This is a genomic window from Spirosoma jeollabukense, from assembly GCF_054777855.1.
Genome location: NZ_BAAHAD010000001.1, coordinates 403,701 through 489,933 on the forward strand (window position 1 = coordinate 403,701; position 86,233 = coordinate 489,933).

Genomic DNA, 86,233 nt, shown 5'->3' on the forward strand with positions numbered 1-86,233 from the left:
ACAGCCGCTGGGTTTTCAGAAAGAACAGATCATCAGCATTCCGGTTGGCAACAAGGTAAATGGACAGCAGGCACTTAAACGGATGAGAAATCTGCTGGCCAGCGATCCCACGGTTGTCGCCATAACCGGCAGTGGTGTAAACCTGGGCCTCGGTAAGGATCGCAGTACGTCGAGGTCCATTATGGGCTTTACCTATAAAGAGAGAGAGGTCTCGACTGATTGGCTACACATTGACTATGACTACCTGAAAACCCTCAATATCAAGCTATTGGCCGGACGAGAATTTAATCCGGCTTATCCGTCGGACACGTCAGGCCGGGTGGTTATTACGGAAAGTATGGCCAAAATGATCGGCGAAAAAGATCCGGTTGGCAAGTTTTTCCAGACCGATACGGCGGGCGTCAAGTACCAGATCATTGGTATGGTGCCTGATTTCCACCTGTATTCCACTACGAATGAGAAAAAACCGATTACGATGTTTCTCTCCATGAGTGACAACATCAATTACATTTTTGTCCGGGTGGTACCCCAAAGTCTGGCGGGCTCGATGGATAAGCTGAAAGGGGTCTGGAAAGAGGTCGCTCCGCAATCGGAGTTTACCGGCTCCTTTGTGGATGAAAACACCGATGCCTGGTATAAAAGCGAGGAACGGCTGTCAAAGATTTTCAGCATGGCTTCGGGCATCGCGATTCTGCTCTCCTGCCTGGGTCTGTTTGCCGTTGCCCTGATGGTCATTGAACAACGCACCAAAGAGATCGGCGTTCGCAAAGTGCTGGGAGCCAGCATCCCAAGCATTGTTGTAATCCTCTCGCAGGATTTTGTGAAACTGGTTGTTCTGGCCATCGCCCTGGCTACACCCTTAGCCTGGTTCTTTATGCAAAAATGGTTGGATGGCTACGCTTACCGTATCGAAATCAGCGCCTGGATATTTATTCTGGTTGGTCTTGCCGCCATCCTGATTGCCCTCGCTACGGTCAGTTTCCACAGTATCAAAGCAGCCCTGATGAATCCTGTTAAATCACTACGTTCTGAATAGCAACGGCATTGGGCAGAGGGCGGTCCGTCGTTACGCGGTCCGTCGTTACGGTAAAGCACCCGATGCCAAACCCTCTGCCCAATGCCCTTACCCCTATATACTCATGAAATACCTGCTAATCTGCCTGCTTCTGAGCACGGGCCTGGTCCTAATGACCGCAAACGCAAAGGCGTCGAACCTGAAAACGCGTATCTCCGACGATAACCGAACGCTCTCGATTCAAATCGACGGGTACAAAAACGGAAAGACGATCCATTATAACCAACGGTTTAACGTAGCGGGTATGAACGCGCTGCAAAAAACAATACTCAAATATCGTGCGTTCAACTCGGCTGGCGTAACCATCCCCTTTGGTGAAATTTCGTGGTTATTTTTTGTAGCCTTAGGCTTAACGGCGGTCGTTCTTACAGGATTAATTGTGTGGTATCAGATTAGAAAAGGAGTATTTGTGAAATCGGTAAGTCCCTGAAAGTTTGTCCGGGGTAGTGATGGGCTGACAATGATTTAACTTTTAGATTGATGGTATTTGACTGGTGGATACAGAGGTTTATCAGGCTGGCGGTTGTAGCGGTAGGGACCAGTCTTCGAATAACCCACAGCTCTGGCGGGCACTCAGTTCATCTTTCTACTGATTTCCTATTTCTCACCGTAGTCATCCACGTTCCTGTTGTTTGGCGGTTCAGCGATTTATCAATCGTATGCTCATCGCTTGCCGCATCGGCAATAGCCGTATCTGTAGTCGGCCGGGCGTTGTGATTGGTTTCCTTCATAGACTGACTAATCAACCGTAAATACTGTTGAAACGGCAATGTTTCAGGGGCAACCGGCGCCAACTCCTGACGCGAGCGGGCATAGTTCTGCTGAGCCGTTACCAGCCTGGCGCCTATTATGAACAAAACAAACATTGTCAGGTAAGTAACCAGTTTTTTCATAGCTAACCTTATTTTTCAAGTGCAAGATGTATTTGACGAATTAGAGATACATCAGGCACGTTGAACAGATCAAACCTACCGAATCCATACGTTTTCCAAAGCAAGATTGAATAGCTGGTGCCATTCGGTTGAGAAGTGGTAGATTTTGGTTTATAACCGGATTTCGACGACTGACGCGTGCCGCTATACGAAAGGACTTTCAGGCAGGTAACTGCTACATGTCAGTATGGATTCAGCCATTCGTTGCAACGAAAAAACTGTAAGCCGTAAAGTCGCTACCACAGCCTTTAGCGCTGTACATACTAAAGCCTGGAAGGATTAGTACCGGTTAAACATTGCCCGGTTGGTTCGGATGGTAAATCGGTCGGGTAACTGGTTTGGCGGAAGGTCAGCAACGTAGTAAACACGAACAGCTTCGAAAACTTTATGGGTTCGGAATCGGGTTTCCCCGAAAATCGGAGCTGACAATATTCTTAAACTGACTAAGATCTTCTTTTGATGTCAACTGATTGTTTTGCACAAACAACCAGCGAACGTTCGGACAACCACGTAACGTTTTCAAGTCAGTAATCTGATTATCTGCTACATCAAGTCGGTCCAGTTTGGTGGATTGCAAACCACTCATATCCGACAGGCCGCAATTCCTCAGGTACAGATCGCCCAGCTCAGGTAGTTTCGACAGCAGAGCCAGGTTCGGAGTCGGACGATGTGACAAATTGAGCGCCGTTATGTGCCCTTTTTGCACACAAATCTCAAAGCCTTTTAGAGGGTTGGTATCGTTTGCAATGGTCCAGTGTTCGGTAAAAACGGCGTCCTGCAAACCCATTCCTGCTTCCTGCGTCAGTTGCAGAAGAACGGCTTTTTCAGCCGGGTCAAGCGTCGTGAAGTCATGGTCGTATTGCCCCCGTGTCGCTTTCCCCCGCCCCAGTTCCATAGTCAGGACTGTCGCATAAATTCCCAGGCCGACTACGCAAAGTCCCAGCGACGCAATAGCACTGATTCTGTGTTCACCAAATCCTTTGATCGCCCACCAGGTAGCCAGGAGGTACAACAATCCGCAGCCAAAAAACAACGAAATAGCTAACCAATCCGGTAGTTTCTTCATGAACGAATTCGGGTCGGTCAGCCCAACAGTGAAGGCATACCCCAAAAATCCGGTAACCGCAAGCGAGATCAATAAACTACGAATGGCCATGCTTATAGACATCTGATTTGGTACGTTTTACGGCTGACCAGCCCTCGATAAGTAAAGCCAGACTGCACAAGCGGCTGCGATAGCAGCTAACTCTAACTACCAGCCAATAGCGCCGACTCTTAATGATGGCTGGGTTTCCGGCAGTTGGGGTGCTATATGGGTAGCCACAAAAAGTACCCCCATCCACCAGACTGAACGCACTGGCTGATGGGGGTTATGATGTTTTCGATGTCTGTTTTCGTTCAGCGATAGACCGGGAGACATCCTGGCAGTAAGTGGCTTAGTAGTAGAACTTTCTCAACTGCGACACGAAGGCCTTCCCCTGATTTAACGTCGGGTCTTCGGTATATTCAAGCTGCTGGCTCATACGCCCCTGATCATCATATTGATTTCGGTATGAAAAGGTATATGTCCGTACGCCGTCGGCAAACGAGTAATCAAGAATTGTCTGTTTGTTCAGCGCATTGCGGCTGGCTTCGCCCAGAAAGGTAAGCTGAGCCAGCGGAGCGTAATGGGCATTATCATAATCAAAGTTCGTAACCTTTTCCAGCTTACCTGACGCTACGTTGTACTGCTCGATTTTGGTGACATTGCCCCCATCAACCGTAATCACCTGCCGCGAACCCTGGGTGGTTATCCCCGCCAGAATTCCCTCGGCCGAGTAGGTTCGCAACGTATCGACATTGATATACAAATAACCCGTTTTGGTATGTGTCAGGACCCGGCGCTGTGTGTCGTCGAGTGGGTACGTATAGGTTCGTTGCGTTCCTCCTTCAGCCTCCGTCATACGGCCGTTGGTATACGAATAACTGTTCCTGAGCGTATCACCGCCGTACTCCTGCCCCTCGTCGGTCTGAGCGATCTGCTTTAATTTATAGCTGATCAACCGTTGCTGATCATCATATTGAAACAGCCGGGTATCTTTGGCCACAAACTGGGTTTCCTTCCCGTCAACCGTTACTACGTCCAGCGCTTTCCGACTGGCAGGATAAGGCGAAAACTCTGGGTAAAAGATTTCCAGCCGAGCAACTCGCTGCGTAGGACTACCTGTTGCAGGTTGGGCTGAACTCCCTGTCCAGGCTGTCAAAAGAGCACAAAAGCAAACCGTCGCAACAACCCGATTCATTAGCCTGTTCTTGCTCAATATATAGTCGTTCATTCGATCGTAGTAGTCTTGTATGATCACGTATTCAGCTTATTAATCTGTAAGTATACTAGTTTACCACTAATTGACCAAGTCCACTAACATAATCTGTATTAATGGACAATCACATAGCCGTAGTTACCTTTCCTTAACATACGGTAAAAATTAGGATTCATTTTTACTACTAAAGGAAATTCAACGGCTTGATTGCACATTGGCTATCTTTTTGCTTTCATAAGTAATCACCTGCTATTTCTTGGCAAATCATAGTATTATATTGGTGATCTTTAGAATTTTATTTCCCCAAACGAGCACAATAGAAAATTATTAGCTTATTTGAGTTCCGCACTTGAGCTCGTTACTTATAACGGTCAATTCTTCCTACGTTACTCATGAAAACGCTTCCCTTGCTATGCCTGCTAACAGGCTTTTTGCTCCTTCAGTCCAGCCCGTCGCCGGGACAAACGTTCTCACTCGAATCAGTCAAAAGCTACCCCTTTCCCAATGAATTAACCAGTTCAGCGAAGGGTTCACGAATTGCCTGGGCCTTTAACGAGCAGGGCAAACGGAACGTATACGTAGCACAGGGCCCTGATTTTACACCCCGCAAACTCACAAACTACACCAACGACGACGGACAGGAAATTACCAGTCTGTCAATCTCAGCCGATGGCAACTGGGTCGTCTATGTGCGTGGGGGAGATCATGGTTCCAACTGGGACGATGAATTGCCGGTGAACGTAACGTCGTCGCCCGTACCGCCTAAAGTGCAGGTCTGGAGTGTTCCGTTTGCTGGGGGTGAACCCAAAGCCATTGCCGAAGGTGACATGCCCGTTATCTCACCCAAGAGCGACCGGATTGCGTTTATCAAAGGCGGACAGGTTTGGGTATCGCCAACCGACGGTTCTTCGGCAGCGAAAGCGCTGTTTAACGCGCGCGGCACGAACAGCTCCCTCGAATGGTCGCCGGATGGGGCAAAACTGGCCTTTGTCTGCGACCGGAAAGATCACGCATTTGTGGGTGTCTTCACGAACGAAACAACGCCTATCAACTGGATTGCGCCATCCTTTGCCCATGATGAGTCGCCACGCTGGTCGCCGGATGGCAAGCGAATCGTGTTTGTCCGGACGCCCGGCACTGGTGGCGCTCCTGACTCCCTTCTGACTCGTAGACACCGCCCCTGGTCGATCTGGACGGCCGATGTCGCTTCCGGAACAGCCTCGCCCATCTGGACAGCGCCCAAAACGCTGGCAGGTTCGGAACCCAGTACACATGGCGGATTTAATCTGCACTGGGCGGCCAATGAACGTATCGTTTTCCTATCGTATCAGGATGGCTGGCCGCACCTCTACTCGATTGCCTCATCGGGCGGTACGCCCCTGCTACTGACACCTGGCTCGTTTATGGCCGAACACATTACGTTAAGCCCTGACCGCAAATGGCTGCTATTCAGCGGAAACACTGGCCCCGACAAGCTGGATATCGATCGTCGGCACGCGGTTCGGGTACCCGTCGATAAGGCCGAGATGGAAGTGCTTGTTCCAGGCACGGGTCTCGAATGGACGCCCGTTGTGACGGGTGATGGCGCAACTATTGCCATGATCAGTGCCACGGCTCAGCGGCCACCATTGCCCACCGTCATGGCGTTTACAAAAGGGACGCCCAAAGTACTGGCCCAGAATCTGGTGCCTGCCAGCTTCCCCACCCGTCAGTTAGTAACGCCTAAGCAGGTCATTTTTAAAGCCCCCGATGGCATGACGGTTCATGGTCAGTTGTTTGAACCAGCGGGTGGGCCATCCAAAAAACCAGCGTTAATTTATGTACACGGCGGGCCACCCCGCCAGATGCTGCTGGGCTGGAATTACTCCGATTACTACGCGAATTCTTATGCGCTCAATCAATATCTGGCTAGCCAGGGGTTTGTCGTTTTGTCGATAAATTATCGACTGGGCATTGGCTACGGCTTCGATTTTCACCAACCGGCCAATGGCGGAGCAACGGGCGCATCCGAATACCAGGATGTTCGTGCCGGAGCGGTTTGGTTGGCAGAACAACCACAGGTCGACGCGACTAAAATTGGGATTTATGGCGGTTCGTACGGCGGCTATCTGACCGCGCTGGCTCTCGCCCGCGACTCCAAACTGTTTGCCGCTGGTGTCGACATTCATGGCGTACACGACTGGAGTCAGCAACGTTACGGCGTCAGCCAAACCGACCGCTACGAAAAAATCCCCGATGCTGACAAAGCTGCGAAAGTGGTTTGGGAATCGTCGCCCGTTTCGTCGATCAGCACCTGGACATCGCCGGTACTGATCATTCACGGAGACGAAGACCGTAATGTACGTTTCAACCAAAGCACTGACCTTGTTCAACGCCTTGACAAGCAGGGCGTACCAATGGAAACGCTCGTGATCGTCGATGATACGCACCATTGGATGAAACATAGCAATGCGATCAAAATGAGTGCCGCCACTGCCGACTATTTCAAACGGCAGTTTATGAAGCCGAAGCAGTAAATTTCGGTTTACAGTTTTTGGTTAGCTGACGCATTAGTTTAAACGCGTCAGCCAACCAAAAACCGTAAACTGAAGACTGTACACTAAAAAAACCTTTACTAACAAACCAACGCTGTAATCATGAAAACCTTTATTAGCAGGCATCGACTTGGCCAGCTACGTTCCTTTACACTGGTCGGACTCACGCTCGCCAGCGTATCAGTCCGGGCGCAGTCGACCGGAACGCCGGACCGCGACGAGACGTATAACGAGAAAATTAAAGAGTACACGACCGACAAACGTTTCCTGCCAGCGTCGGTCCTGAACCTGCCCGACGACCCAAAAGTCCCTTCGCCACGCAAGCATTTCGGACAAATCATCGGGACACCGGGTATTTTGCACCGTACGCCCGAGATTTATGCCTACTACAAAAAGCTGACGGAGACTTCGCCGAACATCAGCATGGAGCAGGTAAGTACCACCGAAGAAGGCCGCCCGATTCAGTTGATCGCCATTGGAAGCGAAGATGCGATGAAGCGGCTCGATCACTACAAAAAACAACTGGCCCTGCTGGCTGATCCCCGCAAAGTGGGTACGCAGGATATTGAGAAAATTCTGGGCGATACCAAGCTCGTGTATTACCTGAACGGGGGTCTTCACTCACCCGAGATGGGATCACCCGAAATGCTGATGGAGTTGGCTTATCGACTGATTACCAGCCAAACCCCCGAGATTAAAACGATCCGGGATAACATCATCGTCCTGATCAACCCCGTGTCGGAACCCGATGGCTGGGATAAGCAGGTGGACTGGTATTTCCGCTTTACAAAATCCCGCAAAGACTTTGATGACGGCTTCCCAAAATCGCCACCCTACTGGGGGAAATACGTCTATCACGACAACAACCGCGACGGCTTGCAGGTGTCCCAGGCCATCACCAAAGCCATGTTTAAAATATTCTACAACTGGCATCCAACGGCCAGTCTGGACCTTCATGAGTCGGTGCCGCTGCTCTATATTTCGACCGGAACCGGCCCCTATAACGAAACCATCGACCCGATCACCATTGGCGAATGGCAGACGATGGGGAACCACGATATGGGCGCGCTGGCTGCCCAGGGCTTACCTGGTGTGTTCACCTGGGCGTTCTACGACGGCTGGTATCCGGGATATGCCCTCTGGATTGCCAACAACCACAACGCCGTTGGCCGCTTTTACGAAACCTTCGGAAACGCGGGGGCCAATACGTACCTCCGCGATCTGGCCGAGCAGAAATATGCGGGCGATGCCGTTACGTCCAAGGAGTGGTACCGGCCCGATCCGGCGACCGAAAAAGTGCTCTGGTCCTACCGGAATGGCATCAACTACATGGAAGCTGGCGTGCTGGCGTCCCTGTCCTACGGGGCAACGAACAGCCGGATGCTGCTGAAGAATTTCTATCAGAAAGGGCTGAACAACATTCGAAAAGGCACCGAAGAAAAACCCCGGGCGTTCGTGATTCCTAAAGATCAGCGTGACCCGACAATGGCGGCTTACCTGGTCAATCAGCTTCGGGCGCAGGCCATTGAAGTACACAAAGCAGAATCAGGAAAAAATAAGGGCGATTACGTTGTACTGCTGAATCAACCGTATCGCAATCTAGCCGTGTCGCTGCTCACCAAACAGAATTATCCAAAAGAAGCGAAGTTTCCGCCTTACGATGACATTGCCTGGACACTGGGCTATCTGTATGGCGTGGACGTAAAAGCGCAGGACAGCGTTGCCTACGCGTCAACCGATCTAAAAATGGTCAGTGAGGACGTGAAATACACGGGTATTCTCGATGGGGACGGCACAAACTACGTACTCAATTACAAGGCGCAGAGCACCCTGATGCCCGCGCTTCTCTGGATGAAAACGCAGGGCAAAACAGCGAAAGCGTTCGTGCTGGACACGAAAACAACCTTTTCGGGCCTTAAGGATACACTGATGGCCGGAGCCGTCATCTTCAAAGGCTTAACAACCGATCAGGCGAAAAAGCTGTCAACCCAGTTTGGCCTTGATTTGCAGGCCACGAAGGCCGAGCCAACAGGTCTTGGCACTACGTTGCGTCAGCATGAAGTTAGCCTGCCCCGCGTAGCGATTTACCACAGTTGGTTTAATACACAGGACGAAGGCTGGGCGCGGTATACATTCGAGCAACGCGGGATTCCCTATACGTCCATCAACAAAGACCAGTTGAAAGCGGGTGAGCTTCGGAAGAAATTCGACGTGATTCTCATTCCCCGGATGCGCGGATCGGCCACGAACTTTATTCACGAACTCGATTCGAAATACGGACCAATCCCCTACACCAAAACAGCTGAGTTTCCATCACACGGCTTCCCCGATGCTACTACCGACATCACGGGCGGACCAGGTTTTGAGGGAGTCGACAACCTGAAAAAGTTCGTCGAAGCGGGTGGGGTACTCGTTACGTTAGATAACTCATCGCTGATGATCGCCGAGACGGGCATCGCCCGCGATCTAGATCAGGTGAGTGCGCCAACGCTGTTCCACCCAGGCTCGATTGTACAGGTAAAAAACCGGAAACCAGACAGCCCGGTTATGTACGGCTTCCCGGAAACCTTCTCAATTTTCCGTGGTATTGCGCCCCTGCTGCAAACCAAGCGGTACAACCGCGACATGATGCTAATGCAATACGGCACGAAACCACTCAAAGACGAGGAGGAATATAAAGGCCTGATTATGGGCATGCCCGATAAAAAGATTGCCAAAGAGCCTGCGAAACCCGTGACGCCGAAAAAGGAAGAGCCATACGTCATATCTGGCATGGTTCGTAACGAGCAGACGATCATTGGCCACGGCGGTATTTTCAACGTACCCGTTGGCACTGGACGGGTCATTGCGTTCACTTTCGACCCACTGCACCGCTACCTGAATCATCACGATGCTCCTCTGCTGTGGAACGTACTGATCAACTGGAATCACCTGGATACGCCAGCCAGCCCAGCCAATACGGCTGAAGCAAAAGCAACACCAGCCACGAAATCAGACGAGTAGAAAACGCATTCTTTAGCACGTTATAAAGGGGCTACAAATTAATTTGTAGCCCCTTTATTTTTCCTTGGTACAGACCATATAAAATCTCTTCTATTCGTTTTAAACTCCCCGGCAACTAGCATAAAAAAAACAGATCAAAACAGTCAGTTCTAGCATGGAAACTATATACTTTCTACACTTATATCCTATAGTTTTTCTAGCAATAAAAAAATCATCAATCTTAGCACAATAGATCAACTCTATTTCGCTTATTTTTTTAATTTCATCAAAATTTTGCTCTTTATTTTCAACAAATTTTATCAGTCAAAAATAGGTCATTATCCCGTCAAACTGAGTATTGATAACGACAAAGATTTTACCTATTTTTACCCTATGAAACATATATCGATCCTTGTTCCTAAAGGAGCTATTTTAGGCAGCCTGGAAGGCTCACGTCAGCTACTTACCCAGGTAAATCAGTTCGTTATGGCGAAGGGCGAGGCCCCTTTGTTCAGGGTACAATTGGTTGGGAGTTCGAAAGAGATTCCCTTGAGTGGCGGCTCATTCACGGTTCATGCGGATGTGCTACTGGACGATGTAAAAAAAACCGATTTGATTATCATCCCGGCCGTTGATGGCGAGCTGAAAAGCGCCATAGAAAACAACAGTGATTTACTTCCCTGGATAACAAAACAGCACCAGCGTGGCGCAGAAGTCGCCAGCCTTTGTTTAGGTGCCTTTATTCTGGCCTCCACGGGTTTATTGAAAGGGAAAAAGTGCGCTACGCACTGGATGGCCGCCAATGAGTTCAGGCAGTTGTTTCCAGACGTCGACCTCGTAACGGAGAAGATCATTACCGATGAACACGGCATCTATTCGAGCGGGGGCGCTTTCTCGTATCTGAACCTGATTCTGTACCTTATTGAGAAATATGCTGGTCGCGATATAGCCATTCTTTCAGCCAAAGTATTCGCCATTGAAATAGAGCGGGACAGCCAATCGTCTTTTACTATTTTTCAGGGACAAAAAGAGCATGAAGATGAGCCAATTAAAAAAGCGCAGGAGTTTATTGAGACTAATTTCCAGGAAAAAATAACGATCGATCAATTATCCGATATTTTAGCGCTAAGTCGCCGAAGTTTAGAACGGAGATTTAAAAAAGCGACCGCCAATACCGTTACAGAATATATACAGCGCGTAAAAATTGAAGTAGCGAAAAAAAGTTTTGAAACGAATCGAAAAACCGTCAACGAAATTATGTACGATGTTGGCTATTCTGATAATAAAGCATTTAGAACGACATTCAAAAAAATCACCGGATTATCGCCCATCGATTACAGGAACAAATACAACAAAGAAACTATGGTTTTGGACGCATGATCTGAAAATTCTCCCTGAAGAAGAAACTCCTTTCAGCCTGTGTAAATACGGGCAGGAAAGGAGTTTCTTAATTTATCACCGCTTAAACTGGGTCAGGATATAGTCGTAAAAATGGGCTGGATTGACATCGGTCGCTATTTTTACGGTATAGCCATTCTCGTCCAGATACGTTTGTCCGGCGTTGGGTGGGCGCGTGCTGACGTTTGCTTTCACGGTTTCAGCGCTAAACGTCTCAGGCATCGCCAGATAGCTGGTCGCCAGAATGTCCCACATGAAATAAGTGTAGTGGTAACTCGGTATCGTATCGAGCGTCAGCGCCCAGAGCTGACCGGTTAGGTTGGAGAGTTTATAATCGATTTGCGTCGCCAAGGCTGACAGAAATTTCCGGGTAACGGGCACATGATTCGTTACGTCCAGCGGAATCAGTGTTAGCGGCAATTCATACGAAACCAGCTTTTGCGAACTGATCGGGTCCCAGAAAACATTCCATTCGGCTGTGCCGTCGTGTTGAAAGGTTTGTACGTTGCCAGGGACGCGAAATGCACCCGCCATCCAGACTATTTCTTTGATGTTGGCCTTCAGTTCCGGGGCTTTTTCCAGCGCCAACACCAGATTGGAGCAAGGGCCTGTCATCAAAATTGTTACGCTTTCAGTAGCCGAACTCAACCTATCGATAATTAGATCGGGCGCGCTCAGGTACGTGTACGGATCAGGTGATTTCGGGAGATTGATCAGCATTGGTAGCGCGTTGATAATCTCCGGCCGTGCGCGCCATTCGTTCGGGAACGCGTTAATGCCGTAATAGTCGCCCCTACCCAATGGAATCGATTCTTTCCCCATCAATTGAAGCAACTTGTATGTCGATTCGAGGGCTGGCTCGATGTAACAATCGGCGGGTGTTACGGTAATGCCGATCAGCTCGGCGTCGGGCATTGTCAGGACAAGCAGTTGCGATAGTAAATCGTCAATGGCTCCGTCGTGATCCATTAAAATGAGTTTGGGCATGACACTATTCGTTAAATGAAGTTCGGGCAACGTAGTAGTATGTTGTCCCGTTCACGGGTGGCTGAAGTTATCGTTTTTGGGAAGCCGTGTATTTTTCCACCATCTGCAAGGTATGCGCCAGCGCCCTGGTATCACTCCAATCCTGATGGCCGGGCACCACAATGCGGGCCGTTCCGAATTGACTCATCACCTTCCGCATGGAACCGGCCCACGCGTTTACGTTGGCATCGGCGAGGTTTCCCATGCCAAACGCCACGACACTTTTTACCAGACAGCCCCCATATAGAATACGCTGATTCGGCAACCAGACGACAATGTTATCGCTGGTATGCCCCGCGCCGGGAAAATAGCAGCGAATCGGCTCCTGACCAATTTGGAACGTAGTATCGATGGGTAAAATGCCTTCGGGTGATTCAAACCCCAGCTTAACCGACTTCTGGGCAGTCAGTGGTGTACTGACAACCCGAATTCCAGCTTTATGAAGCTCACCGATGCCACCCACACGGTCTTCGTGGGCATGGGTAACAATGCAAAGCCGAACGGGTTGATGCAGGTTATTAGCAACCCACTGAAGCAAGTCACGGGTATTGTCAGTATTGGTGTCGGTATCCCAGCCCGTGTCAACCAGTACTACACCATCTTTTGTCTTAATAATCAGCCCGTTGGACGGAAATGGCGTTTTCCCGTAGATGCCATACGTCGTATGAACGTACACCTGCTCATTGAGGGGCGTAACGGTTAAGTTGGGTCTTATAATCGACTGGGCTTGTACAAAACAGGGAGAGAAAAGAGCAAGAAAGAGGGCAGTTGGAAAGCGCATAAGTCAGGAAAGAATCAGCAATTTTACACTAAAACAGGTACGTCGATAACTTATTGCGCAAGGCTTATCCAGCGGTTCAGCAGCCTTCACAGGGTTTATTATCAATAGATCAGGAACCGTAGAAAAGTAGCGAAATAAGCCAAAACAAGGCTTAACGGGCCACTAAGTGTTTCAGCGTTTGCTCGATAAATCTGACTGACTACCGAAAACTATTTAGTCTACCACAGGTTTTCTCTGTAAACAACCCATTCATAATCATGGACAAGAAAACGACAACTTCACTGGGTATTGCGTTAGGAGCCGCCACCCTACTTGCCGGTGCTGGTTTTGGCATCTATAAATACTTCAAAAATAAAAGCGGACAACGGGCTGATACCAGTACTTCGGGTGCAAGTACAGACGATTACGGTCAACCCAGTGACTATATTGGCAATGGACTTATTAAAAGCATCAAGCTTTATGGAAGTAATCGAGTAGATAATGGTCTGGTAGGCGGTGGATTGTATACGGCGTCATAGCCATCACGACTTCCCCGTTGAGCGTAGTCTCCGACTACGTTTAAGCGTTGTCCGGTCTCCGACCGGAATCATAACGATCAGAAATCGGATAATACCTGAACGTAGTCGGAGACTACGCTCAACGGGGAAGCCGTTAGTATACTACGGATTCAGTACCCCAACTTTCAGGAAACTCACGCCCGATTTGCCGTGATATACCCGGTGCGTGGCTTTCTGATAGTCAGATTCTTTGGCAGAGAAAACGGGGACAAATGTTTGCGGGTTACGATCGGCCAGCGGGAAGCATGAGCTTTGAACCTGCACCATCAGTCGGTGTCCTTTTTTAAACGTATGCAGGACGTCCTGCAACTCCACAGCCACTTGCGTTGGCTGATTTGGTTTGAAGGCTTCGGGTTTGCTGATGTTGTTGCGGTAACGGCCCCGAATAATTTCACTACGTATCAATTGCTGATAGTTTCCATAAACGACATCACTTTTTTGCGGATTTTGGGGCGCATCGGGCGGATACACGTCAATTACTTTCACCATCCAGTCGGCGTCGGTGCCGGTCGTCGATACGGTGAGTTGAGCCAGAATCGGCCCGGCCAGCGTTAAATCGTCGGTGAGTGCGTCGGTCTGGAAGGTCAATACGTCGGGGCGAGCCGACGCGAACCGCTGATCTTCAACCATGTAATCAGCCGAAAAACCATCGTTGATTTTGCTCGAAAACGGAACCGGATGCGCAGGGTCCGATGGAAACTCCGAGAAAGCAGCGCCGGTTGTCGATGGCGAGAAACCGAGTGTACCATTGCTCTGCAAAAACAACTGCTTTTGCGCCGTTCCTTTCGGCGGATACGTATCGAAACTGCGCCAGCGATTGGTACCCGTCTCGAACAACGTTGCTTCGGGCAGCGCCAGCGGTGTCGTTTCGCTGAACAGGTAATGCCTGAAAAATTTAGCTTCGATGTTTTCCTGATAATAAGGCGACGTTTTCGAACCAAAATCCTGATCGGCCAGCGTTTGCCCCGACGGACCTGCCCAGCCACCATGCACCCAGGGCCCTACCACAAAGATGTTCTGAATGCCCGGATTCTGCTTTTCAATGGCTTTATACGTATTGAACGTACCATATAAGTCCTGCTCGTCATACCAGCCTCCCACCACCATCACGGCGTGTTTGATGCCTTTTAGGTGCGGGAGAATATTGCGTTTTTTCCAGTGTTCATCGTAGTCGGGATGCTCGAAATTTTCGTGGTAATACACATTCCGACCTTTGTAATACTGGCTTTCTGAATTGGCCGTTGGCCCCATGTTCAGGTAAAAATGATAACCATCCGGATCGTCGATGTTGAACAAAAGGGGTGGTCGTTGCTTCGTCGGTCCTTTCTGTTCCTGAAACGACGTATAGAACCCAAAGTTAGCCGCTATTTGAAAAGCGCCGTTATGAAACGCATCGTCGCGCCACAGATCAGCCATTGGCGCTTGTGGCGACGACGCTTTCAGTGCCGGATGCCCCGACACCGATCCTGCCGATGTAAAAAATCCGGGATAGCTAATCCCCCACTGCCCCACGTTTCCATTGTGGCCAGGTATGTTTTTCAACAGCCAGTCGATGGTGTCATATGTATCGGAAGCTTCGTCATGATCGGTGTTTCCTTTCTTAACGTCCACGTGCGGAGTCATTTCAACGAACTTTCCTTCCGACGCCCAACGGCCCCGAACATCCTGATACACAACGATGTAGTTGTCATGTAGCATGAACGCATTCGGTCCTACACGCCGACGAAAGCGATCCAGTCCATAAGGCTGACAACTGTAGGGCGTCCGCTGCATGATAATCGGATGCTTCGTGGCCTGATCTTTAGGCGCATAGACCTGCGTAAAGAGCTTCGTGCCATCGCGCATGGGTACCATAAATTCGGACTTCTGATACGTCTCAGCCACGTAAACCGAATCCTGAGCGGGCGTGTACGGATATGGATTGGCTGAAGGAGTGGTCTGGGCAAGGGCTAAGGCTGGCAGTAACAGAAAAGCTAGTAGCGTTTTCAATGCGATTGAATGAAGTTGATTTGTGGTGCAAAATAGCGTCTAATTGAACTGATCAACGCTGGCTACTATCAATTTTTCAGAAAGACGGAACACCTCCAAGACGAATGTTTCTGGAAACCGGCTCCCGGGAAACCAGCAATAGCTGTTAGTAACAAAAGTGGATTGCTTGTTACAACCGTCTTGCTACGTATTGGGTCTGTTCAGCGAACCTTATTTCAACATAAATGACAACTATGTACAGACCCTTACTAACAGCCTTTTTACTCCTGACAGGATTTACCCTGTCGGCACAGGACGCTCCGTTTGAATTTGGATTGAAGGGCGGATTGAATCTATCCTCTTTAGCCTTAAACAACACTACTTTACCAAATCACAATATAAAGACCGGCGTCAATGCAGGTTTTACTGCCAAGTACAAGTTTAGCCACAACCTCTTTCTTCAATCCGGGCTTTCGTTTACCACTAAAGGGACAAAAATAAAAGGCGAAGCACCCCTCGGCTACGAATACAGGATATTGATGCCGGGTAGAGAAGCATTTATGCAAAGCAATCAGCGGTATTTACAGGCACCTGTCTATCTAGGCTACAAGATTGATCTAAAGCCGGGAACAAAGCTTGTACTTAATGCAGGGCCGTATTTCGCCTATGGCATAGGTGGAAAAACCCAACTAACCGGCGACATTATTTACGGCGATATGATTGATTACAGTACAGTGGAGGAAAAGACATTCGATAGCCGGGGCCTTAAGCGTTTCGATTTTGGTGTAGGAACCGGAATCGGGGTTGAATTTGGCCGAACCATTCTAGGCCTGAATTATGAACTGGGCTTGAAAAATATTGGGCCAACGGGTGACCCTTATTTTCCTTTCTATAAAAATAGCTACAAGAACAGAAATGCCTCGCTGTCTCTGGAATATAAATTATAGACAGAAGCGTATCCATAAAAAAAGCCAGTGCTACGTAGTACTGGCCTTTTTTTATGGATACGCTCGTCAGTCAACTCATTTATAAACAAACTCCCGAATACTTCTTGGAACGGGGTCTCTATCGGTAACGACAAACTCCCGGATGGGCCGATTCTGCGAATCAAAGTGGTAGTAGTGGGTAAATACGGTAGTCGGTGATGCCGAATCAGCCAATGTCTGCTTACTTAGCAAATTCCGGCTCTGCCTGCCTCGATACGTGAAGGGAGACGGAATACCGGGCTTGGTCAGGTCATATTCATACGTATTGTACTGCACACCGCCATTCCGATAGACGGTTTTCCTGGCGACAACATTCCCGTTCTCTATGGTGTAGGTATCCTCCTGGCCGTTTCCATTATAGTTGATCAGATAGCCTTCGGCATTATAAATATATTCGCCAGGGCCCAGGTTTCCTTTCAGGTAGCCCTGCTCGTTCAGCAGTAACGTATTGACGAACTCCTTATTTTCTGAATTCTGATAGCGCGTGTTCAGATCAGGCGCGTACTGATAGGAATACCCCTCCCACCAGTTACGGTCGTAGCTGGACACAGACTTTTCACCCGTCAGCCGGTTCTGTTCGTCATAGTCATAATTGGTTGAACGAGTCCAGCTTACTCTGAGCTGGTTTCCATTCAGCAGGAACGTTTTGTCGCCATTAGGGTCCACCGAGTACCCCGTGATCTGCACGACTGGCCCTAACTTGGCAACGCCCGACTTCTCGACTGCGGGCGGAGTTTGTGAGCCAGCCGAAGGGTTCGTGGGCGTGATGTCCTTTTCGGGCGCCTTACAGGACAATACGATCGCCAGTGGTAATAGGAGCAGGAATGTTGTTTTCATTGGTGGAATGAGGTACGTTACGTGTTCTGTAACTGCTACTGGAATGACACCGATTTAGGCCTTATTTGTTGCAGACATAAGCGAAAAATTCTGTGTACAGTAACGAAATAAGCTCATTTAATTTACCTTATTTTTGTCTTACGACGGAACCAAACCCATCAGTTTATGAGCTCACTGAATATAGAACAACTCATGCGATCCTTCATCGATCGATTCACCGGAGAGGCATCGGTCCGCAAGGTTTACGGAGAGCCCATCGTGGCTGGAGATAAAACCATTATTCCCGTCGCCAGGGTTAGTCTCGGCCTGGGCGGAGGTTTCGGTGAGGGCAATTTGGCGGCCGGAAAAACGACCAGTGATGCATCGGGCAGCAGCCAGGGCGACGGCGGTGGCCTTGGGGGCGGAGTAATGATCAGCCCACAGGGATTTATTGAAGTAACACCCACCGAAACCCGCTACGTGCCAATCGGAAGAGTGCGATACGTAGTGCTGGGCGTGGCCATTGGCCTTGTTGTCAGTAAGTTATTCAATCGTTGATGGCTGGCTCATCCATGCGCCACGGCAATAAGGTCTAGAAACAGTCGGGCGGCTGGTTCGATCAGGTTATCATTGAAATCGTAGTCGTCGTTGTGCAGCGCCGGGGAGTTTTCGCCATTACCAATACCAAACATAGCGCCTTTATATTTTTGCGTAAAGAGGCCAAAATCTTCGCCCCATTTGAAGGGTTCCTGCTTTTCGACAAAGGCGTAGCCGAGTTTCAGGGCACTTTGTTTGATTTGGGCGAAGGCATCAGGGTCATTTTCGCTGGCAAAAAACGCTTCTGTGTAGTTCGTTGCTACGTCGATGCCACTTCCAGCTGATAGCTCCGCTAATAAAGTCAATAGGTCAGCCGTCAGGGCTTCCATTCGTTTGGCGTTGCGGGTTCTGAGCGTAAGATGCACCTCGCCATAACCCGCCGATATACCGTAGGATTTCTCTCCCATCGTTGTATAAACTGGGGTGATCAGCGCAAAGTCATCAGCCCGCGGATCAGGCTGTTGCAAGGCGCTGCTCCTTAGTGTAAAATCCGCCATCACATACGCCGGGTTACGTCCTTTTTCGGGCTCGGCCGAATGGGATACGTAGCCGGTGAACGTAACGATCATACTCAAAACGGATGCGGTAAACGGGCCGGGCTTACATACGATAACGCCCTGTTGAAAGCCCGGCAAATTATGGAGCGCAAACGCGCGATCGGGCTTAATATCGGCAAAAACAGGATCGTTCAGGACGGCATCAGCCCCCGCACCCGTTTCTTCGGCGGGTTGAAAAAGCAAATAGACCCGACCGTTCGCAACTGGATTTTCGGCTAATAAAGCGGCCAGCCGGGCGAGGATCGCAGCGTGGCCGTCGTGACCGCATTTGTGCGACACGCCGTCGATCTGCGATTTATGCCCAAACGTATTGACCTCCTGAATGGGCAATGCATCGATATCTGCCCGAATCAACATCACAGGACCTGGGTTTCCCGGCCCGTATTGCAGTAATAAACCCGTTCCGCCAACCTCCCAACTGGCAACGGGATTAAACTGGCTGACAAACGATTGTATTCGTTTCTGGGTGTCTACTTCATGACCCGAAACGTCGGGAAACCGGTGCAGTTCATGTCTGAACAGGACGAAGCGGTCGGTTTGGTCTATAAACATGATTAGCTCAGTGAATATCCATATTTTCAATCGAAGATAGGCAGAAGAACAGCGTATTCTTCGCCCACAAGCGACATAAACATGGATATTATAACGTAGTAGAAGCTATTTCAGTAAAAATTGCACTAAACCATTTCGTCAGATAATCAACAGATTACTTTACTTATTTTAGCCCTTTATACAACCTGCTTTAGCAAAAAGTACCCATGAAAAAACTTGTCCTTCTTTTGCTGCTCGTCAGTTCTGGCGCGTCAGCGCAGTCACTTTCCAAACCCGAAACGGCTGTCGTGGCCACCGTTAAGAAACACATGCCCGAAACCGAAGCGTTTCTGGAAAAAGTCGTCAATATCAACAGCGGCACGCTCAATAAAGAAGGTGTACGCACGGTCGGCAAATTGATGGCCGATGAATTTGACAAGCTGGGTTTTAAAACCGAGTGGGTGTCGCTTCCTGATTCACTCAATCGGGCGGGGCATCTGGTGGCCACCCGGCAAGGGAAAAAAGGCAAAAAGTTATTTCTGATTGGCCACCTAGACACTGTCTTTGAAAAAAGCCTGCCGATGGAGCCCTACACGCGGGTCAATGACTCGACGGTGGCGGGCCAGGGTGTCAACGACATGAAAGGGGGCGACGTCGTGGTGATTGCCGCCCTGAAAGCGCTACAGGAACAAAAACTGCTCGACGATACCTCCATCACCATCTACTTTACGGGTGACGAAGAGAGTTCGGGTGGTTCCGAAAGTCGCCGGGATTTCATCGAACGAGCAAAGAAATGTGATCTGGCGCTGGCCTTTGAGTCGGCTCAGGGTCTGCACCACGTAACGACCGGTCGGCGGGGAGCCAGCGGGTGGACGCTCAATGTAAAAGCCCGGACCGGCCACTCATCTCGCATTTTCAATGACCTGGGCTACGGCGCTATTTACGAAGCCGTTCGGATTCTGAACGAATTCCGGCGGACGCTTGGTCAGGAAAAATACCTCACCTTCAACCCCGGCCTGATCGTTGGTGGCTCGGAAGTGCATTATGACGACAAAACGGCGAAAGCCGAAACGATTGGCAAAACGAACATCATTGCTGGTACGGCCCTGGTTAAAGGCGATCTGCGGTTTCTGACCGAAGCCCAGAAAGAAGCCGCCCGCGCTAAAATGCGCGAAATCGTGGACAAGAGCTTGCCGCTCACCAAGGCCACCATTTCCTTTACCGACGGCATACCAGGCATGGAGCCTTCTGCCGCCAATGACGAACTGCGCAAACAGATAGACAAAATCAGCCGGGACATGGGCGTTGGCCCCGTTGAAGCGTTCGACCCGGGTGCGCGTGGCGCCGGGGACGTATCATTTGTGGCCCAATACATGCCCTGCGTAGACGGACTGGGTGCGTCGGGCAAGGGCGCTCACAGTATCGAAGAAACAATGAATATCAAGGAGTTCCCGATACTCATTCAACGGGCCGCCCTGCTGATTTACCGGCTGACACGGTAGCTTAAACGAACACCTTCCAGAAAGTTCTGAACCTTCGGGAAGGTGTGTACCAATTGAATGCTACGGAGTAGCACGCTGTGGGAATACGGATTGAATTGACTACTCACTTCTTAGATAATAAACCGGATTGGTGCGGGCCGCTTTCAGTGCCTGGCGAGAGACAGTCAAAGCAGTTATCAGGCCGGTCAGAACGAGGGTTCCCATCAATAGCCACCCGTTTACCGAAATTCGATACGTGTACTGCTGTAACCAACCCGACAACACCCAGGCCCCGAGCGGTGCCGCCACAAAGAAGCCCAGACCCAGTAGTTTTCCAAACTCGCGACCTAACAGCCAAAGCAGTTGCGTCGTCCGGGCTCCCAGCACCCGACGAACGCCAATTTCTTTGGCTTTTGCCTCCGTCAGAAACGTAACCAGCCCGTACAGACCCAGACAGCTCAGCCCAATCGCCACCAGCGCGAACGCCTGGACCATCCCCGCCAGTAAACGCTCCAGCTCCGTAAAGCGATTCATCAGATCTGATAGGTTCTCTGCATGATAAACCTGATCCGGCAGTACCTTGTCCCAGACCTGCTGAATAGCCTGACCAGCCTGATCGGCGTAGGTTGAATTCAGGCGCAGCATCGCTACCCGGCTGTGCGGGCGATCGTGAATCAGCGTCATAGGCAAAATAGGCTGGTGCAGATCTCCGCTGCGGAAGTCCCGCACGACACCGACAATAACCCGGTCAACGTCTTTCACCCGCATGGGTTTACCCAGCACCGCAGCCGGAGAGGAGACACCCAATTGCTTCACCAGCGTTTCATTCACCAATACGTCGCGCCCCGTCGTATCGGTAGACCGGACGTTTCGACCAGCCACCAGCGACAAATCGAAAACCGACAGGTAATGCTCATCAATCGCCCGAATGCGGGTTTCAAAGGGTTCAGGCTGGGTCGCGGTGTGATAGCTGAACGGACTGGGGTGGTTGTGGGGCGACGCGGGCATGTCGCTACCAAAAGAAACTTGCTCGACGCCCGGCACCTGCAACCACTGCTCACGCAGGTGCGTCAGGGGAATGGATTGCTGCTGGGGCAGGAAAACGACCCGTGTCGATTCATGGCGAAAACCCCATTCAGCCCGCTGCATGTGCTGAAGCTGCGTCGTGATGACCAGCACGCTCAGGATAAACAACTGCATCAACACGAACTGTCCCAGAATGAGGCCCTGCCGAATCGTTAGCCGACCTACAGCCCGAGTCGCCGGATTGTTGGTGAGTGCCTTCGCCGGATTGAAACGGGCCAGCACGAGCGCTGGATAAAGGCCCGATAAAATGATTACGCTGATAATAAGCCCCAGAAACCACCCATCTGCCTGACGCTGAACCACATCAACAATGGATAGGTCCGGACGTAGCATTTCAATGGTAGCCGCCAACGTCTGATTGACTATCGGCAAGCTAAGTTGGGTCAGTACGAGGGCGACGAACGTAGCCAGTATCACCAACAGGGCCGTTTCCAGCATAAACTGGCCAACCAACTGCCAGCGTGTACTGCCCATCACTTTGCGAACGCCAACTTCCCGCGCCCGTTTCAGCGCTCGGGCCGTTGCCAGGTTGATAAAGTTGATGCAGCCCGCTATAACCAGCAGTATGCCTACCCCGATCAGGACATAAAGGACCGGCCGCGGAGCCGTACCACTACGTTGATGGTTGAGTTCGGCCAGGGGCAGAACCTGATAGTCAAACTGAGTAGCTTCCTTGGGCGACAGATTCCTGCGTCGAATGGCCGCTAAGCTTTGGCTAAGCAAAGCAGGATCAGTCCCTTCCCGCAACCGCACAAAGCACATCGCCTGTAGTCCCTGCCAATCGGCCAAGGCGGTCGGGCCATCCAATACCGGAATGGTAGCATACGAGACGAACGCGTCGTACCGAAGCTGGGTATTGGCCGGTGGGTCCCTGACAATCCCCGTAACGGTCAGGTCGGTTCGGTTGTCTAAGCGCAGGGTCCTACCCAGGGCCGGTGCCGTGTCGAAATATTTATGGGCATATCGCTCACTCAGTACAATTGTATTGGGAGCCGCCAGGGCCGTCTTCGGGTTGCCGCTCACCCACTCCACACCGAACAGATCGACGTATTGGGGTTCGGTAAAGCAGACATTACGAGCCTCAGCAAACTTTTTGACCCAGCCACCCTTGCCATTTGGAACGCTCAGGGTACGGCCAAAGAAAGTTTCCAACCGGACCGCGCTCTCCACAAACGCGTAGTCGCGCCGGAGCACATCGGCCAGCGGTCGCGGGGCGGCATCGGTCTGCATGGTTGTTTCCCGTTTGATGTCGGTAACAATCCAGTACGTACGATCCAGGTGCGGGTGGTAGCGATCAAAGCTAAACATGTAGTTGACCACCAAAAAAATGACCAAACCGCTCGCCAAACCCACCGACAGTCCCAGCAGGCTAATAAGATTGACAGGCCAGTTTTGCCACAGGTGGCGCCGGGCCACCGTGAAGTAGTGAACAATCATCGGAAAAAGGAATTAGGTTGGAATAGGACTTTGCAGTTTACAGGTAAAGGCGGGATCAGACAGTCAGCAATCGCCTGGTTTTATGTCGATTATGGCCCAGCCACCACCGAACGACAACCACACTCACCAATCCCGCCAGCCCTGCTCCCCAGGCAGTCTGGAACGCCCCTATTGGCACAGCGAGCGGTCGACTAACCAGGATCAGAAAACCCATCAATAGCAGAAAGGTGAGTACGCTGGAGAGCAGCATGTATTGAAAAGGTCTGGTTGCCGGACGTCGTTGGGCCCGTGACCTACCTCGCAGGGCAACCGCCATAGCTTGCGAAGACCTACTAGTAAACTCCCTAAGATACAGTTGTTTCAACTGGGCCAGTGCATGCGGATTGGCCTGCTGCATGACCTGATCAAAAGCCACTGAAAACTCCTGACCCTGATCCAGGCGCTGTTCAATCAGGGAGGCTATATGGTCCAGCAGTTCGGCTTGCAGCGCCTGATGCGGCCTGGTTTGCTGAATCTGTTGCGCTAAGTGGTCGAGTTGATCGCGAGACAGTTTGTTCATAAATAAGAAAGGGAGCGAATGAATAAAGAATGGCCATCAATTAGTGTCCGAAGACCACATCCGGCGAAGGCCTGATAAGCAGGCGCATGAGTTGAATAAACCGGTCAAATTCACCGGCTTTTCGTACAGCGGTCTCACTTCCTGTTGGAGTAAGCCGGTAATACTTACGGAGTCGCCCATCAACCTCCTGACTTTCTGTAATCAATAAGCCCTCGTCTTCCAGTTTGTGGAGCACCGGATAAAGTGCACCAAAGGTGAGCGTCAGTTCGCCCCCGGTACGGTCTTCGACGGCCTGCGTGATTTCATAGCCGTACATTCGTCCCTGCTGAGCCAGCAACTGAAGAACAATCGTCTTAAGTGTTCCCCGTAAAAATTCCTGATTAGCTGAATCCATACGTTATGGTGATTACCTGCGCTTAATTTTCAAACAAAAATATGCAAGAAAATTATATATACAAATAATATTACAAGTATCTATTCTAATCCGCGTGAACGAGCTTACAGAAAGCTGCGATCAGTAAAACGTTAAGGAAATTTTAGAGCTTTGGGAGGTTGGCTATTTCACTGAACGTGGGAATCCCCTTGCATTTAATTAAAACGCTTGGCCACGTATTACACACTCCAAATTGATACGTTAGCCACACCAAAACGCTGGTCAGCATCAAGACCAGTAGTAGTTTCAATAGCCATAACCAGTTGTAGAACGTGCTGAGCGCCTGTAGAAAAGCCACGATAGGCAGGTGTGTTCAGTAGCCCAGATACACCGAATCGTGTGGGGACTAATGCCTGAAAAGTAGGCTACTACGTACGCTGGATCAGGCTATAACCTGACCTCAGCGCCCTCTGACCACTTTATTTCTTACTTTTTATGGCGTTTTGCCAGACGGGGACGAAGTCGTAAGTCGGGTAGAACTCCGTATTATAGGCACCCCAGGCCCCATTTTCAATCGTCAGATTCAGGGCTCTGAGACTTTTGGCGGGAATCTTTACCGTCACCACCTGCCCAATGCCCATCATCACGTACCAGGACACAACCCGTGCTTCTTTGGGCGGAAACATCTCCAGAAACTTATTCTGATTCTGTATTTCCTGAATCTGTTTCAGGCTTTTATCCTGCTGATGCTTCAGAAAAATCGTGATCATAATACTGTCCGATGCGGTTTGCGTATTCGTCACAACCTGAGCCTGGCAAGCACTCCAACCGAAGAAAATGGCGATAAAAAGTAGACTATGTTTCATGTTAACTTGGTGATACGTTGATAGTTGAGTAACGCAGGTTGCTACCTACCTTACAGCACGGTAAATTTATTGGCTTTCGGCGGCTTCATCGCCAGGGGAAACGTATTCTTTGTACTTTTTGAGACAAAAGTTGTATGAAGAAAGTAAACCTATAGAGATTCGACTACAGTGCTTATTTTTATGCACTTCCCTCCTGCTTATCATCATGGCTGCATGAAAAAACGGTTACGCTGGCTGATTCCTGTTCTCCTAATCGTCGGCCTAAGGCAGTTTCGGAAAATACCAGCGTTGATCAGCCATTTTTCCGGATGGGAGCCAATCAAAAACACGGGATTTTACCCGGACTATCAGAATCAATTCGCCTGTTTATAATCAATTCAACCCAATTCCCTCATGAAGTACTTCCTGATTTCCTTCCTCATCCTTGGTGCCAGTCTTTCCGGTGTAGCGCAGCACAAGCAGATCGTTAAGCCCCGAAAAGCTGCGGCTACTTCCTCGCCCTACCCGTTTAGCCTGGGCGTTATCAGCAATGGATTGCTGTTTGTGTCCGGGCAAGTGGGCACAGATCCGCAAACAAGCAAAGTCGTGGAGGGAGGGGTCGAGGCCGAAACCAAACAAACCATTCAAAATATCAAAACGGTACTGGAGGACGCCGGTGCCTCGCTTGATGACGTCGTGAGTGTAACGGTATACCTGAGCAACATGGACGATTTTGCCAAGATGAATACCGTCTATAAACAATTTTTCAAGGAAGGGAATTACCCCGCCCGAACAACAGTGGGCGTGGCCAAACTGGTCTTTGGGGCCAGTGTTGAAATGACGATGACAGCCGCCATGCCCAAGAAGTAAACTAATGGATGATGGGCGTGACCGAACTGGCCAGTACCATCGGTTTACTTGTTCCGTGGTACACCCAGCTTAGCCAACACTAAAGCCCATCGCAGCCGTGTGTCTGGGCCTGATTATGCTATCGGCAGGTGTCATTCATTACCGTCGGCATGCACCACGAAACGTCTGGCTGAACGTAGTGACCAGGGGCCGCTTCTACGTTAAACCGGATTGGGAAAACAATCTAACCGAAATTATTCCGCAAACAGCCAAACAGTTCATCGCCAGAGATGGCCATCGACTGGCGCTTCAGTACGAAGGCGAAACCAATGTAACGGGTATTAAATTAAACGGACAGGAAGTGTTTATGAAAGTTAAGTGAACGGTAAACGGTTCGGCGTAGTCTTTGACTACGTTGTAGCGATATCCGGTCTCCGACCGGAATCCAAGTACTTTATTACCGGTCAGAGACCGGATATCGCTACAACGTAGTCAGAGACTACGCCGAACCGCCTAACCGCCTAACCGCCTTATTGACGCGTGCCTTTCAGGTACTTATCCAGAAATTCGCGAACGGCTTTGTAAGCCGTAATTTCGTTTTCCTTTTTGACAAAACCATGTCCCTCGTCGGGGAATGTAACGTACTCAACCGGCACCCCGTTCTTCTTTACATTCGCGACAATCTCGTCTGATTCTATTTTCAGTACGCGCGGGTCGTTGGCGCCCTGAATTACCAGTAGCGGTTTTTTGATACGTTTGGTATGAAACAGGGGCGATTTGTTGTACAAAGCCACTGAATCTGTTTTGGGATGACCAATTTCCTTGAACATCGCATCACGCTGTGGCCCCCACCACTCGGGCATACTGTTGAGGGTGCGGAGCCAGTTGGCCACGCCGAAAATATCGACACCCACGGCAAAATCATCGGGCGTGAACGTCAGACCTGCCAGCGTCATATAACCACCATACGACCCGCCCATAATACCAATTTTAGCGGGGTCAACGTAGCCAGTGCCAGTCAGAAATTTCTTCGATTCAACGCAATCTTTGAGGTCAGCGTCACCATGTTTGCGGTCATCAGCGGCATAAAACGTTTTCCCATAGCCCGAACTGCCCCGGTTATTGACGGCCAGTACAACGTAGCCACTGTTGACCAGGTATTGAACCAGGGGCGAATACGTCAGCCGGGTTTGTCCGCCCGGTCCACCGTGAATCGACAGGATTGCCGGAAGCCTGTCGCCGGATTTGGCGTCTTTAGGCTTGTAGAGCAGTGCCGGAATGTCCATCCCGTCGAACGATTTATACCGGATCACTTCGCCCGACACCAGATCCTCCGCGTTGATTTCGGGGTTCAAACCACGTACCAAAGGCGTTGCTTTACCCGACTTAAAATCATACGAATACAACGTTGCCGGTGAATTCGAGCTATTGACAAAGAAAATCATCTTGCCTTCACTGTCCGCAATCGTGACGCCCGTTACGTCGCCACCGGGTAAGGCTGGCAACTTAACCGCCTGACTGGATTTGGTGTCAATAATTTTCAGTTCCGTTCGGGCGTCGTTATTAACCATCAATACCCGATAGCGGCCTTTGTAAGAAAGGTAATCAGCAACTATATCCCACTGGGCTTTGTCGAGTACTGTACTCTGTCCCGTTGCCAGATCGTAGGCTTTCACGTACGAAAACTCATTGCCTTCATCTGTCGAAATCAGTAGCTTTTTACCGTCAGGTGTAAACCCATCCGGGCCGTTTTTCACCTCACCCGTATGCTTGGTCAACAGTTTGGTTTCTTTTGTTTTTGTATCATACAGATACGTGTCACTGTTGGCCGTTGTAGTCGTTTTGGTCAGCGCAACGTACTGCTTATCAGGTGATACATCGCCCGGAAAGAAACCGCCCGGATTTTCAAAAATCAGTTTGGGCTTCATCGTCGCCATATCCATTTCATACAGATCGAAAGCGGCTTTGTTACGTTGGTTCGACTGATAGAAGAAACTTTTCCGATCATAACTCGGGCCCCCAAACTGAAATTTCGCTTTTTCGGCTGGTGTCAGATCCGATACAGCGCCATCTTTCTCACGAAGGTAGATGTGGTTCAACTCATTACCGCCCTGATCGCTGCTGTAGAGGATGCGGCCGTCGGGCAAATAGCCAATTGCGAAGATGGCATTGGTTTTCGAGAACGTCAGTTGTTTGGGCTGGCCAGTACCACCAAACGGAATTTCGTACAGATTGAACACCCCATCCTGGTTGCTGCTGTACAGCACCCGCTCCTCATCCGGCGAAATGTCGGCGCCACCAAAGCGAATGGTTTTCATGAATTGCTCAATCGTGTATTTACGATCGACGGCTGGTTTTGGAGCCGGACCAGCTGCCAGTACGCTAATACTGGCCGAAAGGCTCAGCAGCAACATCGTTCGTTGGATGACTAGAAATTTCATAAGCTTATGGGAGGAATTTCAGGTGATGAGTTTATAGCTATGCCGATAAGGTAGGTAATATAAATTACTCAATGCAAATTTCACGGAATGAATTGAGGGAAAGGTAATTAGGCGATCTGGTATCAGGACGAGTTAGCCCCCTTGTCACGTGGTTAATGTTACGCAATTATTAATAGACGTCCAGGTAGATTATCAAATTGTTAACTCCACGCAGATGTAGGTCACAGCTTATTAACATCCTGTAGCTTTGCAGGACCGTATTAAGTTTTCTTTGTGAACCGCTTCCGATTTACCCTCTGCCTGATTGCTTCCCTATCTGTCTATACCTTCAGCCAGACCCTCGCCCAAACATCGCTTACCCCCACAACGCCCTGGGGAACCTGGCTGATTGGCACGATTCAACTGCCAACTGGCGAGAAAAAATGGGGTGGATTCGCCGAAATACAGGCCCGTAGCAATGGCCTGTTCAGACAGTATTTTTATAATGAATTGAAGGCCGGAGTCAGCTATGACGTTGATCGTAATTTTTCCCTGATGGTAGCCGGTGGGCATTACGCTACGTATGATTATCAGGATTTATCGGCTGGACCGCTAAATACCGAGAAGCGGTTGTGGGAACAGCTGATTATCAATCAGTACCTATCCCGCATAAAATTTGAACACCGGTACCGGGTCGAGCAACGGTGGTTTACGTATCGCGATGGCACAACGCCTTACCGCAACCGTATCCGTTATCGGCTGAATGCATTTGTGCCGATCAACAACCGAACCATCACCGACAAAACCGTTTTTCTATCCGTTTACGACGAGATTTTCCTCAACCCAATCGGTCCCACATTTGAGCGAAACCGGTTCTACGCCGGCATTGGCTATCAGCTCGATAAGCAATGGATTCTTCAGCTTGGCGTCGTTAATCAGACGAACTACAATCCCGCTACGTTCGAAAGTGGCGTGTTTACCCCACAAATGGCTTCCGGCAAAAACAACGTAGTAGTTGGCCTCACCTACCGACTGAAACGCAAAGGAAATGGGTTGGAGAAACTGCCATCACAGCCGGATTAAGCTTGTTTAGGCGTAATGCGAATGTGTTCGGGGCGCGGACCCATGCCGATCAGGCGAGCGGGTAATCGCCGAAAAGCAGGAATGTGTCGGAACAGCCAGAGAATGAACGGCGGAATAGTTGAAGGGTCGCTTACCGACGCATTGATTAGCCGCTTATGAATAAAAATCTGCCCCGCCTGAATAACGCGAACCGGCCACTGCCGCCGTCGCTGGATGCGCGCCAACGTATCGACCGTTACCTGTCCGTTTTGGAACGCAGGAACCAATTGATTTGCCGTAGCAACCGCATCCTGAACAGCCAGATTAACGCCTACACCACCGGCTGGCGACATGGCGTGGGCAGCATCGCCAATACACAGTAAACCGGGCCTGAACCATTGCCGCAATCGGTCGATCTTGACGGTCAGCAGACTAATTTTATCCCACGCATCCAGTTCCTTCACATACCCGCCGACAAAAGGAGCCAGACTCAGAATGTCGGCCTGCAAAGCGGCCAGCCCGCGCTGTTTAACTGACTCAAACTGACCTTTTGGAATGAGGAAGCCGCATTGAAAATAATCATTCCGGTCAATGAGGACCATAAACTGGCCCGATTTCAGATACCCCAGCGACTGCTCGCCCGTGGCTGGATCTTTGGGAATCCGCATCCACAATACATCGATTGGAACACCAAAATCCTGAACGGCCAGCCCCGCCTTTTCCCGGATGGTGGAACGTCTGCCGTCAGTACCAACCACTAAATCAGCCTTGATTACTAAGTCACCTGCTTGCGTAGTAGCCCGTACGCCGGTTATTTTTCCATTTTCTTCAATAATATTGGTCGCTTCCGTTTGCATGTGCAGGTGGAAGCTAGGGTATTGTTCGCCTTTTTCGGCCATAAAATTCAGGAAATCCCATTGTGGCATGAACGCAATAAACTGGCAATGCACCGGTAAGTGCGAAAAATCAGCGACGGGTACGGTTTGTCCATCGGCCGTGATCTGAACGCTACGTAGTTCCTGATGGGATAGCTCAAGAAACTCATCCAGTAAACCGAGTTCGACCAGCAACTCCAGCGTGGACGGATGGATCGTGTCTCCCCGAAAATCGCGCAGAAAATCTTTATGTTTTTCCAGCACGACTACGTCAACGCCGGACCGGGCCAGCAGAAAGCCCAGCATCATACCGGCCGGGCCACCTCCCACAACGCAACAGCGGGTTTGCATAGTTTTCTGATTTTCAGTTGCTGGGGTCATCGTTCAGTATGGTTGGTTAGCTAGCCAAACATACTGAACTCCCGTTTGTTTTGCTCGCAGAGAGTAAAAACTATAATCAGTCGTGGGGCGGGTGCCCAGCGGGTAAAGAAATAAACGTCTTCCTGTAGAGCCTCCGCTGCAAGTGATTCTACACACGTAGCAAACGTCTCTGATTGCTTAACTAACCGTTCGAAAACTTCATCCTTACAAACCTGCGATGGTGGTAGTACGTTGGTAAAATTACCCAGACTCTGGGCTGCCAGGCAACAGCATTTCATGGAATCCCTGAATTTTGTTTTGGCGATTGGACCGAAAATCCGGTACGTTTGCGAAAAACCGTATCCGTCTAGGCAACTAAGGCCGACACTGAGCACACACGCTTTCTATACGTTTAATCCGCCTGCGTTATGAATGTAGCAATACCATCAGGACATATTGTAAAGGCCCGCATCGCCACCCAGTTGATTTTTCTGGTTTGCGGCCTGGGAATGGCCAGTTGGGCACCGATGGTTCCTTTTGCCAAAGATCGCCTAGCCCTGAACGACGCCAACCTCGGCTTGTTACTGCTGCTGTTGGGCGGTGGGGCCATGGTGATGATGCCTACCTCGGGTTGGCTGGTAAGCCGCTATGGCAGCCGCGTGGTCATAGCCTGTGCAGCACTTGTCATGGCTATTGTTCTGCCGTTGCTGCTCATCCTCAAATCCATCACGGCGATGGCAATAACCTTATTTATTTTCGGTTCAAGCATTGGCACCATTGACGTAGCCATGAATGCGCATGGCGTACAGGTGCAGAACCTGTTCGGACGGCCCATCATGTCCTCCTTACATGGCCTGTTTAGTGTGGGTGGCCTGTTCGGGTCTCTGGGATTAGGCTTTTTGATTAAGCTGGGAGTTAACCCGGTCTATGCCATCGTCAGTATTGCCGTGCTGATGATCGTCATTAGCTTAACTCAATACAAATACTTATTTCCTTTAGCGGTAGAGCGACAGGCGATTGCTACGTTCTCTGCAACTGAAAAGTCTGATGAGGTCAACCAGCGGTTCGGCTGGTTGAGCGGCAGCGTCTTATTTCTGGGCTTTATGTGCTTTGCCGTTTTTCTGGCAGAGGGGGCCATTCTCGACTGGAGTGCCATCTTTTTGCGGGACACCAAAGGAGTCGACCCAGCGTTTTCGGGGGCGGGTTATGCAGCCTTTTCCGTCGCTATGGCGATAATGCGGTTAGTAGGGGATAAACTAGTGGCTCGCCTGAATGGCAAAACAGTCGTGGTGATTGGTAGCCTACTGGGTGCCGTCGGATTAGGTATTGCCGTCCTGAGCCCCTGGGTGGCCGGCGTATTGGCGGGCTTTGTGCTACTGGGTTTGGGCGCGGCTAATATTGTTCCTATATTTTTCAGCGAAGCAGGCCGGTTGCCGGGCATAGCGCCAACGGTTAGCATACCAGCCATTACAACCATCGGCTATACCGGTATGCTGGCGGGGCCCTCTGCTCTGGGTTTTATCGCTCAACATTTTTCACTCGCTACGGCTTTCGGCTCATTAGCCTTGCTGTTAGTATTGGTCGCGCTGAGTTATGCCGTAAAGGGAAAATAATCGTTTATGGATTATCGACCAAAAGAGTTTCTTTTCTAGTTTACTTAGTACCCTGCAAACATCTGTGCGTTAGGACAAAAGCATTGGCTTTAACCAATTTTGTTCTACTATGAACGTTAATTTGTCGCAGAACAAGGGTGATAGAGTAAGTGTTTCCAGTTCGGAACGCTGGTTCACACAGGGCCACTAAATATATTCTATTCAGTATGTCTTTCTATTCAATTCCACCAGAATATTCCCTTTTCGATGCTGCCCGCAAAGGCGACGTAGCGCAGCTTAACGAGCTGATTGGCAAGGGCGTAGATATTAACATGAAAAATGACAAAGGCTTTACGCCCCTGGTCGTGGCTACCTATGGAGGTCATATGGAAGCGGCAAAAGCGCTGCTGGACGCCAACGCCGACGTAAACGCACAGGATGCCAGCGGCAACACGGCGCTAATGGGTATTTGTTTTAAAGGCTACGAGGAGATTGCCGAGCTATTGATTCAACATGGTGCCGATTTGAACCGGCAAAATAGCAATGGTAGCACCGCATTGATGTTTGCTACGTTGTTTGGCCGGAATACGCTGGTAAAAATCATGCTCGATCACGGAGCCGATACGTCCATTCAGGATGAAAAAGGATTTACAGCGCCTGCCCTGGCCCATCAGCAGAGAAATGAAGAAGCCATCAAGCTCTTTGCGGAGCGGTAATTCTTGTTTTTTCGACAGGCTAAAACAGTTTTTTTATGCTTCAATCCTGTTTTAGCCTGTCGAAAAGCCAACGTCATTTTACTCCATCTTTTTCTTAGCCGGAGCGTTGTCCGACGAAGACCCGGCTTTAGCGGGAGCGGGTGCCGCCGTGGTAGCTGTAGTTGCCGGATTACCTTCCTTGTCTAGCTCAACGATTTCATAACCCAGGCGCTCTAAACCGGGTTTAATAAGCGTTTTATCGCCAATTACAGCGATAATCATATTGCTGACCGGCAGGTGTTTCCGGGCAATGGCGTTGATCTCCTCCTTCGTGATATTTTTGAGGATCGCGCTCTGCTGTTCCACAAAATTTTTCGGTAAATCATAGTCAATAATGCGACTCAGGAAAAACGCTTTCTGTAGGGATGTCTCATATTTCAGTGCGTCAACCTGACCGAGGGAGCTTTTCACGAACGTCAGTTCCGAATCAGTAATCCCCGTTTTACCGTAGTTGGTAATTTCTTTGACAAATTCCACCACCGAGCTATCGGTAGCGGCTGCTTTGACGCCCGCCTGCGCCGTAAAGGGACCGGGCGTTTTCGTACTCGAAAATCCCGACCGAGCGCCGTAGGTCCAGCCTTTGTCTTCGCGCAGATTCATGTTGATACGGCTGCTGAAAGCCCCGCCAAGTATGTAATTAGCCAGCCCTGTCCGATAGTATTCGCCTGTGGCGTCGAAAGGCATATCCGTCAGGTAGCCAATCCGAATTTCCGACTGAGCCGCTTTCTCCTTATCAATCAGATAGATACGCGTTTTATCAATCTTTTTTGTCGACACGGGCTTTGGCATCGTTACCGGTTTGGCGGCCCATTTGTTCAGGAACGTCAGCTTGGGTAATACAGCCGCCTGTTCCACGTCACCCACAATCACCAGGTTCGTCACCGATGGCGATACGTAGTTCTGGTAAAACACCTTCACATCGTCGAGTGTGATGGATTCCACCGTTTTAGCCGTACCACTCACCGGAATCGACCGGATGTTACCGGACCCATAGAGCAACTGGTTGTAGGCTTTATTGGCAATGACGACTGGCTGCGTGCTTTGGTTGGCAATGAGTTCCAGTTGCTGCTTCTTAAGCCGGTCGAAATCGTCGGGCGAAAACTTGGGGTGCAGGAGTTTCTCCCCAACCAAGGCCAGGGTCGAATCCAGATTCCTGGTCATTGACTCAACCGTGATGTTAATATCCTCGGTGCCCGCCCGAACACTGATACTGGCCCCTAATTTCTCCAGTTTCACGTTCAGTTCTTCGTTGGAATAATGTTGAGTAGCTTCGTTCATCAGCGCAGCCGTTAGTTGCGCAATACCCGCTTTCGACGGTTCGTTGGCCGACAATAAATGTCCCCCTTTGATGGTGAACAACATCGTTACAGTCGGAATTTCGTCGTTACGGGTGCCAATAACCTTCAGGCCGTTGGGCAGTTTATCGGTCCAGAACGGTGGCACTTTCAGGGCTGGATTAGGACCGGGACCCGGCTTTTTGCTCCGGTCGAACGAATCTTTCGCTTTGGCGTAGGTCAAGCCATTGTAGCCATAATCAGGTGCTTTGTAGCCCGCCGTCGAAACAGTGTAGTTGTCGGGTTTGGCCACGATCTCCGCTTTTCCCTTCGGGTAAACCGTCAGAATCACTGCATGCTTCCCTTTGATATACTGATTGTATACACGCATTACGTCGGCTTTCGTAACATCCCGGTAGCGTTTAAGCTCCTGTGGCAGGTAGTTCGGCTCACCAAGTAAAGTCTGAAACTGAGCCAATTGCGATACTTTTCCGGACACGCTGGACAGCCCTTCAATCAATTGAGCCTCCCGCGTGGCAGCCACCTGCGCAATGTCGTCGTCCGTAACGCCCCGCCGTTCAAATTCAGCCATTGTCCGGCGAATGATAGCCTCCGTGCTGTCTAACCGCTTATCGGGAAAGGGCAGCACCGTTAGGGCAAACTGACCGGCCAGTTCCGTTGCCGGATGCGACGCATTTGCCTGAACGGCCAGTTGATTTTTCACAAAGTTCTTGTAGAACAGCGAACTCTTACCCCCGCCCAGAATCTCGGCCAGCGCATCGAGAGCAGCTTCGTCGGGGTGGAAATTCGGCACCGTTGGAAAGACCATCTGAAGCATGGGAAACCGCACATTGTCCTCGTAGGATACATAGCGGTCTTTGTCTAAAACGGGTGTCGGTACCTGCGTTTTGGTCACTTCAGGCCCGCGCGGAATACTGCCAAAATATTTCTCAACTAACGGTAGCACCTGCTTCGGCGTTACGTCCCCTCCAATGGTCAGCACCGCATTATTAGGACCGTACCACCGCAGGAAAAAGTTTTTCAGATCGTTTACATTAACCCGGTTCAGGTCTTCAATGTAACCGATGGTTAGCCATGAGTACGGATGACCGTAGGGAAACAGGTTTTTAGCCACGTACTCACCCGCCAGCCCATAGGGGCGGTTGTCGTAGTTCTGGCCCCGTTCGTTCTTGACAGTTGCCCGCTGATTCTCGAATTTTTTCTGCGACACCGCATCCAGCAGAAACCCCATGCGGTCGGCTTCGAGCCAGATCGCCCGTTCGAGCTGGTTGCTCGGCAGCGTTTCGAAGTAGTTCGTACGATCACGGTTGGTAGACCCGTTCAACGTACCGCCCGACTCGGTCACGATCTTGAAATGTTCATCGTCGGCGACGTGGTCGGACCCCTGAAACATCATATGCTCGAAAAAGTGAGCAAACCCCGACTTGCCGATTTCCTCCCGGGCTGATCCCACATGATACGTTACGTCGACATGCACGATGGGATCGGAATGGTCTTCAGAAACGATCAGCGTCAGGCCATTGGGCAATACGTATTTCTCAAAGGGAATCAGGAGTTCATTCCCTTTCCGGGTTACTTTCTCAACTAATTTGGTTTGTGAATACGCGCTATCTGTCACCAGCCAGGCCAGCAGCATCGATAGGTAAACGGTAACTTTTTTCATATTGGATTCTTACAAGAAATTATCTTTAGCACCAAGATAAGCTTATTTCTAAATGATAATCAACCTTTTGGGATAAACGGCAAAACCTCACTAACCGAAAATGAATCTTCACTTTCACCTAGTAAGGTTTTGTCAATGACTGGTTTATCAGACTAACTTCCTATTTCCCACCCGGTCGTGTCGGACGAACTTCAATTTTGCTGGGCAAGGTGCGGGCAGGCATATGAATGAGGTCGGCGACGATCTGGCCGATGTCTTCGGGCTGAATTTTCCAGGCGTCTTTTTCGCTGGGTTCGTGGTCATTAAAGTGAGACGCTACCGAGCCGGGCATAATCGTTGTCACTTTGATGCCTTCACTACGTAGGTCGAGCATGATGGCCTGCGAAAAACCAACCAACCCAAACTTGCTGGCATTGTAGGCGGCTCCTTTTTCGAAGAAATTGGTTCCAGCCAGGCTGGCAATGGTGATAAAATACCCTTCCGTTTTCTTCAATGCGTCCAGCGTTGCTTTGGCGGTGTAGAACACACCCGTCAGGTTGATGTCGATGGTTTCATTCCATTGCTCAGGCGTCAATTCCTGAATGGACGCAAAATGCCCGACGCCCGCGTTGGCAATGACGTAATCCAGCCTACCCCACTGTGTCAACACGGTATCGACCGCTTTTTGCTGCGATGCCAGATCCCGCACATCGGCGGCAAGTCCCAGCGCATAACCGGGTTTAAGTTCGTTGAGTTTAGCCGCAGCTAATTCGGCCGCTACCGATGAGCGACTGGTGATCGCTACTTTAATACCGTCGTTGATGAGTACTTCGGCAATGCCGTAACCAATGCCTTTCGAGCCGCCCGTAATGAGCGCCGTTTTAATACTGTCTGCCATGAGAACCGTTTCCTGAGTTGACATTAACTTTCGCCGATAACGCCGAAGCCGACCTAAAGGTTTTTTGCAGGAAGCACGATCGGGCGCTTGACAAGTCTATCTAAACTTAATGTATATCGTTCAGACTCCGGGTAAAGTTCTGACCTCCGACTCTTTACTATCTGTTCACCTCTTTAACAAAATCCATCCAGTCATGATCGATATCAGTACAATCGAAACCAAACAGATTGACAACATAACGTATTACCTGCCAAAAACCGAAGATAATATTTCGACGCTGTTGCAATACGCCTGCCAGCAAAACCTGAAAGTAGTTGTGCGCGGGGCGGCCCACTCCTTTCCGCTTATTGGCCAGGAAGAAGCATCGCCTAACTCGCTGTTTATCATTCTGGCGTACTTAGCCAATGTTACCTTCAACGCAACAACTGGCCTTGTAAGCGTGCAGGCTGGTTGCCATCTTGGCTACGATCCGTTCGACCCGACCAATCTCTCGACCATCGAGAATTCGCTGCTTTACCAGATCGACCCGACTTACCTCGATGGTCCTAACAAAGGCCGACGCATCGGTTCTACCGGCTGGGCATTGCCCGATTTAGGCGGTATTAGTCATCAGACGGTCGGCGGGTTTATGGCGACTGGCTCGTCAGGCGGCTCGGTCTTGTATTCGTTCGAGAGTGCTGTTGTTTCGGTACGCATCATGAACCACGGACCTAATGGTGTAGAAACCAATACGTATACACGCCCAACTCCCGACAATCCCGATGATCCATTTTATGCACTGGCGTTTGCACACCGGGGCCTACTGGGCATCGTAACCGAGGTCGTGTTTCAGTGCGAACCGACCTTCGATATTACCGGCACTGAAACCGTGAGCACCCCTACTGATTGCAGCATTGACCTGTTCGGGCCAGGCGATGCCAAACGGCTTAGTCTGGCTAATTTCTTCCGGGGCCTGCCCGATCCGCAACAGCATAAGGGTGAATACAGCCGTATAATCTGGTGGCCTCAGCCGGGTATGGAACGCATGGTCGTCTGGCAGGCGAACCGCACGGACCCCGCCAACGAACCCGCCGTCTTCCCCGTTCCCTACAAAGAAGTGCCCTATATTTTTGGATCACCAACCATCGCTACGGCGGGAGCTGATATCATTTTTACGGCGCTTGGGCGGTGGCAAACCTGGGTAGGTGAACTCACAGGAGGTGATAAAATATTGGAGGCCATATTGATTGATGCGGGGAAAAAACTTCAGCCCGCCATCATGGAGCGCATCCTCGATATTTTTGTTACGTTGCCAACGCCCGTTCAGCCGTTTACCGACGTGTGGTGGGAGATCCTGCCGATGGACAATCAGATGAGCGATCAACTGTTTCCGGTCTGGTTTACGGAACTCTGGATTCCACTCGACAAAACCGAAGCCGTCATGACGACGCTGCGTGATTTTTATGCCGACGCCAGCCACCCCGAGCGGGCCGGCACGTTCTGCTGCGAAATTTACGCGGGTCGCAAAAGTGATTTCTGGATGAGTCCCGCCTACAATACCGACGTCATTCGGATTGATGTGTTCTGGTTTGCCAACAATACCGACGGCACGCCAGAAGGGTATTATCAACAATTCTGGGAACTACTGGCTCCGTTTGATTTCCGGCCGCATTGGGGTAAATTCTTGCCAGCTCCAGACGGTGCTCAGGGCGTATCGTATCTTCGCAGCCTATATCCGAAATGGGATGACGTGCTGGCGCTACGTGCCCAACGCGATCCGTATAACCTCTTCCTGACAACGTACTGGCAACAGCACCTGGGGATCAATAGCTAACTGGTGTGAGCATTGGTTCGTGCCAGAAATAGTACCAAAAGATATGAAAGGAGCCTAAAGAGAAGGACTTGTGTTACCTCAAAATCAACGGGTTGATGTACTGGCAGCGTCAAGTTTCTAACAGTACGTCAGCTCGTTTGTTAACAATTTAGCCCTATTTTATCTAATTTGTGATCGGGTTTCCTTCCTCAAAACTGTTCATGGATTCGATCGTTACTAAAACACCAGATCAACCGCCCCAGGTAATCACAAAAACACCTTTTCAGTGGTTATCGCATCATTGGGAACGCTGGATTAACATTGGCGTACATAGCGATCTATCCCTTTGGGAACGTAAGCGCGTTCGCGTCCTCAATGGTATCACGGCCATTGGGCTTAGCGTGTATTTTTCCTACATGCTGGCGTTTATCGTATCGCCCGATCGGCCCACATTCTGGTTTGCCGTACTGGCCTTCATGATCAGTTTCGAACCGGCTCTGCTCAACTATTACCGGCGGTATACGGCAGCGTCTTACTACATGATTCTGCAGAACACCTTTTTATACACGCTCATCCCCATTGCCAAACAAAATGATGGTAGCGAATATTTGTTGATCACAGCCAGCATTATGCCGATGCTGTTTTTTCGGGATATAAAACCAATCGCGTTTTTGTTCATCCTGAACGTAGTGGCTTTTTTTCTCGTCCGGTACGCTCAAACCGTTGTGTCACCTTTATGGCATACGCCCGAATCAGCGAATGTCCACGACGTAAACCTGTTTCTGTTTATTTTGACGCTGTTTTTGGTGGTATATATCTTCCGGATCGAGAATATGCAACAGGAAGATCGGCTGATCCGGCGAAACGAGCAAATCCGGCAATCGCTGGCTGAGTTGAAGGCCGCCCAAATGCAATTGGTACAGAAAGAGAAAATGGCTTCGCTGGGGGAATTGATGGCTGGCATTGCGCATGAGATTCAAAATCCGCTCAATTTCGTCAATAACTTCTCCGAGGTATCGGGTGAGTTAATTAAAGAACTTCAGGAAGAGCTTGAGGCAAATCACCCCGACGATGTGAAGACACTGGCGGGTTTTCTAAAAGATAATCTGCAAAAAATTGCGCACCACGGACGTCGGGCCGAATCCATCATAAAAGGCATGCTGGACCACAGCCGTACGGAAGTTGGCGAGAAACGACCCACCAACCTGAACGCGCTGGCGGAAGAATACCTACGGCTAACATACCAGGGGTTACGCGCCAAGGACAATACGTTCAATGCCAAACTGACGACGAGTTTTGATCCCTCCATCGGTCGAATTGATGGGATTCCTCAGGAACTGGGACGGGTGCTGTTGAATCTTTTCAATAATGCCTTTTATGCCGTAGCCCAAAAACAACAGATCGCCGACGAGACGTATCAGCCCGAAGTTACTGTTATTACCGAGCGGGTAAACAACTGGGTTACCTTACAGGTTCGGGATAATGGATCAGGCATAAGCCCGGCGGTGATCGAGAAGATTTTTCAGCCTTTTTTCACGACAAAACCTACTGGGCAAGGCACCGGATTGGGATTATCGTTGAGTTATGACATCATCACCAAAGGACACGGTGGAGAGCTAATGGTCAACTCGACGGAGGGCGAGTACGCTGAATTTATTATCCGTCTGCCCGTAAGTCTGGCGGCAGAAACCCAACGTTTAACACCAACGGTGAATGAGTACTAAAATACTGGTTGTTGATGATGAAGAGGATATTGTATCGCTGATTCAGCAACTGTTTCGCCATAAAATTCAGGAAGGCGCCTACCAGTTTCGCTTTGCTGCTGGCGGGCGGCAGGCACTGGAACTGCTCCAGGCAGAAGCCGACTTCGACGTACTGCTGGTCGATATTAATATGCCGGATATGGACGGGCTAACGTTGCTGGGCTACCTTCCGAACCTGCTTCCCAATGGCCGGGCCGTGATGGTGTCGGCCTACGGCGATATGAACAACGTTCGGGCAGCCATGAATCGGGGGGCTTTCGACTTCGTCTTCAAGCCGATCAACATGGGTGATCTTGAACTGACGATTCAGAAAACAGCCCTTCACGTTAGTCAGCTTCGCCAGTCGGTTCATTTACAGCAAATTGCCGAGCTTAAAACCCGCCTATTCGACAACATAACCCACGAATTTCGCACGCCGTTGACCCTCATCCTATCACCCGTTGAGCGATTGATGAGTGAACAGGACGAAAGCCAGCGCACCTACCGGGATCTGCTGTCTATTGAGCGAAATGCCCGCCACCTGCTGCGCCTGATCAATCAGCTCCTGGATCTGGCAAAACTCGAAACAGGTCACCTTGAGGTGTATGCGAAGCCGGGTAATTTGCGGGAGTTTTTTGAGCAGTTGGTGCAGGCGTTTATCCCACTGGCCGATCAACAGGGCATTCTGCTCACCTATCACACCGATGTAGTGGGCACCTGGTTATTCGATGCGGAGAAAGTGGGGCAAATCCTGTATAACCTGATTGCAAACGCCATCAAATTCACGGCGAGAGCCAACCATCAGGCAGGCTATATTGTGGTTCAGTTAGAAACGGATGCTGGCATTCGATTAACCGTTTCGGATAGTGGCGTCGGCATTCCAGCCAGCAATTTACCGTACATCTTCGACCGATTCTATCAGGTAGATCCGTCGGCCAAGCGGCTGCAAAGTGGAACGGGCATTGGCCTGTCGCTGGTGCGCGAGCTAACCGAACTGATGGGGGGTAACGTATCGGTACAGAGTAGTACGGGAACGGCGACGACGCCCTCGGGAAGCCTGTTTTCGGTTACCTTACCAGTGGAGTTTTTATCGGCTGATGAAGAACCCGTTGACGATACCCTGGCGTTGTGGAACTGGTTCCCGGCACCCATCAAACAGGAGGATACCCCACTTGATGATACTGTCGCGGCCGACGCTCCCCTTGTAGTGGTGGTGGAGGATAACGACGAACTCCGATCCTTTCTGGCGCATGAACTGGCCCATCAGTATCGGGTACTGACAGCGGCCACCGGCGATCTGGGCTGGCAATTGATTCAGGCCGAGCTTCCTGATGTGGTTGTCTCAGATGTGATGATGCCGGGTATGGATGGGTACGAACTAACCCATTACATGAAAACCACGCCAGCTACGGACCATATCGCAGTCATTCTCCTGACCGCCAAAGCTGCTAGTGACAGTCGGCTGGCCGGGTTGCGGCAGGGCGCCGACGACTACCTCACCAAGCCCTTCCAGTTTGAAGAGCTATCGCTTCGGCTACGCAATCTGATCACCCGCCAGCAACGACTACGAACGCTTTACCAGCAACAACTGATAAAGCACGAATTGCCTCAGCCCCTGGAAACCGTACAGACGGGCTGGCTCAAAACGCTTTACACCGTCTTAGAGACGCACCTGGACGATTCGTCGCTGAATGTCGAACGGTTAGCCGGGATCATGATGATGAGCAGCAAGACACTGCTACGTAAAGTACACTCACTCACTCAGTTATCGACCAATGAACTGATCCGGCAATATCGCCTGCGCAAGGCGGCTGATCTGCTTCGGGCTGGGCATAGTGTGTCGGAGACGGCCTATATGGTGGGTTTCGAAACCCCTTCTTACTTCGGTCAATGCTTCAAGGAAGTCTATCACGTGACGCCCAAAGAATTCGCCAGTTCCGTAACGGCCTGATACTATGTAAACGGGTCGCTAGTACACCCTTCCGGCTGCCATATCAGTTGCATCCATCAGCCGGGCGATGCCAACCATAGCCAATTCATCAGGTTGACCCTATATAGAACCCGGTTAAATGGCTGAATCAGACGGACTAGCGGGAGAATTGTAAAAATTCTGAAATTAATTATCAAAATTTCTGCCAATGCTTGCATACCTATAATTTCTACCTTTACTTTGAATTTCAAAGTGCTTTTAAATGCAGGAAGAACAGGATTACATTCGGGATATAGCCCAGATACGTTCCATCATGGAGCGGTCTTCCAAATTTCTGTCGCTCGCCGGCTGGGCCGGGATAATGGCGGGCCTTTATGCATTGGCAGGCGTCTACATTGCCTATGCAGTGCTTGATTTTAACCCTGACAAACTGGTTTATAACCCGACCAACTCAGGTGAGCTATCGGCTGGTTTGCTGAAAGTAATTGGTTTGGCCAGCCTCATTTTAGTGCTGGCAATCGGTACAGCGGTTCTGCTTTCCTATAACAAGGCGACAAAACGCAGGGAGAAACTCTGGAATGCTATCGTAAAGCGGCTTCTGATCAATATGGCCGTTCCGCTACTTGCCGGTGGGCTGCTACTCCTTATTCTGATCGGCAAAGGACTGATTGGCTTACTGGCTCCGATTACGTTACTGTTTTATGGCCTGGCCTTGTATAATGCCAGTCAGTTCACGTATGAAGAAGTGAGAAGTTTAGGGCTTATCCAGATAGGGCTGGGGTTATTGAGCGCCTACTACGTTGAGTACGGGTTAGTGTGCTGGGCGGTAGGCTTCGGCGTAGCCCATATTTTGTATGGCATTTATATGCATTACCGGTACGAAAGGTGAAGATATCGATTCATGGTTTACATAAAGCATTCGAAAGCCGGATCAAGCTCGGCATTATGGCGGCCCTGGCAGTCAATAATAGGCTTGATTTCAATTCATTAAAGGAATTTCTGGATGTGACGGATGGCAATCTGGCTAGCCATTTGAAAGCCTTGGAGAAAGACGAGTTTATTCGGGTAGAAAAATCATTTGTCGACAAAAAATCGAATACCAGTTATGCCGCTACCGAGCTGGGCCGGAAAGCGTTCAGCGATCACCTAAATGCCCTGGAAAAACTAATCAAGGGAATTGCTGAATAGCTGATAACAGCTTTTTTTACTTAGACACTTTGAAATTCAAAGTGTATTTAATGAAACCGTTGAAAACTGATTATAACGCTTAAAACCAAATGACCATGACACAGAGCAACAGGTTAACGACTCCGCCGATTTATCCGGCTTCACTAGGTAAACGAATGGCGATAGGCGCCGGGATTGGCTTAGTACTGATCTCACTTTTTCTGCTTTCGGTTAGAGAACCGAATCCCGCCTGGGGAAAGCTATGGATGATCAGGCCCCTACTTATCGTTCCGTTAGCCGGAGCCACGGGGGGGTTATGTACTTACTTCATTAGTCATTTTCAGAAGCAGTTCGGTATAAATAAGGCCGTTGTGACAATCGTCAGTGCACTGGTCTGTCTTATCGGTTTGTGGCTGGGGTTTGTTTTGGGCTTAGACGGCACCTTGTGGGATTAACCAATACTAATTAGTTGACTTTCAGCAAACTACCTATAAACTCATGAAAGAGGAAATACGCATTTATCTAAATGACCCCGGGCAACTTGAAAAGATGTACCGGTCGAACAAGACTGCCTTTCAGCGGGCATTTCGTACACTCTATCCGGAACTGAAAGGGAACCTATTGGCTGATGGCTGGAATGAACGACTCAATTATGAACCTGACGAGCTTAGCTGGGGCACAGGCCGTGAACTAGCCCTTGTGATCGTGGCTTCGCTGGTGGCCGGGCTTATCGCCAAGCTGCCAACTTTTTTGGCCATAAACCAGGAATTTTTCTATCCCAGAAACATCGGCTTTATTATTTTTCCGGTACTAACGGCCTACTTCGCCTGGAAGAATAACGTATCAACCCGTAACGTAGTGGTTATAGCTGGCCTAACCCTCGCTGGTCTGCTATTTATCAATTTCTTTCCTGATGTTAAACAGAGCGACACGCTAATTTTATCGTGTATTCATCTCCTGCTGTTTCTTTGGTCGATACTGGGTTTTGCGTTTGTTGGCGAGACCCGAAATAACGAAGAGAAGCGGCTCAGCTACTTACGGTATAACGGCGACCTGGTCGTTATGACAACGCTCATTCTGATCGCAGGCGGCATCATGACCGCCATAACACTTGGTCTTTTCAAGCTCATCGGCTTTAAGATTGAAACGTTTTATTTCGAAAACGTGGTCGTTTTTGGCCTTCCTGCGGCCCCCATTGTTGGCACCTACCTCACCCAGACCAATCCGCAATTAGTCGGTAAAGTGTCGCCGGTACTGGCTAAACTATTCAGTCCGCTCGTGTTCGTGATGCTGGTCATTTATCTCGTAGCCATTCTGTATTCGGGCAAAGACCCGTATAATGACCGGGAGTTCCTGCTGATGTTCAACGCATTACTGATCGGTGTTATGGCCATCATTTTCTTTTCCGTAGCTGAAACCTCCAAGACAACGAAAAGCCTACCGGAACTTTGGATTCTTTTTCTGCTGTCGACGGTGACGGTGATTGTGAATGGTATTGCGCTGTCGGCCATTTTGTTCCGGATTTCAGCCTGGGGCATTACACCTAATAGAGCTGCGGTGCTGGGTAGTAATGTGTTAATTCTGCTCAATCTTTTGTTGGTAACGGCACAACTTTTCAGGGGTCTTTCAACGAAGGATAGGCTATCTGGAGTCGGTAAAGCCATTGCCGATTACCTGCCCATTTACAGTGTATGGGCCATCATCGTCACGTTTCTATTTCCGTTACTATTTGGCTTTAAATGAGGAGTCCCAGGCACTGTCTATATGCAGAACATACTCATTATTAATCGGTTGTTTCTCTGGCTGAGAATTGACTCCCAGCCAGAGAAACGACCACTTTTATGCTATCTGGATTTGGGTAGGAGCCTTTGGTTTGGCTTCCTCTTTTTTAGGTAACGTAATGCGCAGGATACCATCCTCATAACGAGCCTGGATCTGGTCTTGCTGACACGAATCAGGCAACCAGAATGAGCGGGAAAAAGCGTGATAACTAAACTCGCGCTTGGTATACTGACCCTGTTGGTCCTGCTCTTCATGCTGGTTCTGCTGCTGCGTCGACACCGTGAGCTTGCCGTTATGCAGACTCAGGTTAAAGGCTTCCTTCTTCATACCCGGTGCGGCTACATCAATTTGGTAACCATCGGCATCTTCCCGAATGTTGACGGCAGGTACCAGCGTGCCTACCTGGGAGCGGGTAATGCCCGGCCAGTTGCGGTTAAAGTTGAATAGTTCGTCCATGTCTCTGCCCATGAATTCATCCAGTAGAGAGGGCAGTTGTCCGTTTCCATTGAATTTAACAGGTGACATAGTAATTAGTTGGTTTAAAGGTTTGACATAAAAACCGTGTCAAAAAACCTCTAAACAAGCCGTATGCCAAAAGCCAGCGACGTTTTTACGACTCAGAAAAAAATGACATTTTGTCATTTTTTTCTGACCTCAGTTGTCACTCGGACAGGACAAGACAACACCTTTACTAGTTAATTTCTCCCGCCCACTTTGGCTTACCGAACGGGAAGATCATCAACGGGATTAGCAACATACAACCCAGGAAATTCATAGTGGAACGTGTGCGTATCCTGCACGATCGTATCGACCCAATCAAAGGTTTCGATTCCTTTATCCAGCCGCTCGAAGTACAGCGAAAATCGCACCTGTTCAAAAGGGTCTACCTTAACTACATGGGGCAACGTTCGAATGCCTTTGGTTTTGAGTAACGAATAACTCCGATGACCCTGAGCAGCAACCAGTTTAGTGCCGGGACTAACACAAATATAGCCGATCGGTAAAGCCTGCTTTTCATGGGTATAAAAGGTCTGTCCTGGATTGGTAAATTGCACATCCAGAATCGTATAGTCTGGGGTTAGCCGGACTGCCATAACCTTTGTGGCATTGGGTTTTGAGACTTCTTCGACAAACCAATTTGAAAAGGAGCGTCTGCTACATCCAACCAGGAGTAAGCCCGCAAGGGATCCAGCACAGCCATAAAGCCTTATCCTCCTTAGCCAGCTGTATGAACGGAGAAAGCGCCTATCTACAGGCCACCAGGACTCATTTGAGCTTTTCATAGTACAAGGCAGGGGTAAATGACAACCTGTCATCAACCAATGGCCAGCCAGCTTTCCTGATAAGCTCTCTTTTTAGTGAGGTAACGGCCTTCACAGGAGTTTAAGTAAGCCAGGGATAGTCAAAAAATTCTACTCACGATTGAAGATATGAGTTTCGTTTAGAGCCGAGCCGTGCCACGGTTTTGAACCGTGGCACGGCTCGGCTCTAAACGAAAATACTGAAGTTAATACCCCGGATTTTGTTGCAGTAAGGCGTTGTTATTGATCTCGGTTTGCGGAAATGGGAACAGCAGATAATTGGCGTCCCGCGTGCCCCGCATCTGCTGAATGATATCCAGCGCCGTTACTGCATGCATAACACTTTGGTTCCCTGTTGACTGGCGGGCGTAGCGTAGCAAATCGAACCAGCGTTCGCCTTCAAAAGCCAGCTCCAGACGCCGTTGCCGGTCCACTTCATTGCGGAATGCCTGCTGCGTTGCTACGTCCGACAGGGCGAGCGCCCGTAAACCCGCCCGGGTTCGGATGGTATTTAGTTTGGCAAGCGCATCCTGGGTAGGGCCACTTTGTTCATTGACCGCTTCGGCATACATTAGCAGAACATCGGCCAGCCGCAGGACGTAGTAGTTGTCCGGGCTATTGAAGGCATTGGGTCCGCTTCGCCACTTATAAACAAACGGTCCATTGTCATTGGCGCTACTGGATCGGGCCATCACGAAACTGGCGTGATTTCGGCCCGCCTGCGTAACCTCACCCGTGAATCGCCACCGCTGGTCGTTGAGTGTATCGGCATAGGTCAGCAACTCCGCTGTCGGGATGTTAAATTTCGGAAACGAATACGTAGCGGGTGGCGAGGGCAACAAAAGATCGGGCAAAATGAACCCACCATCGGCGGTACCGGCAAACTGCACTTCAAAAATCGACTCGATTTTATTTTCGGGGGGAAACAGCTCGTTGAACGTCGGCGTCAACTGATACAATGAACTGTTGATAACTGGCGTGGCGGCAGCGATAGCCTCGGCCCACCGCTGCTGATTGAGGAATACTTTTGTCTGGAGCGCATTGACTGCCGTTTTTATCACCCGCGTCCGATTGGCAGCCTGACTGCCGTAATTGCTGATGGTCAGTTGCGCAGCCTGCTGCAGGTCCGTATTAATTTGCGTATATACTTCCTCGGTAGACGATCTGGCCAGATTGACCACACCACTTTCGCCCGATTCCGTCGGCTGGAGACGTAGCGGAACCCCGCCATAGAGCCGGACCAGATTGAAATAATGCAGCGCCCGCAAAAAATGCGCTTCCCCCAGAATCTGATTTCGCCGAACAGTGTCCATCGAGATAGCCGGGACGTAGTTCAGCACGACGTTGGCCCGGTTGATGCCGATATAAGCAGCCTGAAATACGTTGTTGACCTGACTGGTGAGCGGTGTCCAGATAATCCGATCCATCGCATTCACATCGCCGTTGGTGCTGGTGCAATTGTCCGACGGCATCTCACCCACTACGTTCAGGTCCTGCCCATAGGTACCGGTCTGCTGCAAGGCATCATAGGCCGCCGTCAGCGCCGACTCGGCATCGTCGGCATTTTGAAAGAAATTTTCGGGCGTAATACTGGGTAATGGATTCTTTTCCAGCGCACTACAGCCCGCCAGCACGAAACCAAAAAGAAATAGGATACCGATATTTTTCATGACGTTGCGCATTAGACGATGTAATGAAATCTGTTTAAAACGAATCCCCACACCCCTAAATCCCAAAGGGGACTTGGCTTGCACTTGGATTAAGTCCCCTGAAGGGGATTTAGGGGTGTGGGGATTAGGGGTTGAAAAAAAGCCTATTAGAAATTAAAATTGATACCAGCCGTGTAGGTGCGGGCTTGTGGATATACGCCGTAATCGCGCCCGAAACCAACCGACGAAAAAGGGTCGGCGCTTACTTCGGGATCGTAGCCGGTATAGTTGGTAAAGGTGATGAGATTCTGTCCGGTCAGGTAAATACGGGCACTGCTGACACTCAACCGCTGTAAGAGTTTCGATTGAAAATTATAGGCCACCGTCAGGTTTTTCAGACGGGTGTACGTACCACTTTCCACAAATCGGCTGGAGAATCGATTGTTCTGATTGGGGTCGTAGCGAACGGCGCGGGGAATGTCGGTATTGGTGTTGGTCGGTGTCCAGCGAGTCAGCACCCGCGTCGTCTGGTTAAAGGGATCGGCCATTCCCTCGATGTTCACCCGATTCTGGTTGTAGATGTCGTTACCGTAGCTGCCCTGAAAAAATGCACTAAGCTCGAAACCTTTGTAAGTCAACGTGTTGGTCAGCCCGGCAAAAAATTTCGGGTTTGGATTCCCAATAATCGTCCGGTCGTTGGCATCAATGACGCCGTCCCCGTTTAAATCCGCAAAGCGAATATCACCCGGCTGTGGGTTGTTGGGTTGGGTAGCGGCCTGCGAAATCTCATTGGCTGACTGAAAAATTCCCTGCACAACGTAGCCATAAAACGAACCCAGGGGCGCGCCTTTTTGCGTGATCGTGTAATCGCCAATTATCGTCCGAGCGACCTGCTGGCCCGACTCATTCCGTAACGTACCGATGTCGACGACCTGGTTGCGGTTCAGGCTGAAATTGAAATTCGTTGTCCAGTTTAGCCCGCCCGTCTGGCTCTGGATGTTGGTGCTGTTGAGGCCAATCTCGATCCCTTTGTTCTGTACCGTTCCTACGTTTTGGATAATCTGATTCGACTGCGCCCCCGCATTGAACGGCAGTGGTACGTTGGTCAGCAGGTTTGTCGTTCGTTTCAGGTACGCGTCGAACGTCAGCGTCAGGCGGTTGTCGAAAAAGGCGGCATCCAGACCCGCGTTATACTGGCCGGTCGTTTCCCATTTTAACTGGTTATTACCGATCTGGCTTGGCGCAATCCCACCCTGAATCCCGTTGGTTCCGGCGTAGTTATAACCTGAGCCATACGTACTGAACCGTTGATATGCCCCGATTTCCTGGTTGCCATTGGCCCCGTAACTGAGCCGTATTTTGGTTTCACCCAGCCATTTTTTCTGGGGAAAGAAGGATTCTTTGGAGATGCGCCAGCCGAGTGACAAGGCCGGAAAATACCCGAATCGACTGCCTGCCGCAAACCGACTGGACCCATCGGCCCGTACACTCAGCGTAGCCAGATAGCGCTCCTGATAGTTGTAAATTGCCCGGACAAAATAGCTCATCAAGCCCCACTGATCCTGGTAACTCGATGGTTGCGTAAACTGCGTACCGGCCGACAGATACGGCACGGCGTTCGATGGGAACCCCGTTACCGACGCACTGGATGTGAACCGATCCGACTCCTGAACGGATTGACCCGCCAGCAGCGTCAGCCCGTGGTCACGCCCCAGGTCCGGGTTGTAGGTCAGCGTGTTTTCCCACAACCAGACCACCTGTTGATTGGTACCGGTTCGGGCACTGCCACGCGTAGCGGCACTGGCGTTCTGCGTACCCGGATAGTCGCGGCTGATAAACTGGTTTTCTAGCTGCGTACGGAAATCCAGACTGAGCGCACTGCGTAGCGTAAGATTTTTCAGGATGTCGAATTCGCCATAAAGATTTCCAATGGCCTGATAGATCGTAGCCGCATTGTGCGTCTCGAGCAGGTTACCGACCGGGTTGTCGAGCTGCTGGAACGGATTAATGGAGTACGTACCATTTGCATTTCGGATCGGAATCGTTGGAATTTGGGCCAGCGCGCCTAAAACCGTTCCCGAGTTTTGCAGGCCCAACTCACTCCGTGCGCTGGTATTGTTATACGTACGGCTCAGCGTAAGGCTGGTACCCAACCGGAAACGGGTGCTCATCTGCTGGTCGAGGTTCAATTTAAAGCTATAGCGGTCGAAGCCTGAGTTAAGCATGATACCTGTCTGCTTGAAATAGCCGCCCGATACGTAGTACTTTGTCCGCTCATTGCCGCCACTGAGGCTGATCTGGTAATTCTGAATCGGGCCGTTGCGGTAGATCGCGTCCTGCCAGTCGGTGTTATAAGGAATCGAATCGAGGTTGGTAAACGCGGGCGGATTTCCGGCGGCAGCCTGGGCTTCATTGAAATACTGGGCAAACTCGCGGGCGTTGAGTACGGGTATTTTTCGGCGCAACTGCTGCACGCCATAATAGACACTGAAACCCACCTGCGCTTTGCCGGCCTTACCCCGTTTGGTCGTGATCACGACGACGCCATTGGAGGCCCGCAGACCGTAAATTGCCGCGGCTGCGCCATCTTTCAATACATCAATACTTTCAATATCATTGGGATTCAGGCTGTTGAGCGGATTGGGTCGCTGATTGCCAATCCCCAATTCCTGATCATAGGTCGGCAGAATCTGAACACCGTCGATTACGTAGAGCGGTGAGTTTGTCAGGCTGATTGAGTTATTGCCCCGAATCCGGACGTTGATACCCGCCCCCGGCTGCCCTGTTGGGGCAGTGATCTGAATACCGGGTGCCTGACCCTGCAACGCCTGATCGAAACCCGCAACGGGTTGTCGTTCAATGGCCCGGCTATTCACCGACGTAACGGACGTCGTTAACTCCTGCCGTCGCTGGGTACCGTACCCCACCACCACCACCTCGTTCAGCGCACGCACATCGGTGCCAAGGGTTACGTTGAGTGTCGTCCGATTGTTGAGCGGAATTTCCTGCGTCGTAAAGCCAATATAACTGAATGTCAGGGTTGCATTGGGAGCCGTTACGTTGAGCGTGTAATTCCCGCTGACATCGGTAACCGTACCCGTTGAGGTTCCTTTGATCACGACGCTCACTCCGGGAAGGGCCTCTCCGGCGTCACTGGTCACTTTCCCGGTTATGGTCTGGGCGAAGGAGCCCCCCGTAAAAGCAAGCCATACTAAAAAAGAAAGAAGGCCAGCGCGCGTGAGCGCTCGGGCGGGTTTACTCGGCTGTTGTCTGTTTTTCATAGTCGTTGATTCATTCTGTTGAATGCTAATCGGGTGAACGATCTTTCCAGGGATAAAGGCCATTCGTGTATAGCGGTGAACGTACATCTGAAGGCTCCGGAAACTACTTCGTCCGCTTATAATGATGCGGCCCAGCGAAAATCCTGAACAGGGAATGGGATAATAAGGAAACGGACCAGGGGGTACAAGGCGGATTCAATAGGGCTGTTCATAGGGCAATTGGCCGATAAAATCAAGACCGCTCCCTCATTTTCGTCCCGAATACTGCACCGTTTTTTTAACTCAAGGTTAAAAGCCAATGTATAAAACCAAGCAGAAACGAACCACTGCTTCCTATTTCCGGCGGGGTTGATCCGGGAGGAACAAACCGTATTTGCCTGAACTCATCCTGCTCACAAAGAAAATTTCTATGCGCGTTACATACACTAACTCAACGAATTATGAACGGTACATTTATTCCCGTGAACGCCTATGCGCGTCCCATACTCCTTATCAGCTGGTTACTAAGCCTGTTCGTCTGCGAACCGCTCATGGCGCAGGATATTCCGATAACCGGGCGCGTTACGTCCTCCGATGATGGCTCGCCCTTACCGGGAGTAAGTGTGGTGGTGAAAGGAACCAGTCGCGGAACGACAACAGATGTTGAAGGAAACTATCGGGTTTTAGTAGACCCCAGTACAACCCTGACGTTTTCGTTTGTTGGTTTTAAAACGCAGGATATTGCTGTTGGCAATCGGCGAACGGTTAACGTAGTGCTGGCTGCCGATGCCTCCACGCTGAACGAAGTAGTCGTAACGGGTTTCGGGATTCAGCGGACGGAGCGCGAAATCGGTACGTCGGTCGCCCGCATCAACAGTGCTCAGATTACGCAGGCAGCGCCGGTCAACGTAGCGAATGGCTTGACAGCCAAGGTGTCGGGACTTCAGATTAATACCACTAACAATGGCGTCGGGGCGGGTGTTCGCCTGACGTTACGGGGAAGCCGCTCCTTTCTGGGAAATAACCAGGCCTTACTGGTTGTCGACGGCGTTATTTCCGACATTAACTTTCTGACATCGATCAATCCCAACGACATCGAAAGCACGACCGTTCTGAAAGGGCCCAGCGCGGCTGCTTTGTACGGATCTGATGCCTCCAATGGTGCGCTCATCATTACTACGAAACGGGGTACTCAAAATAATAAACCCCAGATCACGTACACCAACAATACGCAGTTTGAGAGCATTTCCTACATGCCGGGGCTGCAAACGCAGTTTGGTGCCAACGGGGGTGAAACCACTCCATACTTTAATCGAAACTATGGCCGTTTGTATGTCCCCTACGAAAACCAGCAATTCGGCCCGGCTTTCGATGGCTCTATCCAGCCGCTTGGCTACGGGGTTGAAGTGCGGGACGCCAACGGGAACGTAACACTCGATACGTTGATGGTTCCCTACGCAGCGCCCGGCAAAGATCCGCGTCGGGCGTTTTTCAACACCGGTGTCACCGAGCAGAATGATATTTCGTACCGGATCGGCGATAACCAGAACTACTTTGGCCTGAGTTTACAGCACGTTAGTCAGAAAGGCGTGGTTCCCAACGACAAATACCAGCGCACCAGCCTCAGCGTTCGGGGCGGTCGGTCGGCTAACAAATTCACAACCAATACCAGTGTTCAGTTTGCGTTTCAAAACATCAATACCGAAAACGGCGACTTCAATCAGAACCGACCCGTTTACTGGAACGTACTGAACCAGCAGCCCCAGGCCCCCATTAACAGCTATCCGCTGAACGATATTACATCTCCCTTTGGTGATGTGAATGGCTATTACAACGCGTATTATCCCAATCCGTACTGGCAGATTTCGGGCGATAACTCACGTCGGATCACGAATTTATATACGCTGCAAGGTTCAGTCGATGCGGCTTATCAGGTTACGCCCTGGATCAATGTACTGTATCGGATTGGCGGACAGATCTATAACTCGCAGCTAAAAGCGCACATTGCCGATGTCACATTTTCGGAGTATGCCACCAGCGATCCCTGGGGCGCAGCCAATATTGCGTCCTCGGCGGGCGGTCATACCAACGCCACGGTTCAGGATGCCATGCAACTCCGAACACGCTTCACGGGCGATCTGCTCGTAACGCTGAACCCGAAATTTGGCAACTTTACGACCAAGCTCATCCTGGGTCAGCAAACCCGCCAGGAATACAGCCGGTCGATGTACGACTATGCCGGAGCACTCGTTGTACCGGGCACCTACAACATTGCCAACCGGCTTGGCAACCCAACTGTTGCGGAGTATAACAGCCAGAATCGATTGCTGGGTGTGTTTGGCGATCTGACGGTCGGTTACAAAGATCTGGCCTTCATTCATGCTACAGGACGTAACGACTGGACCTCCCTCCTATCGACCAGCAACCGGTCGTTTTTTTACCCCAGCGTCGACGCGTCGGTGGTCTTGTCGGAAGCTATTCCATCGCTAAAAAATAGTCGGGTCCTCAGCTACGCGAAGATTCGGGGAGGCATTGCCCGGGTAGGGCAGGTAAACGTAATACCCTACCAACTACAGAATGTGTTCAATCCCGGTACGGGTTTCCCGTTTGGCGGGCAGGCAGGTTTTGAGCAAAGTAATCAGCAGAACGATCCCAATCTGAAGCCTGAGTTCACGACTAGTACCGAGGCTGGTCTGGAAGTGGGGCTGTTTGACCGCTTCAATCTGGAAGCGGTATATTACAAAACGACAACGACAAACCAGACCGTACCCATCGACGTATCACGGGCGACCGGCTATGCCTCGGCGCTGGTGAATACGGGCACGATGGAAAACCAGGGTGTTGAACTGGACCTCCGAACGATTCGCCCACTGGTCAACGCGGGCAACTTTACGTGGGATATCAACACTAATTTCACGTATCTGCAAAGCCTGGTCACCAACGTCTATCAGAATTTACCCCGAATCAACATTCCGTATGGCGCTGACCCCTACCGGCCGACCTTAACACCAACTACCTCGAACGTCTATGCGGCCACCGGCTTTGCCTATCCGGCCCTGTACGTCAGCGATGTACAACGGGTGCAGACAACGGACCCATCGGCGGCTTACTACGATCCAACCGGGCAGAATGCCGGGCGCGTTATCGTCGATGCAACGGGCTACCCTGTTCTGGACCCCACGCTTAAGTACGCCGGAACCACGCAACCTAAGTACCGTTTTGGTTTGACCAATACGTTTAAATTCAAAGGATTAACGCTTTCGGCGGTGGTTGAATACCGGGGTGGAGCAGTCATCTACAACGCCATCGGCAATGCGCTTGAGTTTACGGGGGCAGGCATCCGGTCAACCTACGCAGGTCGGCAGAATTTCGTCTTTCCTAATTCGGTCATCATAACGGGTAGTAACCCCGATGGAACGGCTCAGTATACGCCTAACACGAACGTAACGACCCGCGATGGGAACCTGGTTTTCTGGACCAACTCGGGCTACCACAATGCAGGTTACAGCTACGTAACGAGCGCCGATTTCTGGAAGCTGCGGGAGGTTGTACTGAGCTACAATGTCCCGACGAAAATTCTGGGGTACACCAGGATTATCAAGTCGTTGAACGTAGCACTGACGGGCCGAAACCTGATTATGCTACGGCCCAAAACAAACGTATTTACGGACCCTGAATTCTCAGGGGGCTCGAATGCCAACGACACCAGCAACGCGGTCGGCACAACCACCGAATACCAGACCCCTCCCACCCGATTCTACGGCTTCCGGCTCAGTTTCGGCTTTTAATCATATCGCTTGAAAACCCCTCGATCCCCTAAAGGGGACTTTGTCCGAGAGTGAGAAAAGTCCCCTTTAGGGGATCGAGGGGTTTTCAGACCTAATTTCTTCAGACGGCTTTTAATCACCTTTATTAGCAAACAACGATGATAGCTATACGCAAACGAACGATTGGCCTGGTGGCCGGACTGTTCATACTACTGGTAGGCTGTAAAGATTACCTGGACATCAACAACAACCCGAACCAGGTGATTGTGGCCACTCCGCAACTGGTTTTGCCCGACGCGCTGGCCAATACAGGCTGGTACCTCACCGGAAACATTCCGCCGGGGAGCGGGACGACAACAAATACCAATTTCTATTTTTTGAATCTGTGGATGGGTTACTGGAACTGGAGCGGCAACTATTCCATTTCTACTTCCGACAAAAATTACCAGTTCACGCAGGCGTTCAACAATAGTATCTGGTCCAGCGCGTATCTGAACCTGAAAAACTATAATTACGTCGATGTGCAGGGGGCAGCGCTGAATCAGCCGATTTTGCGGGGGATGGCCAAGATCATGAAAGCCCTGCATTTCCAGATTCTGGTGGATACCTATGGGGATGTTCCGTACACCTCGGCCCTCCAGGGCACCACGAACATTCTGCCTGCTTACGAAAGTGGGCAGACCATTTACGAAGATTTATTCCGGCAGATTGATTCCGCGATGGTGTTGCTGAACAACGGTACGGGCACACTGAATCCGGGTGCCAACGACATCATGTTCAAAGGCGATGTCAACAAATGGCTCAAGTTCGGAAACACGCTGAAGCTCCGGATGTTGCTACGTCAGTCGGAGAAGTCGGATCGCGCTTCGTTCATTCAGAGCCAGTTAGCCGTCATCAACGCGTCGGGCTACGGGTTTCTGGGAGCGGGTGAAAACGCGAGTGTGAATCCAGGGTATTCAAACTCACAGAATCTACAGAATCCGCTTTTCGGTGCGTTTTATGCCATCAATGGCAACCCCACAACACTTAACAATCAGTATAAGGCCAATCTGTACGGCATTACGTTCTACAAACAAACGAACGATCCCCGCATCGGTGCTTATTACAGACCGGTTGCCGGAACGACCAATAGCTTTAACGGCACGTTGTTTGGCACCACCGAGACGCTGACCAATACGTTTGTGTCGGATATTGGACCCGGTGTGCTGAGGAGTGTTGATCAGGCGTCGCCCATTTTGCAGTCGCACGAAAGTTTGTTTATGCAGGCCGAAGCGGCCCAGCGGGGCTGGATTCCAGGCGATCCGAAAGCCTTGTATCAGACTGCCATTACCGAGTCGTTTATCAACGTTGGCCGGACGGCAGCCGAAGCCGTAGCCTACTACTCCCAGCCGGGTCTGAACAATGTCAACTGGGATGCGTCGCCAAATAAGATCGAAGCGATCATCACGCAGAAATGGGCATCTGAAAATGGAACCGCCCCGTTCGAAGCCTGGTCAGATTACCGTCGGTTGGGCTTACCGGCCTCTGTTCCGATCTCGCAGGACCCCAGCACCACAGTACGGCAAATTCCCGCCCGATTGCTTTACCCCACCAGCGAATACAGTAATAATGCTACTAACGTAGGCGCTGAAGGCACCATCAGTCAGTTCAACAGTAAGATTTTCTGGATGAAATAAGCTCTGGCATAACGACTTAATAGCCATGAATAAACTAATAAATTATATCGTAGTCGCGAGTTTGGGCCTGGGCCTGACCGCGTGCCTTAAGGACGATGAGCACTTCGTCGATTTTGCCGGATCTGGCTACGTTGCCGAAATTCCGTACGTAGCGAATCGAAGCATTCTGAGACCCGTATCCGTTTCGGCCAGTAGTGCGTCGACGGTTACGCCGGTCGACATCAATATTGCCTCGCCCAATCCGCCCACGCAGGACATTCCGGTCACGGTTGCCATTGATCAGGCGGCCCTGACGGCCTATAATAAAGCGAATGATTCGACGTTTGCCATTTTGCCCACCGCAGCGTATCAGTTGTCAAACCCAACGATAACCGTTACGGCTGGTCAACGAATTGCGACGGTAAACATCAATTTTGTCGGGAGTCAGGTACCCGCAACGGGTGGGCCATATGCATTGCCTATCAGCATTACAACGGTTCCCGGCAACGTAGTGATCAGTGCTAACTACCACACGCAGATTCTGGTGATTTCACGGGCTCAGTAAGTCGATTTGTTACCGATAGAGCCCAAACCCCTAAATCCCCTGAAGGGGACTTTGTCTGCGAGTGAGCAAAGTCCCCTTCAGGGGATTTAGGGGTTTGGGCCAGTTTAATGGTTTACTAATTGGAAAATACGGCATCCTGTTCGGGCAGTGTCTGGGAAAGCAGTTGCCCAACCAGATAGTTATACTGATAAATCAGCCGTAGCCGCCCGACGGTACCGCTCATATTGGCCCGAATAAGAGACGCATATTTTTTTATTTCCTTATCAAAAGCCGTTTTCATCTGCGGCCAAACGGTTCGATAAAACAGGTCCAGCGGAATTAATTCGCCATTCGCCACGACCAGATACGTAAAATTATCAATGTCATTTATCTTTTCCTCATCTGTGGTATAGCCAGATAGCCGCGTTACTTTGATTATATCAGGAGCAGCACGCGGTTCCCGATAAACCACAAGGGGTCCTGCTATTACCTGTTCTAAAAGTCGCGTTCGCCGACGGGCTGACTTGACAGGACATTCAATTGCCAGAAACCGTCGAATCGTATTCTGCTGATCGTCAAAGTACATAAACGAACGTACCTGATTGGCTGAATACGCTTTAATAACCGCGCCCTGTCGGCATTGCACCACTTCGGCCTTCCAGTTGTACACTAACTCTCCTTTCCATTCCATCCCATTGACTAACACCAGTTCCCCCTGATGCCAACTTGTTGAATCATTGGCCCACACACTGCCTCCCACAGTGCCAAGCCAGGCAATCATCATCCATACACCTTTTTTCATAACGCTGTCCTATCGGCCTTAAGTAACTAACCGACAGCTAACAGACCGAAAAATCAATGCCAGCCACAGGAACGCTCACAAAGAGGATGTTGGTGAATAAAAAAGGGAAAGACGGTTGTATTTTTCGGTGAACTTCCCCGCCTGAATGGTCCTAAAAAGGGGAAGCGTAGCACTTCGAATTGTTTATTTATCAGCTTAATTTCTCATTAAATTTCAAGCCGGGAAATTCATTCCACACACCGTAGAACCCACCCTACACATAGCCTCCTCGCAGCCAGTTTGAGCAGATAAAAAGAGCGATTTTCCCTGAATTTGGCCTGATAAACCAGACCAAATGGGCTCTAAAATAGCGTGATTTGCTCGACTTACTTCCGATTTTAAGGCTCCATCCGGTTCAAGTTAGGATACGGTCTCTACTCGAAAGAGAGCCTGGTAACCACGAAAATAAGTGTCGATTTCTTTACCCGGCATGAATTGATAGGCTGCTATTTGTTACGTTGCATTTACCCCCGGCAACGGCCGCCCGGCTTGAACTATGGGGAGACGGTCGGCCGGTGCCGGGCTAAAAACTGTCCAGCGTATCTGCACACAGGTCATAACAAGCCGATGCACAGCCGGGAACCCGTAGGTCCGGCCGCGCATCGGCGGATAGTAACAGAGCTTTATGCCAGAGGCAGATGATTAGATTATCTAATGTGGCTGGGCAAACTGATCATTAAGATTCTGCGCTTCAATCACTTTTTCCAGATGGATCTGCTCATCTTCGTGCGCCAGGTTGGATTCGGGTGTTTGAGAGTAAGGCACGTTTTGCGGAATGAAATCCTGTTTGGCACCTGGCTTGCTGTAGTCATATGACCACCGGTATACCGCCGGAATCTTACCTGGCCAGTTGCCATGTACTGGATGAATCGGTGTCGTCCACTCCAGCGTGTTCGACAGCCAGGGGTTCTGCGTTGCTTTCCGCCCCTTAAAAATGCTATACACAAAATTCCAGATGAATATCCACTGAGCCGCGAAGGCGATGATGGCCGCTATGGTAATAAAGCTATTCATGTCCGCGAAAATGTTCTTGGTAAAATCGTAGCTGGTGAAGGAATAATAACGACGGGGAAAGCCAGCGATGCCTATGTAGTGCATGGGAAAAAAGACCAGGTAGATGCCAGCGAACGTGAGCCAGAAATGCACATACCCCAGCTTCTCATTCAACATCCGACCAAACATTTTGGGAAACCAGTGGTATATGCCAGCCAGTAGTCCAAAGGCCGAAGCGGCTCCCATGACCAGATGGAAGTGAGCGACGACAAAGTACGTATCGTGCAACTGAATATCCAGGGACGAATTCCCCAGAATGATACCCGTTAAGCCGCCTGAGATGAAAAATGAGACAAACCCAATGGCAAACAGCATGGCCGGGGTGAACCGGATATTACCCCGCCAGAGTGTAGTGATGTAGTTAAAAGCTTTAACGGCAGACGGAATGGCAATGATCAGGGTCAGAAACATAAAGACCGAGCCCAGAAAAGGATTCAGACCCGATACGAACATGTGGTGCGCCCAGACAATGAACGACAGAAAGGCAATCCCAATCATGGAAGCAATCATAGCCCGATAACCGAAAATAGGCTTACGGGCATTGGTTGCCATAATTTCGGACGTAATCCCAAAAGCGGGCAGAATAACAATGTAAACTTCGGGGTGGCCCAGGAACCAGAATAAATGCTGGAACAGGATGGGACTGCCACCGATATTGGGCAGGGCCTCGCCTTTGATATATATTTCAGATAAGTAAAAACTCGTCCCGAAACTCCGGTCGAAAACAAGCAGCAAGACAGCCGACAAAAGAACGGGGAACGAAATCAGCCCCAGCACAGCCGTCAGAAAGAACCCCCAGATCGTCAGCGGAAGCTTACTGAACGACATACCCCGCGTCCGTAGGTTAATGACCGTAGTAATATAATTGATCCCGCCCAGTAGTTGCGATACAATGAACATGGCCATGCTGATCAGCCAGAGGCTCATCCCCATCTCCGAACCTCTATGAGCCTGGGGCAGCGCACTCAGGGGCGGGTAAATGACCCAGCCACCGGCGGCTGGACCTGTCTCAACAAACAGGGACGAAAACATAACCAGACTGGCCAGAAAAAAGAACCAGTAAGACAGCATGTTTAGAAAGCCCGACGCCATGTCGCGGGCACCAATCTGCAACGGAATCAGAAAGTTGGAGAACGTACCACTCAGCCCGGCCGTCAGCACAAAGAACACCATGATGGTGCCGTGCATAGTAACTAGCGCCAGATAAAAATCCTGGTCCAGCTTTCCGGCTTCGTTGATCCAATCACCCAGAAGCGGCCGCAGGAAATCGAGCTTCATATTCGGGAAGCCTAGTTGAAGCCGGAACATAACCGATAAACTGATCCCAACAATTGCCCAGAAAATCCCCGTAATCAGGTACTGTTTGGCAATGGTCTTGTGATCCTCCGAGAAGATATACCTGCGCCATTTACTCTCGGGCTTGTGTTCCGTATAAGCCGCATCATCGGCCTCCGTCCCCGTGTTTAGCTCGTCGTTTCGGTGGCTGGCGTTCCCTGCCCGGAGGTTACCATAGCCAGTCGTTAGCCAGCCTATAAAAATGGCGGCAATGACAATTACCCCAGTCATTATCATATGCGTAAATAGTTTAGTTTAAATAGGCTTTGTTAAATAAGAATGCCACTGACAGATACATTAAAATGATTTTCTACTGGCTTCAAGCGAACGTTCTAAGCCGGTTGAGGTTTGTGCAGGCGACTCGCTAAGGCTAATCTGCAGGCGCAGGCAGACAGTTAAATGGATTGAAAGAAAAGTGAGGAAAAGGATACCGAAAGCCGGGTATATAACCTACGTATAAATCGGTAAGCGAACTGACTAGTAGGGTCTAAGGGTTTGACCGCAAAGGAACCCGCCCGGAATAAGGCAGTCGATAATTCACACCAACAGTCAGCAACGTAACAGATTGATGATCAACCTATACCCATTCGATTCGCGACTGACGTAGCGGTACAAATAAGTTGAACCAGGTGTTTGGCTACTATGTAGCCAAACACCTGGTTCAATTTTAACTAATAAGTTAACGAGCAAAACCGGCATCCACTTTAGGATTGGGCCGCTTGCTGATTCACCTGACTCGTAGCAATACTGGTTAGCTTTTCGTCGGTTTGTTTTTCTTCGTCCAGCGTTTGTGCCAACAACTCAGCGATCTGATTCTGACCCGCCTGCTGTGCCAGCGTCCGGGCGGTGCCGTAGGCGGCAATTTCGTAGTGCTCCACTTTCTGGGCGGCTCCGATGATAGCCGCGTCGGCTACGGGTCCCTCCTCCAGTTGCGAAAGCAGGTCCTGGGCTTCTTCAACGAGTCCCTGCATAGCCATACAGGTTTCACCATCGGGGTCGATGCCCAGTTGCCGGGCAATCTGCTACAATCGCTGCGCATGCTGCTGGGTTTGTTGCCGGTGCAGCTGAAGAGCCTGGCGTAGTTGATCATTCTGAGCCCGGTCAATCAGGTCGGGCAACGCATCGATAATCTGGTTTTCGGCGGAGTACAGATCCTGGATCGTGTGCTCCATAAATTCCTGCATGGTTTTCCTGGATTCAGTTTTGGTTTTGGCCTGGTAACTTTCAGCAACGACTCCCCTTACCGCCATCCCGACCAATTACCTGAAAAAATAAGGATTTGGTCTCTGGCCTGAAAAAGGTTTATCCAGCCAGCAACTGGCCGTTAGAGAGCGATTCATTCAGTAGCCGATCGACGTCAAAATGGACCTCAATAAAAACTTTCGATCTTCAGAATTTGCTCTTCAACCGGTTTGGGTACCACCTGCCGATCGAACAGAATTTCGGGGGCCGCCTTGAGCGCCAACCAGAAACCCCGGCGAATATTGGCATCGTTACCGATCTGCTTCAGGATCAGGAGTGTGTGCCGCAGGGCGTAGTAAGCCGGACGGCGTAGCCAGTAGTACCACAACGTATCACGCGTGATATGCCAGGTTCGCTGGGCGACGTTCCGCAGTGGAGACGGATAGTGGTGAGCCACCACGTCTTCGGCATAGGCCAGACTCCAGCCTTTCGTCCGCATGTCGACCGAAAACATCCGCTCTTCGCCTGCAATGGCAAATCGACGGTCGAAGCCACCAACACTCAGAAAAGCTTCCCGACGTACCACCACGGCGCAACAGACAAACCCCAGAATGGCCGGACCCGGCAGCGGCTTCGGATCGGTTAGCGGGCTGTTATACATGGCATGGCAAACGGAGTCTACGGCCTGCGTCTCCCCGATCAGTATTTTACCGGCCAGCACGCCCAGATGCGGGTACCGCCGAAAATAAGTTTCTGCCCTGCCTAACGCTTCTGGCTGCCAGTATGAATCATCATCGCAAAAAGCCACCAAGGGCGTTTGGGCCATCTGTACGCCTTCATTGCGGGCAGCGCACCACTTGTTTTCAGGAAGAGCCAGCACCGTAACCTTCGGGAAAGCGGCCCTGACGCGTTCAGGCGTGCCATCCGTCGAAGCATTATCCACGACAATGATTGGCGGCTTTTGAGGAAGGTCCGTCAATTTGGCTAAGGTGCCTAACAAGGTTTCAGCCCGGTTTCGGGTAACCACAACAATACTTATAGCGTCCATAGTCACGAGAGAAAAGGCATGGTTAACAGCCATAGGCCGCAACGGTCCTATCCGTTTTCTGAAATTATGAGGAAATGGCACTGTTCAGCCATAATGCTGCGCCGGGCCGTTCTCTTACTTTTTCAAATCAGCGGTATGCGTGTCGGGTTAAAAAATATAGATATCCCAAAGCACTACATAATGGCTACCACAGAAACAATTGCTTACTGGCAACCCTTCACCAAGGCCGAACAGACGTCGCAGTGGGTGAGCGGCCTCGAAGATCACTTAAAACAGGCTACCAATGTGCAGGACGTTCCCTGGCAGTTTGACCGGGGTCAGTTGCGGACAAGCCTGACTGCCAATTCGTTCTGGATCACTTACTCCTTTTCTACGGCCGGTAAGCTGGCGATACGTACCTGTTTCGATCCGCAAACGATTCACTCGGTCAAACTGCGTAAGAAAACCGAAACCATGGCCGAGTACCAAATCGACGGGTCGCTGGGCGTTTTTCACGTCAAACTTGAACGTAGCATGGCGCAGCCAATGATCCTGCGGTACACTACCTCGCTGAGACCCCTACAGGATTTTACCGTTCAGGCATTTCCCCGCGACATGTATGTCCTGAATGATGACCACGATCCGACCGCTACCGAGGGCATGGTTTATGTGACCCAGAGCGGTCCTACTGCCGGACTGGCCTATCTGTCCATCACCAAACCCATGGAGGGAACGGTACTGTATTTTCAAAACCTGACGGCCCTCAATGACTATTCCCAGTTGACCCATACCGACCCTTCAGGAACCGTTACGACGCAATGGCCGGAGTTCGGCTTTACGTTGCCGAAGTCCGAACAGTCTCTCAAAGCGGGAAAAGAGGTGGTGTTATCTGACGCGTTTATTTATCTGGATGAAACCATTCCTGCTAATGAGTTTGCAGCCGCCGATTTATTCCTGGAGGCTATGGCGCTAATTTACAAACGGTTACCCAAGCCGGAAACTGCCTATTTTGACTGGCCAAAGGCCGCCGAACGCACGGTGCAGGCATTAACCGAATCGCCCGATTGTGGGCGACGTATCAAAAACCATTTTTACGTCAATGCCTACGTCGATGCCACCACGAAGCCACCCGAAAGCATGGTTCAACTGGCGATTCTGGTACCCTTGTGGGAGTATCAGGTGTGGCTAGAGAAGACGGTCCCGCTGGTAGACACATTGCAAAAAAACATACCGACGTTCTTCGACGAGAAAAAAGCAACCCTGATGCGGTGGCTTCCCGGCGAAAGCTTTGCCGAAGGAGAAGACAGCGAAGAGGAAGATCATAATAAAATTGACTCCTGGTACCTGCTGCATACGCTCATGAACCTGGGCCGACTGGCCGAAAAAGGAAACACCGAAGCCCGGGAATTGCTATTTCGCTCGCTGGAGTTTGTGATCAATGCCGCACACCACTTTGACTATAACTGGCCCGTTTTTTACGACAGTCGTACCCTCACCGTCGTTAAGGCCGAAACCGGCGAAGGACGCGGTGGTGAACTCGACGTAGCGGGCTTATTTACGCACGTCATGCTTCAGGCGTATGAAGCCACCAAAGATGCACGCTACCTGAACGAAGCGGAACTATCGGCCGAACGGCTGCGGGGCAAAGGCTTTGAACTGCTGTACCAATCGAATATTACGATCATGAGTGCGCTGACGCTGGCCAAACTCTGGAAAATTACGGGCAAGCGTCTGTACTTTGACCTGAGCCGACTGGGCGTTGCCAACGTCATTGCCCGGCTCTGGATTTGGGAATGCAGCTTTGGGGCGGGCCAGCAACGTAGTACATTCATGGGCGTGGCTCCCCTACGCGATGCGGAATACCTGGCGGCTTATGAGGAGGCCGAAATTATGGCTACGATGCTCAACTACCTGAAGGAGGTAAACGCGGATGTTCCCAAGCCAATCCGGGTATTTTTTTCCGAATTCATCAAGTATCTACTGCATAGGGGCCGGTATTATTTCCCGACTGAACTACCCGCCGATATGCTCAGCCAGGAACCCCGCGAAGGACGGATCATTCCGGATTTGCCCATACCGCTGGAAGATCTGTCAACGGGCTGGAAGCAGGTCGGTACTGTTGGACAGGAAGTTTACGGGGGTGCCCTGGCCTACATTCTGGCCACCTATACCTATAAGCGATTCGAAGACGTACCCGTACTTATTTACAGTGATTATCCGATCTACCAGGCTGAATACCAGTCTACAGATAAAAACAGCGGATTCGCCGTTTTGCGACTGAGTGGCACTGCCGACTATAGCTGCCGGGTACGTCTGCTGGCTAAAGGGCGGCAGTTACCCAACGTACAGCTCATAGACGAAGATGATGCTACCAAAGTGCCTTTGCAGCCTACGGAACAGACTAAACACTATCAGGAATACCGGGTGAAGGGCAACCTCCGGCTGCGGGTCGAGTGGACAAAAGGATAAAAAAACTGCCTGATAAAGTTGTGTTACCCCTAAATCCCCTAAAGGGGACTTTGCTCGCACTTAGTTTAAGTCCCCTTTAGAGGATTTAGGGGGTTAGCACCGTCGTAAGTACTATTGGTGGGTGCCCCGATTTAGTCCCCTTTAGGGGATTTAGGGGTAAACAATCTAAAAATCTAGCAACGGTATGGAACAGCCAACCCCACATACAGCCGTCGAATCGCTGGCCGACAAACGAATTCTGATCACGGGGGGCACCACCGGCATTGGCTGGGCCATTGCTCTGCTACTGAGTTCATATGGAGCCAATATTGTTACCTTCGGGCGGCACCAGGCGCAACTGGACGAAGTACTCTCGGCCATTCGGGCAGCGGGTGGGCAGGCCGAAGGAATTGTGGCCGACGTCGCTAAACCGGATGATATTCAGCGCGTATTTCAGCAGGTCGACGAAAGGCTGGGCGGGTTGGATATGCTGATCAACTGTGCCGCATTAAGTGCCGAATCGATTTCCGAAATGGCCGATGCCGACTGGCGTTATGTTATCGAAACCAATCTAATCGGCTATCTGGCAACAACCAAAGAAGCCCTGAACCGCATGAAGTCTCAACAGCGCGGTCATATTGTGCTGGTTGGGTCGATGAGTGCCGATGTGCGGGAAGAAGGCAGTTCGGTCTACGTAGCGACGAAATCGGCTATTCAGGGATTTGCCGAAAGTTTACGAAAAGAAGTCAACCCGCTAGGCATCAAAATCAGTCTGGTTGAGCCGGGCGCGGTGGGTTCGGACATGCAGCAGACGACGCCCGACGAAGAACGCGAACGGCAACACAAAGGCGACATGCTACGGGCCGAGGATATTGCCGTTTGTGTGCATTACATTCTCACGCAGCCCCAGCGATGTGATGTCGTTTCGGTGCAGATTCGCCCGCATTTACAACTTATTTAATCCATCCTGGCATGACTTTTTCGGTCGATCAACTCATTTTTACACCCAACGACATTGACCTTCAGTTCTCGCCATTACGTCAGACAATCCCGGTTGACACGTATGTGCTGGGCGCGTTCAATCCGGGGCTGGCCCGGTTGCCCACCGGTAATTTACTGATCATGATTCGGGTGGCTGAAGCGCTTCGGCAGCCCATCATTGGCGAGATTATTCATGCGATTCGCTGGGATGCCGAAGCGGGCTATCAGCTCGATACGTATCCGCTGACTAGCGTCAACGCGGCTGATCCCCGCAAATTTCAGTTGCTGGGCAATCCGTATAAAGTGATGGCGCTTACCTCCCTGTCGTGGCTGCTGCCCGTCGAACTGTCGCCGGATGGCACGAGCGTGGTTCAGATTCATTACGACAAGATCATTGCTCCCCAGCGAACGTATCAGGAATACGGGGTTGAAGATGCGCGGATCACCAGGATCGACGACACCTATTACATGACCACCTGTTCGGTGAGCTCAGAACGGCATTCCACTACGTTGTATACCTCGACCGATGGGCTCAACTATACGCTGGAAGGAATTATTCTGGACCATCAGAATAAGGATATGGTATTTTTTGAGGGTAAAATCAATGAAAAATTTTTTGCCCTCACCCGTCCCCTGGGCGATCTGTATTTTGCCACGCGTCCGGGCAGTCAATACTACGCCGGGCCGACGATCAACATCGCTCAGTCGCCGGATGGGTTGCACTGGAAACCACTCGACGAACCGTTTATCCGCGCCCGGAAAGGCTCAGCCTCGACCATGAAGCTGGGTGGGGGTACGCAGCCCATCCTGACCGATCAGGGCTGGCTGATGCTCTACCACGGCGTTGAGTTGCAGGGTGTAGTAGGGATTTACCGTACGTTCTGGGCGTTGCTGGATGCGCATGATCCAGCCAAAATTCTACATCTGGAGGATACCAAACCGGTATTAGCCGCCAATCCGGCGCTGACCGAACCTATTAAAGATCAACTGTATCTATCGGATGTGGTGTTCACAACGGGGCTTATCGATGCGGGCGATCACTACGTTGTTGCTTCGGGTGAATGCGATCTGGCTTGCCGCATCACCCACATTCCCAAAAACGTTTTCGCCCTGGCGACATGAAATAAATGGCAACAATTAACATAGATAATCAACTAATCATCAATTTGTTACCCAATTTAAATAGACAGTTTTATCAGGAAGGCTGGTCGGCCTGATAAAACTAAACTAAGGTATTTTAGCTGATCTACTCATTGCCCATTATGCTTTCTTGGCCTACTCCTGACTTCTCAACGTAATGTTTAAAAAACGTCCACTACTAGTTATTTTCGCCATTACACTACTTGATGTGATTGCTGCCAACGGGCTCGGTGCCTTACTCTCGGACTACGTCATTAACCTACCTGCCAAACCAATTCTGCTGACGGCAGGAACAGCGCTGATGCTAAGCATTCAGTTGGCCTTTTCGCCAGCTATCGGTTACTGGTCCGACCAGCGTGGCCGACGACCGGCAGCCATTGCCACCACCATCGCGTCCTGGCTTTCAACCCTGCTGCTCCTGCCAGTACAAACCTGGGGATACGTCGCCAACCGATGCTTCAAAGGGGCGACGAACGGCCTGTATTCGGTGATGCGTTCGGCTATGGCAGATGTTACGGAGAAAGATGAATTGTTGAAATATTCCGGTATCCTGAGTTTTATTGCCGGATCGGGTCCGATTCTTGGCCCAATGGGGGCCGGATGGATCATGCTGGTCTTCAGCGGGGGGCGCATTAGCCCTATCCCAACGGTTGTTTTCTTCCTGGCGGTGGGCGTTCTTACTATTGTCCTGGCTTTTCTGTTTAAAGAAACCAATCCCAAAAATGAGCCGGTCGACGTGAAACAACTGACCCAAAAGGCGACTAATGCATTGAAGGTTATAACGTTATGGAAGCAATTAGCCGATGCCGATAAAGAGTTGCCGGGTTTTAAGCCTGTTTTCATTTTAAATTTACTGGCTACGCTCGGCATGGGGTACTACGCTTTTTTCGTCGCCTTCCTGACCCAGAGTAAGCTGATGATGACCCCCAGGGAAACGGCCTGGTTCTTTCTGTATTTTGGCGGGCTGGCGTTGGTGGCCAACATCGTTTTCTTTACGTTCATCGCACATCGCGTCGACAAGCGCAAAGTCATTCTCTTTCTGGCTCTATTGAGCGTTGCCCTACAGGGACTTTACATTTTTCTGGAGTCATCTGCCACGCTGTTATACGTAGTGGCGGGCGTAGATGCGCTGACGGTTTCTATTATGACCGGCCTAACGGGTAGCTTGCTCTCGGTTATGGTCAAGGAGGGAGGCAGTCAGGGCGAAATGTTCGGCAATATTCAGGCACTGGGCGGTTTGGCCAGTTTTGTATCGGCGTTAGTAAATAGTCTGCTTGCGGGCGTAAGCATGAAAGCTCCTTTTATTTTCTGTGCCTTAAGCATGATCGTCGTTTTTATCTGGACGATGCGTTTACCCAGAGAAGCCCAAAAATACACCGATCGACAGTCAGCCGATCAGCCCGAAGCAAGCCCGGCCCAGCTCTCCACCGGGGCGTAATTAGTTGACGAAGAGCCGCTCGTACGTCTACTCAAATTAGCTATCTGGCCTTAGGCTTCGGTTTTAAATCATTAAATAGATCGAGAATTGGGTCAAATAAAGACTCATATTCAGTAAGCGCGTAGACCAATAGAATACCAAGTAGCAAGGCAATCAATACGCCAATTATGCCTATCGGGTTTTTGATTCTGTTCATCGAATACGGTCAAATTAGTAAAACCCGTTCGGTGGGGAACCTGAAGGATGCCTATGAAAGAGGGGGCTATAGCGCGTATGAACCGTTCGTAGCTTCCGTCGCAGCCATCTACTACGTTCCTTAAGAAGTAATTAGGTGGTCCGCTGCGGGAGTTTCTCTACAATGCGTTGAATTTCCCGAGCCAACTGATTCTTGATACGAGCCGGATCGCTAATGGCGTTCTGCACGGAACCACGCCAGATCAACTGCTTTGTCCGGGCATCTACCATATCAACCACCACGGTACCGGCCTCATACTTTTCCTGCGTATACATAGGGCCCCAGCTATTCCAACCCCACCAGGAAGGGCCCCAGCCCCGGTAACCCCAACGACCCCAGCCATAATAGGGACCATACATACCAATCGGACCACGGTTATTGGCAATGGTGCGCGTTTTTTCTTCCACAAAGAAATGATAGCCCACCAACAGGTCTGGCCTTCGGCTGACTTCCCGAAGTCCCCGCTGGGTTAATGCCTGCTGAATGGTTGACTCCACCTGCTGGCTGGCAATCTGATTGTAATAGAGCGGATTTTGTCCCGCCTTTACATCCGATTGCATCCAGGAATACGTTTGAAAACGACTGAAATCGACCCCTTGCGCAGTATCAACCGTTACACGTGGGGCACAGGCGATAAACCCAATGGCCAGACTAAGGCTAATGAATAAGCTTTTCATAATAATTCAGGAGTTAGTTAACTGAGTGAGGTGACTTCCCGTCCCGATCACGTTGCTTACTAACCTCCTGGCAGACTCAGTTGGAGGTTGAATTGAGGAATAAATGAGGAAAAGGTAACCACCGTAAACCGTGCTGTCCTAGCCGTGGCCATATCCTCACAAAATAGATTTTCCTTGCCCCATTACGCAGGTACGTGCGTTAGTTTCCAACGAGTTCCAGCCTTGCCAGGAACGTCGTATTAAGACGTAAAAATCTTAAAACAAACGCGTTATGAATGAGAGCGTACGCATCATCTGGGGGATCATTGGTTTACTGATCGGGGCGGGCCTGCTGACCTACCTAACGCAGGATTCAGATCAGCTACTCAGGTATGAATTTGACCGTAAGAAAAAAATTAGAAAGAAAAAGCGGGGGGTACCTACTCAATACCCATTGCCTGCCGGGAATGATGAAGCATCGATTTTACTTACAAACGCGCCCGATCCGGTAGAACAACCTGACCAAAAATCTCACAACTACTAACATGGCACAGTCAACTCCAGCCAGGCACTGGCAATTATTGGTTATACGAGGCCTTTTTTATGGATTATTGGGAGTCAGTATGTTGCTGGCAAGTAGCCCGTCCATGCAACTCTTTGGCGGCTTACTCGTTGCAGCGGGCGTTTGTGGATGCATCTATGCCATCTATTCCCTGCAAATCGACCGAAATTATTTCTGGGAAGCGCTACGCAGTCTGGCCGATGTAGGCTTCGGTATCTGGTTTCTGGTCTACTCGAAGGGTGATGTAAGCCGTTTCCTGGATGTACTGGGCTTTTGGGCCGTTATGTATGTGTTTATCCAGGCCGTACAGACGATCTATGCGTTTATGCTGTTAGGGCTGAAGCAACCCCGCAACAGAATAGGTAATCTGTTACATTTTAGTGCGGTCCTGGCATCGGGCGCTATAGCCTTCACAGCCCTTACCTCAGCGGCCGAAAATGCTCCCCTACCCCTGATAGGCTTACTGCTAATTTTACTGGGACTGATCATCATTTTCCTGGCTATCCAACAACGGCAAACCCTGCTAGCCAACAAGACTGTCTGAGCTTACTGTCAGGCGAATACGTAATACGAACGCGTACATTGCTCTGGCTGTCTACGAACCGGTTGAAAACGTCTATAAAATTTATGCCTTAGAGTAAGCCCGTTGCTACGTAGCGTCCGGTAGTCTAACGCTACGTAGACGCTTACTTTTAAAGGCAAACAGCTACGCTAAAAGGCATTCACACAACGCATTAACCGTATTCTCATCGTTACATTTATTCTTCAAACTTTTCAATTTACGCAAGGTTCTAACGCCGTAGCAGATCAACGACCCGTCAGCAATACGACAACTTATTGCCTAGAGACGTAGCGTGAGCCTGTGTAAACATAAACAAATTGATTCAGTCAACTCTTTGCCAAACGACCTGTTAAACGCAGCTGACAGGCAATTCGACCATGAAAATTATTGACATTCGTGCGCTGAAAGGACCAAATTACTGGTCTATCCGGCGCCCTAAGCTAATCGTGATGCGATTGGATTTAGACGAACTGGAAGAGTCGCCTTCCAACAAAATTAACGGTTTCTATGAACGACTGCGGACGCTTATTCCCAGCCTGTACACCCATAGATGTTCCGAAGGCAGACCCGGAGGGTTCTTCTACCGCGTGGAGCAGGGCACCTGGATGGGGCACATTATTGAGCACATTGCGCTGGAAATTCAAACCCTGGCCGGTATGGACTGTGGCTTTGGCCGGACACGAAGTACGGGAGACTATGGGGTTTATAATGTGGTCTTTGCCTATCAGGAAGAACGGGCCGGACTGCATGCCGCCCAGTGCGCTGTCAACATTGCTCAGGCACTTATTAATGGAGAGGAGTATGACCTGCAGGCTGATATTGATACGCTCCATCAACTGTATGAGGAAGACCGTTTGGGACCCAGTACGTCGGCCATTGTCAATGCCTGCCTCCAGAAAGGCATTCCTTACCTCCGGCTCGACAGCGACTCAACGGTTCAGCTGGGCTACGGTGCTCGCCAAAAACGTATACAGGCTACCGTCAGTAGTCAGACCAGTAGTCTGGCTGTTGACCTGGCCGCCGACAAAAGCGAGACAAAGCGCAGGTTAGCCCTGGCCAACATTCCGGTACCGGCGGGCGAAGTCGTTCAGGCCGAAGCCGGTATTCAGGCCGTACTCCGGCGATTGGATTTCCCGCTCGTCGTTAAACCGCTGGACGGCAACCACGGTCGGGGTGTAACGACAAACATTCAGACCGTCGAAGCGCTGACAGCCGCTTTTCATATGGCGAAGGCACATAGTGACGACGTATTGGTCGAGCAGTTTGCCCAGGGAAACGATTATCGGCTGCTGGTCATCGACTATAAACTCTGCGCCGTGGCCCAACGCATACCTGCCCGAATTATCGGAGACGGTTCATCTACCATTCAGACGCTCGTTGATCAGGTTAATCAGGACCCCCGGCGCGGGGACGGTCACGTCAACCTATTGACTAAAATAACGATCGACGAGGCAACGCTGAAGCTGTTAGCCGAACACCAATTGACCGTGGGTTCTGTACTTCCGGCCGGACAGGAACTGCGACTGAAAAAGACGGCGAACCTGAGCACAGGCGGTACGTCGGTCGACATGACGGACGTAGTGCATCCTGAAATCAGAGCGATGGCCGAACGCACGGCCCGAATCATTGGCCTGGACATTTGCGGCATCGACTTGATTGCGCAGGACATTACGCGTTCTCTGAAACGGTCTGGGGCCGTGGTTATTGAAGTAAATGCGGGACCGGGTTTTCGTATGCATACCCATCCATCGGAAGGCCAGCCCCGCGACGTCGGCAAAGCCGTTGCCAATATGCTCTTCCCCGAAACGAGTGCTGATGAATCCATCGGAACGCCGACCGCGCCGGGCCGTATCCCGATTATTGCGATTACCGGGACGAATGGAAAAACCACCACCACCCGGCTCACCCAACACCTGATTCGGCAGGCTGGCTATACCGTTGGTTTCACCACGACGGAGGGCATTTACATAGGGGATTCGCTCATTGAGGAAGGCGATTGCACGGGTCCGCAGAGTGCGCTTAAAGTGCTTCAGGATTCTTCAGTTGAGGTGGCGGTGCTGGAGTGCGCGCGGGGTGGTATGCTACGTTCGGGGCTGGCCTTCGACCAATGCGACGTGGGCATTGTGACCAACGTAGCCGCCGACCACCTGGGACTCCGGGATATTCATTCGGTGGAGGACATGGCACGGGTGAAAGCGATGGTGGCAGAGAGTGTGAAACAGGACGGATATGCAGTCCTGAATGCCGATAACCCATACACCTACGCCATGCACCATGCGTTGAGCTGCCAGGTCGCTTTTTTCACGATGAACCCGCGCGAGGAACGGGTCGTGGCACACTACCGAGCCGGGGGGCTGGCGGCTGTTTATGAAGACGGGTACATCGTCATTCGGCGCGGTGACGAACAAATCCGGATAGACCATATCGACCATATTCCCCTGGCTTTCGAAGGAAAAGCACCGTTCATGATTGAGAACATTCTGGCGGCCGTACTGGCGGCTTATTGTCAACACATATCGATCGACCGGATTGCGCAGGGTCTACGTTCCTTCCATCCCTCGTTTGAAAATACGCCTGGCCGGATGAATCTGTTCTGCTTCCAGCAGTATTGCGTTCTGGTCGACTACGCGCATAATCCTCATGGCCTGGCCGCTTTGGGCGATTATATTAAACGAGCTGATGTCGCGCACAAAGTCGGTATTGTAACCGGAGTTGGCGACCGCCGGAATGAGGATATTACGGCGCTCGGCCGAATTGCGGCTACGTTGTTTGACGAGATTATTATCCGATTCGATGAAGACAGCCGCGGTCGGGATACGGGCCAGATTGCCGAGCTGATCAGGCAGGGCATCTGGGAAGTCGACCGCAACAAACCCACACAGATCATACCTGACGAACTGACAGCCCTGACGTATGCGATCGAGCATGTTCAGGCATCCACGCTGATTGTCCATCTTACGGACCAGATAAATCACTCGGTCGAGCTGGTCCGGGAGTTTAAAAAGCGGGAAGAAACGATGGAATGTCAACCCGCTTTGGTGCTGGAACATGCCTGATGAGTTGGTAACGAATCTGATTAAATTGTCTAAAATGGAGCTATAATCGATGTGCATTTTGTCCTTCCGCACCGGCCCGCCGGTGCGGAAGGACAAAATGCACGCTTACGAAAAAGCTTAAACAGCTTCAACAAAGTCAACAGACTGTTGATTTTACGACAGGCTCGTCTCTTCCTGCTTACTGAATATTCGGTCTTTCAGGTAATAAGTGGCTCCCCTGGCCAGAATATTGACGCGTAAATTATTGACGTAAACAGGCTGAAGTTCGGGCACTTCATAATAATTGGTATCCCGTACGTTGTCGGCGTCAATGACAAATACCCCTCCCGAACCAATGGCTCTCAGTACGTCCCCCCGGGTAATTACCAGGCCAGAATCAATACAAAGCCCGATTCCCAGCAGACCCGGATTCCGTAAAAGGGCTTCGGTGAGTCGCGGAAAGCGGCTTCGCTGCATAAAGTGCGTGTCGATGATGGCCCCGGGTAATAGGGAAAGCCCTTTTTCGGTTTCCACCATACCTTTAATTAAGGACTCACTACTTTTTCCTTCTTTGATCGCCAGTCTGGACATGGCGGCAGCGCCAGCACTGGTGCCGGCAATCACAAAATCATCGGTCTGGTAGCGTTCCTGGATACTAGCCAGCAGTCGGGTATCCAGGAGCTTATCGACCAGCGTTGTCTGATTACCCCCCGTAAATAGCACCGCGTCAGCTTTAGCAATCCGCTGTAGATTGTGGTGACTATCAGCCTCGTCCTGGCTGTTGATGTGCATAACCCGCACGTGTTTGCAACCTAGTTTACCAAAAGCCTCCAGGTAATTTTCCCCCATTTCTTCGGGTATTTCCGACGCGGCTGGTATCACTTCGATTCGGGACTCTTTTCCGTTCACTTCGGCCAGGAATTCGGTTAAAATACCGGAGTCAAAAAAGTTGGTTTGCCGGATTTCGCTGGAAGCCGCATTGTCGCCTGGCTCTTTGGCTTCGCTGCCTCCAATTGGAATTAATTTACCTCTGGGCGCTGTCATGCTGGTTAGTATTTACGGGTAGTTTTGCCTAAAAACAATAAAACCAATAGAAAAATAGGGTGTTAGTAGGGTAGTTCATTACCCATCATTTAATTAGGGTATGCCTCTTTGACGGACCAAAACCAACACGCATAATGCAGATACGAGGTACACTGATGGCCATTGGCGGCAATGAGGACAAGGGAGCCAATGCCAAACCGCTCCATGTCCACGATACCGTTCATGCCTTTGTTAACTCCGGCATTTTATACCGAATCATCGCCGAAATCAATAATACCGATGCCTGCCTGGAACTAGTTACAACGGCTTCCAGTATTCCTAAATCCGTTGCGTATCAGTATACCCGGGCGTTTAAGAAACTGGGGCATACCAACGTCCGGCCAATGCACATTACCTCACCCCAGGAAGCTGACCATCCTGATATACTGGCTCGTATCCGGACCTGCGGAGGGATTCTCTTTTCGGGTGGAGATCAGCTGCTGTTAACCTCCGTGTTCAGCAATACCGCTTTTGCCCAACTGTTGCACAAACGCTACGTTCAGGAGCACCTTGTCATTGCCGGAACCAGCGCCGGGGCCATGGCCCTGTCAGACCTGATGATTTACCCCCGCGTGGATGAGAACAAACTACGGCCAGACGTCGATTTATTCCCCGGCCTGGCGCTGATTCACGATGCCATCATCGACACCCACTTTCTGGTCCGGGGGCGGTTTCGGCGCCTGGCCTTTGCCGTTGCCCAGCACCCAACTCACATCGGTATTGGTCTGGAGGAAGATACGGGTGTCATCGTTCGGCAAGGCAATAAGCTGGAAGCTATTGGTTCGGGTCTGGTGACGCTCATTGACGGTCGTAGCCTCCAGGGCGCGAACCTGACCGTTGCCCATACGCAGCACGACATTTTCATCGAGAATTTGCTGGTGCATGTGCTCAGCCACGGCAACAATTTCACGCTGCGGAACAAAAAGTTTACGTAACGCCTAGGCAAAGATGGCAACCTCCCCCTCGCCCAGCTGATTGCGCCAGGCGCGATACATACCTTCTGAATTGAAGGGTAATTCAACGTTTCCAGCCCGGTCGATAGCAATTAAACCGCCTTCACCGCCCATCGCTTTCAGTTTATCCTGCACGACGTAGGCACAGGCGTCTTTCAGCGACAGCCCTTTGTAGCCCATCAGACACGAGATATCGTAAGCCACCACGGACCTGATGAAAAACTCGCCGTAGCCCGTACACGATACGGCACAGGTTTGGTTATTGGCGTAGGTTCCGGCCCCGATCACAGGCGTATCGCCCACGCGCCCGTATTTTTTGTTGGTCAATCCGCCCGTCGAGGTAGCTGCGGCCAGATTGCCTTCACTGTCGAGTGCTACGGCACCAACCGTTCCTTTGCCAGTATTTCGTTTGCTGTGGTCCAGTTGCGTTTTATTGGCTTGCTGCGCTTCCTTAAGTTGCTGAAAACGTAGTTCGGTGAAAAAGTAATCGTCCGGTTCAACAGCAAGGCTCTTTTCGCGGGCAAAGTCTTCGGCCCCACTTCCCAGCAGAAATACGTTCTCCGACTGTTCCATGACGGTCCGGGCCAGGGTAATTGGGTTCCGAATGTTGGTCACGCCAGCAATAGCTCCGGCTTTCAGCGACTGACCACACATGATGGCCGCATCCAGTTCGTGCCTGCCACTGGCCGAAAACACCGCGCCTTTACCGGCATTGAAGAGTTCGTTGTCTTCCAGGCTACGGACGGCCTGTTCGACAGCATCCAGCGCGGAGCCTCCCTGCGCTAACCGTTTATAGCCCGCATCTAAAGCAGCCTCCAGCCCTTCCCGGAAGGCTTTTTCCTGCTCAGGCGTAATCTCGGTTCGGTTAATCGTCCCGGAGCCGCCGTGTATGGCAATTGTGTACATAAGTAACGTAGTAAACTAACCGGGAACATAACTTCAATCAATTGATGAAGGTTAGTGTGCCGGGCAGTAATCGTTATCGACAGCAAGATGATCTGGTCGACCAGACCATCTTGTTTTAAATAGTTGGTGTTCCGCCGGTTACCTGCACGGTACTACCCGTCATGTAGCTTGACTCATCAGAAGCCAGTAGTACGTATGCGGGAGCCAGCTCGGCGGGTTGACCTGGCCGTTTCAGCGGTACATCCTGGCCAAAGTTTTTTACTTTCTCCGGAGGCATGGTCGTTGGAATCAGCGGAGTCCAGATCGGTCCCGGTGCCACGCAGTTGACCCGAATGCCTTTTTCGGCCCATACCTGCGCCAGATTAGCCGTGAAATTCTGAATGGCCGCTTTGGTAGCGGCATAATCCAGCAGTGTCGGACTTGGTTTATAGGCGTTAATCGACGTTGTGTTGACGACTGTGCTGCCCGGCTTGAGGTGTTTTTCAGCCGCCCGGCACAGATAAAACATCGAGAAAATATTGGTCCGGAACGTGCGGTCTAACTGTTCGTTGGTGATATCCTGTAAGGATTCCTGCGACATTTGATAAGCGGCATTGTTAACCAGAATGTCCAGCCCACCCAGTTCATCAACCGCTCGCTGAACGAGCTGCTGACAGTGAGCATCATCACGGATATCTCCAGCCATCAGCACCGCCTTTCGGCCCGCTTCTTCGACGTAGCGGGCCGTTTCACGTGCATCTTCCTCTTCGTCCAGGTACGCAATCAGCACATCGGCGCCTTCGCGGGCAAAGGCAATCGCCACTGCCCGGCCAATACCGGAATCACCGCCGGTAATGAGGGCTTTGCGCCCCGTTAGTTTCCCGGATCCTTTGTAGGAGGTTTCGCCGTGATCGGCCCTAGGCTGCATCTCGGCGTCGCGGCCCGGCACATCCTGCTGCTGCACAGGCTGGGGTGGTTGAGGGTAACTGGCCTGCGGGTCCTCAGCGGAGGAGGTTGATTGTTGAGAGGTCATAGCTGTTCAGTTAAAGTTTTACGGCATCTGCCGCCTTGGGGGAATAACCGATTACGACAGGTACGAGATGGCAAATTTTTCCCGAATAAGGAAGCGGCCCTGTAGCTTCCGGGGATATGAGCGGTTATCGATAAGGGCTCATAACCTCACTTTCAGAGCGCATCTCTGTACCCTTTCAGCGTAACTGAGGTTATGCCTACCAGTGAAGACGTACTAAAATTGGAACCGACTATCATGATGAGCCCACATAGTAAAAATTATAGCCCGGATCAGGCGGATAAGCCGACAGGTGCCGGTTTGACCCGCGAAGCCACTGCCGATGAACACACCATCGACCTGCCACAGGGTACGGCCGCCATGAGCGATACGGACAACAAGGTAGCTGCGGAGAACGTAATGAGCACGGAGGACGATGAGCAGCGATTGAATGAGGACGACTCCACCATCCTGGGCGCAGGTGGCCTGGCCGGGGGCCTATCGGGGGATGGCGAGCGGACCGATGAATATGATGCGGCCGTGATGGGAATAGGTGATTAAGTTGTATAGCCAGCGCCTGGTCGATCCGGCTAGACGCTGGCTATACGAATCTGACAGTTGGTCTTATTCCTCGTCTTCATCGTCGTCTAACTCAACCCCCGATTCCATGGCGGCTGCTTCATCGTCGGTGGTAGCGGAATCAAAGTCTATTGAATCGTAATCCGTTTGGTCCAGTGTTGTCGGCTGAGGTTGCTGATTTTCCATATGCTTTTCCTGTGTTTTGACACTTGTTAACACGCTAAACCCCGGCTCCAGCGTAAAGTTGACTCTACTGACTCAACACGTTCACCTTGTAAGGCAATGGTGTCTGCATAGGCTACTCTGTCCTTTTTTATGGCTTCTGCATGGAGTCAACCCGTACGTTTTAGCTGACCGTTTACTCGCTTTTCTATGAATAACAATCGTTTAATTATTATTTCCTATCGGCTCCCGTTCTCGTTCAAGACCGAAAATCGGGTAACATCCGTCAAAGCATCAGCGGGCGGACTGGTAACCGCCGTAAAATCGCTGGACCTTCCGGCTTCGGCTCCGAAACCCGTCTGGGTCGGCTGTGCGGATTTCTCCCAGCGTGTTTGGGAAAAGCACAAACACCTGGTCAATGATGATTTTGAGTACGTACCGGTTTTTCTGGATAAGACTACCAATAAGGGCTTTTATAATGGCTTTGCGAATTCAGTTCTCTGGCCACTTTTTCATTATTTCCCCGCGTACGTTGACTACCACGATGACTACCTGACAGCTTACAAGACAGCTAATCAGGCCGTTTGCGACAAAGTGGTCGAGCTTCTGCAACCCGATGATCTGGTCTGGGTGCATGACTATCACTTCCTGCCCCTACCGATGCTGATTCGGCAGAGTCGACCCTCGGCCACCATCGGTTTCTTTCTGCACATCCCATTTCCCTCCTACGAACTTCTTCGCCTGTTGCCGGGCAAATGCCGTTCTTACCTGCTCAACGGGCTGTTAGGGGCTAATCTGGTCGGGTTTCATACCACCGACTATCGGGTTCATTTTCTGCAATCCGTGCGGTTAAGTCTGGGCTTCTCCCACCGGCTGGGCACTATAGCGACCGGGCAAACGAAGGTTCAAACAGGCACCTTCCCCATTGGCATCAACTACAGCTTATTTCATGATGCCAGTGCGGATGAAGAGGTGGTGCAGGAGCGGCTGGACCTGAAGCGTTCCTATCCCGATAAAATCATCTTCTCCGTCGACCGCTTAGATTACACAAAGGGCGTTATGCAACGGCTGGATGCGCTGGAAGTGCTGCTAAAGCAACATCCCGACTGGGTGGAAAAGCTGGTATTTATTCTGGTTGTCGTGCCATCCCGCGACCAGATTCAGACGTATTGGGAGCGGAAACAAATGATTGAACAGGCCGTAGGGCGGATAAACGGGCTGTTTGGTACGTTGACCTGGCTACCCATCGTTTATCGCTATTCGGACGTAACGTTTTCTCAATTGGTCGCTCTCTATACAGCTTGTGATATCGCTCTGATTACGCCCGTTCGGGATGGCATGAACCTGGTGGCCAAAGAATTTGTGGCTTCCCGGCAGGACCAGCAAGGTGTTCTGATCCTGAGTGAACTGACGGGCGCGGCCAATGAACTGGGCGAAGCCCTGTTAGTCAATCCACTGGATGAATACGAAGTAGCCGATCAGTTGCTGTACGCCCTGACGATGCCGGCCGACGAGCAACAGCAACGTATGGTTACGATGCAGGAGCGGATTTCAGGGTATGATGTCAGGCAGTGGGCGAATGACTTTATCGACGCGTTGCTAACGACGCAGCAGACCGACCAAACGGGTCAGGCGGTTGCGCTGGAAGGCCATGAGAAACAAAACCTGCTGGACCAGTATACCCAGGCCAGGTCCCGGTTAATCGTACTGGATTATGATGGCACGCTGGTCGAATTTACGCAGGACCCGGAGCTGGCCAGCCCAACGCCTGACGTTCTCAACTGGTTACGGGAGCTAGCGGCTGTCCCGCAGAACAACGTACTGATAATCAGTGGCCGACCGGAGCAGACCCTGGAGAAATGGCTGGGCCATCTGCCCGTTAACCTCGTCGCTGAGCACGGGGCATCCAGCAAACAGAACGGCGTATGGCATCGGAATGGGGGATCAAACGAGGACTGGAAAGATACGATACGGCCAATACTGGCCGATTTTGTCAGCCGGTGTAAGGGCTCCTTTATTGAAGAAAAAGAAGCCTCCCTGGCCTGGCATTACCGGGGCGTAAGCGAACGAATGGGCTTTGACCGGTCCCGGGAGCTGATCGATCTGCTGGAACATCTGCTACCGACCGAACTCCGATTACTGGATGGCCAGAAAGTAGTGGAGATAAAACGAACGGACACGGATAAAGGGAAAATAGCCTATCAGTGGGCAACAGCGCAAGCGTATGACTTTATGCTGGTCATGGGGGACGACCAAACCGACGAAGACATGTTCGTTGCCTTGGTGGGTACAACCCCATATACCATCAAAATAGGTACGCAACCAACCCACGCTCACTACCGGCTAGACAACGTAGCGCAGGCCCTGGCCCTTTTAGCTGAATTAACGGCTCATACAGAACCGGCGTATCCGGCTGATGCGTCTTAAGTTCGTACGTCCAGTCGTATACAACCTTGAACGGCCTATTTTTTAGTCGTGTACTTTTTCAGTAACCCGCTATGCAGACTAACCATCGTCAAATAAGCTGCTTTGTAGAAGCTCAGTGCTCGTTAGGTGAAGGCCCCGTCTGGGATACAGATCGCAACGGCCTGTGGTGGGTCGATATTGTCGGGCAGCAGGTCCACTTCGCTCAAGCCGGAGGATATCCTGTCCAGTGCTGGAACATGCCCGAACCCATTGGCTTCGTCTTGCCTCGTGCCGATGGTCAACTATGGGCCGGTTTAAAATCAGGTCTACATCTGCTGACCCTGCCGCCTACGCACACATTTTCTATCCGGCGGCTGAACCACATTGATACGGACCACCCCACTGTCCGCTTTAATGATGCCACGTTGGATTCGGCCGGGAATCTTTACGCAACCACCATGGATATGGAGACCCAGACGCCTTTAGGTACGATCATTCGGTATTCGCTTCCAACGTCTGGTCAACACTTATCCGAGACCGTTCTGGTCAATAACTTTATGGTTGCCAATGGCCCGGCCCTGTCTCCAGACGGCCAAACGCTCTACATCCTGGAAAGCAGCGGTCACCCTGGTCGTACAAAAGGTGTCTGGCGAACATCCCTCAGAGAGGATGGCCAATCGGAGACCGATACGTTGTTATTCGATTGGCCCTATGAAGGCTCCCCGGACGGGGGCACTACGGACTCAGCGGGCAACCTGTGGGTGGGGCATTACGGTGGGGACACCATTCGCCAGTATTCCGCCGAAGGCCAGTTGCTACAGGCTATTCAGCTTCCGGTGGTTAACCCCACCAAAGTAGCCATCCATCCGGATGGAACCCTCTTCGTCACCAGTGCCCGGGAAGGAGCCTCCAATCAGCAACTAATCGATTGTCCCTTAACAGGCAGTGTATTAAAGATACAGGTTGGTTAACTGGTCTGGCCCATAGTCCCTAAGAGGATACCTGTAGCGCATCGATCAAAACGAAAAGCGGTCCGGTACCTCGTTATTGGCTGAGTTCGTCGAACAGCTACCAAAGAATTCAGGTTTTGCGGCTAAAGAATGAACCTAATTAACCGTCAAATACGCAACGCTATGGCAGACAAAACGCTGGAAAAAGTCGAAAAAGAATACGAAGACCAACGTATTACCGGCAATCAGGATAATGGAACCGGTCACGGCAGCAAAGGCAACGGACGCAGTTCCACTTCGCACAAAAGTTCGTCGAAAGGAAGCCGAAGTGCAGGGGGATCAACGGGAGGCAGCAAATCGGGACGTAGTAAATAGAGCATTAACCCGCACGGACATGAATTTATTTGTCAAGTACTACGCCCCGCAAAGTAACGGCGGCAATAGCCATAAGAACCAGAAGGAAGAAGGCCAGGCTGGCAAATCAGGCAGTCGGCAGCGCTCAACGAAGAAGGCCACCGAAAAAAGCAATTCGGACGAACAAACCAAGGCCAACGCAAACAGTGTGGATTAATGAGTAGCAAGGTCTGCGAATGGCAGACCTTGCCTTTTCAACAAATACGCTGAAAATGGAAACCAAGGAGCCAACAAACGACCCCAGAAATCAGGAAGAGCCAGAGCTAGAACCTGTTCATGGCCAGGAGGATAACCCACCGTTAATAAACGACAAAGCCACTGTTTTTGAGTCGGGCGACGATGCAGAAACGGCTTCGTTAGACTCATCCAGTTGACTAAAGCGGGTAATAATATCGTATCCTAGTCAAGTTTTAACGGCGGGCCAACCACCTGCATCTGGTTCGCACCAAAGATCTTCGCAACCTCCTCTTGGGAAGGTTCATGATCCAGAGCCGCCATGGTAACAAAGAAATTTTCCAGTTTACCCGCTGGCTGGAGAATCACCATCATTTTGCCTTTGTCAGCCACCTGAGTCCAGGCATGAGGCACTTTGCGGGGCAGAAAGATGCTTTCGCCCACGTTTAATTCATATTTCTCATCACCTACCTGAAAGACATATTTCCCGTCCAGTACATAAAAAACTTCATCCTGATCGGGATGCACGTGCAAAGGTGTTCCTCTACCCGGGGATAGCGACGTTTGCTCAAAAATCGCCAGATCCCCTTCCGTATCGCTTCCGGAAATTTTCACATCTAGTACGTTCGCGTTGACGCCTTTAAGCTGAATATGGCCGTGCAATCGGCCTTCGCCAGCCTTTGTTTTAAAGCTTTTGCTGCGTTGGAAAGGTTTTAGAAAGCTGGCGAAGGCCGGGATGGCTGCGAGGCTCAACAGGGCTGTTACAAATCGATGTCTGTTCATAGTTGTACCTGTATGATGAAAAGTTTGTGTTTCCAGGGCGAAATTGCAGTCACTTCCCGCAGGAAAATAGAACAGACTTACGGGAAAAGTCGGGCCAATATGATCTTCAAATCGGCCGGGCGAAGTTCCAGTAATCCATCGGGTCTGGCTTTTCGACTGTCAAAATGACAAACCGTAGACTAAACTACCGCCTATCCGTTTTACCTTGTGAAGTCTTTTATTCACCGGTTCATTCTTTTACCAAGCTGATTCTTTGAGGCTTATAGTTAATTCAGGTCATCAAAATGAGCCACCGAAATTATGCACTGTTTTCGAGGCCATTTCTTACAGGCCGTTCAGTTAATGCGTCCACTCGACATAGAGATACTTTGCTAATTTTTCGACACCTGAAAGGAAAAATTAGCTACTTTACCTCCTTATGAACTATAGCTTACTCAGCGCTCGCTCTTAAATCACGGTCCTTTATGTCTATCTCACCAGAAGCTTTCACCCTTGGCGTAGAAGAAGAGTATCAGATCATTCATCCTCAAACCCGGCAATTACGCTCCCGGGCAAAAGCCATTCTGGCTAAAGCCCAGCAAACCCTGGGCGATCAGGTAACGAAAGAACTTTATCTGTCTCAGATTGAAATTGGCACCTCCATTTGCAAAACCCTCCAGCAGGTTCGGCTCGAACTTCAGGTATTACGGGGCCAGGTCATCGCGGCCGCCCAAAAATCGGAGAGTCAGCTGGTGGCGGCCGGTACGCATCCCTTCTCCCACTGGCAGGATCAGCAGTTGACACCTACCGAACGCTATCGAGGTCTAGAATCCGACTTTCAGCAACTCACCCGGGAACAACTCATTTTCGGTTGTCATATTCACGTGGGCATCCCCGATCAGGAACTGGCCATTCAGGTAATGAACCGCGTGCGTCCCTGGCTAGGGACCTTACTGGCACTAGCCAGTAACTCGCCTTACTGGCTGGGTAACGACACGGGCTATGCCAGCTTTCGAACCGAAATCTGGGGCCGCTGGCCGACAGCGGGTATCCCCCAGCTCTTTAATTCACGAGCGGATTACGACCGTTTGATTGAGGACCTGACGGTAATGGGTAGCATCGAGGATGCCTCCAAAATTTATTGGGACGTGCGCCCCTCCTCTCATTTTGACACCCTGGAGTTTCGGGTCACCGATGTGTGTTTAACCATCGACGAGGCCGTTTTAGTCGCGGGTCTGGTCAGGGCATTAGTGCGAACCTGCGCGCTGGAAGCGGAAGCGAATGTGACCTTACCGATGATACGTCCCGAAATCCTACAGGCGGCTAAATGGCAGGCGGCTCGTTTTGGTCTCGCCCAAACCCTTATCGATCCTCTGGCGGGCCGGGCGGTAGCCGCGCCGAGTGTCATTCATCAGTTTCTGAACTACGTTCGACCGGCTCTGGAAGCGTATAATGACTGGGATGAAGTGTCTGTCCTGGCCCAACAGGTTATTCAGGGAGGTACTGGCTCGGCTCGTCAACGGGCGGCTTATGAACGAGCCGGTAAGCTGGAGGACGTGGTTGACTTGCTGGTGCGGGAAACGGCTCTGGGGGCGATCTTAAGCTGATTAGGACGCTACAACAGGTCCAGCCAGCCCCCTAAGCGCTAGTGATCGCTGGAGCTTGCTATTTTGATGCGTTGTACAACCAGGCACCCACATGGATTATTTTCCAGGCTCCGCCAATCTTCTCCCAATGGCGCGTTTCGTGTACGTAACCCTTCTCCCCATTCGGATCGGTCTCGACTTGTTCAAACAGGGTAAAAGCCGCGTTGCTATTCACCCGAATTTGGTAACCCGTGTTCTTGAACGTATCCGGGCTTGGCTTCCTGGTAAGCGGAAAGCTTGGGGTATAGCTGACGGTGCCTAGACCATCGGGCACTACGTAGACCGGGTCAGCTTCGGGCCGCTTTTGTGGTATGTATAGTGAAACTCCGTTACGTACGCGACAGCAGCAGGGTAATGGTTATTACAAGTTGGCTCGCTATTCGTCAACCTAGACCGCGTTTGAGTAGATCACCGATTGACGTTTAAATGATCTGGTTGAATCCTCAGACAATGATGTCCGAAAAGTGATCATCATTGTCTGAAATTTGAGCGTCGCTCCCCTCCTGATGCCCCACCTTTGTCAGGTCATTGACGAACAGGAACTGATCAATTTCCTGGCTAAACGTCAATGGATACGTAAACTCTTTTCTTCCTCTTTTTAACCAATTACTCTCATGAATGAACCATTTCTTGGTATGATTGCCCTGTTTGGCTTCGGTTTTCCCCCACGTGACTGGGCCGTCTGTGATGGATCGATATTACCTATCGCGCAAAATACCGCCTTGTTTTCATTGTTGGGCACTACCTACGGTGGCAATGGACAGACCACCTTTGCCTTACCTGATCTACGAAGTCGCGTTCCGCTTGGCCAGGGTCAGGGACCAGGGCTAAGCCCTTATCAAATGGGTCAGGTGGGTGGCACAGAATCCGTAACCCTCACCACGGGCCAGATGCCAATGCATACTCATACGCTGACAGGTACAAACGCCGGTGCAGCGACCAGTGTCCCGAATGGTAACGTATTGGCAGCGTCAAATGGAGCGCTGGAAGATGGTACCACGGTGTCCGTTAATGCCTATGCTACATCGGGCACTGATGCCACGCTGAATCCGTCCTCCATTGGCGTAGCCGGTGGCAGCCAACCTGTTCAAATCCAGACGCCCTATCTGGCCATGAACTATTGTATCGCTTTGAAAGGCATATTCCCAAGCCGTAGCTAGTAGCATTGTCCGCAAAAGCATTCCCTTCATCAGTTATTTGTGGAGGGTATGCTCTTGCGTGCAGTTTTAATTTTTAAAGGGGCTCATATTAGCCTACATTTATATCAAAAAGATCTCATATCCTCTTTTAATATTTCTATTCATGTTTGAAAATTACTTACCTCGTACCAGTTGGCAGAGAGCCTGGATAGCACTTTATTTATTGGTTTGTACACTCCGTGTACAGGCCAGCTTACCCATATCCAGCAACCCCTCGTTATCAGGGAGTCCGGTTCGGTGGCTAAGTCCAATGGCACTGACCTTCACCGATCTGAATACCAGTCCCTTCACAGCCCTTCAGTTTGGGGCTCGGCGCATCTTCTTCGATGCGGATGGAGATGGGGATCTGGATATGCTC

General features: G+C 50.8%; 74 protein-coding genes and 1 pseudogene (1 of these 75 running past the window's edge). 42 read left to right on the forward strand and 33 right to left on the reverse strand.

Features of this window, described 5'->3' with window-relative positions:
* A protein-coding gene (locus ACYVEA_RS01595; protein WP_461111552.1) for an ABC transporter permease crosses the window boundary here: on the forward strand, nucleotides 1-1,036 show its 3' portion. 1,715 nt of this gene lie to the left of the window's left edge; 1,036 of the gene's 2,751 nt are visible here — the last part of the coding sequence; its start codon lies off the left edge, out of view; it ends in the stop codon at nucleotides 1,034-1,036.
* 103 nt (nucleotides 1,037-1,139) lie between these two features.
* Nucleotides 1,140-1,505 carry a hypothetical protein gene (locus ACYVEA_RS01600; protein WP_461111553.1) on the forward strand — a complete coding sequence of 122 codons (366 nt, stop codon included), beginning with the start codon at nucleotides 1,140-1,142 and terminating at the stop codon, nucleotides 1,503-1,505.
* Between the two features lie 148 nt (nucleotides 1,506-1,653).
* Here the strand turns inward: ACYVEA_RS01600 and ACYVEA_RS01605 are convergent, their stop codons facing one another.
* From ACYVEA_RS01605 to ACYVEA_RS01615, 3 genes are all read right to left on the reverse strand, one after another.
* A complete protein-coding gene (locus tag ACYVEA_RS01605; RefSeq protein ID WP_461111554.1) occupies nucleotides 1,654-1,968 on the reverse strand; it encodes a hypothetical protein in 315 nt (104 codons plus the stop codon).
* Between the two features lie 424 nt (nucleotides 1,969-2,392).
* Entirely contained in the window at nucleotides 2,393-3,175 is a 783-nt protein-coding gene (locus tag ACYVEA_RS01610; protein ID WP_461111555.1) for a hypothetical protein, read from the reverse strand.
* Nucleotides 3,176-3,443: 268 nt separating this feature from the next.
* Nucleotides 3,444-4,322: a hypothetical protein gene (locus tag ACYVEA_RS01615; protein ID WP_461111556.1), complete on the reverse strand. Its 879-nt coding sequence runs from the start codon at nucleotides 4,320-4,322 to the stop codon at nucleotides 3,444-3,446.
* A 377-nt stretch (nucleotides 4,323-4,699) separates the two neighbouring features.
* Here ACYVEA_RS01615 and ACYVEA_RS01620 point away from each other — a divergent pair, with 377 nt between their 5' ends.
* The 3 genes from ACYVEA_RS01620 to ACYVEA_RS01630 all read left to right on the forward strand — a co-directional run bounded on the left by ACYVEA_RS01620 (nucleotide 4,700) and on the right by ACYVEA_RS01630 (nucleotide 11,203).
* Nucleotides 4,700-6,823 (forward strand): S9 family peptidase, encoded by a 2,124-nt coding sequence (locus tag ACYVEA_RS01620; protein ID WP_461111557.1) that lies wholly within the window; start codon nucleotides 4,700-4,702, stop codon nucleotides 6,821-6,823.
* A gap of 120 nt (nucleotides 6,824-6,943) precedes the next feature.
* Nucleotides 6,944-9,844: a M14 family zinc carboxypeptidase gene (locus tag ACYVEA_RS01625; RefSeq protein WP_461111559.1), complete on the forward strand. Its 2,901-nt coding sequence runs from the start codon at nucleotides 6,944-6,946 to the stop codon at nucleotides 9,842-9,844.
* Between the two features lie 372 nt (nucleotides 9,845-10,216).
* Nucleotides 10,217-11,203: a GlxA family transcriptional regulator gene (locus ACYVEA_RS01630; RefSeq protein ID WP_461111560.1), complete on the forward strand. Its 987-nt coding sequence runs from the start codon at nucleotides 10,217-10,219 to the stop codon at nucleotides 11,201-11,203.
* 75 nt (nucleotides 11,204-11,278) lie between these two features.
* On the opposite strand, the gene ACYVEA_RS01635 is transcribed toward ACYVEA_RS01630, so the two are convergent.
* Nucleotides 11,279-12,208, reverse strand: coding sequence for a nucleoside hydrolase (locus tag ACYVEA_RS01635; RefSeq protein WP_461111561.1), 930 nt, complete (start codon nucleotides 12,206-12,208; stop codon nucleotides 11,279-11,281).
* 67 nt (nucleotides 12,209-12,275) lie between these two features.
* The gene (gene bla, locus ACYVEA_RS01640; RefSeq protein ID WP_461111563.1) at nucleotides 12,276-13,028 is read right to left on the reverse strand and encodes a subclass B1 metallo-beta-lactamase; all 753 of its coding nucleotides are present in this window, start codon (nucleotides 13,026-13,028) and stop codon (nucleotides 12,276-12,278) included.
* Between the two features lie 257 nt (nucleotides 13,029-13,285).
* Between bla and ACYVEA_RS01645 the strand changes: the two genes are divergently transcribed.
* Nucleotides 13,286-13,546 (forward strand): hypothetical protein, encoded by a 261-nt coding sequence (locus ACYVEA_RS01645; protein ID WP_461111564.1) that lies wholly within the window; start codon nucleotides 13,286-13,288, stop codon nucleotides 13,544-13,546.
* A 141-nt stretch (nucleotides 13,547-13,687) separates the two neighbouring features.
* On the opposite strand, the gene ACYVEA_RS01650 is transcribed toward ACYVEA_RS01645, so the two are convergent.
* Complete coding sequence (locus ACYVEA_RS01650) at nucleotides 13,688-15,574, reverse strand: CocE/NonD family hydrolase (RefSeq protein WP_461111565.1); 1,887 nt, start codon at nucleotides 15,572-15,574, stop codon at nucleotides 13,688-13,690.
* Between the two features lie 233 nt (nucleotides 15,575-15,807).
* Here ACYVEA_RS01650 and ACYVEA_RS01655 point away from each other — a divergent pair, with 233 nt between their 5' ends.
* Nucleotides 15,808-16,500, forward strand: coding sequence for a porin family protein (locus ACYVEA_RS01655; protein WP_461111566.1), 693 nt, complete (start codon nucleotides 15,808-15,810; stop codon nucleotides 16,498-16,500).
* Between the two features lie 75 nt (nucleotides 16,501-16,575).
* Here the strand turns inward: ACYVEA_RS01655 and ACYVEA_RS01660 are convergent, their stop codons facing one another.
* Nucleotides 16,576-17,376, reverse strand: coding sequence for a hypothetical protein (locus ACYVEA_RS01660; RefSeq protein WP_461111567.1), 801 nt, complete (start codon nucleotides 17,374-17,376; stop codon nucleotides 16,576-16,578).
* A gap of 165 nt (nucleotides 17,377-17,541) precedes the next feature.
* Here ACYVEA_RS01660 and ACYVEA_RS01665 point away from each other — a divergent pair, with 165 nt between their 5' ends.
* Nucleotides 17,542-17,913: a GerW family sporulation protein gene (locus ACYVEA_RS01665; RefSeq protein WP_461111568.1), complete on the forward strand. Its 372-nt coding sequence runs from the start codon at nucleotides 17,542-17,544 to the stop codon at nucleotides 17,911-17,913.
* 8 nt (nucleotides 17,914-17,921) lie between these two features.
* On the opposite strand, the gene ACYVEA_RS01670 is transcribed toward ACYVEA_RS01665, so the two are convergent.
* Entirely contained in the window at nucleotides 17,922-19,061 is a 1,140-nt protein-coding gene (locus tag ACYVEA_RS01670; protein ID WP_461111569.1) for an amidohydrolase, read from the reverse strand.
* Between the two features lie 206 nt (nucleotides 19,062-19,267).
* Here ACYVEA_RS01670 and ACYVEA_RS01675 point away from each other — a divergent pair, with 206 nt between their 5' ends.
* The gene (locus tag ACYVEA_RS01675) at nucleotides 19,268-20,542 is read left to right on the forward strand and encodes a M20/M25/M40 family metallo-hydrolase (protein WP_461111570.1); all 1,275 of its coding nucleotides are present in this window, start codon (nucleotides 19,268-19,270) and stop codon (nucleotides 20,540-20,542) included.
* A 99-nt stretch (nucleotides 20,543-20,641) separates the two neighbouring features.
* On the opposite strand, the gene ACYVEA_RS01680 is transcribed toward ACYVEA_RS01675, so the two are convergent.
* The 4 genes from ACYVEA_RS01680 to ACYVEA_RS01695 all read right to left on the reverse strand — a co-directional run bounded on the left by ACYVEA_RS01680 (nucleotide 20,642) and on the right by ACYVEA_RS01695 (nucleotide 24,842).
* Entirely contained in the window at nucleotides 20,642-23,044 is a 2,403-nt protein-coding gene (locus tag ACYVEA_RS01680) for an ABC transporter permease (RefSeq protein ID WP_461111571.1), read from the reverse strand.
* 55 nt (nucleotides 23,045-23,099) lie between these two features.
* Nucleotides 23,100-23,603 carry a hypothetical protein gene (locus ACYVEA_RS01685; RefSeq protein ID WP_461111572.1) on the reverse strand — a complete coding sequence of 168 codons (504 nt, stop codon included), beginning with the start codon at nucleotides 23,601-23,603 and terminating at the stop codon, nucleotides 23,100-23,102.
* A 40-nt stretch (nucleotides 23,604-23,643) separates the two neighbouring features.
* Entirely contained in the window at nucleotides 23,644-23,997 is a 354-nt protein-coding gene (locus ACYVEA_RS01690; RefSeq protein ID WP_461111573.1) for a PadR family transcriptional regulator, read from the reverse strand.
* A 458-nt stretch (nucleotides 23,998-24,455) separates the two neighbouring features.
* Nucleotides 24,456-24,842, reverse strand: coding sequence for a hypothetical protein (locus ACYVEA_RS01695; RefSeq protein ID WP_461111574.1), 387 nt, complete (start codon nucleotides 24,840-24,842; stop codon nucleotides 24,456-24,458).
* 393 nt (nucleotides 24,843-25,235) lie between these two features.
* On the opposite strand from ACYVEA_RS01695, the gene ACYVEA_RS01700 reads away from it, so the two are divergent.
* Complete coding sequence (locus tag ACYVEA_RS01700; protein ID WP_461111575.1) at nucleotides 25,236-25,691, forward strand: RidA family protein; 456 nt, start codon at nucleotides 25,236-25,238, stop codon at nucleotides 25,689-25,691.
* A gap of 115 nt (nucleotides 25,692-25,806) precedes the next feature.
* Entirely contained in the window at nucleotides 25,807-26,052 is a 246-nt protein-coding gene (locus ACYVEA_RS01705) for a hypothetical protein (RefSeq protein ID WP_461111576.1), read from the forward strand.
* Nucleotides 26,053-26,200: 148 nt separating this feature from the next.
* On the opposite strand, the gene ACYVEA_RS01710 is transcribed toward ACYVEA_RS01705, so the two are convergent.
* Complete coding sequence (locus ACYVEA_RS01710) at nucleotides 26,201-28,111, reverse strand: S9 family peptidase (RefSeq protein ID WP_461111577.1); 1,911 nt, start codon at nucleotides 28,109-28,111, stop codon at nucleotides 26,201-26,203.
* Between the two features lie 273 nt (nucleotides 28,112-28,384).
* Here ACYVEA_RS01710 and ACYVEA_RS01715 point away from each other — a divergent pair, with 273 nt between their 5' ends.
* Nucleotides 28,385-29,173: a DUF2490 domain-containing protein gene (locus ACYVEA_RS01715; protein WP_461111578.1), complete on the forward strand. Its 789-nt coding sequence runs from the start codon at nucleotides 28,385-28,387 to the stop codon at nucleotides 29,171-29,173.
* Here ACYVEA_RS01715 and ACYVEA_RS01720 read toward each other — a convergent pair.
* Nucleotides 29,170-30,408, reverse strand: a complete 1,239-nt coding sequence (locus ACYVEA_RS01720; protein ID WP_461111579.1) for an FAD-dependent oxidoreductase — start codon at nucleotides 30,406-30,408, stop codon at nucleotides 29,170-29,172. The two genes, ACYVEA_RS01715 and ACYVEA_RS01720, sit on opposite strands and share 4 nt — an antisense overlap.
* A 20-nt stretch (nucleotides 30,409-30,428) precedes the next feature.
* Complete coding sequence (locus ACYVEA_RS01725) at nucleotides 30,429-30,686, reverse strand: hypothetical protein (protein WP_461111580.1); 258 nt, start codon at nucleotides 30,684-30,686, stop codon at nucleotides 30,429-30,431.
* A 129-nt stretch (nucleotides 30,687-30,815) separates the two neighbouring features.
* Between ACYVEA_RS01725 and ACYVEA_RS01730 the strand changes: the two genes are divergently transcribed.
* Complete coding sequence (locus ACYVEA_RS01730; RefSeq protein ID WP_461111581.1) at nucleotides 30,816-32,000, forward strand: MFS transporter; 1,185 nt, start codon at nucleotides 30,816-30,818, stop codon at nucleotides 31,998-32,000.
* Nucleotides 32,001-32,206: 206 nt separating this feature from the next.
* Nucleotides 32,207-32,695 carry an ankyrin repeat domain-containing protein gene (locus ACYVEA_RS01735; protein ID WP_461111582.1) on the forward strand — a complete coding sequence of 163 codons (489 nt, stop codon included), beginning with the start codon at nucleotides 32,207-32,209 and terminating at the stop codon, nucleotides 32,693-32,695.
* A gap of 78 nt (nucleotides 32,696-32,773) precedes the next feature.
* Here ACYVEA_RS01735 and ACYVEA_RS01740 read toward each other — a convergent pair whose 3' ends face one another.
* Nucleotides 32,774-35,692 (reverse strand): M16 family metallopeptidase, encoded by a 2,919-nt coding sequence (locus ACYVEA_RS01740; protein ID WP_461111583.1) that lies wholly within the window; start codon nucleotides 35,690-35,692, stop codon nucleotides 32,774-32,776.
* 160 nt (nucleotides 35,693-35,852) lie between these two features.
* Nucleotides 35,853-36,569 carry an SDR family oxidoreductase gene (locus ACYVEA_RS01745; RefSeq protein WP_461111584.1) on the reverse strand — a complete coding sequence of 239 codons (717 nt, stop codon included), beginning with the start codon at nucleotides 36,567-36,569 and terminating at the stop codon, nucleotides 35,853-35,855.
* A 193-nt stretch (nucleotides 36,570-36,762) separates the two neighbouring features.
* Between ACYVEA_RS01745 and ACYVEA_RS01750 the strand changes: the two genes are divergently transcribed.
* The 7 genes from ACYVEA_RS01750 (at nucleotide 36,763) to ACYVEA_RS01780 (ending at nucleotide 44,943) form a co-directional block, all read left to right on the forward strand.
* On the forward strand, nucleotides 36,763-38,382 hold the full coding sequence (locus tag ACYVEA_RS01750; RefSeq protein WP_461111585.1) for a D-arabinono-1,4-lactone oxidase: 1,620 nt from the start codon (nucleotides 36,763-36,765) through the stop codon (nucleotides 38,380-38,382).
* 200 nt (nucleotides 38,383-38,582) lie between these two features.
* Nucleotides 38,583-40,085 (forward strand): sensor histidine kinase, encoded by a 1,503-nt coding sequence (locus ACYVEA_RS01755; protein WP_461111586.1) that lies wholly within the window; start codon nucleotides 38,583-38,585, stop codon nucleotides 40,083-40,085.
* A complete protein-coding gene (locus ACYVEA_RS01760; protein ID WP_461111587.1) occupies nucleotides 40,075-42,054 on the forward strand; it encodes a hybrid sensor histidine kinase/response regulator transcription factor in 1,980 nt (659 codons plus the stop codon). Before ACYVEA_RS01755 ends, ACYVEA_RS01760 begins: the two co-directional genes overlap by 11 nt.
* 241 nt (nucleotides 42,055-42,295) lie before the next feature.
* On the forward strand, nucleotides 42,296-42,922 hold the full coding sequence (locus tag ACYVEA_RS01765; protein ID WP_461111588.1) for a hypothetical protein: 627 nt from the start codon (nucleotides 42,296-42,298) through the stop codon (nucleotides 42,920-42,922).
* On the forward strand, nucleotides 42,919-43,221 hold the full coding sequence (locus ACYVEA_RS01770) for a winged helix-turn-helix domain-containing protein (RefSeq protein ID WP_461111589.1): 303 nt from the start codon (nucleotides 42,919-42,921) through the stop codon (nucleotides 43,219-43,221). The genes ACYVEA_RS01765 and ACYVEA_RS01770 overlap by 4 nt, the downstream gene beginning before the upstream one ends.
* Nucleotides 43,222-43,316: 95 nt before the next feature.
* The gene (locus ACYVEA_RS01775) at nucleotides 43,317-43,655 is read left to right on the forward strand and encodes a potassium transporter KefB (RefSeq protein ID WP_461111590.1); all 339 of its coding nucleotides are present in this window, start codon (nucleotides 43,317-43,319) and stop codon (nucleotides 43,653-43,655) included.
* A 43-nt stretch (nucleotides 43,656-43,698) separates the two neighbouring features.
* The gene (locus ACYVEA_RS01780) at nucleotides 43,699-44,943 is read left to right on the forward strand and encodes a hypothetical protein (protein ID WP_461111591.1); all 1,245 of its coding nucleotides are present in this window, start codon (nucleotides 43,699-43,701) and stop codon (nucleotides 44,941-44,943) included.
* Between the two features lie 96 nt (nucleotides 44,944-45,039).
* On the opposite strand, the gene ACYVEA_RS01785 is transcribed toward ACYVEA_RS01780, so the two are convergent.
* From ACYVEA_RS01785 to ACYVEA_RS01800, 4 genes are all read right to left on the reverse strand, one after another.
* The gene (locus ACYVEA_RS01785) at nucleotides 45,040-45,507 is read right to left on the reverse strand and encodes an Hsp20/alpha crystallin family protein (RefSeq protein ID WP_461111592.1); all 468 of its coding nucleotides are present in this window, start codon (nucleotides 45,505-45,507) and stop codon (nucleotides 45,040-45,042) included.
* A gap of 194 nt (nucleotides 45,508-45,701) precedes the next feature.
* Nucleotides 45,702-46,076 carry a hypothetical protein gene (locus ACYVEA_RS01790; protein ID WP_461111593.1) on the reverse strand — a complete coding sequence of 125 codons (375 nt, stop codon included), beginning with the start codon at nucleotides 46,074-46,076 and terminating at the stop codon, nucleotides 45,702-45,704.
* Between the two features lie 413 nt (nucleotides 46,077-46,489).
* Nucleotides 46,490-47,953: a RagB/SusD family nutrient uptake outer membrane protein gene (locus tag ACYVEA_RS01795; protein WP_461111594.1), complete on the reverse strand. Its 1,464-nt coding sequence runs from the start codon at nucleotides 47,951-47,953 to the stop codon at nucleotides 46,490-46,492.
* A 146-nt stretch (nucleotides 47,954-48,099) separates the two neighbouring features.
* Nucleotides 48,100-51,213 carry a SusC/RagA family TonB-linked outer membrane protein gene (locus tag ACYVEA_RS01800; protein WP_461111595.1) on the reverse strand — a complete coding sequence of 1,038 codons (3,114 nt, stop codon included), beginning with the start codon at nucleotides 51,211-51,213 and terminating at the stop codon, nucleotides 48,100-48,102.
* Between the two features lie 440 nt (nucleotides 51,214-51,653).
* On the opposite strand from ACYVEA_RS01800, the gene ACYVEA_RS01805 reads away from it, so the two are divergent.
* From ACYVEA_RS01805 to ACYVEA_RS01815, 3 genes are all read left to right on the forward strand, one after another.
* Nucleotides 51,654-54,980 carry a SusC/RagA family TonB-linked outer membrane protein gene (locus ACYVEA_RS01805; RefSeq protein WP_461111596.1) on the forward strand — a complete coding sequence of 1,109 codons (3,327 nt, stop codon included), beginning with the start codon at nucleotides 51,654-51,656 and terminating at the stop codon, nucleotides 54,978-54,980.
* Nucleotides 54,981-55,117: 137 nt separating this feature from the next.
* A complete protein-coding gene (locus ACYVEA_RS01810) occupies nucleotides 55,118-56,635 on the forward strand; it encodes a SusD/RagB family nutrient-binding outer membrane lipoprotein (protein WP_461111597.1) in 1,518 nt (505 codons plus the stop codon).
* A gap of 25 nt (nucleotides 56,636-56,660) precedes the next feature.
* Complete coding sequence (locus ACYVEA_RS01815) at nucleotides 56,661-57,179, forward strand: DUF1735 domain-containing protein (protein ID WP_461111598.1); 519 nt, start codon at nucleotides 56,661-56,663, stop codon at nucleotides 57,177-57,179.
* A 115-nt stretch (nucleotides 57,180-57,294) separates the two neighbouring features.
* Here the strand turns inward: ACYVEA_RS01815 and ACYVEA_RS01820 are convergent, their stop codons facing one another.
* The 4 genes and pseudogenes from ACYVEA_RS01820 to ACYVEA_RS01835 all read right to left on the reverse strand — a co-directional run bounded on the left by ACYVEA_RS01820 (nucleotide 57,295) and on the right by ACYVEA_RS01835 (nucleotide 62,617).
* Nucleotides 57,295-57,960 (reverse strand): hypothetical protein, encoded by a 666-nt coding sequence (locus ACYVEA_RS01820; RefSeq protein ID WP_461111599.1) that lies wholly within the window; start codon nucleotides 57,958-57,960, stop codon nucleotides 57,295-57,297.
* 690 nt (nucleotides 57,961-58,650) lie between these two features.
* Complete coding sequence (locus ACYVEA_RS01825; RefSeq protein WP_461111600.1) at nucleotides 58,651-60,624, reverse strand: cytochrome c oxidase subunit I; 1,974 nt, start codon at nucleotides 60,622-60,624, stop codon at nucleotides 58,651-58,653.
* 467 nt (nucleotides 60,625-61,091) lie between these two features.
* A pseudogene (locus tag ACYVEA_RS01830) lies at nucleotides 61,092-61,637 on the reverse strand (ferritin-like domain-containing protein).
* Between the two features lie 119 nt (nucleotides 61,638-61,756).
* The gene (locus ACYVEA_RS01835; protein WP_461111601.1) at nucleotides 61,757-62,617 is read right to left on the reverse strand and encodes a glycosyltransferase family 2 protein; all 861 of its coding nucleotides are present in this window, start codon (nucleotides 62,615-62,617) and stop codon (nucleotides 61,757-61,759) included.
* 180 nt (nucleotides 62,618-62,797) lie between these two features.
* On the opposite strand from ACYVEA_RS01835, the gene ACYVEA_RS01840 reads away from it, so the two are divergent.
* From ACYVEA_RS01840 to ACYVEA_RS01860, 5 genes are all read left to right on the forward strand, one after another.
* Nucleotides 62,798-65,065, forward strand: coding sequence for a hypothetical protein (locus ACYVEA_RS01840; protein WP_461111603.1), 2,268 nt, complete (start codon nucleotides 62,798-62,800; stop codon nucleotides 65,063-65,065).
* Nucleotides 65,066-65,249: 184 nt separating this feature from the next.
* Nucleotides 65,250-66,005 (forward strand): SDR family oxidoreductase, encoded by a 756-nt coding sequence (locus ACYVEA_RS01845; protein ID WP_461111604.1) that lies wholly within the window; start codon nucleotides 65,250-65,252, stop codon nucleotides 66,003-66,005.
* Nucleotides 66,006-66,016: 11 nt separating this feature from the next.
* Complete coding sequence (locus ACYVEA_RS01850) at nucleotides 66,017-67,147, forward strand: glycoside hydrolase family 130 protein (protein ID WP_461111606.1); 1,131 nt, start codon at nucleotides 66,017-66,019, stop codon at nucleotides 67,145-67,147.
* A gap of 175 nt (nucleotides 67,148-67,322) precedes the next feature.
* Entirely contained in the window at nucleotides 67,323-68,603 is a 1,281-nt protein-coding gene (locus ACYVEA_RS01855; RefSeq protein ID WP_461111607.1) for an MFS transporter, read from the forward strand.
* Nucleotides 68,604-68,770: 167 nt separating this feature from the next.
* Nucleotides 68,771-68,923: a hypothetical protein gene (locus tag ACYVEA_RS01860; RefSeq protein ID WP_461111608.1), complete on the forward strand. Its 153-nt coding sequence runs from the start codon at nucleotides 68,771-68,773 to the stop codon at nucleotides 68,921-68,923.
* Nucleotides 68,924-68,930: 7 nt separating this feature from the next.
* Here the strand turns inward: ACYVEA_RS01860 and ACYVEA_RS01865 are convergent, their stop codons facing one another.
* Nucleotides 68,931-69,515 (reverse strand): DUF4136 domain-containing protein, encoded by a 585-nt coding sequence (locus ACYVEA_RS01865; RefSeq protein ID WP_461111609.1) that lies wholly within the window; start codon nucleotides 69,513-69,515, stop codon nucleotides 68,931-68,933.
* Between the two features lie 271 nt (nucleotides 69,516-69,786).
* Between ACYVEA_RS01865 and ACYVEA_RS01870 the strand changes: the two genes are divergently transcribed.
* The 3 genes from ACYVEA_RS01870 (at nucleotide 69,787) to cphA (ending at nucleotide 73,674) form a co-directional block, all read left to right on the forward strand.
* On the forward strand, nucleotides 69,787-70,038 hold the full coding sequence (locus tag ACYVEA_RS01870; RefSeq protein WP_461111610.1) for a hypothetical protein: 252 nt from the start codon (nucleotides 69,787-69,789) through the stop codon (nucleotides 70,036-70,038).
* A 1-nt stretch (nucleotide 70,039) separates the two neighbouring features.
* A complete protein-coding gene (locus tag ACYVEA_RS01875; RefSeq protein WP_461111611.1) occupies nucleotides 70,040-70,600 on the forward strand; it encodes a hypothetical protein in 561 nt (186 codons plus the stop codon).
* Nucleotides 70,601-70,995: 395 nt separating this feature from the next.
* The gene (gene cphA / locus ACYVEA_RS01880) at nucleotides 70,996-73,674 is read left to right on the forward strand and encodes a cyanophycin synthetase (RefSeq protein ID WP_461111613.1); all 2,679 of its coding nucleotides are present in this window, start codon (nucleotides 70,996-70,998) and stop codon (nucleotides 73,672-73,674) included.
* A 153-nt stretch (nucleotides 73,675-73,827) separates the two neighbouring features.
* Here cphA and ACYVEA_RS01885 read toward each other — a convergent pair whose 3' ends face one another.
* The gene (locus ACYVEA_RS01885) at nucleotides 73,828-74,697 is read right to left on the reverse strand and encodes a cyanophycinase (protein WP_461111614.1); all 870 of its coding nucleotides are present in this window, start codon (nucleotides 74,695-74,697) and stop codon (nucleotides 73,828-73,830) included.
* Between the two features lie 134 nt (nucleotides 74,698-74,831).
* On the opposite strand from ACYVEA_RS01885, the gene ACYVEA_RS01890 reads away from it, so the two are divergent.
* Nucleotides 74,832-75,671 (forward strand): cyanophycinase, encoded by an 840-nt coding sequence (locus ACYVEA_RS01890; protein WP_461111615.1) that lies wholly within the window; start codon nucleotides 74,832-74,834, stop codon nucleotides 75,669-75,671.
* A 3-nt stretch (nucleotides 75,672-75,674) separates the two neighbouring features.
* Here the strand turns inward: ACYVEA_RS01890 and ACYVEA_RS01895 are convergent, their stop codons facing one another.
* Both ACYVEA_RS01895 and ACYVEA_RS01900 read right to left on the reverse strand, forming a co-directional pair.
* The gene (locus ACYVEA_RS01895) at nucleotides 75,675-76,595 is read right to left on the reverse strand and encodes an isoaspartyl peptidase/L-asparaginase family protein (protein ID WP_461111616.1); all 921 of its coding nucleotides are present in this window, start codon (nucleotides 76,593-76,595) and stop codon (nucleotides 75,675-75,677) included.
* A 115-nt stretch (nucleotides 76,596-76,710) separates the two neighbouring features.
* Nucleotides 76,711-77,607, reverse strand: a complete 897-nt coding sequence (locus ACYVEA_RS01900) for an SDR family oxidoreductase (RefSeq protein WP_461111617.1) — start codon at nucleotides 77,605-77,607, stop codon at nucleotides 76,711-76,713.
* A 192-nt stretch (nucleotides 77,608-77,799) separates the two neighbouring features.
* On the opposite strand from ACYVEA_RS01900, the gene ACYVEA_RS01905 reads away from it, so the two are divergent.
* Entirely contained in the window at nucleotides 77,800-78,144 is a 345-nt protein-coding gene (locus ACYVEA_RS01905; RefSeq protein ID WP_461111618.1) for a hypothetical protein, read from the forward strand.
* 63 nt (nucleotides 78,145-78,207) lie between these two features.
* On the opposite strand, the gene ACYVEA_RS01910 is transcribed toward ACYVEA_RS01905, so the two are convergent.
* On the reverse strand, nucleotides 78,208-78,348 hold the full coding sequence (locus ACYVEA_RS01910) for a hypothetical protein (protein WP_461111619.1): 141 nt from the start codon (nucleotides 78,346-78,348) through the stop codon (nucleotides 78,208-78,210).
* Between the two features lie 186 nt (nucleotides 78,349-78,534).
* Between ACYVEA_RS01910 and ACYVEA_RS01915 the strand changes: the two genes are divergently transcribed.
* The 5 genes from ACYVEA_RS01915 (at nucleotide 78,535) to ACYVEA_RS01935 (ending at nucleotide 82,468) form a co-directional block, all read left to right on the forward strand.
* Complete coding sequence (locus ACYVEA_RS01915; RefSeq protein ID WP_461111621.1) at nucleotides 78,535-80,751, forward strand: bifunctional alpha,alpha-trehalose-phosphate synthase (UDP-forming)/trehalose-phosphatase; 2,217 nt, start codon at nucleotides 78,535-78,537, stop codon at nucleotides 80,749-80,751.
* A gap of 71 nt (nucleotides 80,752-80,822) precedes the next feature.
* On the forward strand, nucleotides 80,823-81,701 hold the full coding sequence (locus ACYVEA_RS01920; protein ID WP_461111622.1) for an SMP-30/gluconolactonase/LRE family protein: 879 nt from the start codon (nucleotides 80,823-80,825) through the stop codon (nucleotides 81,699-81,701).
* Nucleotides 81,702-81,863: 162 nt separating this feature from the next.
* Nucleotides 81,864-82,055 carry a hypothetical protein gene (locus ACYVEA_RS01925; protein WP_461111624.1) on the forward strand — a complete coding sequence of 64 codons (192 nt, stop codon included), beginning with the start codon at nucleotides 81,864-81,866 and terminating at the stop codon, nucleotides 82,053-82,055.
* A 19-nt stretch (nucleotides 82,056-82,074) separates the two neighbouring features.
* On the forward strand, nucleotides 82,075-82,251 hold the full coding sequence (locus ACYVEA_RS01930; RefSeq protein WP_461111625.1) for a hypothetical protein: 177 nt from the start codon (nucleotides 82,075-82,077) through the stop codon (nucleotides 82,249-82,251).
* A 55-nt stretch (nucleotides 82,252-82,306) separates the two neighbouring features.
* Nucleotides 82,307-82,468 carry a hypothetical protein gene (locus tag ACYVEA_RS01935; RefSeq protein WP_461111626.1) on the forward strand — a complete coding sequence of 54 codons (162 nt, stop codon included), beginning with the start codon at nucleotides 82,307-82,309 and terminating at the stop codon, nucleotides 82,466-82,468.
* A 25-nt stretch (nucleotides 82,469-82,493) separates the two neighbouring features.
* Here the strand turns inward: ACYVEA_RS01935 and ACYVEA_RS01940 are convergent, their stop codons facing one another.
* On the reverse strand, nucleotides 82,494-83,051 hold the full coding sequence (locus ACYVEA_RS01940) for a cupin domain-containing protein (protein ID WP_461111627.1): 558 nt from the start codon (nucleotides 83,049-83,051) through the stop codon (nucleotides 82,494-82,496).
* Nucleotides 83,052-83,515: 464 nt separating this feature from the next.
* Here ACYVEA_RS01940 and ACYVEA_RS01945 point away from each other — a divergent pair, with 464 nt between their 5' ends.
* Nucleotides 83,516-84,637, forward strand: a complete 1,122-nt coding sequence (locus tag ACYVEA_RS01945) for a carboxylate-amine ligase (protein WP_461111628.1) — start codon at nucleotides 83,516-83,518, stop codon at nucleotides 84,635-84,637.
* 58 nt (nucleotides 84,638-84,695) lie between these two features.
* Here ACYVEA_RS01945 and ACYVEA_RS01950 read toward each other — a convergent pair whose 3' ends face one another.
* Together ACYVEA_RS01950 and ACYVEA_RS01955 are read right to left on the reverse strand one after the other, a co-directional pair.
* Nucleotides 84,696-84,950 carry a hypothetical protein gene (locus ACYVEA_RS01950; protein ID WP_461111629.1) on the reverse strand — a complete coding sequence of 85 codons (255 nt, stop codon included), beginning with the start codon at nucleotides 84,948-84,950 and terminating at the stop codon, nucleotides 84,696-84,698.
* Between the two features lie 169 nt (nucleotides 84,951-85,119).
* Nucleotides 85,120-85,245, reverse strand: a complete 126-nt coding sequence (locus ACYVEA_RS01955) for a hypothetical protein (protein ID WP_461111630.1) — start codon at nucleotides 85,243-85,245, stop codon at nucleotides 85,120-85,122.
* Nucleotides 85,246-85,290: 45 nt separating this feature from the next.
* On the opposite strand from ACYVEA_RS01955, the gene ACYVEA_RS01960 reads away from it, so the two are divergent.
* The gene (locus ACYVEA_RS01960; RefSeq protein WP_461111631.1) at nucleotides 85,291-85,836 is read left to right on the forward strand and encodes a phage tail protein; all 546 of its coding nucleotides are present in this window, start codon (nucleotides 85,291-85,293) and stop codon (nucleotides 85,834-85,836) included.
* 142 nt (nucleotides 85,837-85,978) lie between these two features.
* Nucleotides 85,979-86,233, forward strand: a 255-nt coding sequence (locus tag ACYVEA_RS01965) for a hypothetical protein (RefSeq protein WP_461111632.1), incomplete at its 3' end; no start/stop codon positions are given.

What these genes read in the sequence shown, in the direction of transcription:
- ACYVEA_RS01775 (WP_461111590.1), top strand. Translation starts at nt 43,317, where the DNA reads ATGACACAGAGCAACAGGTTAACGACTCCGCCGATTTATCCGGCTTCA.
- ACYVEA_RS01920 (WP_461111622.1), top strand. Translation starts at nt 80,823, where the DNA reads ATGCAGACTAACCATCGTCAAATAAGCTGCTTTGTAGAAGCTCAGTGC.
- ACYVEA_RS01665 (WP_461111568.1), top strand. Translation starts at nt 17,542, where the DNA reads ATGAGCTCACTGAATATAGAACAACTCATGCGATCCTTCATCGATCGA.
- ACYVEA_RS01845 (WP_461111604.1), top strand. Translation starts at nt 65,250, where the DNA reads ATGGAACAGCCAACCCCACATACAGCCGTCGAATCGCTGGCCGACAAA.
- ACYVEA_RS01755 (WP_461111586.1), top strand. Translation starts at nt 38,583, where the DNA reads ATGGATTCGATCGTTACTAAAACACCAGATCAACCGCCCCAGGTAATC.
- ACYVEA_RS01885 (WP_461111614.1), bottom strand. Translation starts at nt 74,697, where the DNA reads ATGACAGCGCCCAGAGGTAAATTAATTCCAATTGGAGGCAGCGAAGCC.
- ACYVEA_RS01960 (WP_461111631.1), top strand. Translation starts at nt 85,291, where the DNA reads ATGAATGAACCATTTCTTGGTATGATTGCCCTGTTTGGCTTCGGTTTT.
- ACYVEA_RS01645 (WP_461111564.1), top strand. Translation starts at nt 13,286, where the DNA reads ATGGACAAGAAAACGACAACTTCACTGGGTATTGCGTTAGGAGCCGCC.
- ACYVEA_RS01680 (WP_461111571.1), bottom strand. Translation starts at nt 23,044, where the DNA reads ATGATTGTTCACTACTTCACGGTGGCCCGGCGCCACCTGTGGCAAAAC.
- ACYVEA_RS01710 (WP_461111577.1), bottom strand. Translation starts at nt 28,111, where the DNA reads ATGAAATTTCTAGTCATCCAACGAACGATGTTGCTGCTGAGCCTTTCG.
- ACYVEA_RS01890 (WP_461111615.1), top strand. Translation starts at nt 74,832, where the DNA reads ATGCAGATACGAGGTACACTGATGGCCATTGGCGGCAATGAGGACAAG.
- ACYVEA_RS01865 (WP_461111609.1), bottom strand. Translation starts at nt 69,515, where the DNA reads ATGAAAAGCTTATTCATTAGCCTTAGTCTGGCCATTGGGTTTATCGCC.
- ACYVEA_RS01805 (WP_461111596.1), top strand. Translation starts at nt 51,654, where the DNA reads ATGAACGGTACATTTATTCCCGTGAACGCCTATGCGCGTCCCATACTC.
- ACYVEA_RS01700 (WP_461111575.1), top strand. Translation starts at nt 25,236, where the DNA reads ATGAAGTACTTCCTGATTTCCTTCCTCATCCTTGGTGCCAGTCTTTCC.
- ACYVEA_RS01910 (WP_461111619.1), bottom strand. Translation starts at nt 78,348, where the DNA reads ATGGAAAATCAGCAACCTCAGCCGACAACACTGGACCAAACGGATTAC.
- ACYVEA_RS01850 (WP_461111606.1), top strand. Translation starts at nt 66,017, where the DNA reads ATGACTTTTTCGGTCGATCAACTCATTTTTACACCCAACGACATTGAC.
- ACYVEA_RS01790 (WP_461111593.1), bottom strand. Translation starts at nt 46,076, where the DNA reads ATGGCAGTCCGGCTAACCCCAGACTATACGATTCTGGATGTGCAATTT.
- ACYVEA_RS01625 (WP_461111559.1), top strand. Translation starts at nt 6,944, where the DNA reads ATGAAAACCTTTATTAGCAGGCATCGACTTGGCCAGCTACGTTCCTTT.
- ACYVEA_RS01615 (WP_461111556.1), bottom strand. Translation starts at nt 4,322, where the DNA reads ATGAACGACTATATATTGAGCAAGAACAGGCTAATGAATCGGGTTGTT.
- ACYVEA_RS01875 (WP_461111611.1), top strand. Translation starts at nt 70,040, where the DNA reads ATGGCACAGTCAACTCCAGCCAGGCACTGGCAATTATTGGTTATACGA.
- ACYVEA_RS01815 (WP_461111598.1), top strand. Translation starts at nt 56,661, where the DNA reads ATGAATAAACTAATAAATTATATCGTAGTCGCGAGTTTGGGCCTGGGC.
- ACYVEA_RS01780 (WP_461111591.1), top strand. Translation starts at nt 43,699, where the DNA reads ATGAAAGAGGAAATACGCATTTATCTAAATGACCCCGGGCAACTTGAA.
- bla (WP_461111563.1), bottom strand. Translation starts at nt 13,028, where the DNA reads ATGCGCTTTCCAACTGCCCTCTTTCTTGCTCTTTTCTCTCCCTGTTTT.
- ACYVEA_RS01765 (WP_461111588.1), top strand. Translation starts at nt 42,296, where the DNA reads ATGCAGGAAGAACAGGATTACATTCGGGATATAGCCCAGATACGTTCC.
- ACYVEA_RS01605 (WP_461111554.1), bottom strand. Translation starts at nt 1,968, where the DNA reads ATGAAAAAACTGGTTACTTACCTGACAATGTTTGTTTTGTTCATAATA.
- ACYVEA_RS01690 (WP_461111573.1), bottom strand. Translation starts at nt 23,997, where the DNA reads ATGGATTCAGCTAATCAGGAATTTTTACGGGGAACACTTAAGACGATT.
- ACYVEA_RS01930 (WP_461111625.1), top strand. Translation starts at nt 82,075, where the DNA reads ATGAATTTATTTGTCAAGTACTACGCCCCGCAAAGTAACGGCGGCAAT.
- ACYVEA_RS01855 (WP_461111607.1), top strand. Translation starts at nt 67,323, where the DNA reads ATGTTTAAAAAACGTCCACTACTAGTTATTTTCGCCATTACACTACTT.
- ACYVEA_RS01915 (WP_461111621.1), top strand. Translation starts at nt 78,535, where the DNA reads ATGAATAACAATCGTTTAATTATTATTTCCTATCGGCTCCCGTTCTCG.
- ACYVEA_RS01925 (WP_461111624.1), top strand. Translation starts at nt 81,864, where the DNA reads ATGGCAGACAAAACGCTGGAAAAAGTCGAAAAAGAATACGAAGACCAA.
- ACYVEA_RS01655 (WP_461111566.1), top strand. Translation starts at nt 15,808, where the DNA reads ATGTACAGACCCTTACTAACAGCCTTTTTACTCCTGACAGGATTTACC.
- ACYVEA_RS01630 (WP_461111560.1), top strand. Translation starts at nt 10,217, where the DNA reads ATGAAACATATATCGATCCTTGTTCCTAAAGGAGCTATTTTAGGCAGC.
- ACYVEA_RS01905 (WP_461111618.1), top strand. Translation starts at nt 77,800, where the DNA reads ATGCCTACCAGTGAAGACGTACTAAAATTGGAACCGACTATCATGATG.
- ACYVEA_RS01795 (WP_461111594.1), bottom strand. Translation starts at nt 47,953, where the DNA reads ATGAAAAATATCGGTATCCTATTTCTTTTTGGTTTCGTGCTGGCGGGC.
- ACYVEA_RS01940 (WP_461111627.1), bottom strand. Translation starts at nt 83,051, where the DNA reads ATGAACAGACATCGATTTGTAACAGCCCTGTTGAGCCTCGCAGCCATC.
- ACYVEA_RS01670 (WP_461111569.1), bottom strand. Translation starts at nt 19,061, where the DNA reads ATGTTTATAGACCAAACCGACCGCTTCGTCCTGTTCAGACATGAACTG.
- ACYVEA_RS01800 (WP_461111595.1), bottom strand. Translation starts at nt 51,213, where the DNA reads ATGAAAAACAGACAACAGCCGAGTAAACCCGCCCGAGCGCTCACGCGC.
- ACYVEA_RS01610 (WP_461111555.1), bottom strand. Translation starts at nt 3,175, where the DNA reads ATGTCTATAAGCATGGCCATTCGTAGTTTATTGATCTCGCTTGCGGTT.
- ACYVEA_RS01675 (WP_461111570.1), top strand. Translation starts at nt 19,268, where the DNA reads ATGAAAAAACTTGTCCTTCTTTTGCTGCTCGTCAGTTCTGGCGCGTCA.
- ACYVEA_RS01750 (WP_461111585.1), top strand. Translation starts at nt 36,763, where the DNA reads ATGATCGATATCAGTACAATCGAAACCAAACAGATTGACAACATAACG.
- ACYVEA_RS01660 (WP_461111567.1), bottom strand. Translation starts at nt 17,376, where the DNA reads ATGAAAACAACATTCCTGCTCCTATTACCACTGGCGATCGTATTGTCC.
- ACYVEA_RS01740 (WP_461111583.1), bottom strand. Translation starts at nt 35,692, where the DNA reads ATGAAAAAAGTTACCGTTTACCTATCGATGCTGCTGGCCTGGCTGGTG.
- ACYVEA_RS01620 (WP_461111557.1), top strand. Translation starts at nt 4,700, where the DNA reads ATGAAAACGCTTCCCTTGCTATGCCTGCTAACAGGCTTTTTGCTCCTT.
- ACYVEA_RS01870 (WP_461111610.1), top strand. Translation starts at nt 69,787, where the DNA reads ATGAATGAGAGCGTACGCATCATCTGGGGGATCATTGGTTTACTGATC.
- ACYVEA_RS01745 (WP_461111584.1), bottom strand. Translation starts at nt 36,569, where the DNA reads ATGGCAGACAGTATTAAAACGGCGCTCATTACGGGCGGCTCGAAAGGC.
- ACYVEA_RS01760 (WP_461111587.1), top strand. Translation starts at nt 40,075, where the DNA reads ATGAGTACTAAAATACTGGTTGTTGATGATGAAGAGGATATTGTATCG.
- ACYVEA_RS01735 (WP_461111582.1), top strand. Translation starts at nt 32,207, where the DNA reads ATGTCTTTCTATTCAATTCCACCAGAATATTCCCTTTTCGATGCTGCC.
- ACYVEA_RS01840 (WP_461111603.1), top strand. Translation starts at nt 62,798, where the DNA reads ATGGCTACCACAGAAACAATTGCTTACTGGCAACCCTTCACCAAGGCC.
- ACYVEA_RS01635 (WP_461111561.1), bottom strand. Translation starts at nt 12,208, where the DNA reads ATGCCCAAACTCATTTTAATGGATCACGACGGAGCCATTGACGATTTA.
- ACYVEA_RS01835 (WP_461111601.1), bottom strand. Translation starts at nt 62,617, where the DNA reads ATGGACGCTATAAGTATTGTTGTGGTTACCCGAAACCGGGCTGAAACC.
- ACYVEA_RS01810 (WP_461111597.1), top strand. Translation starts at nt 55,118, where the DNA reads ATGATAGCTATACGCAAACGAACGATTGGCCTGGTGGCCGGACTGTTC.
- ACYVEA_RS01730 (WP_461111581.1), top strand. Translation starts at nt 30,816, where the DNA reads ATGAATGTAGCAATACCATCAGGACATATTGTAAAGGCCCGCATCGCC.
- ACYVEA_RS01600 (WP_461111553.1), top strand. Translation starts at nt 1,140, where the DNA reads ATGAAATACCTGCTAATCTGCCTGCTTCTGAGCACGGGCCTGGTCCTA.
- ACYVEA_RS01860 (WP_461111608.1), top strand. Translation starts at nt 68,771, where the DNA reads ATGCCTATCGGGTTTTTGATTCTGTTCATCGAATACGGTCAAATTAGT.
- ACYVEA_RS01900 (WP_461111617.1), bottom strand. Translation starts at nt 77,607, where the DNA reads ATGACCTCTCAACAATCAACCTCCTCCGCTGAGGACCCGCAGGCCAGT.
- ACYVEA_RS01935 (WP_461111626.1), top strand. Translation starts at nt 82,307, where the DNA reads ATGGAAACCAAGGAGCCAACAAACGACCCCAGAAATCAGGAAGAGCCA.
- ACYVEA_RS01785 (WP_461111592.1), bottom strand. Translation starts at nt 45,507, where the DNA reads ATGTCACCTGTTAAATTCAATGGAAACGGACAACTGCCCTCTCTACTG.
- cphA (WP_461111613.1), top strand. Translation starts at nt 70,996, where the DNA reads ATGAAAATTATTGACATTCGTGCGCTGAAAGGACCAAATTACTGGTCT.
- ACYVEA_RS01895 (WP_461111616.1), bottom strand. Translation starts at nt 76,595, where the DNA reads ATGTACACAATTGCCATACACGGCGGCTCCGGGACGATTAACCGAACC.
- ACYVEA_RS01685 (WP_461111572.1), bottom strand. Translation starts at nt 23,603, where the DNA reads ATGAACAAACTGTCTCGCGATCAACTCGACCACTTAGCGCAACAGATT.
- ACYVEA_RS01825 (WP_461111600.1), bottom strand. Translation starts at nt 60,624, where the DNA reads ATGATAATGACTGGGGTAATTGTCATTGCCGCCATTTTTATAGGCTGG.
- ACYVEA_RS01820 (WP_461111599.1), bottom strand. Translation starts at nt 57,960, where the DNA reads ATGAAAAAAGGTGTATGGATGATGATTGCCTGGCTTGGCACTGTGGGA.
- ACYVEA_RS01695 (WP_461111574.1), bottom strand. Translation starts at nt 24,842, where the DNA reads ATGAAACATAGTCTACTTTTTATCGCCATTTTCTTCGGTTGGAGTGCT.
- ACYVEA_RS01720 (WP_461111579.1), bottom strand. Translation starts at nt 30,408, where the DNA reads ATGACCCCAGCAACTGAAAATCAGAAAACTATGCAAACCCGCTGTTGC.
- ACYVEA_RS01705 (WP_461111576.1), top strand. Translation starts at nt 25,807, where the DNA reads ATGCTATCGGCAGGTGTCATTCATTACCGTCGGCATGCACCACGAAAC.
- ACYVEA_RS01725 (WP_461111580.1), bottom strand. Translation starts at nt 30,686, where the DNA reads ATGAAATGCTGTTGCCTGGCAGCCCAGAGTCTGGGTAATTTTACCAAC.
- ACYVEA_RS01945 (WP_461111628.1), top strand. Translation starts at nt 83,516, where the DNA reads ATGTCTATCTCACCAGAAGCTTTCACCCTTGGCGTAGAAGAAGAGTAT.